Genomic DNA, 112435 nt, shown 5'->3' with positions numbered 1-112435 from the left:
TGATCGTGGCGATCAACAAGGACCCGGAGGCACCGATCTTCTCGGTGGCCGATTACGGTCTGGAAGCCGATCTGTTCACGGCCGTCCCCGAACTGGTCAACGCGCTGTAATTTGGCGCACATCAAAAGAGGGGCTTCAAGCCCCTCTTTTTCCGTGGGCGCCTGGCTCGTACAGGGCAGGTCATCAACAATAATTCGGCAGTTGCATGGGCGCTTCATACCCACTGCATTGATGGAGAGGGAGACTCTGAATGAATCGCAAGCATTGGGTGTTGGCGCGAGCCGGTTTGGTCGCCATGTGTGCAGGTGCTGCTTTGGTGGCGCAGGCCTGGACGGTAGGGCAGGTAGCTCCGATGTCCGGGGCCGAAGCCAGTCAGGGGCGGGCCTATGCGCAGGGCATGCGTCTGTACTTTGACCAGATCAACAAGGCAGGTGGTGTGCAGGGCCAGCCTGTGGAGCTGGCCGTGCTCGATGATGTGGGCCATCCCGAGGAGACCGTGGCCAAGACGCGCAAGCTGCTGAGCGAATCCAAGCCCGTGGTACTGGCAGGCTATTTCGGCAATCGCAATCTCTCGGCCTTGCTGCAAAGCAAGGCTCTGGATGGCTCGCAGATTCCGCTGGTGGGTTATCAGAGCACGGACACCCGTGTACTGGCATCTCCCCAGATGTTCTCCACGCGTGCTGGGCTTGCCGAGCAGGTCGCAAAGATTTCCACGCACCTGGCCACCGTAGGCATCACGCGGCTGGCGTTGGTGTTCGAGGAGCGTCCCGATGCGCAGGAGCTGACGGCTTTGGTGACCAAGGCCGTGAACCCCAGCGGGGCCAAGCTGGTGGCATCGGCCATGCTCAAGAGCCGAGGCGGCACGGACAAGGCTGTGCAGGAGCTGCAGGCCGCGAAGACTTCGCCTCAGGCCATTCTGTTGGTGGCTTCCAGCCCTGCCACGGCGGCATTTGTCGAGGCATATCGCATGGAGGGCGGTACCGCTCAGGTCTATGCCACGGCCGAGGCCGATATCGAGCAGTTGGCCAAGCGTCTTCCTGTGGAGTACATGAGCGGTCTGTCGATTGCCCAGGTCGTGCCCAGTCCCTACAAGGTATCGGGCAAGCTCAACAAGGAGTTTCGCGATGCGACGATTGCTGCAGGCAAGACTCTGGACGTTCCGGTGAGTTTCGCCATGATGGAAGGCTATGTGAATGCCAAGGTCATCGTGGAGGCCATGCGTCGCAGCCAGCCGGTGACGCCGGAAAAAATGAGTGCTGCCTTGCGCGGACTGGAGTCTTATGACCTGGGCGGCTACTGGGTGAACTTCAAGCCCGGGCAAGTGGGGTCCAAATATGTGGACCTGTCCATCGTCAATGCCGCCGGGCGCGTGACGCAGTAAGAAACCAAGGCCTGACGCAGCACCGCGTTCAGGCCTTTTTTGCGGCCGCTCCCATCACGATGCTCCTGCGTGCACAGAGAAGGCAAAAACTGTTGCCCTGGGGACAGGGAGTGGAGCCATGGCAGGCGAAACTGGCCAAGGCCAGTCGGACGGCTTCACCGTCGGCACAGGGGTGCAAACAGTGAGCCGCCCTTCGAACTGCTTCTGAAATAAGAGCTGCCTGCGTATTTGGAACAAACGCTACAGCCCTTTTTATTGATAAAACGAAGAAGGAGACAACACATGTCCAAGCTGCCACCCGCCCTCAAAAAGCTGGCTTTGCCTGTCATCGGCTCGCCGCTTTTCATCATCAGCAATCCCAAGCTTGTCATCGAGCAGTGCAAGGCCGGTATCGTCGGCTCCATGCCTTCTCTCAATGCCCGTCCGGCCGAGCAGTTGGAGGACTGGCTGGCAGAGATCACCGAGACTCTGGCTGCCTGGGACAAAGCCCATCCCGATCGTCCTTCGGCACCATTCGCCATTAATCAGATCGTGCACAAGAGCAATGACCGTCTTGAGCACGACATGCAAGTCTGCGCCAAGTACAAGGTGCCCATCATCATCACCAGCCTGGGCGCGCGTGAAGATGTGAATCAGGCCGTGCATAGCTGGGGCGGTGTGGTGCTGCACGACATCATCAACAACAAGTTTGCGCGCAAGGCCATTGAAAAAGGTGCCGATGGCCTGATCGCCGTGGCAGCCGGTGCTGGCGGCCATGCGGGTGTGAAGAGTCCATTTGCCCTGGTGCAGGAAATTCGCCAATGGTTTGACGGTCCTCTGGCGCTGTCCGGCTCGATTGCCACGGGTGGCTCGATTCTGGCGGCCCAGGCTATGGGTGCGGACTTTGCCTATATCGGATCGGCCTTCATTGCCACGGACGAGGCGCGCGCCGTCGAAGCCTACAAGCAGGCGATCGTCGAGGGCAACTCCGACGACGTGGTCTACAGCAATCTGTTCACAGGCGTGCATGGCAACTATCTGGCGCCTTCGATTCGTGCGGCCGGTCTGGATCCGGAAAACCTGCCTGAATCCGACCCCAGCAAGATGAACTTTGGCGGCGGTGCGCAAAAGGCCTGGAAGGATATCTGGGGCTGCGGCCAGGGCATCGGTGTCATTGACAAGGTGCAGTCCACGGCGGAGCTGGTGGCTCGCCTCAAGCGTGAGTACGCCGACGCCAAGGCAAGCCTGCTGGTTGCCTGAGGCAGTTCACTATCTTTGGTGCCAACGGCGTCTTCGGACGCCGTTTTTTATGGGCAGCTTGCTCGCTTGATGTTGCTCAAGCACGACTTTATCAAGGGTTAACCCTTGTTAAATCACATCGGAATTGATGCGTATCAATGTAGGCCTGGTCCTGCAATTGGCTTTTGCATATCAAGTCATGATGATTGTCAAAAGAAGAGTAGTATTCCGTTAATTTCAGTAAATACTGAAAATTGAGAAATGCAACACACCCCTTCTTCCTCCTCCGACAATCGGACCGATACAGCACATGCCCAGTTGGCGAGCGTCATCCGTCGCCCCAGCGCGGGTGCTGTGTGGCAGGTGTTTGCCGGGCTGATATGGCTGCCGCAGGCAGCCTTGCTGGCCTGGGCTGTGCAACTCATGGCCAATGGTCAGGGCATGGCGGCCGTCTGGCCCATGGCGGCGGGCGTGTTGTTGCTGGGCTTGCTGCGAGCTTGGGCAGAAGGTCATGGCGGCATGCTGGCCAACCGTGCAGCGCGCGCGCAGCTCAGCAGCTTGCGCGCACGGGTGGCGCAGTCGCTGGCTCAGGCATCGCCGCTGGACAAAAGCCGACCAGCCTCGGGTCAGGCCGCCAGCGCCATGGCCGAGCAGGCCGAGGCCATTGTTCCGTGGCTGGCGCGTTACCAGAGCGCGATGTGGCGTGTGCGTCTGCTGCCATTGGTGATTCTGGCTGCCGTGGCCTTGCAGTCATGGGTAGCGGCTCTAATTTTAATGGTTGCCGCGCCGCTGATTCCGCTCTTCATGGCGATCGTGGGCTGGCGTGCCAAGGCGGCCAGCGAAGAGCAGATGCTGCAACTGGGCCATATGAACGCGTTCTTGCTGGACCGCCTGCGCGGCCTGAGCACGCTGCGTGCTCTGCATGCCGTTGAGCTGACGGGCCAGCGGCTGCGTGACCATGCCGAAGACCTGCGCACCCGCACCATGCGCGTGCTGCGCATTGCCTTTCTGTCTTCTGCGGTGCTGGAGCTTTTCTCGGCGCTGGGCGTAGCCATGGTGGCCGTCTACATAGGCTTTCACCTGCTGGGCACGCTGAATTTCGGCGCCTGGGGCGGCAAGCTCGGTCTGGGTCAGGCCATGTTCGTGCTGCTGCTGGCACCGGCATTCTTCGAGCCGCTGCGCGATCTCTCGGCCGTCTGGCATGACAGGGCCGCCGGCGAGGCAGCACTGCAGACCTTGCAGAGCATGCAGGCTCAGTCCGTGCAGATTGTCGGTGCACAGCATCTCGTCGATCCGGTGCTTCCGGTAAAGGCAGCCTTATCGCCTGTCCGGCCTGTGTCCGTCTGCATTACCGACCTTGAGGTTCAGGCGCCGGGCAGCGACTCCCGGCTCGCCCCCCTGTCTTTGCAGATAGAGGCTGGAGAGCATGTGGCGCTGTGGAGTCCCAGCGGCAGCGGCAAGTCCGTGTTGCTGGCGCAGATTGCCGGCCTTTTGCCGGTGCAGCAAGGCCGTATCGAGGTCGATCGCAGAGTGCTCGATGCCCACAGCGCAACGCAGCTGCGCCAGCGCATGGCCTGGCTGGGTCAGCTGCCCCATGTCTTTGCTGGCTCGGCCGCGCGCAATATCGCGCTGGGGCGCAGCTCTGTAGGGCCCGAGCAGGTTGCCCAAGCCACGCAGCAGGCGGCGCTCGATGAGACCCTGGCGCATCGCCCAGGCGCAAGCCTGGGTGAGGGCGGTGCAGGTCTTTCCGGTGGCGAGGTGGTGAGGCTGGCTCTGGCGCGCATGGCCGCGCAGACGCAGGCCGGACTGCTGCTGGTCGATGAACCTACTGCTCATCTTGATCCCGAGACAGCCGCCCAGATCACGCAGTCTCTGCGCCATCTGGCCAGGGGGCGCACCATGTTGGTCGCCACCCACGATGCGCAGCTAGCCGCGGCCATGGATCGCGTGATCGAGCTGCCGCTGCTGCGACGAGTGCAGGAGCAGAGCGCATGAAGCAGCAAGCCATTTCAATGCGCGAGATGCTGGCCACGCTGGGCCAGATGGCGCAGCGCAAGCTCTGGCTGGGTGGAGCCGCCCTGGCAGCGCTCACTGTGCTGATGGGCATGGCTTTGCTAGGCTTGTCGGGCTGGTTCATCACGGCCACGGCCCTGGCCGGGCTGGTGCCAGCCACAGCCCTGGTGTTCGATGTGTTCATGCCGTCGGCCGGCATTCGCCTGCTCGCCGTGGGCCGCACCGGTGCCCGCTATGCCGAGCGCCTGGTAACCCACGATGCCACGCTGGCCGTGCTGGCCTCTTTGCGCCAGAGACTGTTTCTGAGCTGGGCTCGCCCGCAGGGTGCCCGCCTGCTGCTGCAGCGCCCGGCAAGGCTGTTGCAGCGTCTGACCGCCGATGTAGATGCCTTGGACAATCTTTATCTGCGCCTGCTGGTGCCTGCCGTAGCGGCGCTGGGCGCGGCCTTGCTGGCGGCTCTGGCCTACGGAGTCATGCGCTGGTGGCTGGGTCTGTTGACCCTGGCGTGGCTGCTGCTGACTGGCTGGGGCATTGCCCTGTGGCATGGTTTGCGCAGCCGCAAAGCCGCCGTACGCCGCGCCATGGCGCTGGAAGCCATGCGCGCCCAGACCGTGGATCTGGTTGCCGGTCAGACCGAGCTGCTGATGGCAGGCCAGTTGCCTGCCCAGGTGCAGCAAGTGCTGCACAGCGATGCGCGCTGCGCCCAGGCCGATGAGCGGCTTTATCAATCCGAAGCTGCTGCCGCCCAGGCTTATGGTGCGGTGTCTGCCATTACCTTGAGCGCATCCGTGCTGCTGATGGCCTGGTTGATGGAGCAGGGGCGCATCAACGCGCCGGTTGCTGCGCTGGGTATTTTGCTGGCACTGTCGGCAATGGAGCCGTTTGCAGCTCTGCGCAGAGGGGCAGAGCAGGCCGGGCGTACCTGGCTGGCGCTGCGCAGGCTGGCTCCGCCGCTGGCGGCCAAGGTCGAAGCGGCAGAGAACCCGCAGCAGCCCATGCAGAAGCTGGCCGTCAGCCTGCAGGCTGTCCGGCTTCGTCAATTGGGGCCGATAGACCTGAATGTGCGCCAGGGCGAGCGCGTGGCGCTGATCGGCAGCAGCGGTGCAGGCAAGACCAGTTTGCTGCATTTGATGGCGGGTGAGCTGCAGCCGCACGAAGGCGTGGTTCAGGCCCGCAGCTGCAGCTGGATGACACAGCGAACCGAGCTTTTTCAGGACAGCCTGCGCAACAACCTGAGGCTTGCAGATGCCGATGCCGACGACGAGCAACTGTGGAGCGTCCTGCAGGCTGCAGGTCTTAGAAGCGACGTCATGGCCCTGCCACAGGGGCTGGACACCATGCTGGGTGAAGGAGGCATGGGTCTGTCCGGAGGCCAGTCGCGCCGGCTGGCACTGGCCAGACTGCTGCTGAGCCCAGACCGCTGTTGGCTGCTCGATGAGGTGACCGAGGGACTGGATGCCGTCACTGCTGCCGATGTGCTGAAGCGGTTGGTGCAGGCGGCTGAGTGTGGTGCGCGAACGCTGATTTTTGCCACGCATTGGCAGCGTGAGGCGAGCCTCGCCGACCGCATTGTGTATCTGCAGGCAGGACAGGTGAGGGCGCAAGCCCTGCGTGGCACCCCAGAGTTTGAGCAGCTGATGGCAAGGCTGCGACCCGATGCGCTGGGTGCTGTTGCACCGCAGTACATATGTTTTTCCGATTGATTTTTGAAGTACCGAGAGAAAGGACCTGACCATGGACCTCGATATCGTCGATTTATCGCGACTGCAGTTTGCGATAACGGCGCTCTACCACTTTCTGTTTGTGCCGCTGACACTGGGCCTGTCCATACTCGTCGCCATCATGGAGACGGTGTATGTGATGACCGGACGTGCCATCTGGCGCGACATGACCAAGTTCTGGGGCGTGCTGTTCGGCATCAACTTCGCCATGGGTGTGGCAACCGGCGTGGTGATGGAGTTCCAGTTCGGCATGAACTGGAGCTACTACAGCCACTATGTGGGCGACATCTTTGGTGCGCCGCTGGCGATCGAGGGTTTGATGGCCTTCTTCATGGAGGCGACCTTTGTCGGCCTGTTCTTCTTTGGCTGGGATCGCCTCTCCAAGGTCAAGCACCTGATCGTCACCTGCCTGATGGCTGTAGGCACCAACTTCTCGGCGCTGTGGATTCTGGTCGCCAATGGCTGGATGCAGAACCCCGTGGGGGCGACGTTCAACCCCCAGACCATGCGCATGGAAGTGAATGACTTCTTTGCCGTGCTCACCAATCCCGTGGCGCAGGCCAAGTTCGTGCACACGGTGTCGGCGGGCTACGTCATGGCCTCGCTGTTCGTGCTGGGCATTTCGGCCTGGTATCTGCTCAAGGGGCGTCACATCCATCTGGCCAAGCGCTCGATGACGGTGGCCGCATCCTTTGGTCTGGCTGCTTCGCTGTCGGTGGTGGTGCTGGGTGACGAATCCGGCTATCTGTCATCCGAACACCAGAAGATGAAGCTGGCGTCGATCGAAGCCATGTGGGAGACCGAGCCCGCACCGGCCTCTTTCACGGCCATTGGCTTCCCCGACCGCGAGGCACGCGAGACCCACTTTGCCGTCCACATCCCGTGGGTCATGGGCCTGATCGGTACGCGTTCGCTGGACACCCAAATTCCCGGCATCAACGAATTGGTCAAGAGCGCCGAGGGCAATATCCGCAACGGTATCGACGCCTACGACGCGTTGCAGACCATTCGCAAGGCCAGGACCGATGCCGAGATTCCCGCCGAGGCACGCCTGCGGTTTGAGAACAATGGCGCCAATCTGGGCTACGCCCTGCTGCTGATGCGCTATGTGGATGATCCACGCAAGGCGACCGAAGCGCAGATCCACCAGGCGGCAACGGATACCGTGCCGCCGGTGGGGCCGCTGTTCTGGACCTTCCGCATCATGGTGGCCCTGGGCATGTTCTTCATCATGCTGACCGGCACCTTCTTCTGGCTGGCTGCCCGCCACAGGCTTGATGCCTACCCCTGGCTGCTCAAGGTTGCCGTGTTCTCGATTCCGCTGCCCTGGATTGCCGCCGAATGCGGCTGGGTGGTGGCCGAGCTGGGTCGCCAGCCCTGGATCATCGAAGGCGTGCTGCCCACGGCCATGGCGGTTTCCAATCTGGGTGCGAAGACGCTGTTGCTGACCATTGCCGGTTTCGTGCTGATCTATACCGTGCTGCTGGTTATCGAGCTCAAGCTGATGGTCAAGGCCATCAAGAAGGGCCCCGAGCATGAGAGCGAACCCCACCTCAGCCTCTACGAACCCATGATCAAGAAGCTGGCACGCGGCCAAAGCTGAGAGGAGCAATCAAATGATCTTGCATGAACTGATTTCATATGACGTGCTGCGCCTCATCTGGTGGCTGCTGCTCGGCGTGCTGCTGGTGGGCTTTGCCGTCACCGACGGCTTCGATCTTGGCGCCATGGGCCTGCTGCGGGCCACGGCCAAGACCGATGTCGAGCGCCGCACGGCCATCAACTCCGTCGGCCCCGTGTGGGAAGGCAATCAGGTGTGGCTGATTCTGGGTGGCGGCGCCATCTTTGCAGCCTGGCCTCAGCTTTACGCCGTGTCCTTTTCGGGCTTTTACCTGGCCATGTTTGCTGTGCTGGTGCCGCTGATCCTGCGTCCCGTGGCGTTCAAGTTCCGCAGCAAACATGAAGATGCGGCCTGGCGCAACCGCTGGGACTGGGTGCTGTGCATCACGGGCCTGGTGCCTGCCCTGCTGTTCGGCGTGGCCGTGGGCAACGTGATTCTCGGCGTGCCATTTCGTCTGGGTGACGATATGCGCATTTACTACGATGGCAGCTTCTTTGGTCTGCTCACGCCTTTCGCACTGCTGTGCGGTCTGGTCTCGCTGTCCATGCTGCTCATGCATGGTGCGGCCTGGCTGATGTTCAAGACCGAAGGCGAAGTCGCCAGCCGCGCTGCCAGGTACGGCACATGGTTTGCCGTGTTGACCACCGTGTTGTTTGCGGCCGCCGGCCTGTGGCTGGCTACGGGCATCAACGGCTATGTGATTACCAGCGAGATCAACCCCGTCGGTCCCTCCAACCCCTTGAACAAGACTGCAGCCGTGGCGGCCGGTGCATGGATGGCCAACTTCAAGTCCTATCCCTTGCTCTGGCTGGTGCCTGGTATCGGTCTGCTCATGCCGCTGATCGTGGCCATCGGCTTGCGCAGCCGTCGCGAGTGGCTGGCGCTGATGGCAAGCGGCCTGGCGATTGCCGCAATCATCCTGACTGTGGGCGCAGCCATGTTCCCCATGATCCTGCCCTCCAGCATTGATCCACGCTTCAGTCTGACGGTCTGGGACTCGTCCTCCAGCCATGTCGTGCTGTTCATCATGCTGGTTTGCGTGCTGATCTTCCTGCCGTTGATCCTGGCCTATACCAGCTGGGTGTACTCGGTGCTGCGAGGCAAGGTGGACGTGAAAGCCATCGTGACCGGCCAGGGCCACTCGTATTGAGATGGGATGCCCCTCAGACGCTCTGCTGCGTTCTTCAGTCTGTGTGAGGGGCGATTCGAATATTGTTGGCCCATGCATTGGATGGGCCGAATGAAAGGAAATTTATGTGGTATTTCGCCTGGTTGCTGGGTCTGCCGCTGGCAGCAGCCTTTGCTGTGCTCAATGCGATCTGGTTCGAGCTGATGGATGACGAGGCAACGCGTCGCAAGCTTCTGGAGCGAACCAAGTCGCTGCCGGACGCCTGAGTCGCCAAGACGAGGAAAAGCCCGGTCGGCTTGCGCTGACCGGGCTTTTTTATGGACCAGGCCTTGTCCTGCTCAGGCCGTGCGGGAGCCTCTCAGCGCTTGCGTAGCCCGAGCCAGCTCGGTGATCAGCGACCAGTTGCCACTCTCCACGGCATTGGCGGGGACCAGCCAGGAGCCGCCCACGCAGACCACATTGGACAGCGCCAGAAACTCCGCCGCGTTGCTGGGCGAAATGCCGCCCGTGGGGCAGAAACGCAGCTCCCCGAACGGACCTTGCCAGGCCTTCAGCATCTGGATGCCGCCGGACTGCACGGCGGGGAAGAACTTGAGCTCGGTAAAACCGTCTTCCTGAGCCATCATGATTTCGCTGCTGGTTGCGACACCGGGCAGCAGCGGCAGGTCCAGATCGCGGCAGGCCTGGCCCAGCTTGCCGGTGTAGCCAGGGCTGACGGCAAACCTGGCGCCGGCCCGAGCTGCCGCTGCGGCATCGGCCGCATTGCGCACGGTGCCCGCACCGACGATGGCTTCGGGCAGTTGTTTGGCGATGGCTTCTATGCAGGCCAGACCCTGAGGCGTGCGCAGCGTGACCTCCAGAACCCGGATGCCGCCTGCCAGCAGTGCTTTGGCCATGGGCACTGCATGTTCCGTGCTGTGCAGCACGATGACCGGAATCACCGGTGCATCCTGCATGATGGACAAGGCGGTCATTTGAGCAGCCATGTGCAAGCTCCTTCTTCTGCGCTCAGCGCATTGCGCCGGAATCCGGCAAACAGTTCACGGCCCATGCCGCGGTGATTGGCGTGCTGCAGCTCGGCGGGCATGATGGCCAGCGGTCTGGCCTCCCATTCGGCATCGGTCAGCTCGGCCTGCAGCAGACCGGCGGGGGCGTCGAGCACCATGATGTCGCCGCTTTGCACCTTGGCCAGCGGGCCGCCTGCCAGTGCTTCGGGACTGACATGGATGGCTGCCGGAACCTTGCCCGATGCGCCGCTCATGCGGCCGTCGGTGACCAGGGCCACGGCATAGCCCTTGCCCTGCAGAACGGCCAGCGGAGGGGTGAGCTTGTGCAGCTCGGGCATGCCGTTGGCCTGCGGCCCCTGCCAGCGCACCACACAGACGATGCCATCGAAGCCATTGGTCTGGCAGGCCTGCTCCAGCGCACCGGATTGGAAGGCCGCCTGCAGCTCATCCTGGGAATCAAAGACCCATGCAGGTGCCCGCAGTGTGTGGCGATCTTCCGGTACGGCGCTGATCTTGATGACACTGCGGCCCAGATTGCCTTTGAGCAGCTTCAACCCACCCGTAGGGCTGAAGGGACGACTGGCGGGGCGCAGAACAGTGTCATCGCCGGAGATGCCCGCATCCTGCCAGTGCAGCTGATGGTTTTCGACATGGGGAATGCGCCCGAAGGCGGCCAGCCCTTCGGGCCTCACCGTGAGCACGTCGCCATGCATGAGTCCGGCCTGCAGCAACTGGGCGATCACGTAGCCGGGGCCGCCTGCGGCCTGGAACTGATTCACATCGGCGCTGCCATTGGGGTAGACGCGGGCCAGCAGAGGAACCACTGCGGACAGCTGCTCGAAATCATCCCAGTCGATGACGATGCCGGCAGCTCGGGCCACGGCGACCCAATGGATCAGGTGGTTGGTGGAGCCGCCGGTGGCCAGCAGGGCCACCATGGCGTTGACGATGCAGCGCTCGTCTACGACATGCCCTATGGGGGCAAAGCGGCGGCTCCGGGTGATGGACAGCACGGTGCGCATGGCTTCGCGCGTGAGCAGTTCGCGCTCGGTGTCGGCGGGGTTGATGAAGGCTGTGCCGGGAACATGCAGCCCCATGGCTTCGAGCAGCATCTGATTGCTGTTGGCCGTGCCGTAGAAGGTGCAGGTGCCCTGGTCGTGATAGGCCGCATTTTCTGCCGCCAGCAGCTCCTGCCGGCCGACCAGTCCCTGCGCCGCCTGCTCGCGCACCTTGGCCTTGTCGCTGTTGGACAGGCCCGAAGTCATGGGGCCGGCAGGCACGAACACCATGGGCAGGTGGCCGAAATGCAGAGCGCCGATGAGCAGGCCGGGAACGATCTTGTCGCACACGCCCAGCATCAGGGCCGCATCGAATGTGTCATGCGTGAGAGCCACGGCGGTGGACATCGCAATCGTGTCGCGGCTGAACAGGCTCAGCTCCATGCCCGGCATGCCCTGGGTCACGCCGTCGCACATGGCGGGCACACCGCCGGCCACCTGGGCCGTGGCGCCGTTGCGTCTGGCTTCATCTTTCAGAATATCGGGGTAATGCGCAAACGGCGCATGGGCGGAGAGCACATCGTTATAGGCCGTGACGATGCCGATATTGGGGCCTTTTTCCTCAACGATGCGAATCTTGTCCGTGCCGGGCAGCGCCGCAAAGGCATGGGCCACATTGGCGCAGCCCATGGTGCGTACCTGAGGAGGGCGCGAGGCCATGGCATCGACCTGTGCCAGATAGTCGGAGCGGCTGGCGCGGCTGCGCTCCTGGATGCGCCGCGTCACCTGGTCCAGAACGGGGTGAAGTGCCATGATGAAAGTCCTTGGGCAGCAATGCCTGTGCTTCGGGCGCAGGCATTGTCTTGGAATGAGTCAGAGCCATGCGTGGGGCATGGCTCCATGGTTGCGCGCTTATTTGGCGCGGGCTTGCTTGACAGCGGTCTGCACAGAGTCCCAGGTGCCTTGACCTACGGATTTGGCAATGCCGGCATTGACGGCGCCGAGCTTGTCGCGCATGCGACTTGCTTCTGCGGCCGGCAGTTCGTTGACCTGCATGCCTTTGGTCTTGATCTCGGCCAGAGCCTTGGCGGCTTCTTCGCGCGTGTCCTTGCGCTCGAATTCACGGCTCTTGATTGCAGCGTCCTGCAGCACCTTCTTCTCGGCAGGGCTCAGCGTGTCCCACCACTTCTTGCTGACCGTCACGATCCAGGGGCTGTAGACATGGTTGGAGACGGTCAGGTACTTCTGCACTTCATAGAACTTGCTAGAGAGCACGGTGTTGAAGGGGTTTTCCTGACCGTCCACGGCCTTGGTTTCCAGCGCCGTGAACAGCTCGGAGAAGGGCAGGGGAACGGCATTGGCGCCCAGGGTCTTGAAGCTGTCCAGGAAGACATTGTTCTGCATCACGCGCAGCTTCACGTCCTGCAGATCTTCCAGCTTGGTGATGGGGCGCTTGTTGTTGGTCAGATTGCGAAAGCCGTTTTCCCAATAGACCAGACCCACCATGCCTTTGGGCTCCAGGCTGGCCTTGACCTTCTCTCCCACGGGGCCGTCCAGCACGGCATCGGCCTCCTTGGTGTTGGCAAACAGAAAAGGGGTGTCCCAGATCGCCATTTCGGGCGACAGGCCCACCAGCGTGGCGGTGGAGCCGACCATCATTTCCTGGGCACCGCCGATCAGGGCCTGCTGCATCTGGGTGTCCGAGCCCAGTGAGGCGTTGCCGATGGCGCGGACCTTCATCTTGCCGCCGCTGGCCTTTTCCACTTCCTTGGCGAACATGCGCACCGCACGACCCTGGTTGGAGTCTTCCACCAGGCCATAGCCGAACCGCACCAGGCGGGGTTTGAAGTCCTGCGCCTGAACGGCGCCTGCGGCCAGCAGCATTGCCGTGAGTCCTGCGACTGCAAATTTGATACGCATACCCGTCTCCTTGCTTGTTTGGGCCTGGGCCCTTTGATGAAATTGGAACTGCCGTGATGCGCTTGATTGCAGTGCGCACCATGCTATGAATTTAAGAGCTTTCATGAATCGAATGCCGTTCTCAGTGCATCCATTTGAGCGGGCCCGTGACCAGCTGAGGGAAGATCACGAAGAGCACTGCCAGCAGCACATAAACCATCAGGAAGGGATTGGTGCCCTTGATCACGGTCTCCATGCGCAGCCTGCCAACCCCGGCCACCACGTTCTGCACCGTGCCCACCGGAGGGGTGATCAGGCCGATACAGCCCACATAGATGAACATGAAGCCGAAGTACACCGGATCGATGCCGGCCTTGACGGCCAGCGGCGCGCAGACCGGACCGAAGATCAGAATGGTCGGGGTCAGATCCATGGCGGTGCCGACCACCAGCAGGAAGAGCATCATCACGGCCATGAAGAGCATGGGCTGATCCAGCAGGCCCGAAAAGCTGTCGGCCAGCATATTGGGCAGGTCGGCGAGCGTGATCATGTAGGCGGTCACAGTGGCCGCACCGCAGAGGAACATCACCACAGCGGTGGTCTTGGCGGCGCCCAGAAAGACTTCGTAGAGCCTGCTCCAGCTCATCTCCCGATAGACCACCATGGACACGAACAGCGCGTAGACCGCAGCCACCACGGCGGCTTCGGTCGGTGTGAAGACTCCGCCCTTGAGGCCACCCAGAATGATGACCGGCATCATCATGGCCCAGAAGCTCTTGACCAGTGCCTTGACGCGAAGACCCCAGCTCACGCGTTCACCCGAGGCCAGCTGGTATTTACGCGCGATGAACCACCAGGCGGCAATCAGAAAGCTGCCCATGAACAGGCCGGGAACCACTCCCGAGAGAAACAGCTTGCTGATGGAGGTGTTGGTGGTGACGCCGTAGATCACGAACGGCATCGAAGGCGGAATGATGGGGGCGATGATACCGCCCGAAGCCAGCAGACCGGCGCTGTAGCTGTCAGGATACTTCTGGTCGCGCATCATCGGCAGCAAAATGGTGGCCAGCGCGGCCGTGTCGGCAATGGCCGATCCGCTCATCGAGGCCAGCAGCACGGCTGCGCCGATGGCCACATAACCCAGGCCGCCCGGAATGTGACCGACGAAGGCGCGGGCCAGATCGATGATGCGGCGCGACAGGCCGCCGGCATTCATCAGCTCACCCGCGAGGATGAAGAAGGGCACGGCCAGCAGCGGGAAATTGTCGAACCCGGCTTGCAGATTCTGGGCGAGCAGCTGGGTGTCGAAAAAGTCCAGGTGCCACATCAGTGCGACACCGGTGAGTATCAGTGCATGGGCAATCGGCATGCCGATCACCATGCCGCCGATCAGCACGGAGAGAAAAATCAGGGTGACGATCATGGCGTCTTACTCCACGCTGGTTTCAGAAGACTCGGTCGGGGTGCCGCGCAGCATGTCGCGCACCACGACCAGCAGCATGCCTATGGCCAGCACCAGCGTCGCCGCTGCACCCAGAGCCAGGGGATAGCCCAGCACGGTGCTGTAGCTGCTCCAGCCGGCAATAACCTGCTCCCAGGAGCCCCACAGCAGCAAGGCCATGCAGGTACCGATCAGCAGCTGCGAGACCCAGAACAGAACTTTGCGGGTGATCGGGTCGACCCGCGATGTCACCATGTCGAAGCCCAGATGGGCGCCTTCAAAGGCCGCCACGATGGCACCGATGGCCACCAGCCACACAAACAGCAGGCGCGAGATCTCCTCATAGGAGACGATGCTGGTGTGGAAAACGTAGCGCAGCACCACGTTGACGAAAACGGCCACCACCATGCCGGCCAGGGCCAGCACCATCAGGCCTTCGGCCAGGCGCTTGAGCCATGGCTTGCGAGCCTGTGCCTCTTTGTGATCTTCAGACATTGGCTGTCTCCTGCTGTTTTTTATGCTTGGGACTCGCGCCTTGCCCATTGCCGAGCCTTGAGCGCGATGTCGTTGAGGTTCATGGTGGCGCTGACGGTCAGAACATCGGGCTCCTGACGCGGGTCTTCCAGTGTCGTGAACTGATTGGCCACCAGGTCGGGCGAGAAGAAATGCCCGGGTCGGGTCTGGACGCGTTCCAGGGCCGTGGCGTAGTCGAGATCGAGAAACACAAAACCCAGCTGCTGGGCGCTGCGCAACTGGTCGCGGTACTTGCGCTTGAGCGCCGAGCAGGTCAGCACCAGGCCGTGTTCGGCATCTGCCTGAGCCAGTCGCTGCGCCAGACGCTCCAGCCAGCCTTCGCGGTCGGCATCGGTCAGGGCAATGCCGGCCTGCATCTTGGCCACGCTCTGAGGGGAGTGGTAGCTGTCTCCTTCCACCAAGGCCCACCCCAGTTGACGGGCGATGGCTTCTCCTGCGCTCGATTTGCCGCAGCCGGAAACTCCCATGACGACCAGTGCCGACAGGGTGCCCTGGGGCTGGATCTTGCTTTGAATCATTTTTGGATAGCGCTATCCGATGTGGTTAAAAAATGAGCAGCCTGGTGCTTTCTGCGATTGGCTTCAGACCTTGGTCGAAGGCAAGTCAGTGCTTTCATCAAGCTGCTTTTTCAGACTTCATTTCAAGTCTGGATAGCGCTATCATACCCAAAAGACCTCAGGCATTTGATTAGGAGATTCCCTTGCCTTCCGAGACCCATACCAAGAGTGAATCCCCGGCCGACAGCGCTTCTTCAAGGCGATCTCGTGCCAGCGGGCGTGTCACCCTCAGCGATGTGGCACAGGCTGCAGGCGTGAGCCCGATGACGGTCTCCAGAGCCTTGCGCGGAGAGCGAAGAGTGGCTGCTGCCCTGGTCGATAAAGTGCGCGAGGTTGCGGCTTCTCTGGGTTATGTGCCTGATCTGGCAGCGCGTGCACTGGCCTCGCAAAAAAGCACCCAGGTGCTGGTGCTCGTGCCGATGCTCTCCAACACCTTGTTTGTGGAGGTCCTGGAGGCTGTGCACAAGGTGCTGTTTGCCCAGGGCTATCACATGCTGATCGGTGTGACTCACTACGACCCGGCGGAAGAAGAGCAGCTGTTGAGGGCCTATCTACCCATGCGGCCTGCCGGCCTGTTGCTGACCGGCTTTGACCACAGCGAAGAGTCGCGGAAATTATTGGCTGCCAATCCCGTGCCGCGCGTGCATCTCATGGAGTTGCGCGATCCCGGCACCGCTTCCGATTGCTACAGCGTTGGTTTTTCTCAGATTGCAGCGGGCGCTGAAATGACCCGTCATCTGCTGGACAAGGGATACAGACGCATCGCTTTTTGCGGAGCCCAGCTCGATGCGCGTGTCATGCAGCGCCTGGAGGGCTATCGGCAGGTACTCAAACATGCGGGTCTGTATGACCAGAGTCTGGAGATTCTCAGCCCCGAGCGCTCATCGCTGGCGCTGGGTGCAAGGCAGTTCGAGACGCTTCTCAAGGCCCGCAACACGGTTGATGCCATCTTTTTCTGCAACGACGACATTGCACAAGGCGCGTTGCTGGAGGCCAACCGCATGGGGGTCAAGGTGCCGCAGCAGGTGGCGATCGCCGGGTTCAACGACCTGCCTGGCAGTGATCAGATGGTGCCGCCTCTGACTACCATCCATACACCCAGAGATGAAGTGGGCAGAAAAGCTGCCAGCATGCTGCTGCAATTGCTGGCAGGAGACACCGTCAGAGAGGCCAGCGTGGATCTGGGCTTCAGGCTGGTGCCCAGGGCCAGCACCTGAGTGGTCGGTGTCAGGCTTCCGTGCCTGACTTGCCTCGCCCGATAATCTTGTCCTTCAGGTCCAGCAGTCGCGTCACGGCCGAGCCCATGCCCATGAGCTGCATGGCGGTCTCTGGCGACAGACGCTGCACATCGTCAAACCAGCTCATCAGCTTGTCGATGAGTTCGTGCATATCGCGCATGCGCTGCTGTGCGTAGCGTTCTTCGTCGGTGCTGGCTTCTTCCATCATGGCAGCGCGCAGCATGGATTGCGTGGGTTCGATCTCTCGGCGGCGGCGCTCTTCGGCCAGTCGCTTGAAGATTTCCCAGACATCCTCGGGTGCCTGGAAGTACTCGCGCCGGTCGCCGGGCTGGTGACGCAGCTGAACCAGCCGCCAGGCCTGCAGCTCCTTGAGCCCCATGCTCACATTGGAGCGAGAGAATTCCAGTGTGTCGGCAATCTGGTCTGCGTTCAGCGGTTCGGGCGAAATGAACAGCAGGGCATAGATCTGCCCCACGGTGCGATTGATGCCCCAGCGGCTGCCCATCTCGCCGAAATGCGAAACAAATTGTCGGCTCAGCTCCGACAGTGGTTTGGCTTGCGTCATGGCCTCCATTGTGCCTTTGCCCGGGGTTTCCAGTGGGGCAGGGAAATCAAGCCGGAGTGCAATCGCTCTGTTTTTTTCATGCTTGGCGCATGAAGCCCCCTCAGATATGTTTCGTAAAACTTGCAACGCTGTCAGCAAATTGTTGGGAATCGGCGCAAAATCGCCATCCTGTTTTAAGTCGGCTTTTTTACGTTGCCTGTTGCCGGGCAAACTCACCCTGTCGCCGGGCAGCCCATGGGCTGCGGGCGGCCGTGATCTGATGGCTCAAAGTTATAACTCCTCTCATTCCCGTAGCGCCCTGATCGACTGCACCAAAGGCCTGGCTTGTGCGGCCATCGTCTGGCATCACCTGGCTTTCTACGGTCCCATGTCCGATGTGGCTCACCCCGTCATGCCCGATCTGCTGGACTGGCTCTATGAGTACGCCCGCATGGCCGTGCAGATCTTTCTGGTGATCGGCGGCTTTCTGGCTGCTGCCAGCCTTGCTCCGCAAGGGCTGGCACGGTTTGATTCGCCCTGGTCCAAGATCGGCAAGCGCTTTGTGCGCCTGGTCGTGCCTTATGCCGTGGCATTGGTGGTGACGATTGTGGTGTCTGCGGCGATTCGTCCCTGGTTCGACCACGAGTCCGTGTCTGCCGACCCCGGTCTATGGCAGCTCATGGCCCATGCTTTGCTGCTGCAGGGCATTGTGGGCGAGGAGTCACTGTCGGCTGGCGTCTGGTATGTTTCCATCGACTTTCAGCTGTTTGCGGGCACCGTGTTGCTGCTGGCCGGCGTGCGCTGGCTGCAGCAATGGGCGCTGAAGCGCTGGGGCGATATGGCCATGAAGCGCTGGTGGCCCTGGGCCGTGACTGGCATGCAGGGGCTGGTGGTTGTGGGGACGGCAGCTTCGTTGCTGAGCTTCAATCTCGATGCTGACCTGGATGTCTGGGCGATTTATTTCATGGGCGCTTATGGCGTCGGCATGATGGCCTTCTGGGCAGTGGCGGCAGACAGGCGCCTGACGGCCTGGAGCTGGGGCCTGCTGATTGCTGCAATGATCATCGGCGCGCTGGTCTATGAGTGGCGCGACCGCATTTTTCTCGCCGGCGTGACTGCGATGCTGCTCATCGTCTGCATGCGTACCGAGGCCATTGCCCGCTGGCAGGGTCTAGCTCCGCTGCGTCGCCTGGGAGAGATCTCCTACTCGGTGTTCCTGATTCACTTTTCGATCTGCCTGCTGGTCAATGCGGTGGTCAACCATTTCTGGCATGGCTCGGTCACTGCTGCGGTGGTGGGCATCCCGTTTGCCTTTGTGCTTTCACTGACCGCCGGCTACGCGCTGTACCAACTGGTGGAGCGCCATGTTTCGTCATGGAGTCAGGCTCTGCGCTGGCAGGCAGGCTTGATCGGCGCGGGTCTGCTGACCACCATGGTGGCGGGCTTGCGCTGAGTCTGAGCCCGGCAACAAAAAAGCAGCTCCAGTGAGCTGCTTTTTTGTTGGGTGAGCCGGTTCAGCGATGGAGCTCGCCCGCGCTTTCGGGCTGGAACTCGATGGCATCCACGCGCACGGTTACCTGGCCGGTAGGGCTGGGCATCTTGAACTCATCACCCACCGACAGGCCCAGCAGGGCGATGCCTACAGGCGCAAAGATGGAAACCTTGTCGGCGCTGCCATCCATATCCTTGGGGTAGACCAGTGTCAGCGTATTGGTCTTGGCGATCTCGAGAATGGTGAAGCGCACGGTGGAGTTCATCGTCACCACGTTGGCGGGTATTTCTGCGGGGTCGAGCACATCCGCACGGTCCAGCTCCGCCTCCAGTGCATCACGGCCGGGGAACTGGCTGTTGCTCTTTTCCAGCAGCGATTCAATGCGATCCAGGTCCAAGGAGGACAGAGTGATATTGGGCTTGCGCTCCATGTAGTAACTCCCTTGCGAGATGGTGTGGTTGGCGCTTTGGCGTTGCGCAAACGGACAAAAGCCCGGGCAACGGTGTTGTCCGGGCCAAGGCATTCAGTGAAAAGCACCAACTTGGTGCGCTGAGGGAATTGTCGGCGCTGAATCGCAAACTGCCAAGCCATCTCGCACCCACTGAGTGCGGATTGACTTTGAACTTGCTCTAGCTAATGGAGCGTGCTACGCGCACGGAACAAGGGAAGCAGTCGTTTTTATCCAAATCTGGCTCAATCAACTCTCGCTGTATTGACCGGAATGCAGCCATGGTCAGTACCGATTTCTTGCAATGAATAACTGTATTTATGTACAGTTTTTTTATGCAAAAACTTTCTTCATCCCCCGCACTGGACTCCATTCAGGTCGATGTGCCGGTGCGACCGATGCGGCCCATTAAGGGGCGAGGGGCCGCCAGCCAGATCACGCACCGGTTTGCGCGGGAGCTGCGCCAGGGCTTCGATGACGGCTGGGGCAAGTCCGAACAGGATGAAGGAAGCGAAGTGGGCGAGGAGGTCAAGACCTGGTGCACCCATCTGGAGTGGGAGCGGGCTAAATCAGCCCTGAGCCGCCACGAATCGCCCGATCTGCCTTTTCATCTGGGGCTAAATCCCTACAGAGGGTGTGAGCATGGCTGCATTTATTGCTATGCACGCCCTAGTCACAGCTATCTGGGCTATTCACCGGGGCTGGATTTCGAAACCCGGCTGATTGCCAAGGAGAACCTGCCCGAGGTGCTGCGCGCCGAGTTATCCCGGTCCAGCCATGTGGCGGCGCCCATCATGCTCGGCTCGGTCACGGACTGCTACCAGCCTGTGGAGCGCGAAGTCGGGTTGACGCGCCGCGTGATAGAGGTTCTGGCGCAGGCCAGGCATCCGTTTTCCATCGTCACCAAGGGCAGTGGCATCGAACGAGACCTTGATTTGCTGGTGCCGCTGGCACAGCAGCATCTGGTGGCCGTTTATGTGACGCTGACCACCTTGCAGCCCGAGCTGGCCCGGAAGCTGGAGCCACGCGCCGCTGCGCCGCATCGGCGGCTGCGCATGATTCGGACCCTGAGCGAGGCAGGCATACCCGTAGGCGTCAGCCTGGCACCGCAGATTCCGTTCCTGAACGACGATATGGAGCAGGTGCTGGCCGCAGCCAGCGAGGCAGGTGCAAGACAGGCTTTTTATGCAGTGCTGCGTCTGCCGTGGGAAGTGGCTCCGCTGTTCAATGAATGGCTGATGCTGCACTATCCCGAGCGCGCCCAACGCGTGATGGAGCGTGTGCGAGATCTGCATGGGATCAGCGAAGCGGGCAGAGCCGAGGGCAAGGTCTACAACAGCAGGTTCGGTCAGCGCATGAAGGGAACAGGCGCCTGGGCCGATATGCTGGCGCAACGCTTTGCACTGGCCTGCCGCAAGCTTGGGCTGAATCGTGAGCGCGTGCAACTGGACTGCGATCAGTACCATCATTCCTTGCTGTCGCCGCAGCAAAGTCTTTTCTGATGTCTCGTCTCATTTCATTTCGTTGCGTGCCGACCCGGAACGGGTCTACGCAGCGAGCTGCTGCCTCGCTGCAAAAAAAGCCGGAATCTGGCGTGACTCCGGCCTTTTGGGCTCCTGAACTGTTTACTGAGGCTGGTAATCAATGGACTTGAGCAAGGCCTGCTGGCGCTGATAGGCCTTCTGCAGTTCGCTCATCAGCGCTTCCGGGGTCGCGTCGGTGCCGGGTTCCATGCCCATGTCCCTGAGTCTGGCTTCGACCTGGGGCTGCTTGAAATACTGCAGCGCGATCTCTCTGACCCTGGCCTGCACATCGGCAGGGATATCGGGGCGCGACCAGACGCCGAACCAGCTCACCTCGGACAGTTGCGGGTAGCCCAGTTCCTTGAAGGTGGGCACATCGGGCAGTTGCACCATGCGCGTGGGGTAGTTCACGGCCAGCGGCTTGACCTTGCCGGCCTTGATCAGCGGCAGGGCGGTGGTGAGCCCGTCCATCATCAGCGGCACATGGCCGCCCATGAGGTCGCTGAGCGCCGGGGGAGAGCCCTTGTAGCCCAGGTGCTTCATCTTGATATTGAGCAACTGTCCCAGCAGCATGCCCGAGGTATGGCCGCGCATGCCCGTGGCATACGAGGCAAAGTCCAGTCCGTCGGACTGCTTTTTGCCGTAGTCGGCCAGCTGCTGCAGATTGCTGGCCGGGAAGTCCTTGTTGGCAATCAGCACCAGGCCGTTGCGGCTGAGCTGGGCCAGTGGCTTCAGATCCTTGAACGGCTGGTAGCTGACCTTGTAGGCCAGCGGCGTCTCGCTGACGATGCCGCCCTGGATCAGCAAGAACGTATGGGCATCCTTGCCGTTGGCCAGCAGGTCGTTGACGGCCAGCACGCCGGCTGCGCCGGGTTTGGATTCGACAATCACCGGTTTGCCCAGCTGCTTTTGCATGCCGTCGGCCAGCAGGCGCGCCAGCGAGTCGGCATTGCCGCCGGCCGGGCCGCCGACCACCAGGCGTAAGGGCTTGACGGGCCAGAGCGCTTGCTGAGCATTGGCGGTCAACGGCATGGTGGCAGCACTCAGGCTCAGGCAGCTTGCCAGTGCAATGGCCCTCCAGGGCATGGTTTGCTTCATCTTTGTCTCCTCTGTTTTGACTGCCCGGCAGCCTGTCCGCTGCGTCGATGAACGCTCTGCGGAGAGTGCTTTGTCGAGGGCAAATCTGCAGCCCTGTCGCCGGCCGGGAGCTGGCTGCCCGAGCAGCGCTGTCAAAAATTCTCGGTGCAAGGAGGGCAGAGGGTTTGACGAATTACGCCAGCTTCTTGGCCGTTGGGGCTTTCAAGGGTTTTGGAGCGGTCTGCCGGACAGAGGGCAGATCGGCGCCACCGTTACTTTCAATGGCCTTGAAGAAAGAGCGCACCAGCAGGCTTTCGCTGCGATCCTTCATGCAATAGACATAGGTGGTTGTGCTGGCTGGGTTGCCGGCAATCCGCACGGGCCTGAAGCGCGGGTCGGCAATGAATTCGGCCTCGGACACGGCACCGATGCCCAGGCCGCGCGCCACGGCCTCGCGTATGGCCTCGCGGCTGCCGATCTCCAGCTGGGTGCGGGGCTTCACACCGGCCGCCTGCAGTGCTGCCTCTATGGCCGTGCGCGTGGTCGAGCCTTGCTCGCGCAGCAAGAGCGGCAGGCCGTGCAGCTCGGCCAGTTCGACCTGCTCGCGCCTTGCCAGCGGATGGTCGACATGGGCAAACAAGATGATGGCGTGGCGCGCATATTCGCGCGCCAGCAACTCGGGCCTGTCATACAGACCGGCCAGTACCGCCACATCGGTGGTGTAGTTCTCCAGATCGTGCAGCACCTGCTGCGAGTTGCCCATGCGGATCGACAGCTTCATGCCGGGATGGCGGGCGCTGTAGGCCGCCACCATCTCGATCACATGAAACGGCCCCACGGCGCCGATCTTGAGTTCGCCCTGGTTGAGCTGGCCCGAGTCGCGCAGAAAGAACTCGGTTTCAGCCTCCAGTACGAGCAGCTTCTGCGCCAGCGTCATGAGCTTGTGGCCGGCACCGGTGAGCGTCATGCGATAGCCCTGGCGGTGGAAGAGCTCAATCTGGCTTTGCCGCTCCAGCGTGGCGATCTGGCTGGAGACCGTGGGCTGGCTCACGCCCAGGGCGCGGGCGGCAGCGCTCAGGCTGCCTTGCTGGGCCACGGCGATAAAGGCTCGGTAGCGGGCGGTGCTCATGCAGGTTTCATCTCAAGGTTTGATCTATGGAATCTGTCAAAACTGATTCTGAAACCTTCACATGACAGTCATATGTCGTCCCTAATATTTGCGTCAACGCACTGCAATGACGGTGCGACGGCAGCCCGGAAAAGCTGCACTTCAGACGCACATGCAAAGGATGAATTCCGTGACGATGACCCGCAAAACCTGGCTCAAAGCCGCAGCCGCCAGCCTGACGCTTGCTGCCACCACTGCCGTCATGGCGCAGCAGCCCACCGAGCTTCGCGTGGGCCTGATCCCCTCCGAAGACGCCCAGGCCATGATGCGCGCCAGCCAGCAGGTCATGGACCAACTGGCTGCCAAGACCGGCCTGAAGATCAAGCCCTTTGTGGCCAATGACTACAACGGCGTGATCGAGGCCATGCGCTCGGGCAAGATCGACGTGGCCTATTTCGGGCCCTTCTCCTATGTGCTGGCCAGCCAACTGGCAAATGCCGAGGCATTCGCCATTCCCGTGGCCAAGAAATCGGGCAAGAGCTCGTACAACAGCATCATCATCAGCAAAAAGGACAAGGGCCTGGGCACCGTGCCCCAGTTGCAGGGCAAGACCTTTGCCTTTGTCGATCCCAGCTCGGCATCGGGCCATCTGTTTCCCAAGGCCGGCCTCAAGGCCGAGGGCATCGATACCGACAAGTATTTCTCCCGCGTGATCTTCTCGGGCTCGCACGACGCCAGCATCATGGCCGTGGCCAACGGCAAGGTGGATGCGGCGGCCGTGGCCGATCCCATCTTCCAGACGGCCGTCGCCAAGGGCCATGTGAAGGCCGAGGATTTCCAGATCATCTGGCGCTCCAAGGACATACCCGAGTCGCCCATGGCCTGGCGCAGGAATCTGGACGAAGCCACCAAGAAGAAAGTGGCTGCGGCTTTGGCCGAGATCAAGGGTCTGCCCTGGGGCGACCGTGGCGAGCTCAATGGTTTTGCGCCCACCAACGATCAGGCCTATGACGTGGTGCGCCAGACTGCCAAGGCGCTGAACCTGGACCTCGGGAAGATGAAATGATCAGCATCCGCAATCTGCGCAAAAGCTATGGCAGCAACCATGTGCTGCATGGCATAGACATGGAGGTGAAAGCCGGCGAGTTCGTCGTCATGCTGGGCCTGTCGGGTGCCGGCAAGTCCACCTTGCTGCGCTGCATGAACGGGCTGAACCAGCCCGACAGCGGCCAGCTGCAGGTGGGCGGTATCGACCTGATGCGCAGGCACTCGCGCCGCGAGCTGGCCCGCCATGTGGCCATGGTCTTCCAGCACCACAACCTGGTGCAGCGCCTGTCGGTGCGCAAGAACGTGCTCACGGGGCGGCTGGGCCAGGTCGGCACGCTGGCCTCGGTGCTGCAGCTGTTCAGGCAAAGCGATATCGCGCTGGCCGACGCCTGCCTGCAGCGCGTGGGCCTGGCCCACAAGGCCGATGAGCGCACCGAGGCGCTCTCGGGCGGGCAGATGCAGCGCGTGGGCATTGCCCGTGCACTGGCCCAGCAGCCGCAGGTGATTCTGGCCGACGAGCCCGTGGCCAGCCTGGACCCCAAGACCGCGCGCAGCGTGCTGCAGTATCTGCGCGATGCCACGCGCGAGCTGGGCATTGCCGTGGTCTGCAATCTGCACCAGGTCGATTACGCGCGGGAGTTTGGCGATCGCATTGTCGGCCTGTCCCAGGGGCGCATGGTGTTTGATGGCGTGCCAGAGCAACTGGACGAGGCCGCGCTCAACGCCATCTACAGCGGCGAGCCGCAGCCCGCCGGACATGCGGCAGAGCAGGGCGGTGCGCTGCATGTCAGCAGCACCGCAGCCGGCAACTGGCTGCCCGGGGCGATGTCGCCAGCGGCGGTTGCAGGAGGTCTGCAATGAACAGTCAGAGCCTGAAACAGCCAGACCGCTGGCAATGGACGGCCGCACGCCCGCAAGGCAAGAGCGGCTGGCTGGGCTATGCCGCGCTGGCCCTGTTCATCGCCTGGGTGCTGCAATGGAGCGCAGCGGGCGCGCAGATGAGCTGGAGCGAGCTGGCGGGTGGCATGCCGCAGATTGGTGACTTTCTCTCGCGCTCGGTGCCGCCCGACTGGAGCATGCTGCCGCGCCTGTGGGCACCGGCACTGGAGACGATACAGATCGCCATCTGGGGCACTTTGCTCAGCGTGATCCTGGCGCTGCCGCTGTCCTTTGTCGCAGCCGGCAATCTGCACGGCTGGCATTGGCTGCGCCGCATCACGCGCCAGTTTCTTAATGTGATCCGCAGCATCAACGAGCTGATTCTGGCGCTGGTGTTTGTCTCGGCCGTAGGCCTGGGCCCTTTCCCCGGCGTGCTGGCCCTGGCCCTGCATGGCATGGGCATGCTGGCCAAGTTCTTTGCCGAGGCGATCGAGGAGATCGACGATGGCCCGCTGCAGGCCCTGCGCAGCGCCGGAGCGAGCCAGCTGCAGATCATTGCCTTCGGCGTGGTGCCCCAGGTCATCACCGCCTGGATTGCCGTGGTGCTCTACCGCTTCGAGGTCAATCTGCGCTCGGCCACCGTGCTGGGCATGGTGGGCGCGGGCGGTCTGGGCTTCGAGCTGGTCAGCAGCCTCAAGCTGTTCCGCTACCAGGAAACCGCGACCTGCATCATCGTCATCACGGTGATGGTGATTGCCGCAGACATGGCATCCCACTGGCTGCGCAGCCGCATACAGCAGGGCGCTCGCCACTGATTCCGCTGCGGTGCCGGCGTGCGCCGCAGTGCTTGAAAACATCAAAAATATGAGCTATCAGCGCTTGTTAAATAAGCGTCAAGGGCTGATTTCGCTCAAAAAACGTCAAAGGGCTTTCTCGTGTGGACCTATCACAACCCCGTACACATCAGCGTGGGTCGCAACAGTCTCGATCAGCTGCCGGCCTTGCTGGCCGGGCGCAGCTGCCTGCTGGTCACTTTTCCCGAGGCCGAAAGCCTGGGCCTGGTGCAGCGCATGCGTCAACTGCTGGGAGCGCAACTGCGCGGCGTGATCGACCGCATTGCCCCCAATCCCGATGTGCAGTGGCTGGCGCCGCTGTACGAGCAGGTGCAGCGTGACCATGCCGAGGTGCCCGTGATCGTGGCCCTGGGCGGCGGCAGCGCCATCGACTCGGCCAAGGCCTTGATCTGCCATACGCCCGGTGGCCGGTTTGCCGACCTGCTGGCGCTGCTCAAGCGGGGCGGCCAGTTGAGTCAGGAAGGGCACAAGGCCTTGATCGCCATCCCCACCACGGCCGGCACGGGCAGTGAAGTCACGCCCTGGGCCACGATTTGGGATCAGGCCGCCGGCCAGAAGTATTCGCTGCACCAGTCCTGCACCTGGCCCGAGGCTGCGGTGATCGATGCCGAGCTGATGACCAGCCTGCCGGCCGGTGCCACTCTGGCCTCGGGTCTGGATGCGCTGTCGCATGCGCTGGAATCCATCTGGAACGTGAACCGCAACCCGGTCTCCATGGCGCTGGCCGTGCAGTCGGCCCGCCGCACCCTGGCCACGCTGCCCGCGCTGATGCAGGATCTTGGCAGTGCGCAGCTGCGCAGCGAGATGGCCGAGGCAGCGCTGATGGCCGGCCTGGCGTTTTCCAACACCAAGACCGCTCTGGCGCATTCGCTGTCCTACGACATCACGCTGCAGCATGGCGTGCCGCACGGTCTGGCCTGCTCGTTCAGCCTGCCCCTGGTGCTGGAGATGGCGCTGGGCGCAGACGCTGCGGCCGATGCGGCCTTGCTCTCCATCTTCGATGCCAGCACGCCTGCTGCGGCCATCGAGCATCTGCGCGGCGTTCTGCAAGGGCTGGGCGTTGCCACCGATCCGGCCCACTATGGCGTGCCGCCCGAGGACTGGAGCGCCATGGTGCAAAAAGCCGCCAGCGGCCCGCGCGGCCGCAACTTCATTCGCTCCCTGAACCGAGTCGCGGAACCCGAACCGGTCTCCGCTTTCCATCCCCTTGAAGCCACCACTGAAAACCATGAAATCCATCGCTCAAGCTGAAACTCTGGTGCTCTCCCAGCCCTCTGCCGATCTGTCGCCGCTGCAAGCCGTCATCTTTGACTGGGCCGGCACGCTGGTGGACTTTGGCTCGCTCGCACCCACGCAGATTTTTGTCGAAGCCTTTGCCAGCTTCGGCATCACCATCACCCTGGCCCAGGCACGCGGCCCCATGGGCCTGTCCAAATGGGACCATATCCACCAGCTGCTGCAAGATGAAAGCATTGCTGCGCAGTGGCAGACCGCTTTTGGCCGGACGCCGACCGATGAGGATGTGGACGCCATCTACGCGCGCTTCATGCCTTTGCAGATTGCCAAGGTGGGAGAGTTCTCGGCACCCATCGACGGCGCGGTGCAGACGCTGCAATGGCTGCGTGCCCAGGGCCTGAAGGTCGGCTCCTGCTCGGGCTACCCGCGCGAAGTGCTCAACCAGTTGCTGCCGCAGGCCGAGGGCGCAGGCCTCAAGCCCGACTATGTGGTGGCGGGCGACGAGCTGGAAGCCGGCGGTCGCCCCGGCCCCTTCATGGCACTGGCCAATGTGCTGGCGCTGGGTATCGGCGATGTGCGTGCCTGCGTGAAGGTGGACGACACCGTGCCCGGCATCGAGGAAGGTCTGCGCGCAGGCATGTGGACGGTGGGCCTGAGCCTGTCGGGCAACGAGGTCGGCTATAGCGTGCAGGAGTTTGCCAGGGCGCCCGAGGAGGAGGTCGAGGCCCGTGTCGCCGTGGCCGAAGCCAAGTTCAAAAAGGCCGGAGCCCACTATGTGGTGCGCAGCGTGGCCGATCTGCCGGCCGTGCTGGTGCAGATCGCCTCCGAGATGCGTGCCGGAAAAATGCCGTTCTAGGACCCGGTTCGGGAGCTTGCAGATCTGGTTGCAAGTCCTGCCCCGAACAGCCAAGCCCCAGGCCTGATGGCCCGGGGCTTTTTTTCTGCGGTTGGGTCTCAGCCCTCAGGCGTCTGCGCCACGGGATCGAGCTGCTCGTGATGCTCGATGACCTTGCGCATCAACTGCGTGAATAGCTCACGTTCGGTCTCGCTCAGCGGCTCCAGCATCTGCTGCTGGGCTTGCAGCACGGACGGGCCGGCGTCGGCCAGCAGGGCCTGGCCCTCGGGTGTCAGGGACAGCAGACGCACGCGGCGATCCTTGGCGGTGTGCTGGCGCTGCAGCAGACCGCGTGCTTCCAGGCGGTCGATCACGCCGCCGATGGTGGATTTGTCAAAGCCCACTTCCATGCTCAGCGTGCGCTGGTCGATGCCCGGCAGATGCACCAGTTTTTGCAGCACGGCAAATTGCAGCGGCGTCACGCCCCAGGCCTCCGTGGCCTGGCTGAACACGGCCACGGCCACCTGTTGCAGGCGGCGTATGCCGTGGCCGGGAAAGGTTTCCACCTCCAGTCGTGGAAACAAGGAGGGGCTGCTGGCGCTGTCTGAGGCAGCGTTTGGCAGTGAAGAATTAATCATGGTTTTCCCTAGGTGGGGTTGGCATTTCAAGGCTCGGATAATACGATGCATGCGTTTGGTATGTATACATACTATCTGTGTACATACTGATTGGGCAGACACTGGCGTCTGCGCACTTGAAGAACTTGAGGCCTCCATGCAGTTTCATTTGAACGGTTTTCGTCCCGGCAACCCCTTGATCGCTCCGGCTTCGCCGCTGGCCCATGCCCATACCGAGGCCGTGCCCTCGCAGGTCGACGTGCTGATCGTGGGCTGCGGCCCTGCCGGCCTGACGCTGGCCGCGCAACTGGCGGCCTTTCCCGATATCCGCACCGGCATCGTGGAACAAAAGGATGGCCCGATGGAGCTGGGCCAGGCCGACGGTATTGCCTGCCGCACCATGGAAATGTTCGAGGCCTTCGAGTTTGCCGACTCCATCCTCAAGGAGGCCTGCTGGATCAACGACGTCACTTTCTGGAAGCCCGACCCCGGCCAGCCCGGCCGCATCGCCCGCCATGGCCGGGTGCAGGACACGGAAGACGGTCTGTCCGAGTTTCCCCACGTCATCCTGAACCAGGCGCGCGTGCACGACCACTATCTGGAGCGCATGCGCAACTCGCCCAGCCGTCTGGAGCCGCACTACGCTCGCCGCGTGCTGGATGTGAAGATCGACCACGGCGCAGCGGACTATCCGGTCACCGTGACGCTGGAGCGCTGCGACGCCGCCCATGCCGGTCAGATCGAAACCGTGCAGGCCCGCTATGTGGTGGGCTGCGACGGCGCGCGCAGCAATGTGCGCCGGGCCATCGGCCGTCAACTGGTCGGCGATTCGGCCAATCAGGCCTGGGGCGTGATGGATGTGCTGGCCGTGACGGACTTCCCCGATGTGCGCTACAAGGTGGCCATTCAGTCCGAGCAGGGCAATGTGCTCATCATCCCGCGCGAAGGAGGTCATCTGGTGCGCTTTTATGTGGAGATGGACAAGCTGGATGCCGATGAACGCGTGGCCAGCCGCAACATCACGGTGGAGCAGCTGATAGCAACCGCCCAGCGCGTGCTCCATCCCTACAAGCTCGAAGTCAAGAATGTGCCCTGGTGGTCGGTGTATGAGATCGGCCAGCGCATCTGCGCCAAATATGACGATGTGGCCGATGCCGTGGCCACACCGGACTCGCCGCTGCCACGCGTCTTCATCGCCGGCGATGCCTGCCACACCCACAGCCCCAAGGCTGGCCAGGGCATGAATTTCTCCATGCAGGACAGCTTCAACCTGGGCTGGAAGCTGGCCGCCGTGCTGCGCCAGCAATGTGCGCCCGAGCTGCTGCATACCTATTCGTCCGAGCGCCAGGTCGTGGCCCAGCAACTGATCGACTTCGACCGCGAATGGGCCAAGATGTTCAGCGACCCGGCCAAGGAAGGCGGCCAGGGCGGTGTGGATCCCAAGGAGTTCCAGAAGTACTTCGAGCAGCATGGCCGCTTCACGGCCGGCGTCGGCACGCACTATGCGCCCTCGCTGCTGACGGGGCAGGCCACGCATCAGGCGCTGGCCAGCGGCTTCACCGTGGGCATGCGCTTTCATTCTGCGCCGGTGGTGCGCGTTTCCGACGCCAAGCCCGTGCAGCTGGGCCACTGCGGCAAGGCTGATGGCCGCTGGCGCCTGTATGCGTTTGCAGGCCAGAACGACCTGGCGCAGCCCGAGTCCGGCCTGCTGGCGCTGTGCCGCTTCCTGGAGGGCGACGCGGCATCGCCGCTGCGCCGCTTCACGCCAGCCGGCCAGGATATCGACAGCATCTTCGATTTGCGCGCCATCTTCCCGCAGGCCTATACCGAGGTGGCGCTGGAGACATTGCCATCCCTGTTGCTGCCCTCCAAGGGGCAACTGGGCATGATCGACTATGAAAAGGTGTTCAGCCCCGATCTGAAGAATGCCGGCCAGGACATCTTCGCGCTGCGCGGCATCGACCGCCAGCAGGGCGCTCTGGTGGTGGTGCGCCCCGACCAGTATGTGGCCCAGGTTCTGCCCTTGGGCGATCACGCTGCACTGAGCGCCTATTTCGAGTCTTTCATGCGCGCCTGAGGGCCCCAGGCCAAGGGCTGCTGAGCCGCATCAACGCCTGCAAGAACGTGAACACGTTCCAAGGTGTTTCAGGGAGGGCATGGCCCTCCCTTTTTTGCGTCCGGGGCAGGATGAGTGAGCGCTGCTTGCTACGATGTTTGCCTGTGTTGAAAAGGAGAAGACATGCTGCTGATCGTGGGGACGGTGCGTTTGCCATCCGAGAACCTGGCCCTTGCCCTGCCCGCCATGCGTGCCATGGTGGACGCCTCGCGCGCCGAGCCGGGCTGTCTTGAGTACGGCTATGCCGAGGATGTGCTGGTGCCGGGGCTGATCCATGTGAAGGAGCTGTGGGCGGATCAGGCGGCGCTGGATGCCCATTTCGCATCCGCGCATATCCAGGCCTGGCGCACCGTCTGGCCGGAGCTGGGAATCGGACAGAGGGATCTGAAGCTCTACGAGGTGCAGACACCGCGCGCCACCTGAGCTGGCTGCGGCAAGGCGGTGCCAGCCGGCGTGAAGCGCCTAGTTCGTGCCTGGCTGCAGCCTGATGATGTCGACCGATATTTCCACCGCCGTCACGGCGCAACGGTTTTCCAGCCAGTGCGTGGTGTTTCGGTCTTCGGGCCAGCCCACGCCCGGGCCATAGTCGGTGGCCACGCCATCTCGATGGTCGGTGATGCATCCTTGGAGGATATAGACCATGCCGGGCCTGTCCCTGTGGTCGTGAACCGGGCCGAACACGCCGCCGGGTGCCATGGTCACCAAGCGCATGCGAAGCTGGCGTCCCGCCATGCCTTCGATCTCGGGGCCGAGGTCGAGCGTGGCCAGCATTTGCACTGCCACCCCCCGGGTTTCGGGGACTTGCTGTTGGTTGGACATCCGATGCTCCTTCACGCCTGGTCACGGCCATCGAGGCAAACTGCGTTCGCGCCCGCTGCGGCTGGCCGTCTCTCAGGCCGGTTGTCCAAAGTGTGATCTCTTGTCGTTGCGCAGGAAAGCTAAATCCATGCCATTGGCGTGGCGCACCTGATATGTCCCCACAGGGGCACTGTGGCCGGTGCGGCCTGGCGCTTGTCCCCGGAGCAGACTCTTGTGGAGCGATTCCCCGACAATGCGCCCATGACTTCCCAAGAACAACCGCGCAACCCGCTGCATGGGCTGACGCTTGAGCGCATCGTTACCGATCTGGTGGATTACTACGGCTGGCGCGAGCTGGGGCGCCGCGTGCCCGTGCGCTGCTTCAATCAGGATCCAAGCATTTCCTCGAGCCTGAAGTTTCTGCGCAAGACGCCCTGGGCGCGCGAACAGGTGGAGCAGCTGTATGTACAGACCCAGCGTGCCGATGAGCGCGAGCAGCAGCAGCGCGCGAAAAGAGCGGAGCGCTTTGAGGACTGAGTGAAAGTGAGAACGTCACTTAAAGCTTGATGTAGATTAAAGAACAGCCGCCATCAGGCGGTTATCTTTATTCGAGGTACGCCCGTGTCACTGCCGGCGGTCGAAAAAACGATTCTTCGCGAATTTCCCGATCCTGCTTTGCTTGCGCCCATGCCTGACAACCCATTTTTCATTGCCCGCCAGTACGAAAGCCTCTGCAACGGCCTGCCGGACCCCACCTTGGTCTTCACGGAGTCGGGTCGTTATGCGGCAGTCCTTGGCGGCAAACACCAGCGCTGCAGCCATGACGCCACGGCGCTGGTCGGCCAGTTCATTGCCGATGTGCTGGCTCCTGCCAAGGCGCTCTGGTTTCTGCAGCAGATCCGGGAGGCGCTGAGCAGCCAGCGGGTGCTGGTGGTGGAGTACGAGCTTGGCGCAGCCGATCTGTTGGGGGTGCCCCATGGCGAGCCTGCCGAGACGATCTGGTTCGAAGGTCGCATCAGTGCCCTGGAGGGGCTGTTCTGGGGTGAACAGGCCGTCGTCTGGGTGGCTGGCAACATCACGGCCAACAAGCGCCTGCAGCAGCAGTTGCAGGAGCAGACCCTGACCGACGAGTTGACGGGGCTGCGCAATCGCCGGGGCTTTATGCGCGAGCTGGCTCAGGCCTACGCGGCCCACAGGCAGCAAGGCCTGTCTGCCTGTCTCCTGAGCTTTGATGTGGACCACTTCAGAGCCATCAATGAGGGGTTGGGCCATACCGCAGGGGATCAGGCGCTGCGCGATCTGGCGGCTGCCGTGAGTGCCTTGCTGGCTCCAGAGCATGTGTTCGGTCGCCTGGGTGCCAATGAATTCGCCGTGCTGTGCGGCGGCCGCAGCATTGCCGAGATCACCACCCTGGCGCGAGGGCTGCTGGAGGTGGGGCGACAGGCGCTGCAACTGTATGCCACGACCGATCCCGTGCCCTCGCTCAGTGTCGGGATTGCGCATTTCATGCCGACCGACAGCAGCCTGGAGGACATCATGCGCCGCGCGGACCAGGCCTTGTACGCCGCCAAGCGGCAGGCCGGGCACCGGGCGGTCGTGGCGGATGGAACCCAATCGAACTACGGCCTGGCCTGAGGCCTGACAGAAGGGCCCAGCAGCGCCAATGGTCGGGCCACGCCCGCAGTATCAGGCGCCCAGTTGCTGCGCATGGTGGCGCAGGTGGTCGTCGACAAAGCTCTGGATGAAATAGTAGCCATGGTCATAGCCCGCATGCCGGCGCAGCGTGAGCGGCTGAGCGGCCTGGGCGCAGGCGGCTTCGAAGGCCTCGGGCAGCAATTGCTTTTCGATCAGGAACTTGTCGGCCAGGCCCTGGTCGATGAGGATGCCTGCGGGGAAGGGCGCTGCGGTCTGCGCGCTCATCAGCTCGCTGGCGTCATGCCTGGCCCATTCGGCCTTGTCGTCGCCCAGATAGCCGCCGAACGCCTTGTGGCCCCAGGGGCAGTTGATGGGGTTGGCAATCGGTGCAAAGGCCGAGACCGACTTGAACCGGCCGGGGTGGCGCAGCGCCAGGGTCAGCGCGCCGTGGCCGCCCATGCTGTGGCCGAAGATGCCCAGACGCTGCAGATCCACGGGCAGCTTGCTGCCGACCAGGGGCAGCAGGTCGTTGAGGATGTAGCTCTCCATGCGCCAGTGCAGCGCCCAGGGCCGGGTGGTCGCGTCCAGGTAAAAACCGGCGCCCACACCAAAGTCCCAGCTGTCGGCCTCTCCCGCCAGACCCGCGCCGCGCGGGCTGGTATCGGGGCAGATCAGGGCGATATTGAGTTCGGAGGCCAGGCGCTGGGCTCCGGCCTTGATGAAGAAGGTCTCTTCGGTACAGGTCAGGCCGGCCAGATAGAGCAGGGCCGGCACCTTCTCGCCCATCACGGCCTTGGGCGGCAGATAGACCGAGAACTTCATGGCGAGGCCGATCTCGGAACTATGGTGTTCGTAATAGCGCTGAGCGCCACCAAAGCAGGCGTGGGCGTTCTTGAGTTCCATAGCGCTTAATCCTAAAAGAATAGCTGCAAGCGCTTATTTATAAAGCATTTGCAGTAGTTTTATATCTGAAAACCAGTCAGTGCCTGCGCAAGCAGCTATGAAATTAAAAGTGCAGGGGATGGCACTAAAACTGGCGCATCCTAAGTAAGGGGCAGCAAGCAAGGGCCTGGGCGGCCCACTGCCCCGTAGCGATGCGGTCGTCCCCTCTCCCGAAGAGAGAGGGGGAAGGCGCGGGGCCAGCCAGGCGCAACGCCTCAGGGGGCGTTACTCCGCGTCAGCGTAGTTGACAACGCTACGAATCGACTTGCCCTCGTGCATCAGCTCGAAGGCTTCGTTGATGTGCTTCAGGCCCATGGTGTGGGTGACGAAGGGTTCGAGCTGAATCTTGCCGGCCATGGCATCTTCCACCATGCCGGGCAGCTCGCTGCGGCCCTTGACGCCGCCAAAGGCCGTACCCAGCCACTTGCGGCCGGTCACCAGCTGGAAGGGGCGGGTCTTGATCTCCTGGCCGGCTCCGGCCACGCCGATGATGACCGACTGGCCCCAGCCGCGGTGGGCGCATTCCAGCGCGGCACGCATCACGTCCACATTGCCGATGCATTCGAAGCTGTGGTCCACGCCCCAGCCGGTCATCTCGACGATCACTTGCTGGATGGGCTTGTCGAAGTCCTTGGGGTTCACGCAGTCGGTGGCGCCAAAGGTCTTGGCCAGCTCGAACTTGCCGGGGTTGGTGTCGACGGCGATGATGCGGCCGGCCTTGGCCAGCTTGGCGCCCTGGATCACGGCCAGACCGATGCCGCCCAGGCCGAACACGGCCACGGTGTCGCCTTCCTGCACCTTGGCGGTGTTCTTGACCGCGCCCAGACCGGTGGTCACGCCGCAGCCCAGCAGACAGACCTGCTCGGGGTTGGCATCGGGGTTGACCTTGGCCAGCGAGACGGCGGCAACCACGGTGTATTCGCTGAAGGTGGAGCAGCCCATGTAGTGATAGATGGGCTCGCCGTTGTAGCTGAAGCGCGTCGTGCCGTCGGGCATCACGCCCTTGCCCTGGGTGGCGCGCACGGCCACGCACAGATTGGTCTTGCCGCTCTTGCAGAACAGGCATTCGCCGCATTCGGCGGTATAGAGCGGAATCACATGGTCGCCAGGCTTCACGCTGGTCACGCCTTCGCCCACTTCCACCACGATGCCTGCGCCTTCGTGGCCCAGCACGGCGGGGAAGATGCCTTCGGGGTCATCACCGCTCAGGGTGAAGGCGTCGGTGTGACAGACGCCGGTATGGGTGATCTTGACCAGCACCTCGCCAGCCTTGGGCGGCGCGACGTCGATCTCGACGATTTGCAGGGGTTCTCCGGCTTTGAAGGCTACGGCGGCGCGGGATTTCATGGGCAGGTCTTTCTTGGAAGGCTGAGGATGCGGTGGCTGCCCGGGGCGGGGCCGAGGCCTGGCTGGGCGTACCGGTTGTGAAGTGTGAATGTAGGCGATCCCGCAGCCCTGTGGAAATTCGTGGCCGCAGATGGCCGCTCTTTGGCCGAATGTCACACGGTTCGCCGGGGCGTCTTGCGCTGGCCGGCGATGCCATGGCATCGAATGCTCTGGGCGGCCTGCGGGGCGGCCGATACCGGCAGGGGCCGCCAGACAGGCCCGCCGGTGTGCGGGCCACCTCGTCACAGATGGGGCATGGAGCTGGCCGGCGCGGGGTGCTCCATTGCGAGCGTCGATGCCTCTCTGCGGCTGCAAGCGGGCTCATGCAACGGCGACGAGTTGCTGCCAGGCGATCTGCGCAAGGCCAACCGCTAACATGCGAGGAGGCTTGTGCAATCGCACTTGCACCCGCACGCGATGCGTGCAACCGGGAGACATCTTGCAATGTGGGTGTCCACTTTCGAATGATTCCAACCGTCAAAAGGGTTTGCACCAATGTTTGCCGAGTGTCGGCAACGCAGACTTGTGTGGTTAACCATTTTTCTAGCAGCCTTTGATTTCGATTCTCCGATTGATTGCAGTTGCCTTGGACCAACTTGAGGTGGCAGTGTGCATCTTTGACGCCAAAGACAGAACCCTGCTTTGGAACGATACGTTTTTGCAGTTTTTCCCCGAGCATGCAGGCCTCGTCTATGCGGGAGAAGACTACCGAGAGAATTTGCGGCGCTTTTACCTGCGCAGGCTCCCCGAAGACGAATTGCCGCACCTGGGTCGCTACATCGAGGAAGGTCTTCAGCGGCATCACCACCAGCATCGCGCCTTTGAATTCGACCACTATGACTACCGTGTTCGAGTGGCTTCAGTGTCCCTGGGAGCCTTCGGGCGGATCAGGGTGTGGCGCAAGACGGCTCCCTTGCTCACGGGGATGCAGGACAGAATGAGCCCGAAGCAGGTGCCGCTGCCACACCAGATGTCGACAGACACTGCGATGGCCCTCGAGAGCCTGGCTGACGGCATCTTGATGGTGGATGCGCAAGACAAGGCGGTGTGGGCCAACCACTCTTTTCTTCAGCTCTACAGCTTTCCTGGCTCCGAGAGTCTTCGCACGCTCAGGTTCGAAGCCATCTATGCAAAGGCTTGGCGCCATGTGCAACCCACGCCTGAATATGAAGCCGGACTGTCCGTTCTCAAAGAGCGGCAGCGCTTTTCCGGGGCTCCCTATGTACTGGCGCTGCCACATGATCGCTGGGTGCGGGTTGTGGAGCTGCGCGGGACTCAGGCCAATGGCTGCAGCTTTTTTTCGCACGTCGACATCACCGTGTCCCGACGGCAACAAGAGGAGCTGAGGCAGCTGACGACGCATCTGGAGTCCTTGGCGGGAAAAGATCCCCTGACCAACCTCGTGAACCGCAGACGCTTTGACGCAGAACTGGAGTCGGAGTGGCGCAGGGCGCACAGATCGGGCTCGACCCTCTCGCTGCTCATGTTGGATGTGGATCACTTCAAACATCTCAACGATACCTTTGGCCATCCGTTTGGAGATGAGGTGCTCAGGTGTTTTGCCTCTCTGCTGGCGCACTGCGTACAACGCTCCGGAAGCCTTCTTGCGCGCTACGGAGGGGAAGAATTCGCCGTGCTGCTATCCGGTACAGACTTGTCCGGTGCAGCACAGCTTGCTGAATTCATCAGGCAGCAGGTTGAGCTGATGTCCCTGGGTAACGAGAAAACCAGACTGGTGCGAATCACGATCAGTATTGGGGTTGCGTGCGCAAGCGGATCTGAGCTTGAGTCGTCAGCCTCCGCGCTCATTGACAGGGCGGACAGGGCCCTGTATGCAGCCAAGGAAAAAGGGCGCAACCAAGTGTGCCTTGCCAGACAATAGGGCTGCCAGGCTGCCATTGCTTTCGCTCGCCGCTCGCCGCTCGCCGCGCGCGGCGCATCAGCAAGGCACATGCTCCGTTTCGAGGGTATGCCGGGGGTCTTGTGAAGCGCCTGCCACCGCACAGTAGTCTTCGCGCATGCCGGCCACGCTGCTGACGATGCGGCGACAGCGAACGCTCTGATCCAGATGCATCCGAATTGACAGGATGCGTGAATCGATTGATCGGATTTGGAGCTTTCGGGCGCGCTTGATTTCCTACACTGGTGCAGGACGTCGATGCACGTCACACCCGCTCAACTCCCGCAAGGACGGATCCCCATGCAACTTATCAGCCAGAGTTTTCAAGATGGTCAGCGCATTCCTGGCGAATTCGCATTCGCAGTGCCTGATGCCGTATCCCATGTGGCCCTGTCGTCCAACCGGAACCCGCATCTGGCCTGGAGTGACGTGCCGGATGGAACCCGGTCATTTGTCCTCGTCTGCCATGACCCCGACGTGCCCAGCAAGGGCGATGATGTGAACCAGGAGCGCCGGGAGGTTCCGTTTTCCCTGCCCCGTGTGGACTTCTTTCACTGGCTGCTTCTCGACATTCCGGCCCATGTCAGGTCCATCGCCGCAGGCGCTCATTCGGACGGCGTGACGCCAAGGGGCAAGACTGGAGCCGCCGCGCCAGAAGGATGGCGTCACGGCCTGAACGACTACACGGGATGGTTTGCCGCCGACGAACAGATGAAGGGGGACTACTTCGGCTATGACGGCCCTTGCCCGCCCTGGAACGACACACGGATCCATCATTACGTGTTCACCGTCTATGCCGTGGCGACGCCCACGCTGGAGGTGTCCGGGGCCCTGACGGGTGCGAATGTGCGTGCGGCACTCGCATCGGCCGAGGTGCTTGGACAGGCCCGCCTCACCGGGGTCTACAGCCTCAATCCTGCGGTCTCGCTGCCGACCGGCGTCCGGTAGGAAAAGTCTGCAATGGCAATGGCAATGGCAATGGCGAGGGCAGCCTCTCCGACACCGGAAAACCCGTCGGGGGAGCTGCCATGGCTGCTTCCCGTGGGTGCGCCCCAATGGCGGCGTGGCCTGTGCACCGTGGCCCAGCCTTGTCTGACGCAGGCACAGCACACGCCCCGCTTCCTGTTTCAGGATGCGACTGTGCTGCTCATTGCGGCGGGGCGACTGGACCTTGACGGCAGCATCGACCGGATCGCAGTGCAAGCCTGTACATCATTGCTGCTCGTCGAGGCCAATGCCTGTGCAGATCTGATCAAAACACCTGGAGGCATGGAGCAGCGTTTTCGCTCGATCTTTCTGACGCTGTCGCCAGAACTGCTTGCCGCTTTTCGCCGGGGACGCGCCATGGAGTCCGAGACTTTGCAAGCGTCTGCATCCTTTCGGAGGATTCCCTTGGACGCCGACCTCGGATCCTCGCTACAGCATGTGCTTGCGGGTGCAGGAGCCCGGCCGGTCAGTGACGAGCGCCTTCGATACCGGGCCATGGACTTTCTGGCGGCACTGGCCGAGCGCGGCTTCACATTCAGGCCACCCGTGGCACAGGGGATGTCCGGGCGGCTGCGCACCCTGATTGGCGAAGCACCCGGCCAGCATTGGACTGCACAGACTGCAGGAAAGGCGCTTGCCGTCAGCGAGGCCACGCTGCGCCGCCGCCTGGCGGGTGAATAGGTGCGGTTTGAGGAGGTGCTCAGGGATGTGCGCATGCTTCACGCCATGATGCTGGTGCAAACCACATCGCTGAGTGTCCTGGAGATTGCCCAGGCATGTGGGTACAGGTCACGCGCCCGCTTTGCCGAACGTTTCCGCACGCGCTTTGGATATCTGCCGTCGGCAGTCCGCTGATCTGATGCCGGCAGGGTTGCCTAGAAGCCCGTGATGGGGCGGCTGCGCCGCTTCAGACGCTGAAACTGTGGCGCGGGCGGCGTTGCAAGAGGTCTGCGCATTCACCCACGTCACTGTGGCGCGAGTCGATGTGGCGTGATTCGATGCAAGCCCGCCAGTGGCGGCGGCATGTTGTCGGGCGGGACGGCGTGTTCTGGCGCTGCGAGCGTCGCCGGCTCAATCCTCGTTCGGTATCAGTGTTCCCCATACCGGCAGCTGTGCGCCTGGCGGTGCCGGGCCGTCATAGGCGGGTTGCACCTCAATCGCGGGCTTGCCCGCCTGGCAATCGATGAACCCCCATTGACTGGGACGGTAGCGCGCCTCGGGGCCGTCAGGGGCTCCGACCAGAAACTCGGCCTGGATGTCATAGTCGATCAAGGGCACATGCAGGCTGGCGATATCGCCCTTGCGGCATTCCAGATAGGGGCGCTTCGGGTCGACTACCCAGGCGCCATAACCTGGCTGAGCGTCGGGATCGAAGTGGAATACCGGGCCGAGGCGCTGGTCGCGGGCCAGCTCCAACTCGCCGTTGCCGATGGCGCTGACCCAGGCGCCAGCGATCTGGACCGGCTGCGTGAAGCGCGCCGCACTCAGTCCTCGCAGACCCAGCGGTCGCTGGCGCTCGCCGTTGTCAAAGGCGTCGTAGCGATTGATCAGGGTGCCTTTGGGAAATAGCAGCTCGCCATAGCGGAAGTCCTCGGGCAGCACAAAGCGCTGTCGGCTCTCGCGATAGTGGGCCCGCAGCGTCACGGCCTCTTCAATCTGCACCAGCTTGCGCGCCAGCACCAGGCCCCATAGATCGCCGGCCAGCGCCAATATCGCCACCACCACGACGAACCAGTGCCAGAACGGCGGGCGTTCAGAGGCGGGTGTGTGCCTATGGCGCAGCCACCACAACAGCCCGCGCAGCAGCAGCCACAGGCTCAGGCCGGCTGCCACCCAGGGGGCGAGCAGCAGCAGCAACATCGGTAGGGTGAAAAGAGGTCCAGGAATCATGGGCAGAAAAAGGGGCAGAAGCCCCGGACTTTAGCAGTGGATGCACCTGCCAGAACCAGGTGCCGAGAGGGCTTGCGTATAGTCGGGGCTTGTGCGCTGCAAGTGCCTGCAGCGCTGGTTTTATATGCTCGAAATGCTCTGATTTTTGTATGGAACACCATCACGCTGGCGCCCACCGCGTCGATCTGGTTGTCTACCCCGGCTTCAAGGCGCTGGAGGCCATAGGTCCGATGTCCGTTTTTGACTATGCCAATGTGCATCTGCGGCACAAAGGCCTGCCTGATGGATATGCGGTGAGGGTGGTGGCGTCGCAGGCCGGTCTTGTGCCCTCGGACACGCTGATGGGCTTGCAGGCCAGCCATACTCTGGTGCAGGTCGAGGCCGAGGGCACGGGCTGCACGGTGCTGCTGGTGGGCGCACGCCATATCGAGCAGGTGCTGGCGGCTTCGCCTGAGCTGGTGGACTGGGTGGCGCGAGTGGCACCCGGGGTCGGGCGCCTGATCGCGCTGTGCAGCGGCAGTTTCTTTCTGGCGGCGGCCGGTCTGCTCGATGATCGCCGCGCGGCCACGCACTGGAGCGTGGCGGGGGCGCTGGCCCAGCGTTATCCGCGGGTGCAGGTGGATGCCGATGCGATCTATGTGTGCGACGAAATCAAAGACAGCGATGGCATGCGTCAGCTCTGGACTTCGGCTGGCGTCACGGCCGGCATTGATCTGGCGCTGGCGGTGGTGGAGCATGATTTCGGCCATGCGCTGGCGCTGCAGGTGGCACGTGACCTGGTCATGTATCTCAAACGTCCCGGCGGGCAGTCGCAGTTCAGCGTATCCCTGGCCGCGCAGGCTACGCAGCACAGCGCAGTGCAGGCCGCCCAGCAGTGGGTGCTTGAGCATCTGGACCAGCCCATGCCGCTGGCGCTGCTGGCGGGCAAGGCGGCGATGAGCGAGCGCAATTTTCGCCGCGTCTTTCAGCAGGAGACCGGCTGCAGTCCCAGCAGCTTTGTGGAAAACGCTCGCCTGGAGCGGGCCAAGCAGCTGCTGGAGAACCTGGGCTCTGTGCCCCTCAAGACCGTGGCCGCCAAGGTCGGGTTGGGTTCGGAGCAGGCGCTAAGACATCTGTTCGTGCGCAAGCTGGGTATCACACCTGTCGCTTACCGGGAGCGGTTCGGGGACTGATGGGCTCGCGGCATCCTGTTGTCGGAAGCAGCCGGTTTTTCGGCCAGCCGATCAGAACAGAGGGCTCTTGAAGAAATCCAGAGCGGCCTTGGCGGCCGCAAAATTGCGCTCGATCTGAGCCTGTTGCTCATCGTGGTTCGCGGTCTTGATGGCAGGCTCGGCGGCGGACTTCGCTCTCTTTGGCGCCGCAGCTCTTTTTCTGTCGAGGCAGGGTGTATCCAAGCGGGATGCGGGTGCCAGCGTTGGAGCCTTGGGGGCGAGCAGCCGGGTCAGATCCAGCTCGGGATTGAGCTGCCACAGGCAGGACACATAGGTCGCCATGGCAACGGCTGGGTCGCCGCGCTCTATGCGTGCCATGGTGGGCTGGGAAATACCCAGCCGCTGTGCCCACTGCGTCTGTGTTTCGCCCCGGCTCTTGCGCTGGGCCACGATGTGCTGGGCCAGCTGCGTTATCTGCAAAAGAATGGCGGGCGGAAACTCGGCGGGGCTGGTGTTCTGGCGAGGCATATGCCAATGGTAGGCAGATTTGGGGAGTGCTCAGGGCAAACAGGGCGCTCTTTGCATTGAGTCAGCAGTTTTCTTGACTGTCCTACGAAGAGGGCAGATCAAGTCTGCAAGTATGGACGGCGATGGATCGTCAACACGGTCCTGGAGTTGCTCATGAAGTTTGTTCACTGGCTCTACACCCTGACCCATTCGCTGATTGCCCTGCTGTTCGGCCTGGCGGCGTTGTGCCTGATCTGGATGGCCGTCACCAAGGCCTGGGCCGTGATTGCTGCCGGCCTGGAGCCGGAGGCCACGCTGCATGTGGTGGAGGCGCTGGGCATTCTGGCCTCAGGCGTGGTGGCGCTGCAGATTTCCCAGACCGTGGTTGAAGAAGAGGTGGTGCGCGACGCCCATATCAGCGGCCCGACAAGAGTGCGTCGCTTTCTCTCTCGCTTTATGGTGGTACTGGTGGTCGCCCTGGCCATCGAGGGGCTGGTTGCCACTTTCAAGGCCCAGGAGCAGCCCGAGAAGCTGCTGTATTCCGCTGCCCTGGTAGTTGCCGTCGGCATGCTCATGGTCGGCTGGGGGGTGTTTGTTCACCTGAATCGTTCGGCTGAGGAGTTGGAGCCCGAGGCCATGGAGGAGGCCAAGAGCGAGGACCGCAAGGTCAGCCACGACCACTGATGCAGAGCGTGGTGCAGGCATGTGGCCTGGTGCCATGAAAACGCCCTGAATTTCTTCAGGGCGTTTTCATTGGTGACTCAAGACTCAAGACTCGGGGCTCAGGTCGGCAGTCGATACAGCGTCCCGTTGAATGCCACGGCACCGCTGCCATGCAGCGCATCGAGCTGCGTCAGCACCAGCTCGCGTACCGGCGCGGTGACGGCGCTCAGGCCCAGCAGCCGGGCCACGGCGGTGGGCAGTTCCTCGCGCTGGCCGCCCAGGCTGGTTTTGAGGGCCTGGGCAATCGCTGCACGGATCTCGGCTGGCGGCAGGCAGTCGATGCGGCGCAGATTGGCCGAGCCTACCTCTGCGCGATTGCGCACCCGCACTGCTCGCCCCGGCAGGTCGAGAAACTCGCCATCGACGGCCAGCGCCTCATCGGCCAGCAGGGATTGCCGCGCTTGCTCCAGCGCATCGCGCACGCGGCTGCCGGCGCGTTGCAGGCCCCAGAGCGTTCGCATGCGGGTGACCAGCTCGTCAAAATGTATCGGTCCTTCCAACTCCACCGCGCGGCGCATCAGCTGGGCCAACTGCGCGATGGATTGCTGATGCAGCTCTCCTGCGGGAACGGCAAAGCGGGCTTCCTGATAGAGGCTGTCGTCAGCGGCTGCGGCCGATTCCGTGTCGGCGCTGCCGGCATCGGACAGCGCTGCCCGTTCTACGACTTCTGTGGCTGCCTGTGATTGATGGGTGGCGATTGCCGGCTGAACTGGTTCGGCATCCTTGCACTGCCTGGCCGCTTCGACGGCTGCCAGCACGCGCTCGGTCTGGGCGCGCGGCTGGCGGAACCAGTCGCAGCCCCAGATGCGCAGCAGCGTCCAGCCCTGGCTCTCCAGCACCGACTGGCGCAGGCGGTCACGGTCGCGCGCGCTGCGGCTGTGGTGATAGCTCATGCCGTCGCACTCGATTCCGAGCAGATAGCGGCCCGGCTGCTCGGGGTCGACCACGGCCAGATCGATGAAAAAGCCCGCAATGCCGATCTGCGTCTGCAGCTGCAGACCCTGGGCCGTCAGCGCTTCATAAACATCTTCTTCGAGCGGCGACTCCAGGTCGCGTCCGCTGACACCGGCCAGGGCCAGCTGACCGGTGGCCGCGTATTGCAGGAATACCTTGAGCGCAGCCACGCCCTTGCCCTTGCCGCGTTCCAGATCGATATCGTCGGCGGTGATGGACGAAAACACCTCGCAGCGCTGCTTGGCCCGCGAGATCAGCACGTTCAGGCGGCGCTCGCCTCCGTCGGCACTCACCGGGCCGAAGCGCATGGGCAGATAGCCCTGCGCGTTGCGCGCATAGGCCACCGAGATGAAGATCACATCGCGCTCGTCGCCCTGCACGTTTTCCAGGTTCTTGATGAAGAAGGGTTCGTTGGGATGGGCGACAAAAAAGGACTCGGCCTCGGGCTGCTGGCGACGCAGCAGTTCCAGCTCGTCCTGAATGGCGACTTTTTGCTGCAGCGAGAAAGCGGCCACGCCCAGGCTGAGCTGCGGCGACTGCTGTGCGTGCTGCATGATGGCGCGAGCAATGGTCTGGGCCTCGATGCGGTTGACGCGGCTGGCGCCGCTGTCAAAGCGGCCTTCGGGCAGATGGTGAAAGCGCAGCCCCATGCCAGAGCGGGCCGTGTAGGGGCTGGGCACGACGTAAAGGCCGCTGTTGTAGAACTGCTGGTTGGACACCGCGATCAGCGACTGGTGGCGGCTGCGGTAGTGCCAGCGCAGCATGAGCTGGGGCATGCCCTTGGCCAGGCACAGGCTCAGGATGCTTTCCACATCGGCTGCTGTGGCGATGAGCTGGCTGGCGTCCCCATTCTCGTCCTCGTCGTCGAAGTCGTCCTGCTCGCTGGTCATGCGCGAGAAAAATCGCGTGGGCGGCAACTGCCGGTCATCGCCCACCACCACCAGTTGCCTGCAGCGGGCGATGGCGCCCAGCGCGTCCACGGGCTCGATCTGGCTGGCCTCGTCAATCACCAGCAGATCGAACTCGACTGCACCAGGTTCCAGAAACTGGGCCACGGACAGCGGGCTCATCATGAACACGGGCTTGATGGCCTGGACGGCTTCGCCCGCGAGCTTGAACAGCTTGCGCAGGGGCATATGGCCGCGCTTGCGCGCAATCTCGCCATTGAGCACGCCAAGCGGGCCCATGCCGGATGCGCTGCGCGGCACCTGCTCGTAATGCGAGAGTGCCGACTGGGCGCGCGCGAGTTCGATGCGCTCCAGATCCAGCGCCCGGAACTGGCGCACCTTCTGGCTGTGCTGATCGCCGTTGAACGCGACCAGCTCGGGGTGAGCTTGAGTGGCCTGACGCAGCAGCGCTTCGTAATAAGCGCGCTCGAGGCTGGCAGCCAGGGTATCGAGCGCAATGGATTCACTCTCGAGCTGCTGCACCAGGGGGGCCATGCCGGCTGCGCGCGCCTGCTCCCGGGTGGCATGGTAGGAGGTCCAGTCCAGCAAGGCGTTGGGCTCGGCGAGCCATTGCGCAAGGCGTTCGCCAAAGTCGGTCAGCGCAATGCGGGCCAGGTCGGGGGCGTCAAAAGCCTCCTGCGTATCGAGCTGGTAGCCGCTGAGCAAGCTTTGCGCAGAGTCCTCGAATGCCTGCAGCGATGCACTGGCCTTGGCGGCCAGGTCCGCGCAATGTGCGGGCGATGGCAACTGGGCATAGAGCTGGCGAAAGGCGGCACTGCGCCCCTGTCCGTCGGGGCCGGCCATCCAGCCCAGCACGGCCTGCAATTGCGTCCAGTTGCTTTGCTCGCCCCGCCACAGGCTGCCAAAGGCATCGGCTCCCTGGGCCTGCTGCTGGCTCAGGCTCTGGCGCAGTTGCTGGGCTTCGATCAGGCTGTCGAGCAGACTCAGTCGTTGTGCGCGCGAGCTCGGCAATGTCGTCTTGAGCTGGCCTTTGAGGCTGGCCATCGCTGCGCGGTAGCCGCTGTTGAAAATGCGAAACAGCGAGTCGCCATGTGCCGCGATGCTCTGGCGCGGGGCGTTCCAGTCCGCCGTCCAGGCGGATTCGGCAAAGCTGCCGTGCAGGCTCTGTGCCTGCAGGCTGAACCGTGCGCCGCATTCCAGCAGTTTGCGCAACTGCTCCAGGCCCTGATCCCAGATGCTGCCGGCGACGGCCTGCCGGTCTATGGCGGGGGCACTGGCGAGCTGCTGCGCCAACGTGATCTGCTCATGCAGGGTCTGAATGGTTGGCGCTGCCGGCGCGCTCAGGGATTGCGCCAGCAGCTCGGCATCCTGCTGCAACCGGGCCAGCGTTGCTTGCAGCGCCGGCAGTTGCTGGGCGAATCGTTGTGCATCCAGCTTGAGCAGTGCCGGGTGGCATACGCCGCGCCACGGGTGCCCGGCCACCGGGCTCACCTTGGACGCCGCCTGGCGCAGCGCTTCGGCAATCTGCTGGCGTGAATGAAAGTCCTCGGGTGACCAGTTCTGTGCGCTTTGCAGCAAATCGGGCAGATGTGCGATCTGCACCGCATCCAGCCGCGCCAGCTGGCCCAGGATCTGGTAGGGCGTGAGTGCGCAGGGCGCGAGCGCCTGATGCATGGTCCGGCTGTGCGAGTTCAGCTGCTGCTGCACGTTGCTCAGCTCATGGATGATTTGCTCGCGGTGCTCCACTCGAGGTCTGCCCAGATCGCGCGTGGCCTTGAGCTCCTCCAGCACCTTGCGCTTGTTGGCATGGTGGCTGTGCAGTTCCAGGCAGGCGGGCCCAAGGCCCACGGCTTTGAGGCGGCGGTTGACCACCTCCAGCGCGGCCATCTTCTCCGAGATGAACAGCACTTTCTTGCCGTCGGCAATCGCCGCCGCAATCACGTTCGTGATGGTCTGGGACTTGCCCGTGCCCGGCGGGCCCTGAATGACCAGGTTTTCGCCGCGGCGCACGGCTTCGATGGCCAGTGACTGCGAGCTGTCGGCATCGACCACGTGGCGCTGGCTGTCCACGGGGATCAACTGGTCCACATCGGCGTCTTCGGGGAACAGGTGTTCGCGTGCCTCGAAGCCGTCCTGCAGTGCGGCGGCAATCAGTGCCTGCCGCTCAAGCTGCTTTTCCGGCGGCCAGGTCGCAGTGTCCAGATCGCGGTACATCAGGAACTTGGCAAAGCTGAAAAAGCCCAGCGTCATGGCGTCGGGCAACACTTGCCAGCCGGGCTGGGCTGCTGCCATGGTGGCGACCGCGGCCAGGTAGGCGCGGGGATCGAAGTCGTCGCCAGCATTGAATTCGGGCAGCTCCAGGCCGAAGTCGGCCTTGAGCTTGGCGGCCAGCGACAGGTTCTCCGCCGCATCCTCCTGCAGCCATGACAGGGTGAAGCGCTCGGCCGCGCTTTTGCGCTCCAGTGCCACGGGCAGCAGAATCAGCGGCGCAAAACGCGGTTTGTCAGGGGCATTGCGGTCAAACCACTGCAACTGACCCAGCGCCAGAAACAGGATGTTGACGCCCTGTTCCTCGATGAAGGTGCGGGCATCGGAATACATGTCCAGCAGCCGGCGCTGCAGCTTCTCGCTGGACAGGCGCGTCTGCAGTTTCAGGTCGCGATGGCGCTGGGCCACACCGCGCGCATCGAGCTGCTCGTCAACGCTTTCTTCGGGCTGGGGCAGGGCGAGGGCGGTCTGTGTCTCTTGGGCCTCTGAAGGGTCTGCGGCCGCTTGCTGCTCCTCGGCCTTTGCCGGCGCAAAGCTCATGGCCTTGCTTTCGCCCGCCAGCAGGCGATAGACCTCGTCCGTGCGTTCATCCGCAAAATGCAGCACGCGTGCCGTGGCGGCCTGAGGCAGGCTCAGCAGCCGGTTGCGTGTGGAGAGGTCCAGCAGCGCCTGGCGGCTTTTTTCGAGCTGGCGGGTGATGAGGGCAAAATTCGAGTCTGCGTGCATGGGGCATCAAAAAGCACAGTGAGCTGGCACTTTAGCGTGCTCTCTGGTGCTGATGATGCTGATTGGCAATGTGCGCACTGCGGTTCTGTACCCGTTTTACAAATTGGTCACAGTTTCCAGCCGAACTCGAGCGCAATGAAAGCCGAGCATTGGCCACAGGTCTTCGGTGCAGCGCGGACCGTAATGCTGTAGCGCTCCCCCTGCCAGCGCACCAGGGCTCCTGCGGCCGCCATGACGGGGCGGGTGTAGTTGGTGCGCAAACCGGCATAGACGCCAGAGTGCAGATTGCCAAAAGTCAGCGGCGTGTACTCGCCTATGGCGTAGGTGCTCCAGCGGTCGATGCTGTTGCGATAGAAGCCGGCCTGCACGGAGAAATCGCTGGAAAACTCTCGTCTGATACCAAGACCCAGGTTTTCCTCGTTCCATTTCTTGCCATGTTGCCTTTCGCTGAAATGATGGCTGACGGTGTGCAGGTTGCGGTGTGTAGATTGATATGCCAGGCACCTGCAGGCAGGCTGGCTGGCCTGGGCAGGCTGATTGACCTGGGCAAACTGACGGGTCACGGCAGTCTGATTGGCTTCGTCGGCCTGGGTTGCGGAGCAGGCAATGGCGATGGTCTACCCTGCCAGTGCTTTGAACGATTGCATTGCCGCTCCCCTCGTATTGCTTCACAGGCGCATGCCGACAGGTCGGTGACATCCTTGGCTCGCGTTCGCGGTGCTGTCCGGCCTGATGAAGGCGGTTTCTGTCAGACGTCAAAAAGGCCGCAGGAGCGGCCTTGTCACAAGTGAGGCTTGGACTGCTCGACTCTGCAGTCGATTGGTCAATCGCCTGGCTGCTGCTTTGCGGCGGCAGCTGCAGCGCGCAGCTTGTCTTTCTTGCTGGGTCTGCGGCCCTTGATCCCGCCGTTGCCATCCTGTGCGACGGGAGGTGGCGGCACTTCTTCGGTGGGCTCGAAGCCTTCAATCTGTTCCAGTGCAATGTCTAGCTGGTTGCGTTTGCAGATCAGCTCCCAGTGCGCGGTTTCTGCGGGTGGAACAAAAGTGATAGCTGCTCCCGCGTGTCCGGCGCGGCCTGTGCGGCCAATTCTATGAATATAGTCGGCGGGCGAGCGTGGCAGGTCGTAGTTGATGACCGTGGGCAGCTGCGCAATATCAATGCCGCGTGAGGCCAGGTCGGTGGTGATGAGCAGCTGCCAGCGCTTGGCCTTGAACTGGTCGAGCACATCCTTGCGCGCACCCTGGCTCATATCGCCGTGGAAGGTGGTGGCGAAGATGCCTGCCTTGTAGAGCTTGTCGGCCATCATTTCGGCGGTGTGGCGCTTGGCGACAAAGACCAGCGCGCGCTCCCACTCGGGTTGGCCTTCGCCATCCTTGACCAGCTGGCGCAGCAGCTGGGTGCGGCGGGTGCTGTCCACGGCAATGGCGCGCTGGCTGATGTTCTCGGGGCTGGCCGAATGCTCGGCGGCCTGGTCGGCATCGACCTGCACGCGAACGGGGTCATGCAGCAGGCGGGTGGCCAGCGCCTCCACGTTCTGCGGGAAGGTGGCCGAGAACAGCAGGGTCTGGCGCTTGGCGGGCAGCAGGGCCAGCACGCGGTTGAGTTCCTCGGCAAAGCCCTGGTCCAGCAGGCGATCGGCCTCGTCAAGCACCAGATGCTGCACCGCATTCAGGCGCACGGCGTTGTTTTCCACCAGATCCAGCAGGCGGCCCGGCGTGGCGACCAGAAAGTCGGCGCTGCCACGCAGCTGCATCATCTGCGGGTTGATGGAGACACCGCCATAGACCACGCGGCTGCGTGGTTGCTCACGCAGTTTGCGTGTGATGTCGCTCAGGCTTTCATGAACCTGCAGGGCCAGCTCGCGCGTGGGCACCAGAATCAAGGTGGCCAGCGGCCGCACAAAGCCGGTGTGGCCGCGCTTTTGCGCCAGCCAGGCCTGCAGCAGGGGCAGCAGATAGGCCATGGTCTTGCCCGAGCCCGTGGGCGCGCAGGCCCAGAGGTCGCGCCCGGCCAGCACGGCGGGGATGGCCTCGGTCTGAATCGGCGTTGCGTCGCGCAGACCCAGATCAAGTGTGGCATCCAGAAGCTCGGCGCGCAGGCCTAGTGGGGCAAAAGACATAGAAGAATCAATAGCGGTGTGCAGGAGGCGCATTGTGCGGGAATTGCCGCGTCGCAGCGGGGCGCAGGGACAAGCGCGGCGGCAGGCTACATTCGGAGGATTCCAACCCTAGAGGAGCGCAAACCATGATTCAGGCCACGCATCAAGCCATTGTCATGACGGAGTACGGAGGCCCCGAGGTCCTGAAGATCGCCTCGGTCGCTTCGCAGCCACTGGAGGCCGCTCAGGTGCGCGTGCGGCACACGCGCATTGGCGTGAACTTTCACGATATCTATGTGCGCTCGGGGCTTTACAAGACGCTGGCGCTGCCGGGCACGCCCGGCATCGAAGCCGTGGGGGTGGTGGCTGAAGTGGGGGAGGGCGTGAGCCGCTTCAGGCCTGGAGACCGGGTCTGCTATGTCTCTGGCGCCTATTCCATCTACGCCGCCGAGCGCGTGATTGCGCACGACGAGCTGATGGCCGTGCCCGATGACCTCAGCGACGCGCTGGTCGCCTCCAGCCTGCTGCGCGGGCTGACGTCCGATGTGCTGCTGCACCGGGTGGCCAGGGTCAGCCAGGGCTCGCGGATTCTCGTGCAGGCCGCCGGTGGCGGCATGGGGCAGATTCTGAGCCAGTGGGCAACGCAACTGGGGGCCATGGTGATCGGTACGGCGGGCAGCGATACCACGGCAAAAAAGGCCGAACAGGCCGGTTGCGTGGAGGTGATCCGCTATCGCGGCACGGACGCCCAGGATGTGGCTGCGCGTGTGCAGCAGCTGACTGGCGGCGAAGGCGTGGATGTGGCTTATGACGGCGTGGGCAAGGACAGCTTCGACGCCTCGCTGGCCAGTCTGGGCATCGGCGGCCAATTGGTGATGTACGGGCAGTCTTCCGGCCCGGTGCCGCCGCTGGAGATTGCGCGTCTGGCCGCGAAGTCGAGCGGCGTATGCCGGCCCATGGTGTTTCACTTCGTCAAAAAGCCCAAAGAGCGCGATGCCATGGCCGCGCGCCTGTTCGAGGCGCTGCGCAAAAAGCATTTCCGCATGGGCGAGCCGCAGGAGTTTGCACTGGCCGATGCGGCGCAGGCCCACCGGCTGCTGGAGGCGCATGGCGCCCAGCAGCCCATCTTGCTTGTGCCCTGACGGAGGCTGCCCGCGCCACAGGCTGACCTTTTCAGGCCCGTCAAAGCGCATGAGCAGCATGGCGACAAAGTGCTGGGCGCAGCCATCGGCCTGGGTGATGCAGACATCCAAGGAAAAGACCACGGAGTCCTCGTCGGCCATTGGGCTCGGCCATGATTTGCTCGGCAGAGCATTCGGCGACCTGCTCGCGGCCCAGCGAGGTGTGACGGCTCGGGTGGCGCTGGTTCCAGTCCCGCACGGCGTGGCCCAGCTCCAGATTGCGTCGTCGTCTTGCATGCATGAAGAGCAGCATGGAAGCGCCGATTTCGGGCTGGTTCGGCATTTCTGACTCGGACTACTTAGTGAATTTTTATAGCATATAGCGCATGCTATCAAAGGAATTCATGGTGTTTTCAATCTGAAATACATATGGGTAGTGCGCAAGCAGCTATGGTTTTTGTCAGGTGCCGAGATTGCAGGTTCACGTAAAAAAGCCCGCGGACTTTGCAGTCTGCGGGCTTTTTGCCACCCTGAGACCCGGATATCCGGGCCTGGGCGCGCCGATCAACGCTGAGCGATAGGCTTGACGTCGCGCGACACGGAGCCGGTGAACAGCTGGCGGGGACGACCGATCTTGTACTCGGGGTCGGCCATTTGTTCGTTGAGCTGAGCGATCCAGCCCACGGTGCGGGCCAGAGCGAAGATGCCGGTGAACAGGTTGACGGGGATGCCGATGGCGCGCTGCACGATGCCGGAGTAGAAGTCCACGTTGGGGTAGAGCTTGCGCTGGACGAAGTAGTCGTCTTCCAGGGCAATCTTTTCCAGCTTCTTGGCCAGGGCGAACAGGGGGTCGTTTTCCAGGCCCAGTTCGGCCAGGATTTCGTTGCAGGTTTCCTGCATCAGCTTGGCGCGGGGGTCGTAGTTCTTGTAGACGCGGTGGCCAAAGCCCATCAGCTTCACGCCGCTGGTCTTGTCCTTGACCTGTTCCATGAACTCGCCGACCTTCTCGATGCCGCCGTTGGCCTGGATGCCTTCCAGCATGTTCAGGCAGGCTTCGTTGGCGCCGCCGTGGGCAGGACCCCACAGGCAGGCCACGCCAGCGGAGATGGCGGCAAAGGGGTTGGTGCCGGACGAGCCGCACAGACGCACGGTGGAGGTCGAGGCATTTTGCTCGTGGTCTGCGTGCAGGATGAAGATGCGGTCCAGAGCGCGTTCAACCACGGGGTTGACCTTGTACTCTTCGCAGGGGTTGCCGAACATCATGCGCATGAAGTTGCCGGCATACGACAGGTCGTTCTTGGGGTACATGTAGGGCTGGCCCATACCGTACTTGTATGCCATGGCAACCAGAGTGGGCATCTTGGCGATCAGGCGGATCGCTGCAATGTTGCGGTGCTCTGGGTTGGTGATGTCGGTGCTGTCGTGGTAGAAGGCCGACATGCCGCCCACCAGACCGGTCAGCACGGCCATGGGGTGAGCATCACGACGGAAGCCGCGCAGGAAGAACTGCATCTGCTCGTTGACCATGGTGTGCTTGGTCACCAGCTCTTCGAAGTCGGCCTTTTCCTTCTCGTTGGGCAGCTCTCCGTACAGCAGCAGGTAGCAGGTTTCCAGGAAGTTGCAGTTCTTGGCCAGTTGTTCGATGGGGTAGCCGCGGTACAGCAGCTCGCCCTTGTCGCCATCGATGTAGGTGATGGCGGATTGGCAGGCGGCGGTAGAGAGGAAGCCCGGGTCATACGTGAACATGCCAGTCTGGGCATAGAGCTTGCGGATGTCGATCACATCCGGGCCGATATTGCCCTGGTACACCGGCATTTCCACACTGGGAGCGCCATTGCTGAAAGACAGCGTTGCTTTGTTGTCAGCGAGTTTCATTTCCAAACTTCCTTCTCTAGTTTGCCTAGCCTACTGGGGACAGCTACCGGGCTGGCGCTTGCGCACCATCTCCAGCACTTCCCTGACTTCTTGGGTATCGAGTTGTCCTTCAGGTTCCTTGCGGCGCAAGAAAAGATCCATCAGGTCGTTGTCTGCCAGATCCATCAAGGCAGACAGGCCAGTCGCGTGTCTCCGCGTGAGCTGGCTTCCGTAGGTGGCGAAGAACTGCTCGATGAACAGATCGTTCTCAACCAGGCCACGGCGGCTGCGCCACCTCAGCAGGTCGCGCTCACGTTCGTCGAGCAGAGTATTCGTCATCAGCATCAGACGGTTCGACGAACCATCAGCTCCTTGATCTTGCCAATGGCTGCGGTGGGGTTCAGGTGCTTGGGGCACACGTCCACGCAGTTCATGATGGTGTGGCAGCGGAAGAGGCGGTAAGGATCTTCCAGATTGTCAAGGCGCTCGCCCGTGGCTGTGTCGCGGCTGTCCGCGATGAAGCGGTAAGCCTGCAGCAGACCGGCCGGGCCCACGAACTTGTCGGGGTTCCACCAGAACGAGGGGCAGCTGGTGGAGCAGCTGGCGCACAGAATGCACTCGTACAGGCCGTTGAGCTCTTCGCGCTCTTCGGGCGACTGCAGGCGCTCCTTGCTGGGCGAGGCGTAGACATCGCTTTGCAGGTAGGGCTTGATCGAGTGGTACTGCTTGAAGAACTGGGTCATGTCCACGATCAGATCGCGGATGACGGGCAGGCCGGGCAGGGGCTTGAGAACGATGTCGCCCTTGAGGGTGTTCATGTTCGTCAGGCAGGCCAGACCGTTCTTGCCGTTGATGTTCATGGCGTCGGAGCCGCACACGCCTTCACGGCAGGAGCGACGGAAGGCGATGGAGGGGTCCATGGCCTTGAGCTTGACCAGGGCGTCCAGCAGCATGCGCTCGTGACCGTCCAGCTCCACTTGCACGGTTTGCATGTAGGGCTTGGCGTCTTTGTCCGGATCGTAGCGGTAGATTTTGAATGTGCGCTTCATTTTGATCTTCTCTCGTGGGCTGCTGAATTAGAACGTGCGGACCTTGGGAGGAACGCTGGCAACGGTCAGGGGCTTGAGGTTCACAGGCTTGTAGGACAGGCTGTTGGTGGCGCTGTCCCACAGGGTGTGCTTGAGCCATTCCTTGTCGTTGCGGCCCAGCGGGAATTCGGCGTGGTCGGCAGGGTGCTCGTAGTCGTACACGGTGTGTGCGCCACGGCATTCCTTGCGGGCTGCGGCCGAGGTCATGGTGGCTTGCGCCACTTCGATCAGGTTGTCCACTTCCAGGGCTTCCATGCGGGCGGTGTTCCACACCATGGACTTGTCCTTCAGGGTCACGGAGCCGACCTTGTCGCGGATCGCGTTGATCTTCTCCACGCCTTCGTCCATGCTCTTTTGCGTGCGGAACACGCCAGCGTGGGTCTGCATGGATTGGCGGATCTCGCCGGCGACGTCCTGGGCGTAGGTGCCGTCCTTGGAGTCCTGCAGCTGGTTGAGGCGCGCCAGGGTGCGCTCTGCGCCGTCGGCGGGCACTTCGTGGTGAGCGCCGAAGCCGTTGACGAATTCCACGATGTGCTTGCCGGCAGACTTGCCGAAGACCAGCAGGTCCAGCAGCGAGTTGGTGCCCAGGCGGTTGGCGCCGTGCACGGACACGCACGAGCATTCGCCCACGGCGTAGAGGCCGCCCACCACGTTGTTCTGCTGACCGTCCCAGACCACGACCTGACCGTTGATGTTGGTCGGGATGCCGCCCATCTGGTAGTGGATGGTGGGAACCACGGGGATGGGCTCCTTGGTGATGTCCACGTTGGCGAAGTTGTGGCCGATTTCTTCCACGGAAGGCAGGCGCTTGCGGATGGTTTCGGCACCCAGGTGGTCCAGCTTCATCAGGATGTAGTCCTTGTTGGGACCGCAGCCGCGACCTTCCTTGATTTCCTGGTCCATCGAACGCGACACGAAGTCACGTGGTGCCAGATCCTTCAGCGTGGGAGCGTAACGCTCCATGAAGCGCTCGCCTTCGCTGTTGAGCAAAATGGCGCCTTCACCGCGGCAGCCTTCGGTCAGCAGCACGCCGGCACCGGCCACGCCGGTGGGGTGGAACTGCCAGAACTCCATGTCCTGCAGAGGAATGCCGGCGCGAGCAGCCATGCCCAGGCCGTCGCCGGTGTTGATGAAGGCGTTGGTCGAAGCCTGGAAGATACGGCCGGCACCGCCGGTAGCCAGCAGCACGGCCTTGGCGTGCAGCTCGTACAGATCGCCGGTTTCCAGCTCCAGTGCGGTCACGCCGACCACATCGCCCTGGGTGTTGCGGATCAGATCCAGCGCCATCCACTCAACGAAGAAGTTGGTCTTGGACTTGACGTTCTGCTGGTACAGCGTGTGCAGCATGGCGTGACCGGTACGGTCGGCCGCTGCGCAGGCACGTTGCACGGGCTTTTCGCCGTAGTTGGCGGTGTGGCCGCCGAAGGGACGCTGGTAGATGGTGCCGTCGGCATTGCGGTCGAAAGGCATGCCGAAGTGCTCGAGCTCGATCACGACGTTCGGCGCTTCACGGCACATGAACTCGATGGCGTCCTGGTCGCCCAGCCAGTCGGAGCCCTTGATGGTGTCGTAGAAGTGATAGTGCCAGTTGTCTTCGCTCATGTTGCCCAGCGAAGCGGACACGCCGCCCTGGGCGGCCACAGTGTGCGAGCGAGTGGGGAAAACCTTGGACAGCGAGGCGACGGACAGACCGGCGCGCGACAGTTCCAGCGCAGCGCGCAGGCCGGAGCCGCCGGCACCGACGATCACGACGTCAAACTTGCGCTTGGTGATATTTGCTTTGGAGTAGCTCATTCTTAACCTTCAATCGTGGAGACTGTGTCTCAATCAGAGACGCCACAGAACCTGGATGCCCCAGCCGATGCAGCCGACCAGCCAGACAATGGTGACCACTTGCAGTGCAAGGCGCAGGCCCACAGGCTTGACGTAGTCCATCCAGATGTCACGCACGCCGATCCAGGCATGCCAGCCCAAAGCCACGAAGAGGGCCAGGGTCAGAAACTTCATCCACTGGGGAGCAAAAATGCCGGCCCACTGCTCGTAGCCCACAGGGCCGCCGACCGTCAGAAAGCGCACCAGCAGCACAACGGTGTACAGAGCCATCAGGACGGCAGTAGAGCGCTGGGCCAGAAAGTCGCGGGTGCCATAGTGCGCACCGACAACAGTGCGCTTGGAGCCGTAATTCACGGACATGGTTGTTTCCTTATCGTGAGGTGTTATTGACTGGACGCTGATCAGTACAGGCCGAACAGCTTGGCGCCAAGCACCACGGTCAGGGCAACGCTGATGCACAGCACGACTGCGGCGGTGGACTTGCCGGTCTGCTTGTTCACGGCATGGTGGTTCACGTCCATCACCAGATGGCGGACACCTGCGCAGAAGTGGTGCAGATAGGCCCAGATCAGCGCCAGGCAGACGAGCTTGGCAAACCAGCCAAAGGGACCTGCGAATACCGACGTGAAGGAATCAAACGAAATTTCCGACGAGATCGAGTTGTCGAACATCCAGATGATGAACGGCAGCAGGATCGCCATCAGCAGGCCGCTGACGCGGTGCAGGATGGACACGATGCCTGCCAGGGGCAGGCGATAGGTCGGTAGGTCCGAGAAGAAGTTGATATTGCGGAACTCTGGCCGCTGTTTTGCTTTTTGCTCTGTCATGGCAGGGTACTTTCGTGGATGTAACTGCGTTGTAATCGCTAGTGCGAAGCGACACAAAATTCTATTGCAATGCAGCAGAATCCGTTAGCCGAATTTGCATAGCAGATGATTGGGCTCTGTTGCAATCAACGCTTTTACGGGGGGATTCAGTTCAAAGCATTGCGGTAATGATGGGTGTCGGTGCGGTACAGGCCGCGCCGTAACTCCATGGGAACATCGTTGTAGGTGTAAGCAGTTCGCTCCACGCTGAGCAGCGGCGTGGTGCTGGGGATGTTCAGCAGCTGGGCTTGCTCGGCATCCGGCAGAACGGCGCGAATTTTCTCGTCGGCCCGTACCATGCGCACGCCATAGACCAGCTCGAACATGGCGTAGGTGGGGCCCTGGTAGCTGGACATCTGCTCGGCCGTCAGCCCCTTGAAGGCGTTGCCAGGCAGCCAGATGTCCTCCAAAATGGTCGGAATTGCCGCAAAGGACAGGGTGCGGCGCACATGCATCACGGCGTCGCCGGTGCGCAGGGCCAGGGAGCGGGCCACTTCGGCGGGCGCGCGCAGGCGGCGGCACTCGAGGATGTGGCGCTCTGCGCGGCCTTCGCCCTGCAGGTCGCCGGCATCGGGGCGCAGATTCAGGAAGCGGTACTGCACCTGCTGGGCGGCGTGAGTGGCCACAAACGTGCCCTTGCCCTGACGGCGCATGACCAGATTTTCGGCGGCCAGTTCATCGATTGCCTTGCGCACCGTGCCCTGGCTGACCTTGAAGCGGGCTGCCAGCTCCATTTCACTGGGGATCAGTTCTCCGGGGCGCCATTCGCCAGCTTCCAGGCTTTGCAGGATCAGGCCCTTGATCTGCTGGTACAGAGGGCTGAAGGCTGGGGTGGAGACGCCGGCACCACCGCTATGGCTGGCGTTGTTGTCCGGGGCTGTGTTTTGGGGGCTGGGCATAGTTGGTTTTGAAGGTATCGCCTCCGCGATGCGATGCACAAAAAACAGTCGATTTGACTATGGTCGCTAAGTGAAGATCATATCTTATATAAGACATAAGACAAATTGACCGGGCTTTGATTTCAGCAGTACACTTGCCGCATGTTTGCGGAGCTTGCGCTACTGGTGGTTACGCTGGTGCAACTTGGCGCCCATAACATCTCACTTTTTTCCAATCTTGGAGTTTCACCATGAGCAAGAAGCCCGTCCGTGTCGCCGTTACCGGCGCAGCTGGCCAAATCGGTTACGCCCTGTTGTTCCGCATCGCCTCCGGCGAAATGCTGGGTAAAGATCAGCCCGTTATTCTGCAACTGCTGGAAATCCCCGACGAAAAGGCTCAAAACGCTCTGAAGGGCGTGATCATGGAGCTGGAAGACTGCGCCTTCCCTCTGCTGGCCGGCATCGAAGCCCACGCAGACCCCATGACCGCCTTCAAGGACACCGACTACGCTTTGCTGGTGGGCGCCCGTCCCCGTGGCCCCGGCATGGAACGTGCTGACCTGCTGGCTGCCAACGCCCAGATCTTCACCGCCCAGGGCAAGGCTCTGAACGCCGTGGCTTCGCGCAATGTCAAGGTTCTGGTGGTGGGCAACCCCGCCAACACCAACGCCTACATCGCCATGAAGTCGGCTCCCGATCTGCCCGCCAAGAACTTCACCGCCATGCTGCGCCTGGACCACAACCGCGCTGCTTCCCAGCTGGCTGCCAAGGGCGGCTTCAAGGTTGGCGACATCCGCAAGCTGACCGTGTGGGGCAACCACTCGCCCACCATGTACGCCGACTACCGCTTCGCCACCGTGGACGGCAAGTCCGTGAAGGAAGCCATCAACGACCAGGAATGGAATGCCAACGTGTTCCTGCCCACCGTGGGCAAGCGCGGCGCCGCCATCATCGCTGCTCGCGGCCTGTCGTCGGCTGCTTCGGCTGCCAACGCTGCCATCGACCACATGCGTGACTGGGCCCTGGGCTCCAACGGCGAATGGGTCACCATGGGCGTGCCTTCCAACGGCGAGTACGGCATCCCCGCCGGTATCGTGTTCGGTTTCCCCGTGACCACCACGGCTGACGGCGAATACAAGATCGTCGAAGGTCTGGAAATCGATGCCTTCTCGCAAGAGTGCATCAACAAGACTCTGGCTGAGCTGCAAGGCGAGCAAGACGGCGTCAAGCACCTGCTGTAATCAGCGCAAAACCTATGCAAGACTGGAACCCTGCGCTGTATCTGCGCTTTGCCAATGAGCGCACGCGCCCTGCGGCAGAACTGCTGGCAAGAGTACCTTCCAGCTTGCATTCACCCGCTCGCAGCCTCCGCATCGTGGATCTGGGCTGCGGGCCGGGCAACTCCACCGAACTTCTGGTGGAGCGTTTTCCCGGCGCCGATGTGCTCGGTGTCGACAATTCCGAAGCCATGCTGGAGACTGCGCGAAAGCAGTTGCCGCAGGCCAGGTTCGAGGCCGGTGATATTGCCTCCTGGGCACCTGCTGAAGGTGAGCCAGCACCTGATTTGATCTATGCGAATGCCTCCATCCAGTGGGTGGGCGAGCATGAGAGCCTGATTCCTCGTCTGTTTTCGCTGCTGGCGCCCGGTGGCGTGCTGGCCATACAGATGCCTGACAACCGTCAGGAACCCTCGCACCGAAACATGCGCGAAGTCGCGCAGCTGCCCCGGTTTGCCGCGCACATCGGGGATGCGAGCAAGGTGCGTACCGAGATTTTGCCCATAGGGGTCTATTACGACCTGCTGGCAGCGCCCCAGCCGGCGGCTCCCGCCAATGAGGCCGCGAGCGTGGATGTGTGGCACACCGTCTACCAGCATCCCATGGACTCGGCCGCAGCGATTGTGCAGTGGCTCAGCAGCACGGGCCTCAAGCCTTTCGTGGAAGGTTTGCCCCAGGAGCTGCAAGCCGAGTATCTGAGCGAGTATCAAAGCCGCATCGACGCGGCTTATCCGGAGCGAGCCGACGGCAGGCGTCTGCTGGCTTTCCCCCGACTTTTCATGGTGGCTCAGCGCAAGTCATGACGAAAGAACTGGTTCACCCCGCCACCGTGCTGCTAGATGCTCAGGGTGGCGCTCAGCGTCTGCCCGTCTGCGATCACTACAGCGGCGTGGAAGCGCGCATGCGCAAAAGCCTGCAGTTGCAGGCCGAGATGATGCAGGAGTTCGGCACCTGCGTGTTCGATGTGACGCTGGACTGCGAGGACGGAGCGCCTGTCGGCCAGGAGGCCGGGCACGCTCGTCTGGTCGTCGAGCTGGCGAACGGCGCTGCTCAAGGCGCGCGTGTGGCGGCCCGGGTGCATGCGGTGGAGCATGCACATTTCCAGGCAGACATGGACATCATTGCCGGCGGCGCTGCTGACAAGCTCTGCCACATCATGATTCCCAAGGTGGAGTCGGTCGATGACGTCATCAAGGCCGAAGCAGCCCTGCAACGCGCAACAGACAAGCGTGTGCCGCTGCATGTCTTGATTGAGTCTCCTGCTGCCGTGCAGCAGGCCTTCGACATCGCCGCACATCCGGCCGTGCAGAGCATCTCCTTCGGGCTGATGGATTTTGTCTCGGCCCATGGCGGCGCCATCCCCGCGTCCGCCATGACGGCGCAGGGCCAGTTCGAGCATCCGCTGGTCGTTCGCGCCAAGCTGGAGATCGCGGCCGCCTGCCATGCCCACGGCAAGGTGCCTTCGCACTGCGTGGTCACGGAATTCAAGAATCCTGAAGCTTTGGGTGCTTGTGCGCAAAAAGCCTCGCGTGAGCTTGGCTACACACGCATGTGGAGCATTCATCCTGACCAGATTCGCCCGATTTTGCGTGCATTTGCGCCAGCCGAAGACGAAGTTCTACAGGCGGCACAAATACTTACCTCCGCAGCGGTGCAGAATTGGGCGCCCATCAGTTTTGGTGGTGTACTACACGACCGCGCGAGCTACCGCTATTTTTGGCAGTTGCTGGAGCGCGCTCACCAGACGGGGCAGGTCTTGCCGGTTGAAGTTCAACCCTGGTTTGCCCCGGCCTCAATCCGTTGAACTCATAACAAGTCTGCAGGAGCTAATTCCTATGAAGACCCTGATCGCCACTTTGATGATTGCCGCCCCCCTGGTCGCAATCAGCCACTCTGCCGTGGCAGAAACCGCTCCCAAGGCCAAGGCAGCCACCGCCAAGAAGGCTCCCGCCGCCAAGAAAGCCACCACTGCGTCCAAGAAGGGCAAAGCTGCCGCTGCCGTCGCTGCAGGTGGTGCGGGTGCCGCCGCAGTCGTGGCGGCCGGCCCGGCTTCCTCCCCCCTGGGCACGGAAGAGCTGGCCGTGGCCGAACGCGTGCACAAGGGCCGCATTGCCTGTGAGCTGGGCGCCTATGTGAACGTGAACGCCGACGCAGCCAACCCTGGCTACTTCATCGTTGACGGCCGTGGCTTCAAGTACCACATGTCCCCCGTCAAGACTTCCACGGGCACGGTGCGCCTGGAAGACAAGGCAGCTGGTGCCGTGTGGCTGCAGATCGCCAACAAGTCCATGCTGATGAACCAGAAGGCCGGCCAGCGTCTGGCGGATGAGTGCATGAGCCCCGAGCAGCAGCAAGTGGCCGAAGCCATCCGCAAGAACCCACCTCCCAGCCTGCTGGACAGCAAATAAGTCTGGCGAGGCTGAGGACTGGCGTATCGCACATGCGCCAGTCCTGTAATTCGCGCTCCACGCGCAGCCTTTTTCAAAAAACCATTGGAGAGAACCCATGTTGAAAGCCTACCGTGACCATGTGGCAGAACGCGCCGCACTGGGCATCCCCCCGCTGCCTCTGGATGCCAAGCAGGTCGCAGACCTGATCGAGCTGATCAAGAACCCACCCGCTGGTGAAGACGCATTCCTGATGGATCTGCTGACTCATCGCGTGCCGCCGGGTGTGGATGATGCAGCCAAGGTCAAGGCTTCCTTCCTGGCTGCCGTGGCTCACGGCGACCTGAAGGTGGGTCTCATCTCCAAGGCCAAGGCCACCGAGCTGCTGGGCACCATGGTGGGCGGCTACAACGTGCACCCCCTGATCGAGCTGCTGGACGATGCAGAAGTGGCCGGTGTGGCTGCCGACGCGCTGAAGAAGACATTGCTGATGTTCGACTTCTTCAACGACGTGGCCGACAAGGCCAAGGCCGGCAATGCCAAGGCCAAGGAAGTGATGCAGAGCTGGGCCGATGCCGAGTGGTTCACTTCGCGTCCCAAGGTCGAGGAAAAGATCACCGTCACCGTCTTCAAGGTGCCTGGCGAGACCAATACCGACGACCTGTCGCCCGCTCCTGACGCCTGGAGCCGTCCCGACATTCCTCTGCACTACCTGGCCATGCTCAAGAACACGCGTCCCGACGCGGCGTTCAAGCCCGAAGAAGACGGCAAGCGCGGCCCCATGCAGTTCATCGAAGACCTGAAGAAGAAGGGCCACCTGGTTGCCTACGTGGGTGACGTGGTCGGTACCGGGTCATCCCGCAAGTCCGCCACCAACTCCATCATCTGGGGCACGGGCATGGACATTCCCTTTGTTCCCAACAAGCGCTTTGGCGGCGTGACGCTGGGCGGCAAGATCGCTCCCATCTTCTTCAACACGCAAGAAGACTCCGGCGCACTGCCCATCGAAGTCGATGTTTCCAAGCTGGAAATGGGCGACGTGATCGACGTGCTGCCCTACGCTGGCAAGATCGTCAAGAACGGCGAAACCGTGGCTGACTTCCAGCTCAAGTCCGACGTGCTGCTGGACGAAGTGCAAGCCGGCGGCCGTATCAACCTGATCATCGGTCGCTCGCTGACAGCCAAGGCGCGCGAAGCCCTGGGTCTGCCCGCATCCACCGTGTTCCGCCTGCCCCAGGCGCCCGCTGCCTCCACGGCTGGTTTCACACTGGCCCAGAAGATGGTCGGTCGCGCTTGCGGTCTGCCCGAAGGCCAGGGCGTGCGCCCCGGTACTTACTGCGAGCCTCGCATGACCACCGTGGGTTCGCAGGACACCACCGGCCCCATGACCCGCGACGAGCTCAAGGATCTGGCCTGCCTGGGCTTCTCCGCCGATATGGTGATGCAGTCCTTCTGCCACACAGCCGCTTACCCCAAGCCCGTGGACGTGAAGACCCATCGCGAGCTGCCCAACTTCATCAGCAACCGCGGCGGCGTGGCCCTGCGCCCTGGTGACGGCGTGATCCACAGCTGGCTCAACCGCCTGCTGCTGCCCGACACCGTCGGTACCGGCGGCGACTCGCACACCCGCTTCCCCATCGGCATTTCCTTCCCCGCAGGCTCCGGTCTGGTGGCCTTCGGTGCCGCTACCGGCGTGATGCCTCTGGACATGCCCGAATCCGTGCTGGTGCGCTTCAAGGGCGAAATGCAGCCTGGCGTGACCCTGCGCGATCTGGTGCACGCTATTCCTCTGTACGGTATCAAGCAAGGTCTGCTGACCGTGGCCAAGGCCGGCAAGATCAACGAGTTCTCGGGTCGCATCCTGGAAATCGAAGGTCTGCCCAACCTGAAGGTCGAGCAGGCGTTCGAGCTGTCCGACGCATCTGCCGAGCGCTCTGCCGCCGGTTGCACGATCAAGCTCAACCCCGAGCCGATCAAGGAATACCTGACTTCGAACATCGTTCTGATGAAGAACATGATCGCCGACGGTTATGCCGACGCCAAGACCCTGCAGCGCCGTATCGAGAAGGTCGAAGCCTGGCTGGCCAAGCCCGATCTGCTGGAAGCCGACAAGGACGCCCAGTACGCCCACATCATCGAAATCGATCTGGCCGACATCAAGGAACCCATCGTCTGCTGCCCCAACGACCCCGATGACGCCAAGACCCTGTCTGACGTGGCCGGTGCCAAGATCGACGAAGCCTTCATCGGCTCCTGCATGACCAATATCGGTCACTTCCGCGCCGCAGCCAAGCTGCTGGGCGGCCAGCGCGACATCCCCGTCAAGCTGTGGGTGGCTCCTCCCACCAAGATGGACCAGACCGAGCTGATCAAGGAAGGTCACTACGCGGCTTTCGGCACTGCCGGTGCCCGTACCGAAATGCCCGGCTGCTCGCTGTGCATGGGCAACCAGGCCCAGGTGCGCGAAGGTGCGACCGTGATCTCCACCTCGACCCGCAACTTCCCCAACCGTCTGGGCAAGAACACCAATGTGTATCTGGGCTCGGCCGAGCTGGCAGCCATCGCTTCGCGTCTGGGTTACCTGCCTTCCAAGGAAGAGTACCTGAAGGAAATGGGCGTGATCGATGCCGACAAGGCCTCCGTCTACCGCTACATGAACTTCAACGAAATCGCCGAGTACGCTGAAGTGGCCGCCAAGATCTAAGCGTCTAGGCACCAGAAATCAAGGCCTTCAAGGGCCTTGCTAAAAAGCCCGCAGGATGCAAGTCCTGCGGGCTTTTTTCTTGCTTCGGGCTGCCAAGCGGATGGTGTGCCGCTTACTCCAGGAAATCGCCTGTCATGACACGCTTGAGGCTCAAGATGCCCGATTTCGGTGGCACGTAGTAGACGAAGTTGCCAGTGCCCGGCGCAGCGCGGGGCGAGAGAGTGATGAGGCGGTCGTCGGGCTTCATGCGCCGTGTGGCTTCCTAGCAGCAGGTGAAGGTACCGAGCGGGTTGACATTGACCGCGGTGCGAAGGTCTTCTTTGGTGATGCCAAGGAAGGAGTGCATGGGGCTGATGCCGGCAGCAGCACCATGACGTCGATCCGCGCCTCGGCAGAAAGTAAATCCATGATGGCCGCGAGGACCCGAATGTTCGCCACGTGGGCGGTTGTTTTTCAGCCCTTCATCTTGAAGCGATGCAGTGGCTTTCAGTATGGCGTCAGCGTTTAGGCCGGGACCATGGGAACTTCTCGCTCAGGCGAAGAGATATGAGGGGGCTATTGGGGCAGATATCCGCTGGCCTTGATGAGCTGGCCCCAGGTCTGTGCGTAGGCCTGCTCGCGCAGCCGCATCTGCTCGGCGTCGAGGTATTGCGGAATCAGGCCAAGGCTGGCCAGCCGCTCCTGCACGTCGGGTCTGGCGAGAATCTTCTGCATGGCTTGGGTGAATGCCGCTATGTCGCCCGCCGAGGTTCCTTGCGGTGCGTAGACCGCATAGAAGGGGCTTTCCTCGAAGCCGGAGACCCCGAGTTCCCAAAAGGTCGGGGTGCCAGGCATGCCGGGGTGCCGCTCTTTGCCGGACACCGCCAGAACGTTGATCTTGCCTGCCTTGTGCGATTCCAGCACATCGTTGAGCGACGAGATGCCGGCCAGAATCTGGCTGCCCATGATGTCGCTGAGCATGGGGGCTGCGCCCTTGTAGGGCACTGGGGTCAGGTCCAGTGAGTTCCTGGCGCCGATGGCGATGGTCATGAATTCAGGCAGCGAAGCTGGCGCAGGAATGCCCACGCTGCCTCTGCCTGCTTCCTTGTCGTGAACCCAGCGAATGTACTCGGCGTAGCTTTTGACGGGCGTGCCGGCGCCAGTGAAGAGTGCGGAGACATAGATGGCCACGCCGGCCACCGGCGTGAAGTCCCTGGAGGTATCGAAGCCTGGCTGCTTCATCACCAGGGGGATGATGGAGATGGTGTGGTCATTGGTGAAGAAGAGGGTGCTTCCATCCTTGGGGGCGGCCTTGAGTGCTTGCGCTGCCACCTGGCCCCCTGCGCCTGGCCGGTTCTCCACGATCACGGACCGGTGCAGTTCTTCCCTGAGCTTGTCGGCCAGATAGCGGGCCACGACATCGGTGCCGCCGCCCGGCGAGAATCCGACGAGCAGTTTGACGGGCTTCGTCTTGTTGCCTCCGCGCGCGAGCGCGATGGGGCTGGACAGGGCAAGGGTTGTGGCAAGTGCGCTTGCAAGAAGCGCGCAGGCGGCACGTCGCATGCAGGTGTTGCGGGCAGGTGTCATGGTCGGGTTCCTTTGTGTGCGGTGAATTCATTCCAGATCGAAGATGCGGCCAGCGTTCAGCCGCCCGGCGGGGTCAAGGGCGCGCTTGAGTGCGCGCATCAACTCGATTTCCTGGGGGCTCCGGCTGATGGCCAGGTATGGCTTCTTCGAGATGCCGATACCGTGTTCTCCCGAGACGGAGCCGCCCAGCTTCCCTGCGGATCGGTGCACGAGGTCTTCGATCTCCTGTTTCATCTGCGGCTGGTCCGCGGGATAGCCGACGACCAGGTGCAGGTTCCCATCGCCGAGATGCCCGTAGGTTTGCGTGCGGTGCAGGCCGTGCGCGCGCAGTTGCGAGTGGACGTCTTCGAGCCATGCAGGCATCGAGGAGATGGGCAGGCTGATGTCGAAGCCAGCAAACGGTGCCACTGCCGCCGCAGCTTCGCCGGATGACTCCCGGATGCTCCACAGGCGCCGGGTATCTTGCTCGGATCGGGCAATCACGGCGTCCGAGCTGGTAGCCAACTCAAGAAATTCGCCTAGTGCCTCCATGAACAAGTGTTCGTCGGCTTCGGCATCCTGCCCCATGGCTTCGATGAGCACCAGATTGCCGCCAGGCTCAGCAAATGGTGTTCCTCCCACGTGCAGTTCCGTCGTCACCATGTCGTAGAAGTCGCGCCACATCGCTTCGAAACTTGTCAGGCGCGCACCCAACCGCCTTCTGCAGTGGTTGAGCAGCTCCACCATCTGCTCGAAGCTCTGGACGCTGACGAGGGCAGTCTGGCGAGTGGTAGGCAGAGGCTGCAGCGCGAACACCAGCCGCGTGATGACGCCCAGCGTTCCCTCGCTGCCGATGAACAGGTGCTTGAGGTCGTATCCGGCGTTGTCCTTGAGTGCCTTGCCAAGGTGGCTGATGACCTGCCCATCCGCAAGCACGGCTTCCAGGCCGATGATGGATTGGCGTGCCATCCCGTAGCGCAGGACCCGGTTGCCTCCCGCATTCGTCGCGGCGATGCCTCCGACGTGGCAGGAGCCCTTGCTGCCGATGTCGATGGGAAACAGCAGGCCGCGGGCGGCTGCGGCTTCCTGGGCCTCCTGCAGCTTCACGCCGGCCTGGACGGTCATGGTCTGGCTGGCTGCATCGATTTCCTCGATGGCATTCAGCCTGTCCAGCGACAGGATGATCTCTCCGGGCCGGGCCAATGCTCCATCCACCAGGCCGGTCATTCCGCCTTGCACGGCGATCGGCAGCCCCAGCGCATGCGTGACCCGCATGGCTGCCGCAAGGTGCTCCGGTGTGCGCGGGCGCAGTACCGCGAGCGGTGTGGCTTCGCGCACGCCCCGCCAGTCGGTGCCGGCGTATGCCGGTATGGCATCTTCGATGGCCAGCAGCGACGCATCAGAGTGCGGCGCCAGCGCGGCAGCCAGGGATGTCAGTCGCTGGTCTGTTCTGGCAGTGGTTGAGGAGGCGTTGCTTGCAGATGGCATGGCGGTGGTTCCTGGTGGAAGGTGTTGTCGCGGCGCTTGCGCCAGGCGTTGGCGGGCTCAGGGGGCGATGGCCGCATAGACCACCATTTCCACGCGCATGCCTGGCGCAACCAGGCCTCGCACCGCGACGCTGGAGCGGTTGGGGTAGGGCGCTTCGAAGAATTCGCGGTAGATGCTGTCGATGACGGGCATGTCCCGCTCGTCCGTCATGTAGATCAGCACCTGGGCCACATCGCTCATCCGGCCCCCGGCCGCCGCGACGGCCCGGCGGACGTTTTCCAGCGTCAGGCGGGCCTGCTGCTCGATGGGGCCGGTGTCGAGCGTGCCGTCGCCGCGCACCGGGCCGTGCGTGGTGAACAGCAGGCCACCGGCTTTCACTGCCCAGGAGAAGGGCTGGGCGATGGAAGGCAGGCCGATATCGACTATGTGCTTCATGGTGCGGATGCCTCCAGGATGCGTGCCAGGCGCTGGTACCAGGAGGCCTGGGGTGCGCTCAAGGCGGTATGGGTGGAAAAGTGGTCCTGTCCCGCTTCGATGCAGAGCGAGCATGGAGCGCCGACCTGCGACAGCCTGTGCGCAAGCTCCTGGTTGGTGCGCTGCACACGCTCGCTGTCGTGTTCACCGTAGCTCAGGTGCATGGGCACGGTGCTGTTCGCGCTCCAGTGGACGGGGCTCATGGCAGCATCGTCGTCGGGCTTGCGCAGGACCATGGTGTAGACACGCTGCTCCAGGCTGCCGGTTTCAGGGGCCGGATGGTGCAGGTCCATGATGCCGCTGATGGGCAGGCAGGCGCGGACGACTTCGGCCGGTATGCCTGCCTTGCGGGCATCGGGCTGCCGCAGGGCGATCAGGGCCGCCAGATGGCCGCCGGCGGAGTGCCCCGCGAGGTGCAGGCGATGGGCGCAGCCGCCGAAGGACGGTGCGTTGTCGAACACATGGCGCAGCGCGGCAAGCCCGTCTTCGTAGGCCGCAGGCAGCCTGTCCTGTGGCGCAAGCCGGTAGGAGGGAGCAATCAGGATGCAGCCCAGCTTCGCCACCAGCGGCGCCATGAAGCTGACGTAGCCGCGGTAGCCGTTGGTCCAGCCACCGCCATGCCAGAAGACCAGAACTGGTGCGTCCTGGGCATTTTTCGGACCGAAAACGTCGTACCGGTGCAGCGGATGCCGACCGTAAGGGACGCCAAGGCGCACGTCGAGTCCGTCGGTCGGCAGCTCTCGGGCCAGGGCCATGACCTGGCGCGCGTAGGCCTCGGCCTGGGGAAAGGGCAATGGCATCTGGTGATCGGGGTCTGCCAGCAGCCACTGTGCATCGGTCGGACGTCCGTTGCCCGCAAGGTGCTGAGCCTGCATGGATTCAATTTTCATTGGCGATACAGAAGGGGGCGAAGTGTTCGATGGAGTCGGCGAGCGCATGGGTGGGCTGCCATGCCAGCTCGCGCGCCGCAGCGGATATGTCCGACGCGGCACGGCGCACATGTGCAAAGCCGGCAAAGCCGCCTTGCGGCGCGACCCGCATGTCCACCCGCAAGGCGGGGTGGCAGCGGCGCACGCCGGCCACGAAGTCCTCGAAGCCGTGCAGCCGGCCCAGGCCGATGTGGTAGATGCCCTGCGCCGGATCTTTGGCATCCAGGGCCGCGACGTTGGCATGCGCGCAGTCGCGCGCGTCGATGAATTCCTCTCCTCCCTGCCAGACGAGGTAGGGGTCGTCGATGACGGAGACCTCGCCCCGGGCGGCGGGCCCGGCCAGCGATGAGAGCACGCGCGCCGGCACCGATGTGCCGGGGCCGCTCCAGGCACTGATCACTGCGGCATAGCGCAGCGATATGGTGTCGACGCCATACAGGTCGCGGTACAGCAGCGCCAGATGTTCCGCCGCCACCTTGGTGGCCGCGTAGATGGAGCCTGGGCGATGGCGGATCGATTTCAGGCTGAAGTCCTCTGGCAGGCTGTCGCCTTCGAAGTCGCCGAACACGGGGTAGCCGACGGTCGTGGAGCTGGCGATGACGACCCTCTGCAGCCGGTGCAGCCGGGCGATTTCGAGCAGGTGAGCCGTGCCCATGACATTGACTTCCACGCCCTTGACCGGGTCCTGGCGGATGGCGGTGGACAGCAGGGCCGCTGTGTGGACGATACGGCGTACGCCGTGGCTTTCGACAAGCCGGGTCAGCCGGGCGAAATCCGTGACGTCGGCGACTTCGATGCGGACCCGGGGATCGTCGACGATGGTGGCGATGGCCGCGAGGGCCGGAGCCACGTCGGCCAGGAGCACGGATTCTCCGCGCTGCGCCAGCAGACGGGCCGTGTGGCAGCCGATCACGCCGGCGCCTGTAACAAGTGTTGTCATGGTGTTCCTCAGTTGGCCTGGATGCCGAACTCCTTGACGATCTGCCGGTAGCGCTGGTAGTCGTTCTGCACCACCTGGCCCAGCACGGCTGCATCGCCGCCAACGGGCGCCAGGGCAATCGTCTCCATGCGCGCTCTCACATCGGGCATCTTGAGGATCGCATCGCAGTGCTGGTTGAGCAGCCTGACCAGATCCGGCGGCATGCCCTTGGGGCCCATCAGTGCCTGCCAGGCGCCGACCTCGGCACCCGCATAGCCCAGCTCGGCGAGCGTGGGCACCTGGGGCAGGAAGGGCGAGCGCTTCGGGTCCGCGACCGCAATCGGCACCAGTTTGCCCGCCTTGATGTACTGGGCTACCGGCCCCAGGGTGGTGTACATCATGGGCAGTTGGCCGCCCACGAGGTCTGCCACGGCGGGCACGCTGCCGCGGTAGGGAACCTGGGTGATCTTCACGCCGGTGGCCTTGTCGAACAACTCGCCCAGGATGTGCATGGGCGAGCCGTTGCCGGGGCTGGCATACGAGGTGATCTTGCCGGCCTTCACGCTGGCAAGCAGCTCCTTCACGGAGGACACGCCCGAAGCTGCCGTGGCCACGACGAACAGCGACTGGCTGCCCAACTGCGAGATGGCGGTGAGGTCGCGCACCGGGTCGACCTGGGCGCCCGCCACGCCCTTGAGCACGTGGGGCGTGATCGTGATGGTGTTCGGCGCCAGCAGCAGGGTATAGCCGTCGGGGACTGCCTTCGAGACATAGGCGGTGCCGATGGTGCCAGCCGCGCCGGTGCGGTTCTCGACGATCACCGGCTGGCCCAGTCGGGTGCCCAGCTTTTCTCCGATCAGGCGGGCCAGTACGTCGGTGTCGCCGCCTGCGGGATAGGCAACCACCAGGGTGATGGGCTTGTGCGGGTAGCGGTCGGCCGCGTGCGATGGCGCGGTGCCAGACAGAAGGCCGAGGGCCGTGGTGCATGCGGCCGCGATGAGGGCGCGCCGGCGATGGTGGTTCATGGTGGGTGTTCCTATGGTGATTGCAATGCCGGGGTACGAAGCTGGCCTAGAAGGCGTGCCGGATTCCGAAGTTGAAGGCGCGGGAGCCCAGACCCTGCTCCGTGGCGTTGCCCACGCGGTAGAAGCCTGTTTTTGACGTTGCGGATGCGTTGTTGTCTATCCGTGCGATCGAGGTGTAGAGCGTGGTGCGCTTCGACAGAAAGTACATGTAGCCGACGGCCCATTGGCTGGCGTCGAAATTGGCGACCGTGCGGTCGTCCTTGCGGATGTACGAGGCCATGAATTTGCCCAGCCCATAGGGCACGCTGATGCCGAGCAGCATGTCGCGTGAATCCTGGTTCACGATGCCGAAGACGGCCGAGCCCTTGTTCACCACATAGTTGAAGTGGGCCATGGCGAATCCGAAGTCATAGGTCGCGCCGAGAAAGGTCAGCCGGCCGGCCTTGCCGGTCGCATCGTTGACGCTGTGGTAGCCCAGCTTGGCATAGGCAGGGCCTGCCACATAGCCGAGGGCGCCTCCGTACTGCCGCTTGGCACTGGAGTCGCCAGCGACTTCGCCAAACCCATAGACCGCGTCGGCCATCAGGCCGCTGGATGCCTTGTAGGTATAGCGCAGCGTGTTGTCCATGCGGTTGTTGCCGCTCGCGCCGCCCGCGCTGATGAGGTTGGCGGAGTCGCCCGCCAGGCCCGTGACGAATGGGTCGGTCTCGGTCTGGATCAACGCCACGGGCGTGTACTGGCGACCCAGCGCGATGGAGCCGAAGTTGCCATGGATGCCGACTGTGGCTTGGCGGCCGAATGCCAGGCCGCCCTGGGCCAAGCCGCCTGTATCGGCGAGCAGGCCCATTTCAAGCGCGTAGAACGCCGACAGCCCGCCTCCCAGGTCTTCATTGCCTCTGAAACCCAGCCGGGAGCCCGAGGCGACGCCGCTGGTCAGCCTGCTGGCGCTGGCGCCATTCGGGCCGCCGCTCTCGCGGACAAAGCCGAGATCGACGACTCCGTAAATCGTGGAGCTGCTTTGAGCCATACTGGGCGCGCTGGGAATCAAGGCCAGGCCGGCGATGAGCGACGCCATGAATACGTGCGACAGCAGTGGGAACATCGTGTTCTGCTGTGTCTTGGGTGGGGCTGGATAATGGAGATTCATATTTCATGAAATATTTTTAATTTCATGAAATTTAAGATGTTTAATGAAATATAATATAGGGACAAGCTCTCGTACATCTATGCAGGAAAATGCAGTAGCAGATGAAAAAAGCGACGCCGGCTCAAGGACGGAGCGCGCCTACCAGCGCCTGAGAACGGAGATTCTTCGCGGGGAGTTGGCACCTGGGCAGCGCCTGAGGGCTGCAGACCTAGATGAGCGGTTTGGCCTGGGGCTGACGCCTATCCGCGAGGCGCTCGTGCGTCTGGGTACTGAAGGGCTGGTGTTGGCGGAGTCAAACCGCGGTGCCCGGGTGCGGGGGATTTCATCGCAGGAGTTCGCAGACCTGATGAAGACCCGCCGCGACATCGAGCGCCTGTGCCTGGTCGAGTCCATTCGACGTGGCGATGCCCGATGGGAGGCCGAGCTGATAGCGTCGCTCCACATGCTGGCGCATGTGCCGCTGCCTGATCTCGGCGGCTCCGCAGCGATGTCTTCCGAGTGGGAGTCGCAGCACCGGCGCTTTCATGAGGCGCTGGTGGGCGCCTGCGGCTCCGAATGGCTGCTGCAGTTCTGGAACCAACTGGTCGATCACTCGGAGCGCTATCGCAAGATACGACTACATGGGCCGTTGGTTGCGCGCAATGTCCAGGCCGAGCACCAGGCCTTGCTCGATGCGGCATTGCGCCGCGATGCAGACGCTCTAGTCGCATTGATGGAGCAGCACTTGCTTGGTACCGAGCAGGCGGTCAATACCGCTATGGGGTGGTAGTTGTGAGACCGGCATCGTTCGCCGTGCGTGGCAGGTCAGTGAGAGAGGGTGCGCATGCCATAGCGAAGCTGATGCCTGTCTCTGCAGAGCTTCGAACAGATTGAGGAGTTCGTGGAAGTGGCCAAGGGGGCATCTAAGCTGGCAGGGCTCTGTAAGCCTCAGGATGCTGAAGCCTGGCGCAGCCGCTGCAGCGCCGCCTGGGTCTCGGCATTCGCCGGGAAGAAGGATTCGACGGCCAGCTCCTGCAGCGTCACGTCCACGGGCGTGCCGAAGATGGTGATGGTGCTGATGAAGCTCAGTGTGCCCAGATCGGTGTGCAGTTCAAAGGGGACGGCGATGGGGCTGGGCGGCGGGGAGCCCTTGTCCTCGGCGAACGGGTAGGCTGCGAGCTCGTCATGAAGCGTCTGCAGCTCGCTGTCTGCCGTGGCGGCGATCTGCTGCTGCAGGCGATGCAGCAGATGGGCGCGCCATTGGCCGGCATTGGCCAGACGCGCTCCCAGCCCCTCGGGGTGCAGGCTCAGGCGCAGCACATTCACGGGCGGCTCCAGCAGCCAGGGGGCCACGCCCTCCAGCAGCAGCGGCACGACGGCATTGGTGGCCACCAGGCTCCAGTGTCTGTCCACGGCCAGCGCCGGGTTGGGCTCGTGCCCCTTGAGTACCAGCTCGACGGCCTGGCGCGCTGCCGCCAGATCGGGGTGGTTCAGCGGGCGGGCCGGGTACATGGGGGCAAAACCTGCCGCCACCAGTAGTGCATTGCGCTCGCGCAGCGGCACCGACAGGCGCTCGGCCAGGCGCAGCACCATCTCGCGGCTGGGCTGGGCGCGGCCTGTTTCCACATAGCTCAGGTGGCGTGTCGAAATCTCGGCCTCCAGTGCCAGCCCTTGCTGGCTCAGCCGGCGGTGCTGGCGCCAGTGGCGCAGGTGGTCGCCGAACGGCGCGCGTGCGCCGGGCGGCTCATGAGCGGCATGAAAAGAAGAGGGGGCGGTGCTGGAGGTCATGGCCGCATCGTAGTGGCAGGCCGCATAGGCAGCCATGACCTGCGAGGTTATCGACGCTGTGCACGCGGATGGCAATCATGGACCCCAGCAGCCGGCACAGGGCCGGCCGCAAGAACTTGCTCTCAGAACAGGAGTTTTCCATGTCCATTTTTGCTTCTCCACGGTTTCTGCGCCATGTGATGTGGGCCGATGCGGCCTCCTGCGCCGCCACGGGCGCGCTGCAACTGGTTGTCACGCAGCCGCTGGCAGATCTGACAGGCCTGCCAGCCTTGCTGCTGACGGGAACGGGTCTCTTCCTGCTGGCCTATGCATTGGCCGCCGCCTGGATGGCGCGTCGCGAGCCCTTGCCGCGCACGCTGATCGGTCTGGTGGCTGTTGGCAATCTGGGCTGGGCAACGGGCTGCGCGGTATGGGTGTTTGCCTTCGGGTCGGCGCTCAGTGCCTGGGGTCTGGCCTGGGTGGCGGCGCAGGCCGTCGTGGTGCTGGTGCTGGCTGATCTGCAGTGGGCAGGGCTGCGTGCCTCGCGCCATGCGGCCCGGCAGGAGGCGCAGCTCGCGCTTTGAGTGATGCAAAAAGAATAGCGGCTAGCGCCTGCCACTCATTGAAAGCAGGATGATTTACTGCTGAAAACAATGATTGGCAGTCGCTACAAGCTATGCTTTTTGTTATATCCGCCATGCGCCCGGGCGGATAAGCGGGCCGGGTGAGGCAGAGATAATTCCGTACCGCTTAAAATTCACGGTTGCGCCGCGTTGGCGCACTCTTCGCAACCATGGGTTCCCTCGCCCCCATCGACCAAAAAGGACTGTCATGACATCCGCTCATGCCGTGCAGACGCAAGCGTCGCGCGTGCCGTTTTACCTCTCCGTACTCGTGGCGTTCCATATCGCCCTGGTCATCGCCAGCAACTACCTGGTGCAGCTGCCCATTACGCTGCTGGGCTTTCACAGCACCTGGGGCGCCTTCAGCTTTCCGTTCATCTTTCTGGCCACCGATCTGACGGTGCGCCTGATCGGCAAGACTGCGGCGCGGCGCGTCATCATGCGTGCCATGCTGCCCGCGCTGGTGGTGTCCTATGTGGTGGGCGTGCTGTTCCACGAGGGCCGTTTCAATGGCTGGGAGGCGCTGCAAAGCTTCAACGGCTTTGTGTTCCGCATTGCGCTGGCAAGCTTTGCCGCCTATGTGCTGGGCCAGTTGCTGGACATTCAGGTCTTCGACCGCATCCGCCAGAAAAGCCATTCCTGGTGGCTGGCTCCGGCAGCTGCGTCGGTGTTCGGCCAGGTGCTGGACACCGCGGCCTTTTTCTCGATCGCCTTCTGGCATAGCTCAGATGCCTTCATGGCGGCCAACTGGGTGGAAATCGCCATGGTCGACTATGTCATCAAGCTGGGGGTGAGTCTGCTGCTGTTTGTTCCCGCCTATGGCGTGGTGCTGGCGGCCATCGTGCGCAGCATGAAGGTTCAGGTCACACCCGCAGCGGCAATCCGCTGAGGATGAGGCGTGCAGGGCAGGCCCGGGTGCAGGGGCCTGTCCGACATAGGCATTGGCATTGGCATCGCCAGCTCCTGCTGGCAGCTGCAGCTTGTGCCTGGTTGGAGGCGAGCAGCGGCAGTCCCGCATGACATCCGCTGGCGGCCGAGCCACCCGCAGGGCTCTGACTTGTCGTTTGTCAACGAGTCAATGCGATGCCACAACGGCGTGAATTTTGTTGGAGTCTCGCTCCAGAAGATGGGTCCGGGCGAGCCTTGCAAGACCGGCAACCCGGCAGAAGGCCGCTGCGCCGTCATTGGTGGTGACTATGGTTTCTGGGCTTGTCTCAAGTCCATGAAAAAGGCCGTCTTTCAAGGACGGCCTCAGCTCAGTATTGCTCCGCGCTGCGCTGCAGGGGCTCAGGTCTGGCTTTGCAGATAGTTCTGCAGTCCGACCTTGTCGATCAGCCCCAGCTGCTTTTCCAGCCAGTAGGCGTGATCTTCCTCGGTATCGTGCAACTGGGCCAGCAGGATGTCGCGGCTCACATAGTCGCGGTGCTGCTCGCACAGGGCCACGCCTTGCTGCAAAGCGGCACGGACTTCGTATTCGGTGTCCAGGTCCTTGCGCAGCATCTCGGGCACGGTCTCGCCGGGCGTGAACTCCTTGGGGCGCATATCGGGGCGGCCGCCCAGCATCAGGATGCGGCGCAGCAGTGCGTCGGCGTGCTGGGTTTCTTCCTGCATCTCGTGGTCCAGGCGCGTGAAGAGCTTGGTGAACCCCTGGTCTTCATAGATGCGCGAGTGGGCGAAATACTGGTCGCGCGCCGCGAGCTCGCCGCGAAGCAGGTCCTTGAGGTAGTCGACGACTTCGGGATGGCCTTGCATAGTTGTTGTTCTCGGTGAGTTTTCGAAGCCTGAAGTATCCCGCGACCGGCTTCGGGATTCAAAGGCAGCTATCAATTCCCGCGCGCACGTGCTCTGGATGCGGGCTGTAAGCAGATGCATTCGCATTGCTGGCACCGTGCAGGCATGCAGATCGCTGCGCGGCTGCAGGCCCCATTTTCCCGCAAGCCCTTGTGCGTGATCTCCGCCCCGGGTCACCGACGAGAAGGCCAGACCTGCATTTTCAATATGCCGCCAAAGCAGACGATGGCCTGCGCAAAGGAGTGCTTCTGGCGCCAGTGCACACTCCCCACAATGGCCGACATGACTTCCACAAGCGCCAGCGCCAAGTTTGATCTCTCCAGATCCATTGAATATGCAACGCAAAGTCGTATTGCCCTTGCCGGCTACGACGCCTGCCACGAGCTTGCCGCCTGCCTGCTTTCGGCCCACCTGGGCCACGATGCAAAGTCGGTTCTTGTCGCGGGAGCCGGGGGAACAGGTCAGGAAATCCTGTGCGCTGCAAAACTGGAGCCGGCCTGGACCTTTGTGGCCGCCGATCCGGCTGTCGCAATGCTCGATCAGGCGATGACAGGTATCGAGGCCGCAGGCCTGTCCGGACGCACCACAGTCTTCCACGGTACGGTCGAGGAGCTTCCCGATGGCGATGGCTTCGATGCTGCAACCCTGGTCGGAGTCCTGCATCACATTCCCGAGCAGGATCGCAAGGACGCGCTCTTGCGAGAGCTCGGCCGCCGCTTGAAACCGGGCGGGCCGCTGATCCTGGCCTGTAACCGGAGCCCCTACGAATCCCAGCCGCTGTTCCTTGAAGCCTGGGCTTCACGCTGGCGCATGGCCGGTGCCGATGAGGCGGAGGTCGTCGCCAAGCTGGGCAAAATCCGCCACGGAGCCGTGCCGCCGCTTTCCGAGGCCGCGGTGGAAACGATGCTGGCCAACGCGGGCTTCGTCAATCCGCTGCGCTTTTTCTCAAGCCTGTTCTGGAGTGCATGGATCACCTTCAAGGCGCAATAGGAACCTGCTTGGAAAGCAGGCAGCTTCCGCCCGAGGTCGTCTGCCAATTGCCAGGCTCCTGGCAACGCGAGCCGTCCCAAGCCTTCCACGGCATCAGCAATGGGGCAAGGTTGTCGACTTTGCAAAGCCTGCCCTCATGTCCAATCTCGAAATCCAGCTCGATCACATTCGCACCGGAAAGATGTACAACGATCTGACGCCGGAGCTGGTGGGCGCGCGTCAGCATGCGGTGCTGCTGAGCAACGAGTACAACGACTCCTTCTCGGAACCAGCGCCCGTGCGTGAGGCGATACTTCGCCGCCTGCTGGGTTCCGTAGGCCAGAACGTGCACTTCGAACCCCGCTTTCGTTGCGAGTTTGGCCGGAACATCCACATTGGCAATAACTTCTATGCCAACTTCGATTGCATCATGCTGGATGGCGGAGGAATCTTCATCGGCAACGATGTTCTGCTGGCCCCACGTGTTGGCATCTACACCTCCAACCATGCCATCGATCCGGCCGAGCGTGCGGCGGGCGGCTGCTTCGCCAAGCCCGTGAGGATCGGCAACCGCGTGTGGATAGGTGCTGGCGTGCATATCAATCCCGGCGTGACGATCGGCGACGATTCCATCATCGGTTCGGGCAGTGTGCTGACCTCCGATATTCCTGCAGGGGTTGTGGCCGCAGGCGTTCCCTGCAAGGTTCTTCGGGCCATTTCCCCAAAGGACAAGACGGGCTTTGTCAACGAGGCCCCGCATCCCGGCCAGGCCTTCTAGGTAATGCGTGCCTGCGATCGCTGGCGGCTGGAGGTGGTCGCGCTGGCCCAGGATTCGCAGCTGGTGGTCGTTATTTCAAATAATGAGAAAATCCGGGCTCTTGGCCAGGATTTCCAATGAATATCAGAGACAGCCTGAAGGCTTGGGCAAAGCGAATCAAGCGCGATGGGGTGACGCTCTGGTTCGCAGGAAAACACCCCGCGACGCCCTGGTTCGCAAAAGCCCTGGGCCTGTTTGTGGTTGCCTATGCGCTCAGTCCGATTGATCTGATACCGGACTTCATCCCCGTTCTCGGATTCGTGGACGATGCTCTGCTGCTGCCGGGGTTGATCTGGCTCACGGTCAAGCTGTTGCCGGCATCCGTTCTCACCGAATGCCGTGTTCAAGCCGACGCATGGATGGCTGAAAACGGGGCCAGGCCCAGAAGTCGCTCGGGAGCCATCATGATCATCGTGCTCTGGGTGAGCATAGGAATCGCGGCCTGGTACTGCTTGACTCCCGAGGCTCGCCCATGAAGGACTGCATCGTGGCGTCTGCGCCTATGGCACTGGTTGCCGCTGACGGCCGCAGCGGCTGCTCCAGTCTGGCTGCCTTGCCAAAGCCTGCATCGAGAGACCGGCAGCTGACTCGCTGCGTTCAGATCTCACTCTTGCCTGGGTTTGCAGGGGACTGCTCCAGGCCCGAGACGACAAACCTGCTCGGTCAACTTTGTCTGTGTAGCGAATCTTGATCTCGATTCTCCGCTTCGTGGCACTTGCCCTGGACCAGCTGGAAGTGGCGGTTTGCGTCTTTGATGCGAACGACAGAACCCAGCTGTGGAACGATACCTTTCTGCAGTTCTTCCCCGAGCATGCCGGGCATGTCTATGCCGGCGAAGCCTATAGCGAGAATCTGCGGCGTTTCTATCTGCAAAGGCTTTCGGCGCAGGAGCTGCCATGCATGGAGCGCTACATCGAAGAGGGCATCCAGCGGCATCACAACCAGCAGCGTGCGTTCGAGTTTGACCACTATGACTATCGCGTCCGGGCCGCCTCTCTTCCCCTGGGGCCTCTGGGCCGGATCCGACTGTGGCGCAAGACAGCTCCCTTGCTCACGGGGATGCAGGACCGGATCAACCCCAGACAGGTACGACGGCCTCGGCAGATTTCGCAGGATACGGCACTGGCCCTGGAAAGTCTGGCGGACGGCATCCTGATGGTCGATGAGCAGGACAGGGCGGTCTGGGCCAATCACTCCTTTCTGGTGCTCTATGGTTTGACGGACATCGAGTGTCTTGGCGCGCGCATGTTTGAAGATATCTATGCACAGACGTGGGCGCACGAGCAGCCGACCACGGACTATGCAATAGGACTTTCGGTTCTCACGGAGCGGCAACGATTTTCAGGGGCTCCTTATGTGCTGGCCCTGCCTCAGGATCGCTGGGTGCGCGTGGTGGAGCTGCGCGGGACCCAAGCCAACGGTTGCAGCTTTTTTTCGCATGTCGACATCACCGCGTCACGGCGGCAGCAGGAAGAGCTGAGGCAGCTGACTTTGCACCTGGAGTCCCTGGCCGTGAAGGATGCGTTGACAGGCTTGGTGAACCGCAGACGGTTCGATGAGGTGCTGGAGTCGGAGTGGCGCAGAGCACATCGGTCGGAGACCGCACTTTCGCTGCTTCTGTTGGACGTCGACCATTTCAAGCAGCTCAACGACAGCTTTGGGCACCCGTTCGGCGATGAGGTGCTCAAGTGTTTCGCCGGCCTGCTGGCGCACTGCGTCCAGCGCGCAGGCAGCCTGGTTTCCCGTTATGGGGGCGAGGAATTCGCCATTCTGTTGCCTGGCACCGGGCTGTCCGGCGCGGCCAGGCTCGCCGAATTCATCCGGCAACAGGTCGAGGCCCTGTCGCTAGGCAATCAGCAAACCGGATTGGTGCAGATCACCATCAGCGTGGGAGTCGCATGCGCAAGCGGTCCCGCGCTGGATTCCTCCTGCTCCAGCCTCATCGACATGGCGGACAGGGCCTTGTATGACGCCAAGCGAAAAGGCCGCAACAGCGTCTGCCTGGCCGGTGTTTAATCTCCAATCGGCGCCCTGCGCTGCGAAGCGCTTGGGATAGCCCCAGCAGGCTCACAGCTGTCCATTTCTGTCATGGGGATGATCGCGGCTGCAGTTCAGGTGCCAAGGCGCCTGGCCAAAGCACGCGCGGATCAGGAAAACAGTCCTAGCTGCCGGAGCCGACTCTGGAGAATCGCTGCTCCAGCATCTGTTTCCCCCACTGATCGCCAACCCACTCTTCAACACACTTAAAGCCATATGACTCATACAGATGGCGAGCCGCAGAGAGCCCGCTAAACGTCCAAAGCTGGGTTTCGCGAAACTTCTGCTGGTCGACAAATTCGAGCGCAGCATTCAGCAGTCGTCTTCCCGCACCGCTTCCCCTCACGCTGTCATCGACGATAAACCACCTTAGGTGTGCAATGCCGGGTTCCAGGTCTTCGCCATCAATGGCGACCGAGCCAATGATTTCGCCCTCATACATGGCAGTCCAGATCCGGTTTCGGGAGTGGTTCAAGCGATTTGAGAACTCGGCCAGGCCCGCGGCAACAACGGATTCAAAACGCTGGCCCAACCCGGTTTCACGAGAGTAGTACTGCGCATGCATCTGGGTGATGCGAGCAATGATTCCCGGCTGATAGCCGCTTACGAGCTCCACGACCGGCTTTTCCTTGTCGCCTTGAATCCGGGACGACAGTGCAGCGCTGTAAAGCTGCAAGCCCTTTGAGACGGTGTGCTTCTGTCCCGGGTTCAATCGTTCCAGGGCATGCGTGACCTGTGCGCGAGCATGTGCATGAATGGACTCGACGCGCAACCTGCCCGCAGGGGTCAGCGACAGCTGCTTTAGCCGGCTGTCGTGGAGGTCCGGTGACTCGCTGATATCTCCGGCTTCCACCAGTTTGCGCAGCATCCGGCTGACGCTGGATTTTTCCAGTCGAAGCATTGCCGCAAGATCCTTGGCGTTGACATTGCCTTCTTCAATTTCAAGAAGCGCATGCACGGCGGACGGGGAGAGGTCTGAGCCTGCAATGCTTTCACCCATGAAGCCCCAATCACGCGCCATGGAGCGTGAGCAAGCGCGTATCTGCTCAACTAAAGACGGTTCGTTTGACATAGATTCCCTCAAATGGTTGCATGATACAACCATTTGATCGGCAGGCAGCTTTGTCGGAGTCGCGCAGGCAATGCGCAGGGCGCTGAATCCTGCAAGGCGGATGGTTGGGACGCTCAGGGCATGAGCCGGTTTCGCGAAGCTCTTGCGTCACGAAGTGTCTGAACTCCTGGGGGCTGCGCTGCCCATGGCGCAGCCGTGACGCACGCGCCGCTTTCCGGGGTTCAGGATCCCAGCCGTGCGCGGTAAATGCCGGGTGTTTCTCCGAACTCGCGCTTGAACAACTGGATAAAGGCACTGGGGCTGGCCCAGCCCAGATCGAGTGCGATATGGCTGACCGGCACGCCTTCGGCCAGCAGCTCCAGGGAGCGCAGCAGGCGCAGGCGCTGGCGCCAGGCGCTGAAGCTGTAGCCGGTTTCGGCCACAAAGCGGCGGCTCAGCGTGCGGGTGCTCAGCGCTCCCCAGTCGGCCCAGGCTGTCAGATCCCGGGTATCGGCCGGGTTCTGGATCATTGCCTGGGCAATGCGCTGCACGCGCCAATCGCCGGGCAGGGGCAGGCCCAGGGCTTGCCTGGGCAGGTGGCGGATTTCGTCGAGCACCACACTAGATACATTGTCGAGCTCGGGCGAGCGCAACGGCTGTGCCGGGTGAGTCCAGCTGGCCGCCAGGCGCAACACTGCTTCGCGCAGCAGGCCGGAGACACGCAAGGTGCAGGGCCTGGCGGGCAGATCGGCGCAGGCATGCTGGGCGATATAGGCGCTCCAGCCGTGGTAGGGCCCGAACGATCGGCCTGAATGCCTGTGGTGGGGCGGAAGCCAGACGGCGTGGATGGCGGGAACGATCCAGACGCCGTCTTCCACGGTCACCGAGATCAGGCCGCGCAGCGAGCCAAACAGCTGGCCGCGCGCATGTTGATGCGTTTCGGAGGACAGCTCCTGCGCCTGCCAGCGAGTGGCCGCGAGGATGACCGGGCCGGCGTCGTCATCCAGATGAGGTTGCAGTAATTCCAGCAGGTCGGACATTGCGATATGGATGGCAGGCAGTCAATCAGTTTGGCGGATTTCCGCTATTCAATGGCTGAACAATTCTATAGCCGCCAGAGGGCTCTGCCTTAGGCTCGCTGCTCTTTAGAAGGAGTAGTCCAGATGTCAGAGACACGGATACCGAAGCAGGTGGAGCTCGACGCCCTGTATGCGCCGCCGAGCGAGCGCATACAGAAGGCGGTGCTCGAGCATTTGGTCGATTTTCATCGTCAGTATCTGCAGCAGGCGAGTTTTTTCTGTCTGGCCACGGCCGGTCCGGCCGGCATGGATGCTTCGCCGCGTGGCGGGCCGCCCGGCTTTGTCCATGTGCTCGACGACAAAACCCTCGCCTTCGCCGACTGGCCGGGCAACAACCGCATCGAATCGCTGCGAAATCTCCAGCACGATGAGCGGGTCGCCATGCTGTTTCTGTTCCCCGGCCTGGAGGTGTTTCTGCGCATCAACGGCCGCGCTCGCGTCAGTGCGGCCGCCGAGTTGCTGCAGGAGCTGCGTGAAGGCGAGAAAACGCCGAAAACCGCCACGGTGGTGCGCGTTGACGAAGTGCTGTTTCACTGCGGCAAGGCCATCAATCGGGCGCGGTTGTGGGAGCCGGCGGCCCGGCCGCAGCACAGTGACCTGCCCAGCATCGGCCAGATGCTGGTCGGCTTCGCCGCACTGCAGGCGGGCCGTGAGGCCACCGACGGCGAGCATTCCAGCATTGAGGAACTCGATGCGCATTACCGGCAGGCGGTGCGCAGTGATCTGTATGGCTGAAACAGTCAGGTGGAGTCGGCAGGGGTGTTCAGCGACTCGGCGGCCGCGCGCAGGCAGGCAAGCAGGCGGGCCACCAGCGGATTGGCGGGCGCGCGACGCCACATGGCCAGCATCTCCGAAGATGGGTGTGAGCCTTTGAGCGGACGAAACACCAGGCGCGGCATGCCCACGCGCGTCAGTGCCTGGGGCACCAGGGCCACGCCCTGACCCAGCGAAACCAGCGAGATCACCGACAGCCAGTGCCGTACCTCGTGGCGTACTTCGGGTGCAAAGCCATGGGCCAGGCACATCTCGTAGATGCGCTGGTGATAGGTGGGCGAGACCAGGCTGGAGAACAGGATCAGGCGCTCGTTTTTGAGTTCGGCCAGATCGACGGCGGAGCTGGCGTGAAGCGGGTGCTGCTCGGGCAGGCAGACCACGAAAGGCTCTTCCACCAGCAACTGGCTGTCAATGCCTTCGGGGGGCTGTATGGAGTGGACCAGAGCCATGTCCAGCCGCATCTGCTGCAGGCCGAGGATCTGTTCCGCGCTATTGGCTTCCAGCATGTCCACGCGCACCAGGGGGTGGTCGTGCTGGAACCGCTCCAGTGCCTGTGGCAAGCCGCGGTACAGGCTCGATCCCACGAAACCCAGGCGCAGATGGCCGCGCGTGCCCTGGGCCACGTCGCGCGTTTCCTGTGCGGCCTGCTGACTCAGAGCCAAGAGCTGGCGCGCCTTGCCCAGCAGATGTTCACCGGCCGCAGTCAGCCGTACGCCCTTGCTGCTGCGCTCGAACAGCTGGGCCTGCAGTTCCTGCTCCAGCTGCTTGATGGCCACGGACAGCGGGGGCTGGGAGATCGACAGCCGCTGTGCCGCACGGCTGAAATGAAGCTCTTCGGCGAGGGTGACAAAGTAGTGCAGCAGCCTCAGTTCCATGGTGTTTTGATATTTAAAAAGTATTGAGAAAGATTTTAATAATATTTGACGTGAATACATGCGGGTGCTGAAATTCGTGGCAGTCCTTGCCTCCATTGCCGGTTTTGTGTGCGGTACATATCGCCTGAATTCGTCACGGCCCAAACCAGAGACGGCAAGCAAGGTAAGCCCTGTAGCGAGGTTGTCGTCCTCTTTCCGATGAGAGGGCGCGCAGCGTTTCAGGGGATATTCGAATTCAGCAGGAGACGTTCATGTCCGCCAACGATAAGAGCCAGATGCACGCCTTGGCCCAGGCTGTCTGCGCCGCAGCACATCCCGTGCCTGATCGCCACGGTGCCAATTTCTACGCCACCGATCCTGAGCTGCAGTCGCTGCTGGCGCTTTATCTGCCAGCCGACCTGCTGGCCCATCTGCAGCCCTATCTGCAGCGCATGGGTGAGCTGGCCGGTGGGCGCATCGACGAGCTGGCCGGCATTGCCGACAGGAATCCGCCCACGCTCGAGCACCGCAACCGCGCGGGCCAGGACAGCCAGCGCATCATCAAGCATCCTGCCTATGAAGAGCTTGAGCGCATCGCCTACGGCGAGTTCGGCCTGCAGGCCATCTCGCACCGGGACGACATGCTGGGCTGGAGCGGCAAGATGCCGCCCATCGTCAAGTACGCGCTGACCTTTCTGTTCGTGCAGTCCGAGTTCGGTCTGTGCTGCCCGTTGTCCATGACCGATTCGCTGACGCGCACGCTCAAGAAGTACGGCGCCCCCGAGCTGGTGGACAAGTATTTGCCTCAGCTGCTCTCGCTGGATTGGGAAAATCAGGCCCAGGGTGCGATGTTCATGACCGAGCAGGCCGCAGGCTCGGACATCGCCAACACGCTGACTATGGCCGCTGCGCAGGCCGACGGCTCCTGGCTTCTCACCGGCGACAAGTGGTTCTGTTCCAACCCCGATGCCGAGCTTGCCATGGTGTTGGCTCGTGTGGAGGGCGGTTCGCCGGGCATGAAGGGCATCTCGCTATTTCTGCTGCCGCGTTGCCTGGACGATGGCAGCACCAACCGCTGGCGCATCATCCGTCTCAAGGACAAGCTGGGCACCAAGTCCATGGCCAGCGGCGAGATCCGCATGGACGGCGCCGTGGCCTATCTCGTGGGCGAGCAGGGCCGGGGCTTTGTGCAGATGGCCGACATGGTCAACAACTCGCGTTTATCCAATGGTGTGCGCTCCGCCGGCATGATGCGCCGCGCTGTGGCCGAGGCCGAATTCATCGCCCATGAACGCATTGCCTTTGGCAAGCGCCTGGAGCAGATGCCGCTGATGCAGCGCCAGCTCGACAAGCTGCGCGTGCCCGCCGAGCAGGCGCGCACCATGGTGTTCCAGACCGCGCAGACGCTGATGCGCTCCGACGCGGGCCAGCCGGATGCCTATGCGCTGCTGCGCATCCTGACGCCGCTGATCAAGTTCCGCGCCTGCCGCGATGCACGCAAGGTCACTGGCGATGCGATGGAAGTGCGCGGCGGCTGCGGCTATATCGAGGAGTGGAGCGATCCGCGTCTGGTGCGCGATGCCCACCTGGGCTCCATCTGGGAAGGTACAAGCAATATCGTGGCGTTGGACGTGATCCGCGCCATCAAGCGCGAAGGCTCGTTGCCTGTGCTGCAGCAGTATCTGCATGGCTTGCTCGACCGCGCCTGCCTGGTGCCCGGTTACCGCCAGGCGCTGGAAGATGCATTGGCCCGCGCCAGCACCCTGGCCGATAGGGCCGCTCAGGACGGCGGCGAAGTGCTGGCCCGTCAGGCCGCCACAGCTCTGTACAACTGCACCACGGCCATCGCCATGGCCTGGGAAGCCGCACAGACCGGCTCGGCTGAGCGCCTGCGCCTGTCGCAACTGGTGCTGCTGCACCGTGTGCTGCCGCGTGATCCGCTGGACGATGCGGCTGCCGTGCCGGCGCAGTGGCTGGAGTGATTGCCGGCGGCATTGAGATAAGTAGAAGAAAAGGCCGAAGCGCTTTGTGAAAAAGGCGCTATCGACTCTCGGATCATTTCTGCAAGGAGACAAATATGCGCAATCACACAAGTGAGCGCCGAAGGCTGCTGGTCGCAGCCTCGGGAGCAGTGCTGTTGGGGGCAGCCCATTTTGCCGCGCAGGCTCAGGGCGACTCCTATCCGGCTCGGCCGGTGCGCCTGATTGTGCCTTATGGCGCGGGCGGGCCGACGGACGCGCATTTGCGGGTGGTGGCACAGCAAGCGTCGCAGCTGCTGGGGCAACCGGTGGTCATAGAGAACAAGCCAGGCGTCAACGGCACGTTTGGCGCGGTGGAGCTGGCGCGGGCTCAGCCTGATGGCTATACCCTGGCCGTGCTGCCTGCCAGCGTCTATCGCGAGCCTTATCTGAACCGGGTGAGCTTCGATCCCTTGAAGCTGAGCTATGTGATCGGCATGACCGACTACACCTTCGGGCTGGCTGTGCGTCGGGAAGCGCCGTGGAAGAGCTGGAAGGAGTTTGCCGAGGATGCGAGCAGGCGACCCGGCCAGATCTCCGTCGGTGCGGCCGGCCCGGTGCAAACGCCCAGCATCGTGCTCAGCGAGCTGGTGCAGTCCACGGGCCTGCAGTTCAATCGCGTGCCCTACAAGGGAGACTCGGAGCAGGCCGTCGACCTGTTGGGCGGTCACATCGATGCGGGCGTGCTCTCCGGCGTAGCCTCCCAGCATATCCAGTCGGGCCGATTGCGCTATCTGGCAATGTTCACGTCCAGCCGTGTTCCGCAGTTCCCCCAGGTGCCCACTTTGACAGAGCTGGGCGTGGACGCGGTGATCGAGTCGCCTTATGGGATTGCCGCCCCTGCCGGCCTGGCGCCGGCGCGGTTACGCATCATTCATGACGCCTTCAAGGCAGCTCTGGAGTCGGCGCAGGGGCGCAAGATCCTCGAACAACTCAATCAGTCGCTGAACTACCGCAGCCCGCAAGAGTTCGAGCAGTACGCCAGGAGCGCCTACGCACGCGAGAAGACGCGCATGGAGCAGTTCAAGGCCGTTGCCGGCGGCACCCCCCAGTGATCTGGCTGCTTCATCGGCAACACCCTTCCAAGGAGACAGACATGCATAAAGCCAGACGCGCAGCGCTGGGCCTGATGGCATCCGCCGCCCTGTCGGCGGCACTGCCCGCACTTGCCCAGGAGAAATACCCGATACGCCCCATCACGTTCATCGTGCCGTTTCCGCCGGGCGGCCCTACCGACGCCATGGCGCGCATTCTGGCGACCGAGCTGACCAAGGAGCTGGGCCAGAGCGTGATCGTGGAGAACAAGGCCGGCGCCGGCGGCAATATCGGAGCGGACTTCGTGGCACGTGCCAAGCCAGACGGCTATACGCTGATGTTCGGGACTTCGGGTCCGCTGGCCATCAACAAGCCGCTGTACAAGTCCATCAGCTACGACCCGCGCACCAGCTTCACGCCCATCATCTACGTGGGCTATCTGCCCAATGTGCTGGTGGTTCGGCCGGATTTGGGCGTTGGCAACGTCAAGGAGCTGATCGCGCTGGACAAGAGCAAGCCCGGCAAGCTCAATTTCGCGTCTTCGGGCAATGGCGCTTCATCCCATCTGGCGGGTGTGCTGTTCAACGGCCTGGCTGGCACCCAGCTGCAGCATGTGCCCTACAGGGGCACGGGGCCGGCACTCAACGACCTGCTGGCCGCTCAGGTGGACATGACTTTCACCGACATCCTCACAGCCATGCCCTATATCAAGGCCGGCAAGGTCAAGGCCCTGGGCGTGGCCACGTCCAAACGCTCCAGTGCCCTGCCCCTGGTCCCCACGATCGCCGAGCAGGGTCTGGCTGGCTATGACGTGAGCGTGTTCTTCGGCGTGGTCGGCCCCAAGGGCATGCCGGTAGAGCGGGTGGAGCTGCTCAATCAGGCCTATGCCAAAGCGCTGGATTCCGAGAATGTGAAGAAGGCCTTTGCGGCCCAGGGCCTTGAGCGCGGCGTGGATGCCAGGCCCGCCTATCTGGCCGGCTTCGTGAAGAGCGAACTCGACAAATGGAGCGAGGTAGTGCAAAAGGCCGGCGTGAAGCTTGACTGATGGCACTGTCGCTTGGGCGCAAGCGCAGGCATGCCATCGAAGGTCGGACGTGTTAGAACTTTTCGAAACTCCTCACCTCGGTCGTGAGGAGGACACTGTGTCGCACTGCCTGCCACTGCCCGAGAGTCCATGCAAGGCATGAGCCGGGGTATCGGGGTCTTTCACCTATCCATAGCCATGACATCTTCAACTTCCCTTCTGCTCGCACAACTGCAGTCCGTCGCTGCCGAGTTCGTCGAGGTGCGCCGCAACATCCATGCCCATCCCGAACTGGCCTTCGAAGAGACGCGCACCAGTGATTTGGTGGCCGCATCCCTGGCTCGCTGGGGCTATGCCGTGCACCGAGGCCTGGGCGTGACCGGCGTGGTCGGCGTGCTCAAGAAAGGCTCGGGCAGCAAGTCGCTGGGCATACGCGCGGACATGGATGCCCTGCCCATCCATGAAAGAACAGGCCTGGACTATGCCAGCCGCCTGCCCGGGAAAATGCACGCCTGCGGCCATGACGGACATACCGCCATCTTGCTGTGCGCGGCAAAGTACATCGCCGAAAAGCTCGATTTCGACGGTACGCTGAACCTGATCTTCCAGCCTGCCGAGGAGAATGAAGGCGGCGCCATGCGCATGGTGGACGAGGGCCTGTTCGAGCTGTTTCCCTGCGACGAGATCTATGCGCTGCACAACGCGCCAGGCCTGCCCGTGGGCCGGATGGCCATCAGCTCCGGAGCGGCCATGGCCTCGTTCGACCGCGTGACCGTTACGCTGCGCGGGCGCAGCGCCCATGGAGCCATGCCGCACCACGGCATAGACAGCATGCAGTGCGCGGCCAGCATCGTGCTGGGCCTGCAGTCCATCATCACGCGCGAGATCGATGCCCAGCAGGCGGCCGTGATCACAGTGGGCTCCATCCAGGCCGGCGAGGTCTTCAACATCGTGCCCGAGAGCGCCGTGCTCAAGATCGGCGTGCGCGCCCTGAACCCGGACGTGCGCAGCTGGGTGGAGACGCGCATCAAGGCCTTTGTGCAGGCCCAGGCCGAGAGCTATCAGCTCAGCTGCGACATCGACTACGTGCACAAGTACCCGGTGCTCGTGAATTGCGCAGCCCAGACCGAATACGCGCGGCAGGTGGCCATACGCCTGCTGGGCGAGGACAAGGTGGGCGAGCGCACGCCGACCATGGGCAGCGAAGACTTTGCCTACATGCTGCAAAAGTGCCCCGGTGCCTATATCCGGCTGGGCAACGGCGTGGGCGAGGACGGAGGCTGCATGGTGCACAACCCGCTGTATGACTTCAACGACAAGGCCTTGCACATAGGCGCTGCCTTCTGGACGCAACTGGTGCAAAGCTACCTGGCCTGAGCGGCCGCATATCGAAGAGGGAGACAGGAGATGGGTACATGGAACCGCCGCGGCTTTGTGCGGCACACACTGTGGCATGCGGCCGCCTTGGCCGCCGGTGCGGGCGGGGCCCGCGCGGCTGAGAGCTTTCCGGCCAAGCCGCTGATTCTCATGGTGCCTTTTCCCGCTGGCGGGGCCAGCGATGTGGCGGCGCGCATCTTTGCCGAATCCATAGGCCGCAGCATCAGGCAGCAGGTGGTGGTGGAGAACCTGGGCGGCGGCACGGGCCTGATTGCCGCAGCCAAGGTGCTCAACGCGCCTGCAGACGGCTATATGTTCTTCCATGGTTCGGCCAACGAGATCTTCCTGGCGCCCATGCTCAATACGGCAGCGCGCTACAAGCCAGGCGATTTCACGCTGGCGGCCCCCACGACGGAGTCGCCCATCGTGCTCATGGTCAAGAGCAGGCTGCCTGTCGAGAGCTATGACGAGTTCATCGAATATGCACGCGCCAGCAAAAGCGGCCCGCTGACCTATGGCACGGTGGGCGTGGACTCCATGTACAACCTGATGGGCGATGCGTTGGCGGCCAGACTGAAGCTGCCGTTTTTGCATGTGCCCTACAAAGGCGGTGCGCCGGCCCTGCAGGACCTGGCAGGAGGGCAGGTGGACTTTGCCATCCTGCCTTATCAGGCAAGCTTCGAAGGCATGGCCAAGCAGGGGCGCCTGAAAATTCTGACCAGTTTCTCCAAGACCCTGCCCAAGGAGCTGGCCCATGTGCCGCTGATATCGCAAAGTCGCCTCAGCCCCGACTTTGAATACACGGTCAGTGCGGGCTACTTCGTGAAAAAGGGCACACCCGCCGATCGCGTGGTGGCGCTTCGCAGCGCCATAGGGCAGGCGCTGGTGAATCCGGAAATCCGCGCCAAGCTGGAGCTGGAGGGCAAGCATATCCGCGAGCCCATTGCCTCGCAGGTAGAGGCGGACCAGAGCTTCCACGCCATGCATCAGCGCCTGAGTGCGCTGGTGCGCGGCCTGGGCCGAAAGCCTCTGGCCTGAGGCGTGAGCTGCCGCGACTGGCGGCGCAAGCTTTCGAGCAATCTTTGATCAACACGCGGGCCATGGGCCCGCATTCTGTCTGAAAGTGAAACATGCACAATCCAGCCGCGGTTGGCGCCGGAGCCCTGCAGGGCGTCAAGGTGCTTGATCTGTCACGCATTCTGGGCGGTCCGTTCTGTGGCCAGATACTGGGCGACCATGGCGCCGATGTGCTCAAGGTGGAGCCGCCGCAGGGCGACGACACCCGCACCTGGGGGCCTCCGTTTCGCGACGGTGTGGCCTCCTACTACTTCGGCTTGAACCGCAACAAGCGCCTCCAGTATCTCGATCTGTCCGTGCCCGAAGGCCAGCAGCGCGTGCGCGAGCTGATGGCCCAGGCCGATGTGGTGGTGGAGAACTTCAAGGTCGGCACCATGGAGAAATGGGGCATAGGCTATGAGCAGATGCGAGAAGAGCTGCCGCATCTGATCTGGTGCCGCGTCACGGGCTTTGGTGCCGACGGCCCCCTGGGAAGCCTGCCCGGGTATGACGCCGCGATCCAGGCCATGGCCGGCATCATGAGCATCAACGGCGAGGCCGACGGCGACCCGCTGCGCGTGGGACTGCCGGTGGTGGACATGGTGACCGGGCTGAACGCCACCATCGGCGTGCTGCTGGCCCTGCACGAGCGGGGGCGCAGCGGACAGGGTCAACTGGTGGACGCCTCGCTCTATGACTCCGGGCTGTCGCTGCTCCATCCTCATGCGGCCAACTGGTTCATGGGGCGCAAGGTGCCGCAGCGCTCGGGCAATGCCCATCCCAATATCTATCCCTATGACGTGATCAGCACGGGCGGTGCCCCCATCTTTTTGGCCGTGGGCAACGACCGGCAGTTCCGGTTGCTGTGCAACCATATCGGGCAGGCGGGGCTGGCGCAGGATGAGCGCTTTGCCACCGCAGGTCAGCGTTCCGTCCATCGTGACGAGCTCAAGCCCTTGCTGCAGCAGGCGTTTGCGCCGCTCGACGGCGTGAAGCTTGCCGATGAGTTGATGGCCATCGGCGTGCCAGCAGCGCCGGTGCTCGATGTAGCTCAGGCGCTCGAGCATCCGCATACCGTGCACCGCGAGATGGTGGTGACCATGGGCCAATACCAGGGGCTGGGCGCTCCGGTCAAGCTCAGCCGCACGCCGGCCAGCTACCGCTTTGCGCCCTTGAGCGAAGGACAGGAGTTTCTGCCGGACGCCGGCACCTGAGCCTGACCTGAACCTGCTTCACCGTACCTCCAGCCCGCCCAGCGCGGGCTTTCTTTTTTTTGCGCCCCTGTGAGCCGGTTTGCGTTGCTGGGGCCCTGTCCCACCCTTTTCCCGGGAGTTGTGTGCACAATGGAATGCAAAAGCGTTTTCCCTGTGTTCTGTCCATGGAGAGTCTCACGATGTCGCATGCTTTTGCCAAAACCCTGAAGTCCTTTGAACTGGCCGAAGGCAAGAAGGGCAAGTTCTATTCCTTGCCGGCCCTGGCCAAGCAATTCCCGGAGATCAAGCGCCTGCCGGTCTCGATCCGTATCGTGCTCGAATCGGTGCTGCGCAACTGCGATGGCAACAAGATCACCGAGGAGCATGTGGCGCAGCTGGCGCGCTGGCAGCCCAAGGCCGAGCGTGTCGACGAGATTCCGTTTGTCGTCGCGCGCGTGGTGCTGCAGGACTTCACCGGCGTGCCCTTGCTGGCCGACCTGGCCGCCATGCGCAGCACGGCTGCCAAGCTGGGCAAGAAGCCCAAGTCCATCGAGCCGCTGGTGCCCGTGGATCTGGTGGTGGATCACTCCATCATGGTCGACTACTTCGGCACCAAGAAGGCGCTGGACCTGAACATGAAGCTGGAGTTCCAGCGCAACCAGGAGCGCTACCAGTTCATGAAATGGGGCATGCAGGCCTTCGACACTTTCGGTGTCGTGCCGCCGGGCTTCGGCATCGTGCACCAGGTCAATCTGGAATATCTGGCGCGCGGCGTGCACAAGGCCAGGAACGGCAAGGGGGATGCGGTGTACTACCCCGACACCCTGGTCGGCACCGACAGCCACACCACCATGATCAACGGCATAGGCGTGGTGGCCTGGGGTGTGGGCGGCATCGAGGCCGAGGCGGCCATGCTGGGCCAGCCCGTGTACTTCCTCACGCCTGATGTGGTGGGCTTCGAGCTGACCGGCCAGTTGCGCGAGGGGGTGACCGCCACCGATCTGGTGCTCACCGTCACGGAGCTGCTGCGCAAGGAAAAAGTGGTCGGGAAGTTCGTCGAGTTCTTTGGCGAAGGCACGCGCAGCCTGTCACTGCCGGATCGTGCCACCATCGGCAATATGGCTCCTGAATATGGGGCAACCATGGGTTTCTTCCCTGTCGATGAGAAAACCATCGAGTACTTCAAGGGCACCGGACGCACCAAGAGCGAGATCCAGGCTTTCGAAGCCTATTTCAAGGCGCAGCAGCTGTTTGGCGTGCCCAAGGCGGGCGATATCGATTACTCGCAAGTGGTCAAGCTCGATCTCGGTGCCGTGGCCCCGAGTCTGGCCGGCCCCAAGCGTCCGCAGGACCGTATCGAAATCGGCGATGTGGCGCGCAAGTTCACCGAGCTGTTCACGGCATCGGCAGCGGTCAACGGCTTCAATCAGCCGGCACACAAGCTCGATCAGCGCTATCGCGTGGGTTGCGGCGAAGGTGAGCAGGCGACCGATGCACCGCCGCCCAAGGCCGGAGCGGAGCGGGCAGTGGTGGAAATGGTCAGCAACCGGCCCACCTTGGAAACCGCTCACGACGATGCGACGGCCACGTCCGTATGCGATCTGCCGGGGATCGACGAGCCGGTGCTGCATGTCGGCAATGGCGATGTGCTGATTGCCGCCATCACGAGCTGCACCAACACCTCCAACCCCAGCGTCATGCTGGCGGCGGGCCTGCTGGCCAAGAAGGCGGTGCAGGCCGGACTCAAGGTTCAGCCGCATATCAAGACTTCGCTGGCGCCGGGCTCTCGCCTGGTGACCCGTTATCTGACCGAGGCGGGCTTGCTGCCCTATCTGGAGAAGCTGGGCTTTGCGCTGGCCGGCTATGGCTGCACCACCTGCATCGGCAATGCCGGCGACCTGACGCCCGAGCTCAACGATGTCATCACCCGCAATGAGCTGGTCTGCGCGGCCGTCCTGTCGGGCAACCGCAATTTCGAAGCCCGCATCCACCCCAACATCAAGGCCAACTTCCTGGCCAGCCCTCCGCTGGTGGTGGCCTATGCGATCGCCGGGACGGTGCGCAAGGACCTGATGACCGAGCCGGTGGGCAAGGGCAAGGGCGGCAAGGACGTGTATCTGGGCGATATCTGGCCCAGCAGCGAGGAGATCCAGGAGCTGCTCAAGTTCGCCATGAATGGCAAGGCTTTCCGCAGCAATTACGAGCAGGTGGCGAGCGAGCCGGGCAAGCTCTGGGAAAAGATCCAGGGCGTGACGGGCTCCACCTACACCTGGCCCGAGAGCACCTATATCGCCGAGCCGCCGTTCTTTGCCGACTTTGCTCTGGAGCTGAAAGCGCCGTCCGCCACGACAGACAAGGCCTCCAACCCAAGCGCGGTGCATGGTGCCCGCATCATGGCCTTGTTCGGAGACTCCATCACCACCGACCATATCTCGCCCGCCGGCTCCATCAAGGAGTCTTCGCCGGCCGGCAAGTGGCTGCTTGAGCATGGGGTGCAAAAAGCCGACTTCAACAGCTATGGCTCGCGCCGGGGCAACCACGAGGTGATGATGCGCGGCACGTTTGCCAATGTGCGTATCAAGAATCTCATGATTCCCGCCGCAGCTGACGGCTCGCGCGAGGAGGGCGGCATCACGCTGTACCGTGACGACAATGGCAAAGCCGAGAAAATGGCCATTTACGACGCGGCCATGAAGTACCAGGCTGCGGGCCGAGCCACCGTGGTGCTGGCCGGCGAGGAGTACGGCACGGGATCGAGCCGAGACTGGGCGGCCAAGGGCACCCAGCTGCTGGGCATCAAGGCCGTGGTGGCGCGCAGCTTCGAGCGCATTCACCGCTCCAATCTGGTGGGCATGGGCGTGTTGCCGCTGCAGTTCAAGGGCAATGACAGCTGGCAAAGCCTGGGCCTGACGGGCGAGGAGTTCATCGATGTGATCCCTGCCGCAGACCTTGCGCCGCAAAGCGATGCCCAACTGGTGATCACCAGGCCCGACGGCAGCAAGAAAACCGTGACCGTGAAGCTGCGCATCGATACTCCCATCGAGGTGGACTACTACCGCCATGGCGGCATCCTGCCCTATGTGCTGAGGCAGCTGCTGGCCTGATTGCGCCCGCTTGCCAGACAAAAAGGCCTGCTCTCCTTGGAGGCAGGCCTTTTTTGTGGACTGGTGCGAGCCCTATTTCATCGAGTGCAGGCCAAACATATTGCCTTCGGTGTCGATGGCCAGGGCAATAAAGCCATAAGGGCCTATGGAGACTTTGTCGCGGTGCAGGCTGCCGCCGTTGCGTGCGACGCGGGCGGCCTGCTCGGCGCAGTCTTCACAGACGAAATAGACCAGCGTGCCACCGCCGCCAGAGGGGCATTCCGGCATGCGGACCAGCGCCCCGGTGGCGCCGGCGTGATCCGGCTGTCCGGGAAAGGTCCACATTTCCATATCGGGGTGTTCGCCGCCTTCCGGCATGGCCAGCGCTTGCAGCTGACAGCCCAGCACGGCTTCGTAGAAGCTTCTGGCGCGCGACATGTCCTGCACGTAGATCTCGAACCAGCCAACGGGATTCATAGCCATCTTCAGCTCCTTGTATGCTTATCGGTGGAAGTCCAGATGCAGAGGCCGCAGAGGCTGTGATAAAAGCAGGCCCGGCCCTGAACAGGGGTATCCTAGCCTGCAACGTTCGGCAAGGGCCGGGCTCCGGTCCGCGCTCTCAGGGCTTCGCAAGCTTTCTGGCCTTGCGGCGGTGCCACCAGAGCCAGATTCCGCTGATGCCCAAGCCGCCCAGCACCAGACCGTTGAGACCGGCCAGGATTTCCATCAGCACGCCACCGAGCTCGCCCGTGTGCAGCGGATAGGCCACGGCCACCGCCGCAGCGCCTGGGTCAAGCTCATTCCAGCGCCTGACGTCCAGCACCGCCCCGTTGCGCGGGTCCAGCCATACCGAGCTGATGCCGTTGGGGTGCGGCTCGCCGGGGGCGCGAAAGCGGATGCGTACGGCCTGTTTGGCATTGGGCGGCAGCTGCACGAAGCTGGCCTGGGCATCGGGCATGGCCGCGCGGGCTGCGGCCAGCATGGCGTCCACATCGGCGGGCAGCGGCTGGGCGGTGCCTTCCTCAGCCAGTGCGGGCAGCTTGGGCGGCTTGATTGCTGTGCTGCTGGCGAGCACATTGAGCCAGTCGCCCAGCGGCCGCCATGCCATATAGGCACCGGTGACGACCGAGACCGCAATCAGCAGGCCCATGATCACGCCGCCGATGCGGTGCATGTCGAACAGGGCGCGCACCAGGGATTTGTTGAGTTCTATGCGCCAGTTGCCCGGCCAGCGCTTGGGCCACCAGAGAATGACGCCCGTCAGCAGCAGCAGTACATAGGCCAGCGTGGTCCAGGCCAGTATGGCCTTGCCATTGGCGTCGAGCAGCAAGGTGCTGTGCAGCTTGAACAGCGTGTTGACAAAGCCTTCGGTCTCGCCGCGCCGGCCCTGCTCCTGTCCGGTCACAGGGTCCAGGTAGATGGTGCCGCGCCAGTCTGCCGCCTGAACGCGCAGCCACAGGCTGTCGAGCCTCTGCTGAGGCAGCCGGAAGCGCAAAGTGGCTTTGCGGCCGAATTCCTCATGGGCTCTTGCCAGTATCGGCGCCAGTGCTGCGCCCTGCTGGGCATTCGTAGTGCGGGCCTGGAACAGCTCGGGGTGTGCCATGCGGTCCAGCGGCTGGCCGATGATGAGCAGGGTGCCGGTGAGCCCGGCCAGGATCAGGATCCAGCCCAGGCCCAGGGCGAACCAGCGATGCAGCCGTAGCCACAGAGAACGGAGCGAAGTCATTGCGCGTGATGGTGTGATGCCCCACGAGAGCGGCCTTGAGGGTGGACTCGCGGGGCCGCCGCTTAGAACGGCAGGGTGGCCTGAACGTACAGGGTGCGTGGCATGCCCACGTATTTGCCACCGCCGTTGTTGTCGGTGGAGCGGGTGAAGTAGCGGCGGTCAAGCACGTTCTTCATGCCCACGGTCAGGCGCAGATTGTTCAGCTCCTTGCCCGCCTGGTAGCTGGTGCGCAGGCCCAGGATGGCAAAGCCGGGGATGTCGCCCAGATTGCCGTTGGCATCTTCCTGCGTGATGTAGGAGTTGGGCTTGGCGCTGGTGCCGGGCGTGCCGGGCGAGCGTTGCCTGGACTGGGCGTTCAGATCGGCATTGAAGGTCCAGCGCTCCATCGCATAACGTGCCGACAGGCCGGCCGTGTGGCGCGAATAAAGCGGCAGGTCGCGGCCCGCGAAGGGGCCGGCCTGGCTGGTGGCCTGGGTGAAGGTATAGCTCACGCCCAGCGACAGGCCCTTGAGTGCCGGGTAGTTCTTGCCGAAGTCATAGCGCAGCGCCGATTCCAGACCACGGTGGCGCGTGGCACCCAGATCGGTCCAGATGCCGTTGCCGGTGCCGTCACCCGGGCGGTCCAGGAACAGCTCCTTGTTGAAGTCGATGTTGAACAGCGTCAGCTCGCCGTTCCAGGTGTCGCTCTTGTAGTGCGTGCCCAGCTCATAGGTCTTGGCCGATTCGGGATAGAGCTGGTTGTTGGACGACTGGGCCAGCTGCGCGTACTGCTGGGGCCCGAAGGACTTGCCGGCATTGGCGAACACCGACCAGTGGCTGTCGACGCGGTAGAGCACCGACAGCGTGGGCAGCAGTTCGTTGGCGGCCGCCGTCGGGTAGATGGCCGCTGCGCTCGCGCCCTTGTAGTCCACCACATTGTTGAAGGAGCGGATGCGCTCGTAGCGCACGCCGGGCGTGATGGTCCAGTTGCCCACATCGATGCGGTTGTCGATATAGAAGGCATTGGCCGTGGTGCCGCCCTGGCTGGTCTGGGTGGTGTTCAGCGGCAGGGCCATGGCATCGACCTGGCCGGGCACATAGAAGCCGGAAGTGGCCAGCGACGTTTCGGAGCTCTTTTCCTTCAGGTAGCGATAGCCAACGCTGACTTCCTGCACCACGGAGCCGGTCTCGAAAATGCGCGAGTAGCGCGGCTCCACGCCGTAGTAGCTGTAGTCGCGCGGTGCGGCCGTCAGGCTGCGCTTGCCGGCATTGGCGCCGGTGGCGTCGCGTTCGATATAGCTGCCGCGAAAGGAGTCCACGTAGTAGCTGAGCACTTCGAAGTTGTTGCGCCCGTCCTTGTAGCTGTACTTGAGCGAGCCGTCGGTGCGGCGGCCCGTGAACTGGTCATAGCTGCGCGTGCTCTGGAACGGATCGGCTGCGTACTGGGCCGTGGTCAGGCCGCCGGGCATCTGGCCCTTGCCCTCGAAGTGGTGCAGCGAAGCGGAGATGCTGCTGTTGTTGCTGAGCTTGTAGCTGCCCTTGAGCAGCAGATCGTCGATGTCGGTCTTGTCGTTGCTGCTGCGCCAGCCCTTGCCGTGCGTGCCCGAATACAGCACGGCCAGGCCCAGGCCCGACTCGTTGGTGCCGCCCACAAAGAAGCTGGGCGTGGTCTTCACATTGCCGCCGTGGCTGTAGATCTCGGTGCCGATGGAGGCTTCGGCCGCAAAGGTCTTGGGAATGGCGCGCGTCGTGAAGTTGATGATGCCGCCCACGTTCTGCGGGCCGTAGCGCACGGAGCCTGCGCCGCGCACCACGTCGATGGAGTTCAGATTGCCCAGCGCCACGGGCGCCAGCGACAGCTGGGGCTGACCGTAGGGCGCGTAGGAGACGGGCACGCCATCCTGCAGCACATAGGAGCGTGGCGACAGGCGCGCGGTCAGACCGCGCACGCTCAGGTTCAGCGAGATATCGCTGCCGCCCGTGCCGTTGCTGTCCTGAACCTGCACACCGGGCACCAGGCGCAGCGCTTCGCGCAAGGTGGCCGCACCGCTTTCCTGTATGCGCTCGCGCTCGACGATGGTGCGGGCACCCGGATGCTCCAGCACTTTCTCGGCACTGGACATGTCGCCGTCCAGCCAGTTGCCGGTGACGGTGACCGAGTCCAGGGCGGCTTCGGCAGCGGCTGCGGTGGCGCTGGTCGTCTGAGCATGGACGGGGCTGGCGAGCACGCCAAGGGCTGCGGCAACGGCAGCGGCGGCGCTGCTCAGGCGAAAAGCAGGGGTGTCGGAAAAATGGAGGTGAGCCATAGGTGTTGTAGGGGAGGGCACACAGCACCTGGCTGGCATGAACAGCGCGCTGCCCCAGCCTTGCGCTGGCGGCATCTCTTGTCTTCAGTCGGGGCCGGAGGGGGCTATGTGGCGTTTATTGGCAGGCGCGAATATTAATGAGAATTGCTGTCATTTGGCTGTATGTGGTTATGTTGAGACACAAAAAAACAGCTTCCCCGTCCGGCAATCTGGCCGTGCGGGGAAGCTGCATGTGGGAGCCGGGCGAGAGGGTGGCTTAACCCTGTTCTGCCAGCAGGTCCTGCAAGGTCTTGACCTGCAGGCGCAGGCGCTCGTTCTCGGCTTGCAGCTCGGTGACGCGGGCCTGCAGCTCCTCGGGGCTGGCGGCTGGCGCGGCTTCTGCCGATTCATCGGCTTCGGGCTTGGCGGCCTTGGGCTTTTTCTTGGCGTCGCGCACGCGCTTGGCGGCCTGCTTGAGCGCATCGGCGCCTTCGGCGGCCACGGCCTGCTGTTCTTCCTCGGGCAGGGTGGCGACCACGGCAGCGGCGTTGAGCGAGAGCTCGCCGGCCTTGACCGCGGCCACGACTTCGGGGGCGGCCTTTTCCTGGATGGTCTCGATCATCTTGACCTGGCCGGCCGACAGGCGGGCGGCGCGTGCCAGGGCTTCACGTGTGTCCAGCGCTTCGTCGGGCACCTTGGCAACACTGGCCAGGGCCTCGGCCACCACGGGGTCGGTATCCCCTTCCCAGGGGGCTTGCTCGCTGGCCGGCTGCGCGGCCTTGGCGGCGTTCACGGCAGCGGCCGCTGCAGCGCGTCGCTCGGCAATGATCTCGCGCTTGCGCAGCGCCAGCACGCCGCGCTGGAAGTCGGAGACCGACCGGCGGCCCAGATGCTGGTCGATCATCCACAGATGCACGTCGTCCATGTTCTTGAACTGGGTGGCCTGCACGGTGTTGAAGGGCAGGCCGTGCTTGCGGCAGATGCCGTAGCGGTTGTGGCCGTCGATGAGCAGATCGCCCCAGACCACCAGGGAGTCGCGGCAGCCTTCGGCGAGGATGCTGCGCTCCAGCGATTCGTGCTCGTCCGGGGTCAGAGGGTCGATATAGGCCTTCAGGCCTTCGTCAATCTTCAGTTCCATGTGTGTTCTTCAAATTAAGGAGCTGCTTGCGCTTATTGGCATTCGTTTTCAGCATGAAATCTATTTGAATTCAATAGAGAGCCTGCGATGGCAGCTATAGATAAAAGAGCAACGCCCCAGCGAATGGGGCGTTGGAAAAGCAAAGCCGCTCGAGCTTACAGCAGACGCGAAATCAGCGCACCTTCCACAGGTCCTTCCAGCGGAATGCGCACGCGCACGGGGTTGCCTTGAGCGACTTCCACGGGCTGGCCTTCGAGGTTGAACATCTTCTCCAGCTTGACTTGGCGGTTGCCCTGGGGATGAATCACTTCGATGGTGTCGCCCACGGCGAAACGGTTCATGGTTTCAATCTCGGCCATGCCGTCGGCCCAGCCTCGCACCGCACCCACAAAGTGGCTGCGCTGCAGCACGCTGTGGCCGGTTTCGTAGTTCTGGTAGTCGTTGGCAGGGCGGCGCTCCAGCAGGCCGCCGGTATAGCCGCGGTTGGCCAGGCCTTCGAGCTCGGTGATCAGGTGCGGGTTGAAGGGGCGTCCGGCCGCGGCGTCGTCGATGGCGCGGCGGTAGGTCTGGGCCGTGCGGGCGACGTAGTACAGGCTCTTGGTGCGGCCTTCGATCTTGAGCGAGTCCACGCCGATCTTGGTCAGGCGCTCCACATGCTCCACGGCGCGCAGGTCCTTGGAGTTCATGATGTAGGTGCCATGCTCATCTTCCATGATGGGCATCATCTCGCCGGGGCGGCCCTTTTCCTCGAGCAGATAGATGGCATCGGCCTTGGGATGGCGCTGCTGGTCGCCGCAGGTGCTGGTGAACTGGTTGTCCAGATCGTTCTTGGCTTCTTCGAAGCTGAAGCCGTTTTCCATGGTCTGGCCCAGGGCCTCGCCGGTGTTGGGGTCCACGGCCGCGTCATGCGTCTTGTAGTCCCAGCGGCAGGCGTTGGTGCAGGTGCCCTGGTTGGGGTCGCGGCGGTTGAAGTAGCCCGACAGCAGGCAGCGGCCCGAGTAGGCGATGCACAGCGCGCCGTGCACAAACACTTCCAGCTCCATGTCGGGGCATTCCTGGCGGATCTTCTCGATCTCGTCCAGGCTCAGCTCGCGCGACAGGATGATGCGCGAGACGCCCATCTTCTGCCAGAACTTCACGGTGGCGTGGTTGGTGGTGTTGGCCTGCACGGACAGGTGGATTTCCTGCTCGGGCCACTTTTCCTTGACCATCATGATGAGCCCCGGGTCGGCCATGATCATGGCGTCGGGCTTCATGGCGATGATGGGTTCGATATCGCGCAGATAGGTGCGCACCTTGTCGTTGTGCGCAATCAGATTGCTGGTCAGGAAGAACTTCTTGCCGCGCGCATGCGCCTCGGCAATGCCCTGGCCGATCTGCTCCAGGCGGAATTCGTTGTTGCGCGCGCGCAAGCTGTAGCGCGGTTGGCCGGCGTAGACCGCGTCGGCACCAAAGTCGTAGGCAGCACGCATCTTGTCGAGCGAGCCGGCAGGCAGCAGCAGTTCGGGGGCTTTGAGGGTCATGATGGCGCTATTGTCCCGCATAGCGCTTTTCACCATAGCTTGCTAAGGCTACGCGGTCTGTAGCAGTTGCGCGTGCAGTTGCTGCGCAGGCAATGACAGGGCGGCCGTAGCGGCGGGTGTGCACAGCAGCAGCTGGCGCTGGGCCCAGGCATCGGACAGTGGCACGGCCACCACGCCGGTGGCGCCGCCGTGGCGCTGCACGGCGGCCAGCGGCAGCACGGCAATGCCCACGCCCTGGCCCACGAGCTGGCACAGTCCCTCGAAATGCTGCAGCTGCACCTGCATGCGCAGCAGCCTGTCGCCGATCCGCAAGGCCTGTTTTTGCAGCAGTTGCTGCAAGGCGGAGTCGCGTGGCAGGCCGACCCAGTTCTCTTGCAGCAGCTCGGCCAGCGGCAGTTGCCGGCGCCCGGCCAGCGCATGGCCCAGCGGCAATGCGGCGGCCAGCGGGTCCGGCCTCCAGGGCTGGCAATGCAGGCCTGCCAGGGCGCTGCTGTCTTGGGCATCCCAGGCGGCCACGCCGATATCGCACAGGCCCTGGCGCAGTCCAGCCAGCACTTCGCTGCTGGGGCATTCCTGCAGCTCCAGTGCCATCTGCGGGTGCTGGCGTAGAAAGCCGCTGACGGCCAGCGGCAGATGCTCGCGCACGGCCGAGGTATTGCCGCGCAAACGTATCTGCCCGGCCAGGCCGGCGCCGAATTCGCCCATGGCTCCGCGCAGGAGCTGCATCTGGCTGAGCACCTGGCGCGCATGCTGGCCCAGGGTATGGCCTGCGGCCGTGGGCTGCACGCCGCGTGCCTTGCGAATGAGCAGCGCCGTGCCCAGAAGCGCCTCCATGCCGCGCACGCGCTCGCTGGCCGAGGCCAGCGTGAGATGGCTGCGCTGTGCAGCTGCGGTCAGCGTGCCGCTGTCGAGGATGTGCACAAATAGCTGGAGGTCGGTCAGGTCAAAGCGCATGGGGGTTCAAGCCTAAGGTTTTTACGAAGTCTGGTTTTGGCAAATCCCGCTGGTCAGGCGCGTCCTGTCGCCGGATTATCTGCGCCATGCAAGGTATCGATGATTCCTGCTTGGTTTTTATGGTTCGGATGATACGAAGGATTGATGATGTGGAACGAAGGCTGGATGGCTGCGGCAGCCATTGCCGTGTTTGGACTGGCGGGTTGTGTCAAGGGGGTGGTGGGTCTGGGCCTGCCCACGGTTTCCATGGCCTTGCTGGCGGTGTTCATGCCGCCAGCGCAGGCGGCGGCCCTGCTGCTGTTGCCATCGCTGGTGACGAATCTGGTGCAGATGGGGCCTGTGGCGGGTTTGCGGCCCTTGCTGCAGCGACTGGGCTGGATGCAGCTGGGCATCGTGCTGGGCACGCTGGCAGGCGTGGCCCTCTGGGGCGGAGTCGGCGGCCTGCCTGGCGCCAGGCCGGCCCTGGGCCTGGCGCTGGTGGTGTATGCCCTGTGGGGGCTGTCGGGCCTGCGCTGGCAGACGCCGGCGCCGCACCAGGCCTGGCTGGGGGCGGTATGCGGCTTGCTGACGGGAGCCATCACGGCGGTGACCGGTGTCTTTGTCGTGCCAGCCGTGGCCTTTTTGCAGTCGCTGGGCCTGTCCCGTCCCGCTCTCATGCAGGCCATGGGCCTGTGCTTTACCTCTTCCACGCTGGCCCTGGGGGCCGGTTTGCTATGGCAAGGGCCAGGGACGGGGGCCCAGGCCCAGGAGATGGGACTGGGACTAGGACTGCTGGTTTCGGCCCTGATGCTGATTCCGGCTCTGGCCGGCATGCACTGGGGCGAGCTGCTGCGCGAAAAACTCTCGCCCGAGCTCTTCCGGAAGCTGCTGATGCTCAGTCTGCTGGCCCTGGGTGTCTACCTGTGCTTCTGAGTGGCCGGGCTGTAGTTGCAAGGCATGCAGGCCCAGCCACAGGCTGCCGGGCAGCAGCCCGGCAGGCCGCTGCGACATGGCCGCCACTCCTGGCTTCGGGAGGAAGTCGGCAAAGCCGCCCAGGGGCGCTTACAGGCGGAAGACCTTGACGGCCCGGCCGCGCTCGACTTCCCAGTGCTGCTGGCTGCGCAGGCGCTGCGCCTGCCCCTGGCTGCGCGCATTGTGCTGCGCCAGCTTGATGGCCAGCAGCTCGCGCGCCAGCCGCTTGTTGGCATGCTGGCTGCGTTCGCTCATGACCTTGACGGCAATCCCGCTGGGCACATGCAGGGCATGGACGGCCGAGTCCGTGGTGTTGACATGCTGGCCGCCCTTGCCCGACGCCTTGCAGGACTGGAACTGGATCTCGCCGTCCATGGCCAGTTGGCGCGGCGGCTCGCAGCGCTGCACGGCGACGAACCAGTTCCTGCGCGGATGCCGGGGCCGAAAGGGGCTGGCGAAGATCCACTGGATGGTGCCCAGCCATTCGCGCAGGGCGGGTGTCTCGCGCTCGCAGCGCAGCAGCACCGACCTGTAGCCGGCCGGGGTGCGGGATTCCTCCAGCACCTCGACGGCCAGGTCCTCGGCCGCGCAGGCCAGCAGCAGCTTGCGCAGCGTCAGCTGCAGCGCGTATTCGCACTCGGCAGGGCCATGGGCGGAGCTCAGTTGCATCAGCAGCATTGCATGCCCGCCTTCTTGTAGGTCAGCAGGGGCTTGAGACGCGCGACCAGCTCCACCAGGCCGGCTTGCTGCAGGCTGGCGACCACGGAGTCCACATCCTTGTAGGCCTGGGGGGCCTCCTCGTAGACCAGCTCGCGGTCCGCGCAGACCACGGCGCTGCCGAAGCGCGTGCGCAGCAGCTCGTCCAGCGTGAAGCGGGGCCGCAGCCGGCCCATGCAGTCCGTGCGCGCCCATTTGCGGCCGGCGCCGTGGGCCAGCGAATCCAGGGCCTCGTGCCGCCCGGCGACGGGCCGCACCAGATAGCTGTAGTCGCCGCGTGAGCCTGGAATGACGACCAGACCCCGGTCCGCCGGCGTGGCGCCCTTGCGGTGCAGAAAACCGTCCTGGCCCTGCCAGTGGTGGGCAAGCACATGGTTGTGCGTGATGTCGAGCACGGCCTCGCCCTGGGTGCGGATCGCGCGCAGCAGGCGCTGGGCGATGCTGCGGCGGTTGAGCTGCGCATAGTCAATGGCGGCATCGTGCTGCAGCAGGTATTGCCTTGCAGCTTCGCTGCCGGCGGCCAGGCCGTCGTGGCTGAAGCGCTGCACATGCTCGCGCAGTATGGCGCTGCCAAGGCCCCGCGAGCCGCTGTGCACCATGAGGTGCACGCGCTTTTTGTCGAGCGCGCCTTCCTCGTAGAGGGTCTCGACCTGCTGCAGTTCGGCAAAGTGGTTGCCGCCGCCGATGGTGCCCAGACTCTGCAGCAGATAGGCCAGATCGGCGACGCCGCTGGTCTGCGCGATCTGTTGCAGCTGCTCCATGTCCACGGTCTCCAGCAGCTCCTGGGGCAGAGGGCCGTCGATATTGCCCACAGCTTTTTCGAGCCTGACGCCCGAAGTCTTGTGCACGGCCAGGTCGCTCGCGTACAGGGACATGCCGCAGCCTATGTCGCCGCCGACCAGGGCCGGGTAGAAGTGTCCTGTCGAGAAGAATGCCGCGCCCACGGGATAGCCCCGGCCCGGATGCAGGTCGGGAAGACCCACGGCGGCGCGGATGCCGTCCAGATTGGCGGCGGTGGTGTGAAGTTGCTGGATGGCAGCGTCCTCGATCCAGACGCTGCGGTTGGCGAACACCTTGATGTAGGTGTCCGAAAAAGAATTGCCCATGAATGGCCCTTGGTCGAATGCATGAAATCAGCGATGGGGCAGTCGCGACATGCTCGGCCAAGAGGCATCCGGAAATTCACGCGCAGCGCAAAGCCAGACTCCATGTCGTTTCATGGGTCGGCCAGGGTCTGCAGCGTGGCGGGAAGCGCTAGAAGGCTTTAGGCGTACACGACTGCAAAGGGATTTGTCGTCTGGGACATGGCTCTCTCCTTTGCGTGAGTGGGTGAGGCGCGCAATCCTTCGTGGAGTGCGGCAAAGAAAGTCATGCTATGGACTGGCGGGCGGCGGCGCAAGCTGCGCAGCTCGCTGCGTTGTGGATTGGCCACAGATATGAAAAAGCCCCGCAGGCCATGCCTGCGGGGCTTGGAGGGCCGCGCGGGGAGCCGTCCCGCGTCAGTCCTGGGGTCTGAAGCCGATGACCAGATCCGAGGGCACCTTGCCGTCGATATCGCGCGGCAGTTTGTCGGTCTTGTGCAGGGCGCGGACCACGGCCTCATCCCAGGCCGCGTTGCCGCTGGACTTGGAGATCGTGGCACTGGTGATGGTGCCGTCCGGTGCCGTGCGCACGCGAACTTCGGCGCGCGGATTGCCGCTGACCGTATCGGGGTAGACGATGTTCGGCTTGACGCGTGCGGCCACCTTGGCACCGTAACCGGCAGAGGGGCCGCCGCTGGCGCTGCTGCCCGCACCGCCGGTGCGACTGCCGCCAGCGCCGCTGTGATCGCTGCCACCGCTGCCGCCGGCATTGCCAGAGCCGCCGGCCAGCCCTTGCAGGCGTGCCAACTCGGCCTTGCGGCGATCATCGGCTGCCTTGGCATCCCTGGCGTCCTTGGCCGCCTTTTCCTTGGCTTCCTTGGCCGCTTTTTCCTTTTCAGCCTTGTCCTTCTCGGCCTTTTCCCTGGCAGCCTTGTCCTTGGCAGCTTTTTCGGCTTTCTCCTTCTCAGCCTTTTCCGCTTTTTCCGCTTTTTCCTTCTCGGCCTTGTCCTTGGCCGCCTTCTCGGCCTTTTCCTTTTTCTCGTGCTCGAGCTTTTCCTTGCGTTCCTTTTCCGCTTTTTCCGCTTTTTCCGCCTTCTCGGCCTTCTCGGCCTTTTGCTTTTCCAGCTGCGCCTTTTCGGCCTTTTCCTTTTCGGCCTTGTCCTTCTCGGCTTTTTCCTTGCGCTCTTTTTCCCGCTGTTCGCGGGCTTCCTGCTCGGCCTTTTCCTTCTTCAGCTGCTCCTGCTTTTTCTTTTTGGCCAGGGCAATCTCGGCCTCATGATCGTCGTCATGGGCCTGAGCCTTGGGGGCCGGCGCAGGAGGCGGCAGCGGTGCCACCACGGGCTCTGGCGGAGGAGGCGGCGGCTCGGGAGCCGGGGCTGGCTCCGGCGTGGGCTCCGGAGCGGGAGGCGGCGGTGTCACTGCGGCTGCGGAAGCCGGGGCGGAGCTGCTCCAGACCTCGGCTTCGACCATGGCTTCGTCGGCTTCCTTGGGGGGGCGCACCGTCCACAGCAGGGCCGCGATCAGCAACCCGTGCGCGGCCAGGGCGAGCGACCATGAGCGCGCCCGGCCTTTGGGGCGGGGCGGGGCAAACTGATCGCGATCTTGCTGGTTAGGCATGGTGAGTTGGTGGTCTGCGCGGGCTACGGCTTCGAGGCATCAAAGACGCAGCTGGCGGCAGAGCTTCATGTATGGGGTCAATTGCTGGAAGAGGACACAACGCCGAAGGCTATGCGCTTGACGCCAGCCTTGGACAGCGTGGTATGCGCCTTCATGACGTCATCGAAGGGCAGGCCCTTGTCGGCGATGATCTGGATGGCGCTGTCCTCGCCCTGGCCTTGCTGCCAGGACTGGGCCAGACCCTGGAGGTCGCCCGGCTTGATGGTCTGGGTGTTGCTGCCGTTCTTGAACTGGATGCTGCCGTCCTTGTCGAGCAGTACATAGGCAATGTTCTTGGTCGGCGGGCGCGAGGACTTGCCTGCGCTGGGGACGTTGATGGAGCCGGGCGTGAGCATGGGGGCCGTCACCATGAAGATGATGAGCAGCACCAGCATCACGTCGATGAAGGGCACCATATTGATTTCGTTGACGGTGCGGCGATTGCGACCGCGTGAACTCATGGCTGGCATGGATCACTCACTCCTTACAAATAGAGACTGCACAGCGCAGGCTGAAGACACCGAGCAAGGGTCGCCCCGCAGCAGGGACTGCCCCAGCGAAGGTGTCGTCTCCCTCCCGATGAGAGAGGGGGACGGCGCGAAGCGACTCAGGGTGGGCTTCATCTCAATGGCCGGAGGCGGAGCCGCTGGCGGTGGAGCCGACATTGCGCTGCAAGATGTTGGAGAACTCTTCGATGAAGGTTTCTTCCTGGCTGGCGATGCGGTCGATATGGTGGGCGTAGCGGTTATAGGCCGTCACGGCGGGGATGGCCGCAAACAGACCCATGGCGGTGGCCACCAGGGCTTCGGCAATGCCGGGGGCCACGGTGGCCAGCGTGATCTGCTCCATGTTGGCAAAGCCGGTGAACGCGTGCATCACGCCCCACACGGTGCCGAACAGGCCGACGTAGGGCGAGACCGAGGCCACGGTGCCGAGAAAGGACAGGCCGGATTCGATCTCGTCGAGTTCGCGCTGAAAGCTCGCGCGCATGGCGCGGCGCGTGCCGTCCATCAGCGTGGCGACATCGCCGATGCGGCGCTCGCGCAGCTTCTGGTACTCACGCATGCCGCTGGCAAAGATGCGCTCCATGGGGCCGCCGGTCTTGGCGTTCTGCGCGGCAGAGGCATAGAGGTCGTTGAGACTGGTGCCCGACCAGAAGTCCTGCTCGAAGTTGTCGTTGAGCGAGCGCACGCGCTTCAAGGTCTGGGCCTTGCGAAAAATGGTGGCCCAGCTCGCTATGGATGCGATCACCAGGATCAGCATGACCAGTTGTACCACCCAGCTGGCCTGCATGACGAGGCTGAGGATGGACATGTCTTGGGAGTTCATGAAAGTTGCTCCAGGATATGGTTTGGAATTCTCGCGGGGCGCATGGTTGTGCCATCCACCCACCCAATTCGGATGGAGCCCGTGCACAGTGGTGTGGGCTCTTGGGCTTGACTGTTGGAGTGGACCAGCAGCGCCTGCTGCTCGATTGTGAGCGAAGCACGGCCGGCACTTTTCAAGCTAGCGGTAACAAAGAGTTGGTCATCGAGTCGCGCCGGATGCAGATATTCAAGCTGCGCAGACGTTACGACAAAGATGCCGCCGGTTTGTTCCCGCAGCTTTTGCTGGGCGATGCCCAGCGAGCGCAACCACTCGGTGCGGGCACGCTCGAAGAACTTCAGATAGTTGGCATAGAACACGACGCCGCCCGTGTCGGTGTCTTCCCAGTAAACGCGCATCGGGAAAGCGAATCCCCCCTGAGCAACTGCGTTGCTTCCCCTCGTCGGGCACCCCCCAAGGGGGGCAATGCCTTCGCTGGGGCAGCCCATGCCGCGAGGCGGCTCTTGCTTGGCATCACGGGCTTGGGGTGCGTCAGTTTTCGGTGCCAGGGATTCTTGCTTGATCTGTGTCATCACTGTTTTAGGCAAGAAGCTTCTTCAGGCGTGCAATGGCTTCCTGCAACTGCTCCATGGAGTTGGCAGTGGAAAAGCGCACATAGTTCGCCGTCTCGGTCTGACCAAAGTCGCGGCCCGGGGTGATGGCCAGGTGTGCCTGGTTCATCAGCGCATAGGCGAAGTCCCAGCTGCCCTTGACCCCGAGCTTTTCGGCGGCAGCGCGGCAGTCAGCCCAGGCGTAGAAAGCACCATCGGGCTTGACGGGTACGGGCAGGCCGATCGATTCGAGAGCCGGGATGAAATAGTCGCGGCGGGCCTTGAACTCGGCGCGGCGGCGTTCGTATTCGGCAATGCTTTCGGGCTCGAAGCAGGCCAGGGCCGCATATTGCGACACGGTGCTGGCGCAGATGAACAGATGCTGGGCCAGCATCTCGATGGGCGCGACCAGCGATTCGGGCACCACCATCCAGCCCAGGCGCCAGCCCGTCATATTGAAGTATTTGCTGAAGCTGTTGATGGAGATGATGTCGTCGCCGAGAGTCAGGGCCGATTGGCCAAAGGCTTCGTCGTAGGACAGGCCCAGATAGATTTCGTCGACGATGGTCAGCCCGCCTTTGGCGCGCACGACTTCGTGAATGCGACGCAGCTCGTCAGGCGCAATCGAGGTGCCCGTGGGGTTGGAGGGCGAGGCCAGCATCACGCCGCGCGTGCGCTCGCCCCAGGCCGCTTCGACCTTGGCGGCGCTGAGCTGAAAGCGCTCCGCCGCCGAGGAGGGGATCAGCACCGGCTTGCCCTCGGCCGCCGAGACAAAGTGGCGGTTGCAGGGGTAGCTGGGATCGGGCATCAGCACCTCGTCGCCATCGTCGATCAGTGCCAGGCAGGCCAGCTGCAGCGCGGCCGAGGCGCCGGCCGTGATGATGATGCGGCGCGCCGGCACGTCCACGCCGAAGCGGCTGGCGTACCAGGCGCTGATGCGCTCGCGCAGCTCGGGCAGGCCCGGGGCCTGGGTGTATTGGGTGCGGCCGCCGCGGATGGCGCGTTCGGCCGCTTGCTGCACCAGGGGCGGGGCGCTGAAGTCCGGCTCGCCAATGTTCAGATAGATCATGGGCGTGCCGCTGGCGCTGGACTGGCGGGCCACTTCCTGCGCGTGCTTGGCCATTTCCATGACGTAAAAAGGCTCGATGCGTTGGGCGCGGCGGGAAAGCTCGATGACGGACATGGACGACGTTATTCTTTCAATCAATCAGCGTTCGGGTGCAGCCTGGTGCCGGTGGGTGCCGCCGGTGCAGCAGCCTTGCGCCCATAAAAAAACTGCAACCAGCCAGCCGGTGCACGATAGCACCTGCGGCCCTGTTGCAGTATTTGCATTGACTATGCATGTGGCGCCAGCAGGGCCGCGCAGGCACGGCGCTGCAGCTCAAGCGGTTCAGCTGGCAGACTTGCTCGCGCGGTCATGCGCCACTTCGGCGCTGCGCAGCTCGGGAGCCAGCCCGTTGAGCACGGCGTTGACATACTTGTGACCGTCTGTGCCGCCAAATTCCTTGGCCAGTTCGATGCACTCGTTGAGCACCACGCGCCAGGGCACGTCGGGGCAGTTCTGGAATTCATATACGCCAATCCACATGCAGGCATGTTCGATGGGCGAGATCTCGGTCAGGCCGCGATCGAGCTTGGGCGTGATCAGTGCATCCAGTGCAGCTTCGTTTTCCACGCAGCCGCGCAGCAGTGCATCGTAGTGCACCACGTCGGCCTTGTGAAAGCCGGCCAGATCGCGCGTGAAGCGGTCGATGTCGAGCACCGCATTGCGGCCCACGATGTGCTGATACAGGCCTTGCAGTGCGAACTCGCGTGCGCGGCTGCGATTGGATTTGGAGCCCGCCTTGCGTGCGCCGGTGCTGGTCAGACCGGTGCGCTTCTGGGGAGGACGGCGCGAGCCGGACTCGCTGGATTGTTCTTCACTCATGATCGTCGTAGGAGTTGAGCAGGTTGGCCATTTCCACAGCGACGCGGGCTGCGTCGCGGCCCTTCTCGACCTGGCGGGCAATGGCTTGCTCCATGTTTTCAGTGGTGATGATCGCGTTGGCGATCGGCAGTCGGTAGTCCAGGCTCAGACGTGTCACGCCCGCGCCCGATTCGTTGGCTACCAGCTCGAAGTGGTATGTCTCCCCACGGATGATGCAGCCCAGCGCCACCAGGGCGTCGTACTGATCGGTGTCGGCCAGTGTCTGCAGCGCCACGGGCACTTCGAGTGCGCCGGGGACTGTGACATGGTCGATGTTCTCGGTCTTCACACCCAGTGCCAGCAGCTCGTCGCGGCAGGAGGCAAACAGGGTGTTGGTAATGCTTTCGTTGAAGCGTGCTTGCACGATGCCGATCTTCAGCTCGGCGCCGTTGAGGTTCTGGCCTTGGCCTTTTTCTGCGTTTTGCATCTGGTGTTCCGTCTCTTATTCTTTGGGGATGTAACCCGTGATTTCCAGGCCGTAGCCAGCCATGCTGGGCATGCGGCGGGGTTGGCCCATGAGGTGCATCTTGCTCACGCCCAGCTCGCGCAGGATTTGCGCGCCCACGCCATAGGTGCGCAGATCCATGCGGCCGCGCTCGGGCGCCTGGGCCGAGCGGGCCTTGCCTTCGAATTGCGTCAGCAGCTGCTCGCCGGACTCGCTGCAGTTGAGCAGCACAGCCACGCCCTGGCCATTGCCGTTGATGTACTTGAGGCTCTCGTCCAGGCACCAGGAATGCTGGTTGCGGCCGGTTTCGAGCGCATCGAGCACCGACAGCGGCTCATGCACGCGCACGGGCACGGTGGTGTCGGGCTGCCATTCGCCCTTGACCAGTGCCAGGTGCACGGAGCCGCTGGGCACGTCGCGGAAGGCATGGGCGATGAATTCGCCATGGGCCGTCTGCATGGGGCGGCTGCCCACTTTCTGCAGCAGCGATTCGTTGCGGCTGCGGTATTCGATGAGGTCGGCAATCGTGCCGATCTTGATGCCATGCTCGGCGCAGAACAGCTGCAGATCGGGCAGGCGGGCCATGGTGCCGTCGTCCTTCATGATCTCGCAGATCACGGCCGAGGGCGTGCAGCCTGCCAGCGCGGCCAGATCGCAACCGGCCTCGGTATGGCCGGCGCGCATGAGCACGCCGCCGTCCACGGCCTGCAGCGGAAAGACATGGCCGGGCTGCACCAGATCGCTGGGCTGGCTGTTCTTGTTCACGGCCACCTGGATGGTGCGCGCGCGGTCGGCGGCCGAGATGCCGGTGGTCACGCCTTCGGCGGCTTCGATGGAGATCGTGAAGGCCGTGCTGTACACGGTGCCGTTGCGCGCGGCCATGGGCGGAAGCTTGAGGAATTCGCAGCGCTCGCGGGTCAGCGTCAGGCAGATCAGGCCACGGCCGAAGCGGGCCATGAAGTTGATGGCCTCCGCTGTGACATGGTCGGATGCCAGAACCAGATCGCCTTCGTTCTCGCGGTCCTCTTCGTCAACGAGAACGACCATGCGGCCGGCACGCATTTCCGCCACGATTTCCTCGACGGGCGAGATGGGCACGGGTTGGAGGGAGCTGTTCATGGAATGCCTTCTTGGACGTGAACTGGAGGCGATGCTCTGCAGTCGGCGGCTGGCGCATGACACGCACCAGTGAGGCATTGCCGACGCCGCCATGGGCGCAGGCAGGACTTCCAAAGAACGTGTGAGGCGGGGGCCGCCTGGGCGGAGCCGCTTTCTGCAGGGCAGGGCCTTGCGGAAAGCGCTCATTCTATTGCAGAGCGGGCTTTGAGCGCGCGAGCCGACCCTGAAACCATGATGCAGTGCAAGAACGGGATGCAGCTCCAATGCGCGGCATCCAGCAGGAGCCACACCGCAGCATGGGCCGCCCCCGCCATGATGCCGTCCCCTTTGGGGGGAGAAGCGGCAAGGCCGCTCAGTGGAGACTAATACTCGTGATCCTTGAGCACCACATCGCTGTCGGGATAGGCGCAGCAGGGCAGTACATAGCCTTCGGCCTGTTCCTCGCTCGTCACGCCCGGCCACTCAATGTCGTAGCGCACGCTGCCCGAGACCAGCTGTCCCAGGCAGGTACGGCAGGTGCCGTTGCGGCAGGAGCTGGGCCAGTTCACGCCGCCGCTCTCCAGCGAGTCCAGCAGCGACTGGTCGGCCCAGGCATCGACCTGCTGGCCGCTGGGCTCGCACTTGGCGATGAAGAAGGGAGGGGCAAATGCGGAGTCGTTGGACATGAGGCGCTGTGGATATTCTTTGCAAAACCCGTTGTTGTAGCCGGTTTGCCAAGGCCGTGGGGGCGGTGCGGGTTGCCTGTTTTTTAAGCGCCTGGAGATGAGTCGTTTGAAATCAATGACTTGTCCGACTTATTCATGGGGTGGGTGCAGTTGTTCACAAGGATGTCCAGCGTAGGACGGGATAAGTGGCTGTCTGTCGGTGGGGATCTGATCAAAAAACAGGCATTTTGAAAAATTCCTGAAAAATCAACTGCTTGAAGCATTGCTGCAAAAGCTATTCAGGCTTGTCCACAGGCTTGTTGAGAAAAATTGGGGAAAAGCCTGGCGCTTGTTCTGGGTAATTAAAGTCGTAAACTGGCAAATAAAGTCGTAAACCCGGGGCTAGCATTCATGCGGGTTCGCGAGGCGCCGACTTGTAACCGTAAAGTCGTAAACTTGAGCTAATCGTAGTGATCTCGGGTGCACAATACAGCTGCTTGGTCCACCCCTGGTGCAGTCTTTGCTATGAAAAGAGCGCTTACATAGAGCGCTTTTTTTCTTGCGTGAACGCCACTGCTTGCGGCTGTACAGTCGTTAGATAATTTGGACCTTATGGCTGCTACAGGCTGATTGCTGCCGTGCACCTCAGAAATGCCAATGACCACTGTTGCCCAGAGCAGTCATTGCGCCAAGACTTTTCAGAAGGTCTGCTCTGCATCTCAAAGCTGTCGCTGAAGTCTGACGACCGTCAAGTGACTGCTTTGGCTTGCGCTGAACTGGTGCTATCGACGGCGGATTCAACCGGTCGATGCAACACATGCGCTGAACATCTCAGCAGGGCTATGGAAGCCGAGCGTCTTGCGCGG

Annotated in this window: 104 protein-coding genes and 2 pseudogenes; 50 read left to right on the top strand and 56 right to left on the bottom strand. The window is 63.1% G+C overall.

Features of this window, described 5'->3' with window-relative positions:
* From AC1RTQ_RS22805 to cydX, 8 genes and pseudogenes are all read left to right on the top strand, one after another.
* A pseudogene (locus AC1RTQ_RS22805) lies at positions 1-110 on the top strand (electron transfer flavoprotein subunit alpha/FixB family protein); the annotation flags it as partial.
* 140 nt (positions 111-250) lie between these two features.
* Positions 251-1381, top strand: a complete 1131-nt coding sequence (locus AC1RTQ_RS22800) for an ABC transporter substrate-binding protein (RefSeq protein ID WP_492879132.1) — start codon at positions 251-253, stop codon at positions 1379-1381.
* A 282-nt stretch (positions 1382-1663) separates the two neighbouring features.
* Complete coding sequence (locus AC1RTQ_RS22795; protein ID WP_302089739.1) at positions 1664-2620, top strand: NAD(P)H-dependent flavin oxidoreductase; 957 nt, start codon at positions 1664-1666, stop codon at positions 2618-2620.
* 240 nt (positions 2621-2860) lie between these two features.
* Positions 2861-4594 (top strand): thiol reductant ABC exporter subunit CydD, encoded by a 1734-nt coding sequence (gene cydD, locus AC1RTQ_RS22790; protein WP_492879130.1) that lies wholly within the window; start codon positions 2861-2863, stop codon positions 4592-4594.
* A complete protein-coding gene (locus tag AC1RTQ_RS22785) occupies positions 4591-6315 on the top strand; it encodes an amino acid ABC transporter ATP-binding/permease protein (RefSeq protein WP_492879127.1) in 1725 nt (574 codons plus the stop codon). The genes cydD and AC1RTQ_RS22785 overlap by 4 nt, the downstream gene beginning before the upstream one ends.
* A 31-nt stretch (positions 6316-6346) precedes the next feature.
* Entirely contained in the window at positions 6347-7936 is a 1590-nt protein-coding gene (locus AC1RTQ_RS22780; RefSeq protein WP_492879125.1) for a cytochrome ubiquinol oxidase subunit I, read from the top strand.
* 13 nt (positions 7937-7949) lie between these two features.
* Positions 7950-9104 (top strand): cytochrome d ubiquinol oxidase subunit II, encoded by a 1155-nt coding sequence (gene cydB / locus AC1RTQ_RS22775; RefSeq protein ID WP_302089743.1) that lies wholly within the window; start codon positions 7950-7952, stop codon positions 9102-9104.
* Between the two features lie 104 nt (positions 9105-9208).
* Positions 9209-9349: a cytochrome bd-I oxidase subunit CydX gene (gene cydX, locus AC1RTQ_RS22770; RefSeq protein ID WP_003053063.1), complete on the top strand. Its 141-nt coding sequence runs from the start codon at positions 9209-9211 to the stop codon at positions 9347-9349.
* 72 nt (positions 9350-9421) lie between these two features.
* Here the strand turns inward: cydX and eda are convergent, their stop codons facing one another.
* From eda to AC1RTQ_RS22740, 6 genes are all read right to left on the bottom strand, one after another.
* Positions 9422-10069 (bottom strand): bifunctional 4-hydroxy-2-oxoglutarate aldolase/2-dehydro-3-deoxy-phosphogluconate aldolase, encoded by a 648-nt coding sequence (eda, locus tag AC1RTQ_RS22765; RefSeq protein ID WP_492879122.1) that lies wholly within the window; start codon positions 10067-10069, stop codon positions 9422-9424.
* Positions 10054-11901, bottom strand: coding sequence for a phosphogluconate dehydratase (gene edd, locus AC1RTQ_RS22760; RefSeq protein ID WP_492879120.1), 1848 nt, complete (start codon positions 11899-11901; stop codon positions 10054-10056). Before edd ends, eda begins: the two co-directional genes overlap by 16 nt.
* A 99-nt stretch (positions 11902-12000) precedes the next feature.
* Positions 12001-13008, bottom strand: a complete 1008-nt coding sequence (locus tag AC1RTQ_RS22755) for a TRAP transporter substrate-binding protein (protein WP_492879118.1) — start codon at positions 13006-13008, stop codon at positions 12001-12003.
* Positions 13009-13129: 121 nt separating this feature from the next.
* Positions 13130-14410: a TRAP transporter large permease gene (locus AC1RTQ_RS22750; RefSeq protein WP_492879116.1), complete on the bottom strand. Its 1281-nt coding sequence runs from the start codon at positions 14408-14410 to the stop codon at positions 13130-13132.
* A 6-nt stretch (positions 14411-14416) separates the two neighbouring features.
* On the bottom strand, positions 14417-14923 hold the full coding sequence (locus AC1RTQ_RS22745) for a TRAP transporter small permease (RefSeq protein WP_492879114.1): 507 nt from the start codon (positions 14921-14923) through the stop codon (positions 14417-14419).
* A 20-nt stretch (positions 14924-14943) separates the two neighbouring features.
* Entirely contained in the window at positions 14944-15480 is a 537-nt protein-coding gene (locus tag AC1RTQ_RS22740) for a gluconokinase (RefSeq protein WP_302089749.1), read from the bottom strand.
* Between the two features lie 182 nt (positions 15481-15662).
* Between AC1RTQ_RS22740 and gntR the strand changes: the two genes are divergently transcribed.
* Positions 15663-16736 (top strand): HTH-type transcriptional regulator GntR, encoded by a 1074-nt coding sequence (gene gntR, locus AC1RTQ_RS22735; protein WP_492879112.1) that lies wholly within the window; start codon positions 15663-15665, stop codon positions 16734-16736.
* A 10-nt stretch (positions 16737-16746) separates the two neighbouring features.
* Here gntR and AC1RTQ_RS22730 read toward each other — a convergent pair whose 3' ends face one another.
* Positions 16747-17331 (bottom strand): GbsR/MarR family transcriptional regulator, encoded by a 585-nt coding sequence (locus tag AC1RTQ_RS22730; RefSeq protein WP_492879110.1) that lies wholly within the window; start codon positions 17329-17331, stop codon positions 16747-16749.
* A gap of 250 nt (positions 17332-17581) precedes the next feature.
* On the opposite strand from AC1RTQ_RS22730, the gene AC1RTQ_RS22725 reads away from it, so the two are divergent.
* Positions 17582-18754 (top strand): acyltransferase family protein, encoded by a 1173-nt coding sequence (locus AC1RTQ_RS22725; protein ID WP_492879108.1) that lies wholly within the window; start codon positions 17582-17584, stop codon positions 18752-18754.
* A gap of 61 nt (positions 18755-18815) precedes the next feature.
* Here AC1RTQ_RS22725 and rnk read toward each other — a convergent pair whose 3' ends face one another.
* Positions 18816-19223, bottom strand: a complete 408-nt coding sequence (gene rnk / locus AC1RTQ_RS22720) for a nucleoside diphosphate kinase regulator (RefSeq protein WP_492879106.1) — start codon at positions 19221-19223, stop codon at positions 18816-18818.
* Between the two features lie 353 nt (positions 19224-19576).
* Between rnk and AC1RTQ_RS22715 the strand changes: the two genes are divergently transcribed.
* A complete protein-coding gene (locus AC1RTQ_RS22715; RefSeq protein ID WP_492879104.1) occupies positions 19577-20743 on the top strand; it encodes a PA0069 family radical SAM protein in 1167 nt (388 codons plus the stop codon).
* A 123-nt stretch (positions 20744-20866) separates the two neighbouring features.
* Here the strand turns inward: AC1RTQ_RS22715 and AC1RTQ_RS22710 are convergent, their stop codons facing one another.
* Both AC1RTQ_RS22710 and AC1RTQ_RS22705 read right to left on the bottom strand, forming a co-directional pair.
* On the bottom strand, positions 20867-21862 hold the full coding sequence (locus tag AC1RTQ_RS22710; RefSeq protein ID WP_492879102.1) for a Bug family tripartite tricarboxylate transporter substrate binding protein: 996 nt from the start codon (positions 21860-21862) through the stop codon (positions 20867-20869).
* Between the two features lie 172 nt (positions 21863-22034).
* The gene (locus AC1RTQ_RS22705) at positions 22035-22970 is read right to left on the bottom strand and encodes a LysR substrate-binding domain-containing protein (protein WP_492879100.1); all 936 of its coding nucleotides are present in this window, start codon (positions 22968-22970) and stop codon (positions 22035-22037) included.
* 175 nt (positions 22971-23145) lie between these two features.
* Between AC1RTQ_RS22705 and phnD the strand changes: the two genes are divergently transcribed.
* From phnD to phnX, 5 genes are all read left to right on the top strand, one after another.
* Entirely contained in the window at positions 23146-24015 is an 870-nt protein-coding gene (gene phnD, locus AC1RTQ_RS22700; protein ID WP_492879098.1) for a phosphonate ABC transporter substrate-binding protein, read from the top strand.
* The gene (phnC, locus tag AC1RTQ_RS22695; RefSeq protein ID WP_492879096.1) at positions 24012-24857 is read left to right on the top strand and encodes a phosphonate ABC transporter ATP-binding protein; all 846 of its coding nucleotides are present in this window, start codon (positions 24012-24014) and stop codon (positions 24855-24857) included. Before phnD ends, phnC begins: the two co-directional genes overlap by 4 nt.
* Complete coding sequence (gene phnE, locus AC1RTQ_RS22690; RefSeq protein ID WP_302089756.1) at positions 24854-25690, top strand: phosphonate ABC transporter, permease protein PhnE; 837 nt, start codon at positions 24854-24856, stop codon at positions 25688-25690. Before phnC ends, phnE begins: the two co-directional genes overlap by 4 nt.
* Positions 25691-25810: 120 nt before the next feature.
* The gene (psrA, locus tag AC1RTQ_RS22685; RefSeq protein ID WP_492879094.1) at positions 25811-26980 is read left to right on the top strand and encodes an iron-containing alcohol dehydrogenase PsrA; all 1170 of its coding nucleotides are present in this window, start codon (positions 25811-25813) and stop codon (positions 26978-26980) included.
* Positions 26958-27821, top strand: coding sequence for a phosphonoacetaldehyde hydrolase (gene phnX, locus AC1RTQ_RS22680; protein WP_492879092.1), 864 nt, complete (start codon positions 26958-26960; stop codon positions 27819-27821). Before psrA ends, phnX begins: the two co-directional genes overlap by 23 nt.
* 98 nt (positions 27822-27919) lie before the next feature.
* Here the strand turns inward: phnX and AC1RTQ_RS22675 are convergent, their stop codons facing one another.
* The gene (locus tag AC1RTQ_RS22675) at positions 27920-28438 is read right to left on the bottom strand and encodes a MarR family winged helix-turn-helix transcriptional regulator (protein ID WP_409815775.1); all 519 of its coding nucleotides are present in this window, start codon (positions 28436-28438) and stop codon (positions 27920-27922) included.
* A 136-nt stretch (positions 28439-28574) separates the two neighbouring features.
* On the opposite strand from AC1RTQ_RS22675, the gene AC1RTQ_RS22670 reads away from it, so the two are divergent.
* Positions 28575-30494 (top strand): FAD-binding monooxygenase, encoded by a 1920-nt coding sequence (locus tag AC1RTQ_RS22670; RefSeq protein ID WP_492879090.1) that lies wholly within the window; start codon positions 28575-28577, stop codon positions 30492-30494.
* A 162-nt stretch (positions 30495-30656) separates the two neighbouring features.
* Positions 30657-30956 carry a putative quinol monooxygenase gene (locus AC1RTQ_RS22665; RefSeq protein ID WP_492879088.1) on the top strand — a complete coding sequence of 100 codons (300 nt, stop codon included), beginning with the start codon at positions 30657-30659 and terminating at the stop codon, positions 30954-30956.
* 39 nt (positions 30957-30995) lie between these two features.
* Here the strand turns inward: AC1RTQ_RS22665 and AC1RTQ_RS22660 are convergent, their stop codons facing one another.
* Positions 30996-31352, bottom strand: coding sequence for a cupin domain-containing protein (locus AC1RTQ_RS22660; protein WP_409815773.1), 357 nt, complete (start codon positions 31350-31352; stop codon positions 30996-30998).
* A 240-nt stretch (positions 31353-31592) separates the two neighbouring features.
* On the opposite strand from AC1RTQ_RS22660, the gene AC1RTQ_RS22655 reads away from it, so the two are divergent.
* Together AC1RTQ_RS22655 and AC1RTQ_RS22650 are read left to right on the top strand one after the other, a co-directional pair.
* A complete protein-coding gene (locus tag AC1RTQ_RS22655; protein WP_302089763.1) occupies positions 31593-31868 on the top strand; it encodes a VF530 family protein in 276 nt (91 codons plus the stop codon).
* Between the two features lie 150 nt (positions 31869-32018).
* Positions 32019-32966 carry a GGDEF domain-containing protein gene (locus tag AC1RTQ_RS22650; protein ID WP_492879085.1) on the top strand — a complete coding sequence of 316 codons (948 nt, stop codon included), beginning with the start codon at positions 32019-32021 and terminating at the stop codon, positions 32964-32966.
* A 51-nt stretch (positions 32967-33017) separates the two neighbouring features.
* Here AC1RTQ_RS22650 and fghA read toward each other — a convergent pair whose 3' ends face one another.
* Both fghA and AC1RTQ_RS22640 read right to left on the bottom strand, forming a co-directional pair.
* On the bottom strand, positions 33018-33869 hold the full coding sequence (gene fghA / locus AC1RTQ_RS22645; RefSeq protein WP_492879083.1) for an S-formylglutathione hydrolase: 852 nt from the start codon (positions 33867-33869) through the stop codon (positions 33018-33020).
* Positions 33870-34133: 264 nt separating this feature from the next.
* Entirely contained in the window at positions 34134-35255 is a 1122-nt protein-coding gene (locus tag AC1RTQ_RS22640; protein WP_492879081.1) for an S-(hydroxymethyl)glutathione dehydrogenase/class III alcohol dehydrogenase, read from the bottom strand.
* A 625-nt stretch (positions 35256-35880) separates the two neighbouring features.
* On the opposite strand from AC1RTQ_RS22640, the gene AC1RTQ_RS22635 reads away from it, so the two are divergent.
* The 4 genes from AC1RTQ_RS22635 (at position 35881) to AC1RTQ_RS22620 (ending at position 39036) form a co-directional block, all read left to right on the top strand.
* On the top strand, positions 35881-37176 hold the full coding sequence (locus AC1RTQ_RS22635) for a GGDEF domain-containing protein (protein WP_492879079.1): 1296 nt from the start codon (positions 35881-35883) through the stop codon (positions 37174-37176).
* A 318-nt stretch (positions 37177-37494) separates the two neighbouring features.
* Positions 37495-38142: a YbhB/YbcL family Raf kinase inhibitor-like protein gene (locus AC1RTQ_RS22630; RefSeq protein WP_492879077.1), complete on the top strand. Its 648-nt coding sequence runs from the start codon at positions 37495-37497 to the stop codon at positions 38140-38142.
* A gap of 12 nt (positions 38143-38154) precedes the next feature.
* Entirely contained in the window at positions 38155-38862 is a 708-nt protein-coding gene (locus AC1RTQ_RS22625) for an AraC family transcriptional regulator (RefSeq protein ID WP_492879075.1), read from the top strand.
* On the top strand, positions 38863-39036 hold the full coding sequence (locus tag AC1RTQ_RS22620) for a helix-turn-helix domain-containing protein (protein WP_492879073.1): 174 nt from the start codon (positions 38863-38865) through the stop codon (positions 39034-39036).
* Between the two features lie 216 nt (positions 39037-39252).
* Here the strand turns inward: AC1RTQ_RS22620 and AC1RTQ_RS22615 are convergent, their stop codons facing one another.
* On the bottom strand, positions 39253-40041 hold the full coding sequence (locus AC1RTQ_RS22615; protein ID WP_492879071.1) for a hypothetical protein: 789 nt from the start codon (positions 40039-40041) through the stop codon (positions 39253-39255).
* A gap of 179 nt (positions 40042-40220) precedes the next feature.
* On the opposite strand from AC1RTQ_RS22615, the gene AC1RTQ_RS22610 reads away from it, so the two are divergent.
* Positions 40221-41243, top strand: coding sequence for a GlxA family transcriptional regulator (locus tag AC1RTQ_RS22610; RefSeq protein WP_492879069.1), 1023 nt, complete (start codon positions 40221-40223; stop codon positions 41241-41243).
* A 51-nt stretch (positions 41244-41294) separates the two neighbouring features.
* Here the strand turns inward: AC1RTQ_RS22610 and AC1RTQ_RS22605 are convergent, their stop codons facing one another.
* Entirely contained in the window at positions 41295-41750 is a 456-nt protein-coding gene (locus tag AC1RTQ_RS22605) for a helix-turn-helix domain-containing protein (protein WP_304349879.1), read from the bottom strand.
* A gap of 153 nt (positions 41751-41903) precedes the next feature.
* Between AC1RTQ_RS22605 and AC1RTQ_RS22600 the strand changes: the two genes are divergently transcribed.
* Positions 41904-42413, top strand: coding sequence for a hypothetical protein (locus AC1RTQ_RS22600; RefSeq protein ID WP_492879067.1), 510 nt, complete (start codon positions 41904-41906; stop codon positions 42411-42413).
* Between the two features lie 98 nt (positions 42414-42511).
* Here AC1RTQ_RS22600 and proA read toward each other — a convergent pair whose 3' ends face one another.
* The 3 genes from proA to AC1RTQ_RS22585 form a co-directional block, all read right to left on the bottom strand.
* The gene (gene proA, locus AC1RTQ_RS22595) at positions 42512-47308 is read right to left on the bottom strand and encodes an anti-phage protein ProA (protein ID WP_492879065.1); all 4797 of its coding nucleotides are present in this window, start codon (positions 47306-47308) and stop codon (positions 42512-42514) included.
* A 107-nt stretch (positions 47309-47415) separates the two neighbouring features.
* Entirely contained in the window at positions 47416-47871 is a 456-nt protein-coding gene (locus AC1RTQ_RS22590) for a hypothetical protein (RefSeq protein ID WP_492879063.1), read from the bottom strand.
* Positions 47872-48131: 260 nt separating this feature from the next.
* Positions 48132-49427: a DEAD/DEAH box helicase gene (locus AC1RTQ_RS22585; RefSeq protein WP_492879061.1), complete on the bottom strand. Its 1296-nt coding sequence runs from the start codon at positions 49425-49427 to the stop codon at positions 48132-48134.
* 125 nt (positions 49428-49552) lie between these two features.
* On the opposite strand from AC1RTQ_RS22585, the gene AC1RTQ_RS22580 reads away from it, so the two are divergent.
* On the top strand, positions 49553-50548 hold the full coding sequence (locus tag AC1RTQ_RS22580) for a quinone oxidoreductase family protein (RefSeq protein ID WP_492879059.1): 996 nt from the start codon (positions 49553-49555) through the stop codon (positions 50546-50548).
* A gap of 58 nt (positions 50549-50606) precedes the next feature.
* Positions 50607-50876 carry a hypothetical protein gene (locus AC1RTQ_RS22575; protein WP_492879057.1) on the top strand — a complete coding sequence of 90 codons (270 nt, stop codon included), beginning with the start codon at positions 50607-50609 and terminating at the stop codon, positions 50874-50876.
* Positions 50877-51091: 215 nt separating this feature from the next.
* Here the strand turns inward: AC1RTQ_RS22575 and AC1RTQ_RS22570 are convergent, their stop codons facing one another.
* The 7 genes from AC1RTQ_RS22570 to AC1RTQ_RS22540 form a co-directional block, all read right to left on the bottom strand.
* Positions 51092-52402, bottom strand: a complete 1311-nt coding sequence (locus AC1RTQ_RS22570; RefSeq protein ID WP_003053203.1) for a citrate synthase — start codon at positions 52400-52402, stop codon at positions 51092-51094.
* 30 nt (positions 52403-52432) lie between these two features.
* Complete coding sequence (locus tag AC1RTQ_RS22565) at positions 52433-52726, bottom strand: FAD assembly factor SdhE (protein ID WP_302089784.1); 294 nt, start codon at positions 52724-52726, stop codon at positions 52433-52435.
* On the bottom strand, positions 52726-53430 hold the full coding sequence (locus AC1RTQ_RS22560) for a succinate dehydrogenase iron-sulfur subunit (protein ID WP_003053210.1): 705 nt from the start codon (positions 53428-53430) through the stop codon (positions 52726-52728). The genes AC1RTQ_RS22565 and AC1RTQ_RS22560 overlap by 1 nt, the downstream gene beginning before the upstream one ends.
* A gap of 27 nt (positions 53431-53457) precedes the next feature.
* Positions 53458-55263 (bottom strand): succinate dehydrogenase flavoprotein subunit, encoded by a 1806-nt coding sequence (gene sdhA / locus AC1RTQ_RS22555; protein WP_302089785.1) that lies wholly within the window; start codon positions 55261-55263, stop codon positions 53458-53460.
* Between the two features lie 33 nt (positions 55264-55296).
* Positions 55297-55662, bottom strand: coding sequence for a succinate dehydrogenase, hydrophobic membrane anchor protein (gene sdhD, locus AC1RTQ_RS22550; RefSeq protein ID WP_003063575.1), 366 nt, complete (start codon positions 55660-55662; stop codon positions 55297-55299).
* Between the two features lie 41 nt (positions 55663-55703).
* Positions 55704-56129: a succinate dehydrogenase, cytochrome b556 subunit gene (gene sdhC, locus AC1RTQ_RS22545; RefSeq protein ID WP_003063573.1), complete on the bottom strand. Its 426-nt coding sequence runs from the start codon at positions 56127-56129 to the stop codon at positions 55704-55706.
* Positions 56130-56275: 146 nt separating this feature from the next.
* Entirely contained in the window at positions 56276-57067 is a 792-nt protein-coding gene (locus tag AC1RTQ_RS22540) for a GntR family transcriptional regulator (protein ID WP_409815750.1), read from the bottom strand.
* Positions 57068-57297: 230 nt separating this feature from the next.
* On the opposite strand from AC1RTQ_RS22540, the gene AC1RTQ_RS22535 reads away from it, so the two are divergent.
* The 5 genes from AC1RTQ_RS22535 to acnB all read left to right on the top strand — a co-directional run bounded on the left by AC1RTQ_RS22535 (position 57298) and on the right by acnB (position 63414).
* Positions 57298-58287: a malate dehydrogenase gene (locus tag AC1RTQ_RS22535; protein ID WP_003053219.1), complete on the top strand. Its 990-nt coding sequence runs from the start codon at positions 57298-57300 to the stop codon at positions 58285-58287.
* A 14-nt stretch (positions 58288-58301) separates the two neighbouring features.
* Entirely contained in the window at positions 58302-59126 is an 825-nt protein-coding gene (gene tam / locus AC1RTQ_RS22530; protein WP_492879051.1) for a trans-aconitate 2-methyltransferase, read from the top strand.
* Positions 59123-60127 carry an HpcH/HpaI aldolase/citrate lyase family protein gene (locus tag AC1RTQ_RS22525; protein WP_409815747.1) on the top strand — a complete coding sequence of 335 codons (1005 nt, stop codon included), beginning with the start codon at positions 59123-59125 and terminating at the stop codon, positions 60125-60127. The genes tam and AC1RTQ_RS22525 overlap by 4 nt, the downstream gene beginning before the upstream one ends.
* A 31-nt stretch (positions 60128-60158) precedes the next feature.
* A complete protein-coding gene (locus AC1RTQ_RS22520; protein WP_492879049.1) occupies positions 60159-60731 on the top strand; it encodes a hypothetical protein in 573 nt (190 codons plus the stop codon).
* A 97-nt stretch (positions 60732-60828) separates the two neighbouring features.
* The gene (gene acnB / locus AC1RTQ_RS22515) at positions 60829-63414 is read left to right on the top strand and encodes a bifunctional aconitate hydratase 2/2-methylisocitrate dehydratase (RefSeq protein WP_492879048.1); all 2586 of its coding nucleotides are present in this window, start codon (positions 60829-60831) and stop codon (positions 63412-63414) included.
* Positions 63415-63526: 112 nt separating this feature from the next.
* Here acnB and AC1RTQ_RS22510 read toward each other — a convergent pair whose 3' ends face one another.
* From AC1RTQ_RS22510 to AC1RTQ_RS22475, 8 genes are all read right to left on the bottom strand, one after another.
* Positions 63527-63661, bottom strand: a complete 135-nt coding sequence (locus tag AC1RTQ_RS22510) for a hypothetical protein (protein ID WP_492879045.1) — start codon at positions 63659-63661, stop codon at positions 63527-63529.
* 308 nt (positions 63662-63969) lie between these two features.
* A complete protein-coding gene (locus AC1RTQ_RS22505; protein ID WP_492879044.1) occupies positions 63970-64980 on the bottom strand; it encodes a Bug family tripartite tricarboxylate transporter substrate binding protein in 1011 nt (336 codons plus the stop codon).
* Between the two features lie 27 nt (positions 64981-65007).
* Positions 65008-66447: an FAD-binding oxidoreductase gene (locus tag AC1RTQ_RS22500; RefSeq protein ID WP_492879043.1), complete on the bottom strand. Its 1440-nt coding sequence runs from the start codon at positions 66445-66447 to the stop codon at positions 65008-65010.
* 57 nt (positions 66448-66504) lie between these two features.
* Complete coding sequence (locus tag AC1RTQ_RS22495; RefSeq protein WP_492879042.1) at positions 66505-66882, bottom strand: RidA family protein; 378 nt, start codon at positions 66880-66882, stop codon at positions 66505-66507.
* Positions 66879-67811, bottom strand: coding sequence for an alpha/beta hydrolase (locus AC1RTQ_RS22490; protein ID WP_492879040.1), 933 nt, complete (start codon positions 67809-67811; stop codon positions 66879-66881). The genes AC1RTQ_RS22495 and AC1RTQ_RS22490 overlap by 4 nt, the downstream gene beginning before the upstream one ends.
* Positions 67801-68790, bottom strand: a complete 990-nt coding sequence (locus AC1RTQ_RS22485; protein WP_492879038.1) for an NAD-dependent epimerase/dehydratase family protein — start codon at positions 68788-68790, stop codon at positions 67801-67803. Before AC1RTQ_RS22485 ends, AC1RTQ_RS22490 begins: the two co-directional genes overlap by 11 nt.
* An 8-nt stretch (positions 68791-68798) precedes the next feature.
* A complete protein-coding gene (locus AC1RTQ_RS22480) occupies positions 68799-69794 on the bottom strand; it encodes a Bug family tripartite tricarboxylate transporter substrate binding protein (protein WP_492879036.1) in 996 nt (331 codons plus the stop codon).
* 46 nt (positions 69795-69840) lie between these two features.
* A complete protein-coding gene (locus AC1RTQ_RS22475; RefSeq protein WP_492879034.1) occupies positions 69841-70896 on the bottom strand; it encodes a porin in 1056 nt (351 codons plus the stop codon).
* An 88-nt stretch (positions 70897-70984) separates the two neighbouring features.
* Between AC1RTQ_RS22475 and AC1RTQ_RS22470 the strand changes: the two are divergent.
* Positions 70985-71242, top strand: a pseudogene (locus tag AC1RTQ_RS22470) (GntR family transcriptional regulator); the annotation flags it as partial.
* Positions 71243-71287: 45 nt separating this feature from the next.
* The gene (locus tag AC1RTQ_RS22465) at positions 71288-71710 is read left to right on the top strand and encodes an FCD domain-containing protein (protein WP_492879142.1); all 423 of its coding nucleotides are present in this window, start codon (positions 71288-71290) and stop codon (positions 71708-71710) included.
* Between the two features lie 158 nt (positions 71711-71868).
* Here the strand turns inward: AC1RTQ_RS22465 and AC1RTQ_RS22460 are convergent, their stop codons facing one another.
* Positions 71869-72708, bottom strand: coding sequence for a helix-turn-helix domain-containing protein (locus AC1RTQ_RS22460; protein ID WP_492879140.1), 840 nt, complete (start codon positions 72706-72708; stop codon positions 71869-71871).
* 140 nt (positions 72709-72848) lie between these two features.
* Here AC1RTQ_RS22460 and AC1RTQ_RS22455 point away from each other — a divergent pair, with 140 nt between their 5' ends.
* Positions 72849-73271: a hypothetical protein gene (locus tag AC1RTQ_RS22455; RefSeq protein ID WP_492879032.1), complete on the top strand. Its 423-nt coding sequence runs from the start codon at positions 72849-72851 to the stop codon at positions 73269-73271.
* 247 nt (positions 73272-73518) lie between these two features.
* Positions 73519-74199, top strand: coding sequence for a 7-cyano-7-deazaguanine/7-aminomethyl-7-deazaguanine transporter (locus AC1RTQ_RS22450; RefSeq protein WP_302089792.1), 681 nt, complete (start codon positions 73519-73521; stop codon positions 74197-74199).
* Between the two features lie 398 nt (positions 74200-74597).
* Here AC1RTQ_RS22450 and bfr read toward each other — a convergent pair whose 3' ends face one another.
* Positions 74598-75062 carry a bacterioferritin gene (bfr, locus tag AC1RTQ_RS22445; protein ID WP_304349871.1) on the bottom strand — a complete coding sequence of 155 codons (465 nt, stop codon included), beginning with the start codon at positions 75060-75062 and terminating at the stop codon, positions 74598-74600.
* 321 nt (positions 75063-75383) lie between these two features.
* Between bfr and AC1RTQ_RS22440 the strand changes: the two genes are divergently transcribed.
* The 4 genes from AC1RTQ_RS22440 to AC1RTQ_RS22425 all read left to right on the top strand — a co-directional run bounded on the left by AC1RTQ_RS22440 (position 75384) and on the right by AC1RTQ_RS22425 (position 78903).
* Positions 75384-76091 (top strand): class I SAM-dependent methyltransferase, encoded by a 708-nt coding sequence (locus AC1RTQ_RS22440; protein WP_492879138.1) that lies wholly within the window; start codon positions 75384-75386, stop codon positions 76089-76091.
* Between the two features lie 136 nt (positions 76092-76227).
* A complete protein-coding gene (locus tag AC1RTQ_RS22435; protein WP_003053230.1) occupies positions 76228-76848 on the top strand; it encodes a sugar O-acetyltransferase in 621 nt (206 codons plus the stop codon).
* A gap of 116 nt (positions 76849-76964) precedes the next feature.
* Entirely contained in the window at positions 76965-77363 is a 399-nt protein-coding gene (locus tag AC1RTQ_RS22430; RefSeq protein ID WP_492879029.1) for a YkvA family protein, read from the top strand.
* A 211-nt stretch (positions 77364-77574) separates the two neighbouring features.
* Positions 77575-78903 carry a GGDEF domain-containing protein gene (locus AC1RTQ_RS22425; protein WP_492879027.1) on the top strand — a complete coding sequence of 443 codons (1329 nt, stop codon included), beginning with the start codon at positions 77575-77577 and terminating at the stop codon, positions 78901-78903.
* Between the two features lie 145 nt (positions 78904-79048).
* On the opposite strand, the gene AC1RTQ_RS22420 is transcribed toward AC1RTQ_RS22425, so the two are convergent.
* Together AC1RTQ_RS22420 and AC1RTQ_RS22415 are read right to left on the bottom strand one after the other, a co-directional pair.
* Positions 79049-79996 carry a bifunctional helix-turn-helix transcriptional regulator/GNAT family N-acetyltransferase gene (locus tag AC1RTQ_RS22420; protein WP_492879025.1) on the bottom strand — a complete coding sequence of 316 codons (948 nt, stop codon included), beginning with the start codon at positions 79994-79996 and terminating at the stop codon, positions 79049-79051.
* Positions 79997-80217: 221 nt separating this feature from the next.
* Positions 80218-81015: an AraC family transcriptional regulator gene (locus AC1RTQ_RS22415; RefSeq protein WP_003053235.1), complete on the bottom strand. Its 798-nt coding sequence runs from the start codon at positions 81013-81015 to the stop codon at positions 80218-80220.
* A 123-nt stretch (positions 81016-81138) separates the two neighbouring features.
* Here AC1RTQ_RS22415 and AC1RTQ_RS22410 point away from each other — a divergent pair, with 123 nt between their 5' ends.
* Positions 81139-81789 carry an MSMEG_1061 family FMN-dependent PPOX-type flavoprotein gene (locus AC1RTQ_RS22410; RefSeq protein ID WP_492879023.1) on the top strand — a complete coding sequence of 217 codons (651 nt, stop codon included), beginning with the start codon at positions 81139-81141 and terminating at the stop codon, positions 81787-81789.
* Positions 81790-81794: 5 nt separating this feature from the next.
* On the opposite strand, the gene AC1RTQ_RS22405 is transcribed toward AC1RTQ_RS22410, so the two are convergent.
* Positions 81795-82703 carry a LysR family transcriptional regulator gene (locus AC1RTQ_RS22405; protein WP_492879021.1) on the bottom strand — a complete coding sequence of 303 codons (909 nt, stop codon included), beginning with the start codon at positions 82701-82703 and terminating at the stop codon, positions 81795-81797.
* A 251-nt stretch (positions 82704-82954) separates the two neighbouring features.
* On the opposite strand from AC1RTQ_RS22405, the gene AC1RTQ_RS22400 reads away from it, so the two are divergent.
* From AC1RTQ_RS22400 to AC1RTQ_RS22370, 7 genes are all read left to right on the top strand, one after another.
* Complete coding sequence (locus AC1RTQ_RS22400) at positions 82955-84664, top strand: acyl-CoA dehydrogenase family protein (RefSeq protein WP_492879019.1); 1710 nt, start codon at positions 82955-82957, stop codon at positions 84662-84664.
* 95 nt (positions 84665-84759) lie between these two features.
* Positions 84760-85755, top strand: coding sequence for a tripartite tricarboxylate transporter substrate binding protein (locus AC1RTQ_RS22395; protein WP_492879017.1), 996 nt, complete (start codon positions 84760-84762; stop codon positions 85753-85755).
* Between the two features lie 41 nt (positions 85756-85796).
* Positions 85797-86780 (top strand): Bug family tripartite tricarboxylate transporter substrate binding protein, encoded by a 984-nt coding sequence (locus AC1RTQ_RS22390; protein ID WP_492879015.1) that lies wholly within the window; start codon positions 85797-85799, stop codon positions 86778-86780.
* A gap of 177 nt (positions 86781-86957) precedes the next feature.
* Positions 86958-88136 carry a M20 aminoacylase family protein gene (locus AC1RTQ_RS22385; protein ID WP_492879013.1) on the top strand — a complete coding sequence of 393 codons (1179 nt, stop codon included), beginning with the start codon at positions 86958-86960 and terminating at the stop codon, positions 88134-88136.
* 30 nt (positions 88137-88166) lie between these two features.
* A complete protein-coding gene (locus tag AC1RTQ_RS22380) occupies positions 88167-89174 on the top strand; it encodes a tripartite tricarboxylate transporter substrate binding protein (protein WP_492879011.1) in 1008 nt (335 codons plus the stop codon).
* A gap of 92 nt (positions 89175-89266) precedes the next feature.
* Positions 89267-90406 carry a CaiB/BaiF CoA transferase family protein gene (locus AC1RTQ_RS22375; protein WP_492879009.1) on the top strand — a complete coding sequence of 380 codons (1140 nt, stop codon included), beginning with the start codon at positions 89267-89269 and terminating at the stop codon, positions 90404-90406.
* A gap of 179 nt (positions 90407-90585) precedes the next feature.
* Complete coding sequence (locus AC1RTQ_RS22370; protein ID WP_492879007.1) at positions 90586-93489, top strand: aconitate hydratase; 2904 nt, start codon at positions 90586-90588, stop codon at positions 93487-93489.
* 72 nt (positions 93490-93561) lie between these two features.
* Here AC1RTQ_RS22370 and AC1RTQ_RS22365 read toward each other — a convergent pair whose 3' ends face one another.
* From AC1RTQ_RS22365 to AC1RTQ_RS22340, 6 genes are all read right to left on the bottom strand, one after another.
* Positions 93562-93951, bottom strand: a complete 390-nt coding sequence (locus AC1RTQ_RS22365; RefSeq protein WP_302089805.1) for a VOC family protein — start codon at positions 93949-93951, stop codon at positions 93562-93564.
* 136 nt (positions 93952-94087) lie between these two features.
* Entirely contained in the window at positions 94088-95194 is a 1107-nt protein-coding gene (locus AC1RTQ_RS22360) for a PepSY-associated TM helix domain-containing protein (protein WP_492879005.1), read from the bottom strand.
* Between the two features lie 62 nt (positions 95195-95256).
* Positions 95257-97479 (bottom strand): TonB-dependent receptor family protein, encoded by a 2223-nt coding sequence (locus AC1RTQ_RS22355; protein WP_492879003.1) that lies wholly within the window; start codon positions 97477-97479, stop codon positions 95257-95259.
* 256 nt (positions 97480-97735) lie between these two features.
* Positions 97736-98596, bottom strand: a complete 861-nt coding sequence (locus AC1RTQ_RS22350) for a ParB N-terminal domain-containing protein (protein ID WP_492879001.1) — start codon at positions 98594-98596, stop codon at positions 97736-97738.
* Positions 98597-98751: 155 nt separating this feature from the next.
* The gene (gene trhP, locus AC1RTQ_RS22345) at positions 98752-100140 is read right to left on the bottom strand and encodes a prephenate-dependent tRNA uridine(34) hydroxylase TrhP (protein WP_304352237.1); all 1389 of its coding nucleotides are present in this window, start codon (positions 100138-100140) and stop codon (positions 98752-98754) included.
* Positions 100141-100167: 27 nt separating this feature from the next.
* On the bottom strand, positions 100168-101073 hold the full coding sequence (locus AC1RTQ_RS22340) for a LysR substrate-binding domain-containing protein (RefSeq protein ID WP_492878999.1): 906 nt from the start codon (positions 101071-101073) through the stop codon (positions 100168-100170).
* A 147-nt stretch (positions 101074-101220) separates the two neighbouring features.
* Here AC1RTQ_RS22340 and AC1RTQ_RS22335 point away from each other — a divergent pair, with 147 nt between their 5' ends.
* Complete coding sequence (locus tag AC1RTQ_RS22335; RefSeq protein ID WP_492879136.1) at positions 101221-101985, top strand: sulfite exporter TauE/SafE family protein; 765 nt, start codon at positions 101221-101223, stop codon at positions 101983-101985.
* Positions 101986-102114: 129 nt separating this feature from the next.
* Here the strand turns inward: AC1RTQ_RS22335 and prfH are convergent, their stop codons facing one another.
* From prfH to AC1RTQ_RS22280, 11 genes are all read right to left on the bottom strand, one after another.
* On the bottom strand, positions 102115-102702 hold the full coding sequence (gene prfH, locus AC1RTQ_RS22330; RefSeq protein ID WP_492878997.1) for a peptide chain release factor H: 588 nt from the start codon (positions 102700-102702) through the stop codon (positions 102115-102117).
* Positions 102693-103847: an RNA ligase RtcB family protein gene (locus AC1RTQ_RS22325; protein WP_492878995.1), complete on the bottom strand. Its 1155-nt coding sequence runs from the start codon at positions 103845-103847 to the stop codon at positions 102693-102695. The genes prfH and AC1RTQ_RS22325 overlap by 10 nt, the downstream gene beginning before the upstream one ends.
* A 393-nt stretch (positions 103848-104240) precedes the next feature.
* Entirely contained in the window at positions 104241-105440 is a 1200-nt protein-coding gene (gene tolA / locus AC1RTQ_RS22320; RefSeq protein WP_492878993.1) for a cell envelope integrity protein TolA, read from the bottom strand.
* 77 nt (positions 105441-105517) lie between these two features.
* The gene (locus AC1RTQ_RS22315) at positions 105518-105949 is read right to left on the bottom strand and encodes a biopolymer transporter ExbD (protein WP_492878991.1); all 432 of its coding nucleotides are present in this window, start codon (positions 105947-105949) and stop codon (positions 105518-105520) included.
* A gap of 154 nt (positions 105950-106103) precedes the next feature.
* Entirely contained in the window at positions 106104-106808 is a 705-nt protein-coding gene (tolQ, locus tag AC1RTQ_RS22310) for a protein TolQ (RefSeq protein WP_302089815.1), read from the bottom strand.
* Positions 106805-107203, bottom strand: coding sequence for a tol-pal system-associated acyl-CoA thioesterase (gene ybgC, locus AC1RTQ_RS22305; protein WP_034376618.1), 399 nt, complete (start codon positions 107201-107203; stop codon positions 106805-106807). The genes tolQ and ybgC overlap by 4 nt, the downstream gene beginning before the upstream one ends.
* 181 nt (positions 107204-107384) lie before the next feature.
* A complete protein-coding gene (locus AC1RTQ_RS22300; RefSeq protein ID WP_492878989.1) occupies positions 107385-108578 on the bottom strand; it encodes a pyridoxal phosphate-dependent aminotransferase in 1194 nt (397 codons plus the stop codon).
* A 207-nt stretch (positions 108579-108785) separates the two neighbouring features.
* Positions 108786-109322, bottom strand: coding sequence for a transcription antitermination factor NusB (nusB, locus tag AC1RTQ_RS22295; RefSeq protein ID WP_304352242.1), 537 nt, complete (start codon positions 109320-109322; stop codon positions 108786-108788).
* The gene (ribH, locus tag AC1RTQ_RS22290; RefSeq protein WP_182283594.1) at positions 109315-109788 is read right to left on the bottom strand and encodes a 6,7-dimethyl-8-ribityllumazine synthase; all 474 of its coding nucleotides are present in this window, start codon (positions 109786-109788) and stop codon (positions 109315-109317) included. Before ribH ends, nusB begins: the two co-directional genes overlap by 8 nt.
* A 15-nt stretch (positions 109789-109803) precedes the next feature.
* On the bottom strand, positions 109804-110925 hold the full coding sequence (gene ribBA, locus AC1RTQ_RS22285) for a bifunctional 3,4-dihydroxy-2-butanone-4-phosphate synthase/GTP cyclohydrolase II (RefSeq protein ID WP_039048770.1): 1122 nt from the start codon (positions 110923-110925) through the stop codon (positions 109804-109806).
* Between the two features lie 362 nt (positions 110926-111287).
* Positions 111288-111590, bottom strand: coding sequence for a 2Fe-2S iron-sulfur cluster-binding protein (locus tag AC1RTQ_RS22280; protein ID WP_302089819.1), 303 nt, complete (start codon positions 111588-111590; stop codon positions 111288-111290).
* Positions 111591-112435: the final 845 nt, after the last annotated feature.

This window comes from Comamonas sp. GW821-FHT11H03 (assembly GCF_058807955.1).
This window is presented reverse-complemented; position numbering and strand designations above follow the sequence as displayed.

Coding starts and splice junctions, on each gene's coding strand:
- AC1RTQ_RS22795 (WP_302089739.1), top strand. CDS start 1,664: ATGTCCAAGCTGCCACCCGCCCTCAAAAAGCTGGCTTTGCCTGTCATC.
- cydB (WP_302089743.1), top strand. CDS start 7,950: ATGATCTTGCATGAACTGATTTCATATGACGTGCTGCGCCTCATCTGG.
- tolQ (WP_302089815.1), bottom strand. CDS start 106,808: ATGAACTCCCAAGACATGTCCATCCTCAGCCTCGTCATGCAGGCCAGC.
- AC1RTQ_RS22450 (WP_302089792.1), top strand. CDS start 73,519: ATGACATCCGCTCATGCCGTGCAGACGCAAGCGTCGCGCGTGCCGTTT.
- AC1RTQ_RS22520 (WP_492879049.1), top strand. CDS start 60,159: ATGAAGACCCTGATCGCCACTTTGATGATTGCCGCCCCCCTGGTCGCA.
- trhP (WP_304352237.1), bottom strand. CDS start 100,140: ATGCGGGACAATAGCGCCATCATGACCCTCAAAGCCCCCGAACTGCTG.
- phnE (WP_302089756.1), top strand. CDS start 24,854: ATGAACAGTCAGAGCCTGAAACAGCCAGACCGCTGGCAATGGACGGCC.
- AC1RTQ_RS22495 (WP_492879042.1), bottom strand. CDS start 66,882: ATGAAGCACATAGTCGATATCGGCCTGCCTTCCATCGCCCAGCCCTTC.
- AC1RTQ_RS22335 (WP_492879136.1), top strand. CDS start 101,221: ATGTGGAACGAAGGCTGGATGGCTGCGGCAGCCATTGCCGTGTTTGGA.
- rnk (WP_492879106.1), bottom strand. CDS start 19,223: ATGGAGCGCAAGCCCAATATCACTCTGTCCTCCTTGGACCTGGATCGC.
- fghA (WP_492879083.1), bottom strand. CDS start 33,869: ATGGAACTCAAGAACGCCCACGCCTGCTTTGGTGGCGCTCAGCGCTAT.
- AC1RTQ_RS22575 (WP_492879057.1), top strand. CDS start 50,607: ATGGCGACAAAGTGCTGGGCGCAGCCATCGGCCTGGGTGATGCAGACA.
- AC1RTQ_RS22500 (WP_492879043.1), bottom strand. CDS start 66,447: ATGCCATCTGCAAGCAACGCCTCCTCAACCACTGCCAGAACAGACCAG.
- AC1RTQ_RS22755 (WP_492879118.1), bottom strand. CDS start 13,008: ATGCGTATCAAATTTGCAGTCGCAGGACTCACGGCAATGCTGCTGGCC.
- AC1RTQ_RS22430 (WP_492879029.1), top strand. CDS start 76,965: ATGAATATCAGAGACAGCCTGAAGGCTTGGGCAAAGCGAATCAAGCGC.
- AC1RTQ_RS22670 (WP_492879090.1), top strand. CDS start 28,575: ATGCAGTTTCATTTGAACGGTTTTCGTCCCGGCAACCCCTTGATCGCT.
- AC1RTQ_RS22650 (WP_492879085.1), top strand. CDS start 32,019: ATGCCTGACAACCCATTTTTCATTGCCCGCCAGTACGAAAGCCTCTGC.
- AC1RTQ_RS22490 (WP_492879040.1), bottom strand. CDS start 67,811: ATGAAAATTGAATCCATGCAGGCTCAGCACCTTGCGGGCAACGGACGT.
- tolA (WP_492878993.1), bottom strand. CDS start 105,440: ATGCCTAACCAGCAAGATCGCGATCAGTTTGCCCCGCCCCGCCCCAAA.
- AC1RTQ_RS22725 (WP_492879108.1), top strand. CDS start 17,582: ATGGCTCAAAGTTATAACTCCTCTCATTCCCGTAGCGCCCTGATCGAC.
- AC1RTQ_RS22465 (WP_492879142.1), top strand. CDS start 71,288: ATGAAGACCCGCCGCGACATCGAGCGCCTGTGCCTGGTCGAGTCCATT.
- AC1RTQ_RS22745 (WP_492879114.1), bottom strand. CDS start 14,923: ATGTCTGAAGATCACAAAGAGGCACAGGCTCGCAAGCCATGGCTCAAG.
- phnX (WP_492879092.1), top strand. CDS start 26,958: ATGAAATCCATCGCTCAAGCTGAAACTCTGGTGCTCTCCCAGCCCTCT.
- AC1RTQ_RS22475 (WP_492879034.1), bottom strand. CDS start 70,896: ATGTTCCCACTGCTGTCGCACGTATTCATGGCGTCGCTCATCGCCGGC.
- edd (WP_492879120.1), bottom strand. CDS start 11,901: ATGGCACTTCACCCCGTTCTGGACCAGGTGACGCGGCGCATCCAGGAG.
- AC1RTQ_RS22605 (WP_304349879.1), bottom strand. CDS start 41,750: ATGCCTCGCCAGAACACCAGCCCCGCCGAGTTTCCGCCCGCCATTCTT.
- AC1RTQ_RS22300 (WP_492878989.1), bottom strand. CDS start 108,578: ATGTCCGTCATCGAGCTTTCCCGCCGCGCCCAACGCATCGAGCCTTTT.
- AC1RTQ_RS22395 (WP_492879017.1), top strand. CDS start 84,760: ATGCGCAATCACACAAGTGAGCGCCGAAGGCTGCTGGTCGCAGCCTCG.
- AC1RTQ_RS22375 (WP_492879009.1), top strand. CDS start 89,267: ATGCACAATCCAGCCGCGGTTGGCGCCGGAGCCCTGCAGGGCGTCAAG.
- AC1RTQ_RS22710 (WP_492879102.1), bottom strand. CDS start 21,862: ATGAAGCAAACCATGCCCTGGAGGGCCATTGCACTGGCAAGCTGCCTG.
- AC1RTQ_RS22570 (WP_003053203.1), bottom strand. CDS start 52,402: ATGAAACTCGCTGACAACAAAGCAACGCTGTCTTTCAGCAATGGCGCT.
- AC1RTQ_RS22565 (WP_302089784.1), bottom strand. CDS start 52,726: ATGCTGATGACGAATACTCTGCTCGACGAACGTGAGCGCGACCTGCTG.
- eda (WP_492879122.1), bottom strand. CDS start 10,069: ATGGCTGCTCAAATGACCGCCTTGTCCATCATGCAGGATGCACCGGTG.
- AC1RTQ_RS22665 (WP_492879088.1), top strand. CDS start 30,657: ATGCTGCTGATCGTGGGGACGGTGCGTTTGCCATCCGAGAACCTGGCC.
- AC1RTQ_RS22485 (WP_492879038.1), bottom strand. CDS start 68,790: ATGACAACACTTGTTACAGGCGCCGGCGTGATCGGCTGCCACACGGCC.
- AC1RTQ_RS22660 (WP_409815773.1), bottom strand. CDS start 31,352: ATGTCCAACCAACAGCAAGTCCCCGAAACCCGGGGGGTGGCAGTGCAA.
- AC1RTQ_RS22435 (WP_003053230.1), top strand. CDS start 76,228: ATGTCCAATCTCGAAATCCAGCTCGATCACATTCGCACCGGAAAGATG.
- AC1RTQ_RS22410 (WP_492879023.1), top strand. CDS start 81,139: ATGTCAGAGACACGGATACCGAAGCAGGTGGAGCTCGACGCCCTGTAT.
- AC1RTQ_RS22415 (WP_003053235.1), bottom strand. CDS start 81,015: ATGTCCGACCTGCTGGAATTACTGCAACCTCATCTGGATGACGACGCC.
- AC1RTQ_RS22355 (WP_492879003.1), bottom strand. CDS start 97,479: ATGGCTCACCTCCATTTTTCCGACACCCCTGCTTTTCGCCTGAGCAGC.
- AC1RTQ_RS22750 (WP_492879116.1), bottom strand. CDS start 14,410: ATGATCGTCACCCTGATTTTTCTCTCCGTGCTGATCGGCGGCATGGTG.
- ribH (WP_182283594.1), bottom strand. CDS start 109,788: ATGCAAAACGCAGAAAAAGGCCAAGGCCAGAACCTCAACGGCGCCGAG.
- AC1RTQ_RS22365 (WP_302089805.1), bottom strand. CDS start 93,951: ATGGCTATGAATCCCGTTGGCTGGTTCGAGATCTACGTGCAGGACATG.
- phnC (WP_492879096.1), top strand. CDS start 24,012: ATGATCAGCATCCGCAATCTGCGCAAAAGCTATGGCAGCAACCATGTG.
- AC1RTQ_RS22325 (WP_492878995.1), bottom strand. CDS start 103,847: ATGGGCAATTCTTTTTCGGACACCTACATCAAGGTGTTCGCCAACCGC.
- AC1RTQ_RS22675 (WP_409815775.1), bottom strand. CDS start 28,438: ATGATTAATTCTTCACTGCCAAACGCTGCCTCAGACAGCGCCAGCAGC.
- AC1RTQ_RS22780 (WP_492879125.1), top strand. CDS start 6,347: ATGGACCTCGATATCGTCGATTTATCGCGACTGCAGTTTGCGATAACG.
- AC1RTQ_RS22400 (WP_492879019.1), top strand. CDS start 82,955: ATGTCCGCCAACGATAAGAGCCAGATGCACGCCTTGGCCCAGGCTGTC.
- AC1RTQ_RS22315 (WP_492878991.1), bottom strand. CDS start 105,949: ATGCCAGCCATGAGTTCACGCGGTCGCAATCGCCGCACCGTCAACGAA.
- AC1RTQ_RS22740 (WP_302089749.1), bottom strand. CDS start 15,480: ATGATTCAAAGCAAGATCCAGCCCCAGGGCACCCTGTCGGCACTGGTC.
- nusB (WP_304352242.1), bottom strand. CDS start 109,322: ATGAGTGAAGAACAATCCAGCGAGTCCGGCTCGCGCCGTCCTCCCCAG.
- prfH (WP_492878997.1), bottom strand. CDS start 102,702: ATGCTGCTGATGCAACTGAGCTCCGCCCATGGCCCTGCCGAGTGCGAA.
- AC1RTQ_RS22480 (WP_492879036.1), bottom strand. CDS start 69,794: ATGAACCACCATCGCCGGCGCGCCCTCATCGCGGCCGCATGCACCACG.
- sdhC (WP_003063573.1), bottom strand. CDS start 56,129: ATGACAGAGCAAAAAGCAAAACAGCGGCCAGAGTTCCGCAATATCAAC.
- AC1RTQ_RS22380 (WP_492879011.1), top strand. CDS start 88,167: ATGGGTACATGGAACCGCCGCGGCTTTGTGCGGCACACACTGTGGCAT.
- AC1RTQ_RS22600 (WP_492879067.1), top strand. CDS start 41,904: ATGAAGTTTGTTCACTGGCTCTACACCCTGACCCATTCGCTGATTGCC.
- bfr (WP_304349871.1), bottom strand. CDS start 75,062: ATGCAAGGCCATCCCGAAGTCGTCGACTACCTCAAGGACCTGCTTCGC.
- AC1RTQ_RS22505 (WP_492879044.1), bottom strand. CDS start 64,980: ATGACACCTGCCCGCAACACCTGCATGCGACGTGCCGCCTGCGCGCTT.
- AC1RTQ_RS22785 (WP_492879127.1), top strand. CDS start 4,591: ATGAAGCAGCAAGCCATTTCAATGCGCGAGATGCTGGCCACGCTGGGC.
- AC1RTQ_RS22625 (WP_492879075.1), top strand. CDS start 38,155: ATGGCAATGGCAATGGCAATGGCGAGGGCAGCCTCTCCGACACCGGAA.
- phnD (WP_492879098.1), top strand. CDS start 23,146: ATGACCCGCAAAACCTGGCTCAAAGCCGCAGCCGCCAGCCTGACGCTT.
- AC1RTQ_RS22510 (WP_492879045.1), bottom strand. CDS start 63,661: ATGAAGCCCGACGACCGCCTCATCACTCTCTCGCCCCGCGCTGCGCCG.
- tam (WP_492879051.1), top strand. CDS start 58,302: ATGCAAGACTGGAACCCTGCGCTGTATCTGCGCTTTGCCAATGAGCGC.
- AC1RTQ_RS22455 (WP_492879032.1), top strand. CDS start 72,849: ATGTCCATTTTTGCTTCTCCACGGTTTCTGCGCCATGTGATGTGGGCC.
- AC1RTQ_RS22585 (WP_492879061.1), bottom strand. CDS start 49,427: ATGTCTTTTGCCCCACTAGGCCTGCGCGCCGAGCTTCTGGATGCCACA.
- ybgC (WP_034376618.1), bottom strand. CDS start 107,203: ATGCGCGTTTACTGGGAAGACACCGACACGGGCGGCGTCGTGTTCTAT.
- AC1RTQ_RS22655 (WP_302089763.1), top strand. CDS start 31,593: ATGACTTCCCAAGAACAACCGCGCAACCCGCTGCATGGGCTGACGCTT.
- AC1RTQ_RS22535 (WP_003053219.1), top strand. CDS start 57,298: ATGAGCAAGAAGCCCGTCCGTGTCGCCGTTACCGGCGCAGCTGGCCAA.
- AC1RTQ_RS22420 (WP_492879025.1), bottom strand. CDS start 79,996: ATGTCAAACGAACCGTCTTTAGTTGAGCAGATACGCGCTTGCTCACGC.
- AC1RTQ_RS22580 (WP_492879059.1), top strand. CDS start 49,553: ATGATTCAGGCCACGCATCAAGCCATTGTCATGACGGAGTACGGAGGC.
- AC1RTQ_RS22360 (WP_492879005.1), bottom strand. CDS start 95,194: ATGACTTCGCTCCGTTCTCTGTGGCTACGGCTGCATCGCTGGTTCGCC.
- AC1RTQ_RS22705 (WP_492879100.1), bottom strand. CDS start 22,970: ATGAGCACCGCCCGCTACCGAGCCTTTATCGCCGTGGCCCAGCAAGGC.
- cydX (WP_003053063.1), top strand. CDS start 9,209: ATGTGGTATTTCGCCTGGTTGCTGGGTCTGCCGCTGGCAGCAGCCTTT.
- AC1RTQ_RS22460 (WP_492879140.1), bottom strand. CDS start 72,708: ATGACCTCCAGCACCGCCCCCTCTTCTTTTCATGCCGCTCATGAGCCG.
- AC1RTQ_RS22615 (WP_492879071.1), bottom strand. CDS start 40,041: ATGTTGCTGCTGCTGCTCGCCCCCTGGGTGGCAGCCGGCCTGAGCCTG.
- AC1RTQ_RS22385 (WP_492879013.1), top strand. CDS start 86,958: ATGACATCTTCAACTTCCCTTCTGCTCGCACAACTGCAGTCCGTCGCT.
- acnB (WP_492879048.1), top strand. CDS start 60,829: ATGTTGAAAGCCTACCGTGACCATGTGGCAGAACGCGCCGCACTGGGC.
- ribBA (WP_039048770.1), bottom strand. CDS start 110,925: ATGAACAGCTCCCTCCAACCCGTGCCCATCTCGCCCGTCGAGGAAATC.
- AC1RTQ_RS22715 (WP_492879104.1), top strand. CDS start 19,577: ATGCAAAAACTTTCTTCATCCCCCGCACTGGACTCCATTCAGGTCGAT.
- AC1RTQ_RS22340 (WP_492878999.1), bottom strand. CDS start 101,073: ATGCGCTTTGACCTGACCGACCTCCAGCTATTTGTGCACATCCTCGAC.
- AC1RTQ_RS22540 (WP_409815750.1), bottom strand. CDS start 57,067: ATGCCCAGCCCCCAAAACACAGCCCCGGACAACAACGCCAGCCATAGC.
- AC1RTQ_RS22560 (WP_003053210.1), bottom strand. CDS start 53,430: ATGAAGCGCACATTCAAAATCTACCGCTACGATCCGGACAAAGACGCC.
- AC1RTQ_RS22640 (WP_492879081.1), bottom strand. CDS start 35,255: ATGAAATCCCGCGCCGCCGTAGCCTTCAAAGCCGGAGAACCCCTGCAA.
- AC1RTQ_RS22610 (WP_492879069.1), top strand. CDS start 40,221: ATGGAACACCATCACGCTGGCGCCCACCGCGTCGATCTGGTTGTCTAC.
- AC1RTQ_RS22525 (WP_409815747.1), top strand. CDS start 59,123: ATGACGAAAGAACTGGTTCACCCCGCCACCGTGCTGCTAGATGCTCAG.
- AC1RTQ_RS22440 (WP_492879138.1), top strand. CDS start 75,384: ATGACTTCCACAAGCGCCAGCGCCAAGTTTGATCTCTCCAGATCCATT.
- cydD (WP_492879130.1), top strand. CDS start 2,861: ATGCAACACACCCCTTCTTCCTCCTCCGACAATCGGACCGATACAGCA.
- AC1RTQ_RS22730 (WP_492879110.1), bottom strand. CDS start 17,331: ATGGAGGCCATGACGCAAGCCAAACCACTGTCGGAGCTGAGCCGACAA.
- AC1RTQ_RS22350 (WP_492879001.1), bottom strand. CDS start 98,596: ATGGAACTGAAGATTGACGAAGGCCTGAAGGCCTATATCGACCCTCTG.
- sdhA (WP_302089785.1), bottom strand. CDS start 55,263: ATGAGCTACTCCAAAGCAAATATCACCAAGCGCAAGTTTGACGTCGTG.
- AC1RTQ_RS22390 (WP_492879015.1), top strand. CDS start 85,797: ATGCATAAAGCCAGACGCGCAGCGCTGGGCCTGATGGCATCCGCCGCC.
- AC1RTQ_RS22370 (WP_492879007.1), top strand. CDS start 90,586: ATGTCGCATGCTTTTGCCAAAACCCTGAAGTCCTTTGAACTGGCCGAA.
- AC1RTQ_RS22800 (WP_492879132.1), top strand. CDS start 251: ATGAATCGCAAGCATTGGGTGTTGGCGCGAGCCGGTTTGGTCGCCATG.
- AC1RTQ_RS22280 (WP_302089819.1), bottom strand. CDS start 111,590: ATGTCCAACGACTCCGCATTTGCCCCTCCCTTCTTCATCGCCAAGTGC.
- AC1RTQ_RS22405 (WP_492879021.1), bottom strand. CDS start 82,703: ATGGAACTGAGGCTGCTGCACTACTTTGTCACCCTCGCCGAAGAGCTT.
- AC1RTQ_RS22630 (WP_492879077.1), top strand. CDS start 37,495: ATGCAACTTATCAGCCAGAGTTTTCAAGATGGTCAGCGCATTCCTGGC.
- sdhD (WP_003063575.1), bottom strand. CDS start 55,662: ATGTCCGTGAATTACGGCTCCAAGCGCACTGTTGTCGGTGCGCACTAT.
- proA (WP_492879065.1), bottom strand. CDS start 47,308: ATGCACGCAGACTCGAATTTTGCCCTCATCACCCGCCAGCTCGAAAAA.